General features: G+C 66.9%; 99 protein-coding genes and 2 tRNA genes (2 of these 101 running past the window's edge). 31 read left to right on the forward strand and 70 right to left on the reverse strand.

Going from position 1 to position 115,343, the window contains the following annotated elements; all coding sequences use genetic code 11:
• On the forward strand, positions 1–99 hold the end of the coding sequence (mutS, locus tag KDW55_RS15970) for a DNA mismatch repair protein MutS (RefSeq protein WP_212160233.1). 2,559 nt of this gene lie to the left of the window's left edge; 99 of the gene's 2,658 nt are visible here — the last part of the coding sequence; its start codon lies off the left edge, out of view; its stop codon occupies positions 97–99.
• Positions 80–1,354: a hypothetical protein gene (locus tag KDW55_RS15975; protein ID WP_212160314.1), complete on the forward strand. Its 1,275-nt coding sequence runs from the start codon at positions 80–82 to the stop codon at positions 1,352–1,354. The genes mutS and KDW55_RS15975 overlap by 20 nt, the downstream gene beginning before the upstream one ends.
• Here the strand turns inward: KDW55_RS15975 and KDW55_RS15980 are convergent.
• On the reverse strand, positions 1,334–1,876 hold the full coding sequence (locus KDW55_RS15980; protein WP_040144543.1) for a peptidylprolyl isomerase: 543 nt from the start codon (positions 1,874–1,876) through the stop codon (positions 1,334–1,336). The genes KDW55_RS15975 and KDW55_RS15980 overlap by 21 nt on opposite strands.
• Positions 1,877–1,908: 32 nt before the next feature.
• Here KDW55_RS15980 and KDW55_RS15985 point away from each other — a divergent pair, with 32 nt between their 5' ends.
• Positions 1,909–3,129, forward strand: coding sequence for a cupin domain-containing protein (locus KDW55_RS15985; RefSeq protein WP_040144544.1), 1,221 nt, complete (start codon positions 1,909–1,911; stop codon positions 3,127–3,129).
• A gap of 320 nt (positions 3,130–3,449) precedes the next feature.
• On the opposite strand, the gene KDW55_RS15990 is transcribed toward KDW55_RS15985, so the two are convergent.
• From KDW55_RS15990 to KDW55_RS16040, 11 genes are all read right to left on the reverse strand, one after another.
• Positions 3,450–3,632, reverse strand: a complete 183-nt coding sequence (locus KDW55_RS15990; protein ID WP_162474623.1) for a hypothetical protein — start codon at positions 3,630–3,632, stop codon at positions 3,450–3,452.
• A 113-nt stretch (positions 3,633–3,745) separates the two neighbouring features.
• Complete coding sequence (locus tag KDW55_RS15995) at positions 3,746–4,522, reverse strand: MBL fold metallo-hydrolase (protein ID WP_040144545.1); 777 nt, start codon at positions 4,520–4,522, stop codon at positions 3,746–3,748.
• A 4-nt stretch (positions 4,523–4,526) separates the two neighbouring features.
• Positions 4,527–5,672, reverse strand: a complete 1,146-nt coding sequence (bamC, locus tag KDW55_RS16000) for an outer membrane protein assembly factor BamC (protein WP_059546103.1) — start codon at positions 5,670–5,672, stop codon at positions 4,527–4,529.
• A gap of 111 nt (positions 5,673–5,783) precedes the next feature.
• Positions 5,784–6,689: a 4-hydroxy-tetrahydrodipicolinate synthase gene (dapA, locus tag KDW55_RS16005; protein WP_212160235.1), complete on the reverse strand. Its 906-nt coding sequence runs from the start codon at positions 6,687–6,689 to the stop codon at positions 5,784–5,786.
• A gap of 47 nt (positions 6,690–6,736) precedes the next feature.
• Positions 6,737–7,339: a class I SAM-dependent methyltransferase gene (locus tag KDW55_RS16010; protein ID WP_212160236.1), complete on the reverse strand. Its 603-nt coding sequence runs from the start codon at positions 7,337–7,339 to the stop codon at positions 6,737–6,739.
• A 9-nt stretch (positions 7,340–7,348) separates the two neighbouring features.
• Positions 7,349–8,551, reverse strand: coding sequence for a tryptophan--tRNA ligase (locus tag KDW55_RS16015; RefSeq protein WP_040144549.1), 1,203 nt, complete (start codon positions 8,549–8,551; stop codon positions 7,349–7,351).
• An 8-nt stretch (positions 8,552–8,559) separates the two neighbouring features.
• Positions 8,560–9,222, reverse strand: coding sequence for a site-2 protease family protein (locus KDW55_RS16020; RefSeq protein ID WP_040144550.1), 663 nt, complete (start codon positions 9,220–9,222; stop codon positions 8,560–8,562).
• Between the two features lie 45 nt (positions 9,223–9,267).
• Positions 9,268–9,900 (reverse strand): L-threonylcarbamoyladenylate synthase, encoded by a 633-nt coding sequence (locus tag KDW55_RS16025; RefSeq protein ID WP_040144551.1) that lies wholly within the window; start codon positions 9,898–9,900, stop codon positions 9,268–9,270.
• Positions 9,901–9,972: 72 nt separating this feature from the next.
• The gene (locus KDW55_RS16030) at positions 9,973–10,803 is read right to left on the reverse strand and encodes a 3',5'-nucleoside bisphosphate phosphatase (RefSeq protein WP_040144552.1); all 831 of its coding nucleotides are present in this window, start codon (positions 10,801–10,803) and stop codon (positions 9,973–9,975) included.
• An 81-nt stretch (positions 10,804–10,884) separates the two neighbouring features.
• The gene (locus KDW55_RS16035) at positions 10,885–11,775 is read right to left on the reverse strand and encodes an alpha/beta hydrolase (protein ID WP_209820918.1); all 891 of its coding nucleotides are present in this window, start codon (positions 11,773–11,775) and stop codon (positions 10,885–10,887) included.
• Between the two features lie 213 nt (positions 11,776–11,988).
• Positions 11,989–12,849: a ferritin-like domain-containing protein gene (locus KDW55_RS16040; protein ID WP_212160315.1), complete on the reverse strand. Its 861-nt coding sequence runs from the start codon at positions 12,847–12,849 to the stop codon at positions 11,989–11,991.
• A gap of 141 nt (positions 12,850–12,990) precedes the next feature.
• Between KDW55_RS16040 and KDW55_RS16045 the strand changes: the two genes are divergently transcribed.
• From KDW55_RS16045 to KDW55_RS16055, 3 genes are all read left to right on the forward strand, one after another.
• Positions 12,991–13,515, forward strand: a complete 525-nt coding sequence (locus KDW55_RS16045; RefSeq protein WP_040144554.1) for a gamma carbonic anhydrase family protein — start codon at positions 12,991–12,993, stop codon at positions 13,513–13,515.
• A 25-nt stretch (positions 13,516–13,540) separates the two neighbouring features.
• Positions 13,541–14,491, forward strand: coding sequence for an Hsp33 family molecular chaperone HslO (gene hslO / locus KDW55_RS16050; RefSeq protein WP_040144555.1), 951 nt, complete (start codon positions 13,541–13,543; stop codon positions 14,489–14,491).
• Between the two features lie 133 nt (positions 14,492–14,624).
• On the forward strand, positions 14,625–14,978 hold the full coding sequence (locus KDW55_RS16055) for a hypothetical protein (RefSeq protein ID WP_059546111.1): 354 nt from the start codon (positions 14,625–14,627) through the stop codon (positions 14,976–14,978).
• Between the two features lie 92 nt (positions 14,979–15,070).
• Here the strand turns inward: KDW55_RS16055 and ftsB are convergent, their stop codons facing one another.
• From ftsB to KDW55_RS16100, 9 genes are all read right to left on the reverse strand, one after another.
• Entirely contained in the window at positions 15,071–15,496 is a 426-nt protein-coding gene (gene ftsB, locus KDW55_RS16060) for a cell division protein FtsB (protein WP_040144557.1), read from the reverse strand.
• 82 nt (positions 15,497–15,578) lie between these two features.
• Entirely contained in the window at positions 15,579–16,862 is a 1,284-nt protein-coding gene (gene eno, locus KDW55_RS16065; RefSeq protein ID WP_011885396.1) for a phosphopyruvate hydratase, read from the reverse strand.
• Positions 16,863–16,968: 106 nt separating this feature from the next.
• Positions 16,969–17,823, reverse strand: a complete 855-nt coding sequence (gene kdsA, locus KDW55_RS16070; protein ID WP_069241533.1) for a 3-deoxy-8-phosphooctulonate synthase — start codon at positions 17,821–17,823, stop codon at positions 16,969–16,971.
• Complete coding sequence (locus tag KDW55_RS16075) at positions 17,820–19,478, reverse strand: CTP synthase (RefSeq protein ID WP_040144559.1); 1,659 nt, start codon at positions 19,476–19,478, stop codon at positions 17,820–17,822. The genes kdsA and KDW55_RS16075 overlap by 4 nt, the downstream gene beginning before the upstream one ends.
• Positions 19,479–19,665: 187 nt before the next feature.
• Complete coding sequence (locus KDW55_RS16080) at positions 19,666–20,511, reverse strand: alpha/beta hydrolase (RefSeq protein WP_040144560.1); 846 nt, start codon at positions 20,509–20,511, stop codon at positions 19,666–19,668.
• A gap of 131 nt (positions 20,512–20,642) precedes the next feature.
• Positions 20,643–23,144 carry a DNA internalization-related competence protein ComEC/Rec2 gene (locus KDW55_RS16085; RefSeq protein ID WP_212160237.1) on the reverse strand — a complete coding sequence of 834 codons (2,502 nt, stop codon included), beginning with the start codon at positions 23,142–23,144 and terminating at the stop codon, positions 20,643–20,645.
• Between the two features lie 57 nt (positions 23,145–23,201).
• A complete protein-coding gene (locus KDW55_RS16090) occupies positions 23,202–23,990 on the reverse strand; it encodes a TatD family hydrolase (RefSeq protein ID WP_040144562.1) in 789 nt (262 codons plus the stop codon).
• 66 nt (positions 23,991–24,056) lie between these two features.
• Positions 24,057–24,752 carry a lipoprotein-releasing ABC transporter ATP-binding protein LolD gene (gene lolD / locus KDW55_RS16095; RefSeq protein WP_040144563.1) on the reverse strand — a complete coding sequence of 232 codons (696 nt, stop codon included), beginning with the start codon at positions 24,750–24,752 and terminating at the stop codon, positions 24,057–24,059.
• A gap of 55 nt (positions 24,753–24,807) precedes the next feature.
• On the reverse strand, positions 24,808–26,061 hold the full coding sequence (locus KDW55_RS16100; RefSeq protein ID WP_040144564.1) for a lipoprotein-releasing ABC transporter permease subunit: 1,254 nt from the start codon (positions 26,059–26,061) through the stop codon (positions 24,808–24,810).
• A 139-nt stretch (positions 26,062–26,200) separates the two neighbouring features.
• On the opposite strand from KDW55_RS16100, the gene KDW55_RS16105 reads away from it, so the two are divergent.
• From KDW55_RS16105 to KDW55_RS16125, 5 genes are all read left to right on the forward strand, one after another.
• Positions 26,201–27,277, forward strand: coding sequence for a regulator (locus tag KDW55_RS16105; RefSeq protein WP_069241535.1), 1,077 nt, complete (start codon positions 26,201–26,203; stop codon positions 27,275–27,277).
• A gap of 10 nt (positions 27,278–27,287) precedes the next feature.
• A complete protein-coding gene (gene recJ / locus KDW55_RS16110) occupies positions 27,288–28,985 on the forward strand; it encodes a single-stranded-DNA-specific exonuclease RecJ (RefSeq protein WP_069241536.1) in 1,698 nt (565 codons plus the stop codon).
• Positions 28,986–29,126: 141 nt separating this feature from the next.
• A protein-coding gene (prfB, locus tag KDW55_RS16115) for a peptide chain release factor 2 (protein WP_144245455.1) occupies positions 29,127–30,231 on the forward strand; the annotation gives its coding sequence in 2 pieces (ribosomal slippage) (positions 29,127–29,207 and positions 29,209–30,231; 1,104 coding nt in all).
• A 75-nt stretch (positions 30,232–30,306) separates the two neighbouring features.
• The gene (gene lysS / locus KDW55_RS16120; RefSeq protein WP_040144567.1) at positions 30,307–31,833 is read left to right on the forward strand and encodes a lysine--tRNA ligase; all 1,527 of its coding nucleotides are present in this window, start codon (positions 30,307–30,309) and stop codon (positions 31,831–31,833) included.
• Positions 31,834–32,179: 346 nt separating this feature from the next.
• Positions 32,180–32,905, forward strand: coding sequence for a glycine zipper 2TM domain-containing protein (locus tag KDW55_RS16125; protein WP_212160238.1), 726 nt, complete (start codon positions 32,180–32,182; stop codon positions 32,903–32,905).
• Positions 32,906–33,034: 129 nt separating this feature from the next.
• On the opposite strand, the gene iscX is transcribed toward KDW55_RS16125, so the two are convergent.
• From iscX to KDW55_RS16185, 12 genes are all read right to left on the reverse strand, one after another.
• The gene (gene iscX, locus KDW55_RS16130) at positions 33,035–33,244 is read right to left on the reverse strand and encodes a Fe-S cluster assembly protein IscX (RefSeq protein ID WP_040144569.1); all 210 of its coding nucleotides are present in this window, start codon (positions 33,242–33,244) and stop codon (positions 33,035–33,037) included.
• 44 nt (positions 33,245–33,288) lie between these two features.
• A complete protein-coding gene (gene fdx, locus KDW55_RS16135) occupies positions 33,289–33,630 on the reverse strand; it encodes an ISC system 2Fe-2S type ferredoxin (RefSeq protein WP_057925227.1) in 342 nt (113 codons plus the stop codon).
• Positions 33,631–33,720: 90 nt separating this feature from the next.
• On the reverse strand, positions 33,721–35,589 hold the full coding sequence (gene hscA, locus KDW55_RS16140; protein ID WP_212160239.1) for a Fe-S protein assembly chaperone HscA: 1,869 nt from the start codon (positions 35,587–35,589) through the stop codon (positions 33,721–33,723).
• 54 nt (positions 35,590–35,643) lie between these two features.
• The gene (hscB, locus tag KDW55_RS16145) at positions 35,644–36,171 is read right to left on the reverse strand and encodes a Fe-S protein assembly co-chaperone HscB (protein WP_040144989.1); all 528 of its coding nucleotides are present in this window, start codon (positions 36,169–36,171) and stop codon (positions 35,644–35,646) included.
• Between the two features lie 94 nt (positions 36,172–36,265).
• Positions 36,266–36,589, reverse strand: a complete 324-nt coding sequence (gene iscA / locus KDW55_RS16150) for an iron-sulfur cluster assembly protein IscA (protein WP_011885413.1) — start codon at positions 36,587–36,589, stop codon at positions 36,266–36,268.
• Between the two features lie 149 nt (positions 36,590–36,738).
• Positions 36,739–37,146, reverse strand: coding sequence for a Fe-S cluster assembly scaffold IscU (iscU, locus tag KDW55_RS16155; protein WP_009691729.1), 408 nt, complete (start codon positions 37,144–37,146; stop codon positions 36,739–36,741).
• 68 nt (positions 37,147–37,214) lie between these two features.
• A complete protein-coding gene (locus KDW55_RS16160; protein ID WP_059546122.1) occupies positions 37,215–38,438 on the reverse strand; it encodes an IscS subfamily cysteine desulfurase in 1,224 nt (407 codons plus the stop codon).
• Positions 38,439–38,501: 63 nt separating this feature from the next.
• A complete protein-coding gene (iscR, locus tag KDW55_RS16165) occupies positions 38,502–39,041 on the reverse strand; it encodes a Fe-S cluster assembly transcriptional regulator IscR (RefSeq protein ID WP_009691731.1) in 540 nt (179 codons plus the stop codon).
• Positions 39,042–39,158: 117 nt separating this feature from the next.
• Positions 39,159–39,641 (reverse strand): low molecular weight protein-tyrosine-phosphatase, encoded by a 483-nt coding sequence (locus tag KDW55_RS16170; protein WP_069241539.1) that lies wholly within the window; start codon positions 39,639–39,641, stop codon positions 39,159–39,161.
• A gap of 101 nt (positions 39,642–39,742) precedes the next feature.
• On the reverse strand, positions 39,743–39,970 hold the full coding sequence (locus KDW55_RS16175) for a hypothetical protein (protein ID WP_040144574.1): 228 nt from the start codon (positions 39,968–39,970) through the stop codon (positions 39,743–39,745).
• 126 nt (positions 39,971–40,096) lie between these two features.
• A complete protein-coding gene (locus tag KDW55_RS16180) occupies positions 40,097–41,509 on the reverse strand; it encodes a lactate utilization protein B (RefSeq protein WP_059546123.1) in 1,413 nt (470 codons plus the stop codon).
• Between the two features lie 38 nt (positions 41,510–41,547).
• Positions 41,548–42,270, reverse strand: coding sequence for a (Fe-S)-binding protein (locus tag KDW55_RS16185; protein WP_040144576.1), 723 nt, complete (start codon positions 42,268–42,270; stop codon positions 41,548–41,550).
• Positions 42,271–42,456: 186 nt separating this feature from the next.
• Between KDW55_RS16185 and KDW55_RS16190 the strand changes: the two genes are divergently transcribed.
• Positions 42,457–43,266: an IclR family transcriptional regulator gene (locus tag KDW55_RS16190; protein WP_040144577.1), complete on the forward strand. Its 810-nt coding sequence runs from the start codon at positions 42,457–42,459 to the stop codon at positions 43,264–43,266.
• Between the two features lie 94 nt (positions 43,267–43,360).
• On the opposite strand, the gene pbpG is transcribed toward KDW55_RS16190, so the two are convergent.
• Positions 43,361–44,494, reverse strand: a complete 1,134-nt coding sequence (gene pbpG, locus KDW55_RS16195) for a D-alanyl-D-alanine endopeptidase (protein ID WP_040144578.1) — start codon at positions 44,492–44,494, stop codon at positions 43,361–43,363.
• A 671-nt stretch (positions 44,495–45,165) separates the two neighbouring features.
• Here pbpG and KDW55_RS16200 point away from each other — a divergent pair.
• The gene (locus tag KDW55_RS16200; protein WP_040144990.1) at positions 45,166–45,735 is read left to right on the forward strand and encodes a phasin family protein; all 570 of its coding nucleotides are present in this window, start codon (positions 45,166–45,168) and stop codon (positions 45,733–45,735) included.
• Positions 45,736–45,924: 189 nt separating this feature from the next.
• Here KDW55_RS16200 and lpdA read toward each other — a convergent pair whose 3' ends face one another.
• The 3 genes from lpdA to aceE form a co-directional block, all read right to left on the reverse strand.
• A complete protein-coding gene (gene lpdA / locus KDW55_RS16205) occupies positions 45,925–47,691 on the reverse strand; it encodes a dihydrolipoyl dehydrogenase (protein ID WP_040144579.1) in 1,767 nt (588 codons plus the stop codon).
• 307 nt (positions 47,692–47,998) lie between these two features.
• Complete coding sequence (aceF, locus tag KDW55_RS16210) at positions 47,999–49,657, reverse strand: dihydrolipoyllysine-residue acetyltransferase (RefSeq protein WP_212160241.1); 1,659 nt, start codon at positions 49,655–49,657, stop codon at positions 47,999–48,001.
• A 69-nt stretch (positions 49,658–49,726) separates the two neighbouring features.
• On the reverse strand, positions 49,727–52,423 hold the full coding sequence (aceE, locus tag KDW55_RS16215) for a pyruvate dehydrogenase (acetyl-transferring), homodimeric type (RefSeq protein ID WP_212147771.1): 2,697 nt from the start codon (positions 52,421–52,423) through the stop codon (positions 49,727–49,729).
• A gap of 273 nt (positions 52,424–52,696) precedes the next feature.
• Between aceE and fixL the strand changes: the two genes are divergently transcribed.
• The 4 genes from fixL (at position 52,697) to KDW55_RS16235 (ending at position 59,317) form a co-directional block, all read left to right on the forward strand.
• Positions 52,697–55,213, forward strand: a complete 2,517-nt coding sequence (gene fixL, locus KDW55_RS16220; protein WP_040144582.1) for an oxygen sensor histidine kinase FixL — start codon at positions 52,697–52,699, stop codon at positions 55,211–55,213.
• The gene (gene fixJ, locus KDW55_RS16225; protein ID WP_006493245.1) at positions 55,210–55,848 is read left to right on the forward strand and encodes an oxygen response regulator transcription factor FixJ; all 639 of its coding nucleotides are present in this window, start codon (positions 55,210–55,212) and stop codon (positions 55,846–55,848) included. Before fixL ends, fixJ begins: the two co-directional genes overlap by 4 nt.
• 246 nt (positions 55,849–56,094) lie before the next feature.
• Complete coding sequence (gene folD, locus KDW55_RS16230) at positions 56,095–56,952, forward strand: bifunctional methylenetetrahydrofolate dehydrogenase/methenyltetrahydrofolate cyclohydrolase FolD (RefSeq protein WP_212160242.1); 858 nt, start codon at positions 56,095–56,097, stop codon at positions 56,950–56,952.
• Between the two features lie 277 nt (positions 56,953–57,229).
• Positions 57,230–59,317 carry a M3 family metallopeptidase gene (locus KDW55_RS16235; protein WP_212160243.1) on the forward strand — a complete coding sequence of 696 codons (2,088 nt, stop codon included), beginning with the start codon at positions 57,230–57,232 and terminating at the stop codon, positions 59,315–59,317.
• Between the two features lie 58 nt (positions 59,318–59,375).
• On the opposite strand, the gene dinB is transcribed toward KDW55_RS16235, so the two are convergent.
• Positions 59,376–60,635, reverse strand: a complete 1,260-nt coding sequence (gene dinB / locus KDW55_RS16240; protein WP_212160245.1) for a DNA polymerase IV — start codon at positions 60,633–60,635, stop codon at positions 59,376–59,378.
• A 189-nt stretch (positions 60,636–60,824) separates the two neighbouring features.
• On the opposite strand from dinB, the gene KDW55_RS16245 reads away from it, so the two are divergent.
• Positions 60,825–61,517 carry an aspartate/glutamate racemase family protein gene (locus KDW55_RS16245; RefSeq protein ID WP_212160246.1) on the forward strand — a complete coding sequence of 231 codons (693 nt, stop codon included), beginning with the start codon at positions 60,825–60,827 and terminating at the stop codon, positions 61,515–61,517.
• A gap of 82 nt (positions 61,518–61,599) precedes the next feature.
• On the opposite strand, the gene KDW55_RS16250 is transcribed toward KDW55_RS16245, so the two are convergent.
• Positions 61,600–61,676, reverse strand: a tRNA-Met gene (locus tag KDW55_RS16250).
• Between the two features lie 182 nt (positions 61,677–61,858).
• Between KDW55_RS16250 and xth the strand changes: the two genes are divergently transcribed.
• A complete protein-coding gene (gene xth, locus KDW55_RS16255) occupies positions 61,859–62,635 on the forward strand; it encodes an exodeoxyribonuclease III (RefSeq protein WP_212160247.1) in 777 nt (258 codons plus the stop codon).
• A gap of 23 nt (positions 62,636–62,658) precedes the next feature.
• Here xth and KDW55_RS16260 read toward each other — a convergent pair whose 3' ends face one another.
• The 4 genes from KDW55_RS16260 to glnA form a co-directional block, all read right to left on the reverse strand.
• Positions 62,659–64,767: a prolyl oligopeptidase family serine peptidase gene (locus tag KDW55_RS16260; protein WP_209820893.1), complete on the reverse strand. Its 2,109-nt coding sequence runs from the start codon at positions 64,765–64,767 to the stop codon at positions 62,659–62,661.
• Positions 64,768–64,847: 80 nt separating this feature from the next.
• Positions 64,848–66,377, reverse strand: a complete 1,530-nt coding sequence (gene ntrC, locus KDW55_RS16265) for a nitrogen regulation protein NR(I) (RefSeq protein WP_040144588.1) — start codon at positions 66,375–66,377, stop codon at positions 64,848–64,850.
• 46 nt (positions 66,378–66,423) lie between these two features.
• Positions 66,424–67,566 carry a nitrogen regulation protein NR(II) gene (gene glnL, locus KDW55_RS16270; RefSeq protein WP_040144589.1) on the reverse strand — a complete coding sequence of 381 codons (1,143 nt, stop codon included), beginning with the start codon at positions 67,564–67,566 and terminating at the stop codon, positions 66,424–66,426.
• 161 nt (positions 67,567–67,727) lie between these two features.
• Positions 67,728–69,143, reverse strand: a complete 1,416-nt coding sequence (gene glnA / locus KDW55_RS16275) for a type I glutamate--ammonia ligase (RefSeq protein ID WP_040144590.1) — start codon at positions 69,141–69,143, stop codon at positions 67,728–67,730.
• 403 nt (positions 69,144–69,546) lie between these two features.
• Between glnA and KDW55_RS16280 the strand changes: the two genes are divergently transcribed.
• On the forward strand, positions 69,547–70,011 hold the full coding sequence (locus KDW55_RS16280) for a rhodanese-like domain-containing protein (protein ID WP_040144591.1): 465 nt from the start codon (positions 69,547–69,549) through the stop codon (positions 70,009–70,011).
• A gap of 140 nt (positions 70,012–70,151) precedes the next feature.
• On the opposite strand, the gene KDW55_RS16285 is transcribed toward KDW55_RS16280, so the two are convergent.
• The 5 genes from KDW55_RS16285 to hrpA form a co-directional block, all read right to left on the reverse strand.
• Complete coding sequence (locus KDW55_RS16285; RefSeq protein WP_069241546.1) at positions 70,152–70,967, reverse strand: molybdopterin-binding protein; 816 nt, start codon at positions 70,965–70,967, stop codon at positions 70,152–70,154.
• Complete coding sequence (locus KDW55_RS16290) at positions 70,964–71,791, reverse strand: EI24 domain-containing protein (protein WP_059546139.1); 828 nt, start codon at positions 71,789–71,791, stop codon at positions 70,964–70,966. The genes KDW55_RS16285 and KDW55_RS16290 overlap by 4 nt, the downstream gene beginning before the upstream one ends.
• Before the next feature lie 113 nt (positions 71,792–71,904).
• Complete coding sequence (locus KDW55_RS16295) at positions 71,905–72,879, reverse strand: sterol desaturase family protein (RefSeq protein ID WP_040144594.1); 975 nt, start codon at positions 72,877–72,879, stop codon at positions 71,905–71,907.
• Positions 72,880–72,895: 16 nt separating this feature from the next.
• Positions 72,896–73,885: a beta-propeller fold lactonase family protein gene (locus KDW55_RS16300; RefSeq protein WP_040144595.1), complete on the reverse strand. Its 990-nt coding sequence runs from the start codon at positions 73,883–73,885 to the stop codon at positions 72,896–72,898.
• Between the two features lie 181 nt (positions 73,886–74,066).
• A complete protein-coding gene (gene hrpA, locus KDW55_RS16305; protein ID WP_209824412.1) occupies positions 74,067–78,269 on the reverse strand; it encodes an ATP-dependent RNA helicase HrpA in 4,203 nt (1,400 codons plus the stop codon).
• Between the two features lie 23 nt (positions 78,270–78,292).
• On the opposite strand from hrpA, the gene argA reads away from it, so the two are divergent.
• Together argA and KDW55_RS16315 are read left to right on the forward strand one after the other, a co-directional pair.
• The gene (gene argA, locus KDW55_RS16310; RefSeq protein ID WP_040144597.1) at positions 78,293–79,672 is read left to right on the forward strand and encodes an amino-acid N-acetyltransferase; all 1,380 of its coding nucleotides are present in this window, start codon (positions 78,293–78,295) and stop codon (positions 79,670–79,672) included.
• A 49-nt stretch (positions 79,673–79,721) separates the two neighbouring features.
• The gene (locus tag KDW55_RS16315; protein WP_006478357.1) at positions 79,722–79,997 is read left to right on the forward strand and encodes an oxidative damage protection protein; all 276 of its coding nucleotides are present in this window, start codon (positions 79,722–79,724) and stop codon (positions 79,995–79,997) included.
• Positions 79,998–80,172: 175 nt separating this feature from the next.
• Here the strand turns inward: KDW55_RS16315 and KDW55_RS16320 are convergent, their stop codons facing one another.
• The 3 genes from KDW55_RS16320 to KDW55_RS16330 all read right to left on the reverse strand — a co-directional run bounded on the left by KDW55_RS16320 (position 80,173) and on the right by KDW55_RS16330 (position 84,698).
• Positions 80,173–81,585, reverse strand: a complete 1,413-nt coding sequence (locus tag KDW55_RS16320) for an MFS transporter (protein ID WP_212160248.1) — start codon at positions 81,583–81,585, stop codon at positions 80,173–80,175.
• A gap of 108 nt (positions 81,586–81,693) precedes the next feature.
• Complete coding sequence (locus KDW55_RS16325) at positions 81,694–82,929, reverse strand: CaiB/BaiF CoA-transferase family protein (RefSeq protein WP_069241975.1); 1,236 nt, start codon at positions 82,927–82,929, stop codon at positions 81,694–81,696.
• A gap of 14 nt (positions 82,930–82,943) precedes the next feature.
• Entirely contained in the window at positions 82,944–84,698 is a 1,755-nt protein-coding gene (locus tag KDW55_RS16330) for an acyl-CoA dehydrogenase family protein (protein WP_069241549.1), read from the reverse strand.
• Positions 84,699–84,871: 173 nt separating this feature from the next.
• Between KDW55_RS16330 and KDW55_RS16335 the strand changes: the two genes are divergently transcribed.
• Positions 84,872–85,774: a LysR family transcriptional regulator gene (locus KDW55_RS16335; RefSeq protein ID WP_212160250.1), complete on the forward strand. Its 903-nt coding sequence runs from the start codon at positions 84,872–84,874 to the stop codon at positions 85,772–85,774.
• A 34-nt stretch (positions 85,775–85,808) separates the two neighbouring features.
• Here the strand turns inward: KDW55_RS16335 and KDW55_RS16340 are convergent, their stop codons facing one another.
• The 4 genes from KDW55_RS16340 to KDW55_RS16355 all read right to left on the reverse strand — a co-directional run bounded on the left by KDW55_RS16340 (position 85,809) and on the right by KDW55_RS16355 (position 90,119).
• Positions 85,809–87,227 carry an amino acid permease gene (locus KDW55_RS16340; protein WP_212160251.1) on the reverse strand — a complete coding sequence of 473 codons (1,419 nt, stop codon included), beginning with the start codon at positions 87,225–87,227 and terminating at the stop codon, positions 85,809–85,811.
• Positions 87,228–87,319: 92 nt separating this feature from the next.
• Positions 87,320–88,357 carry a porin gene (locus tag KDW55_RS16345; RefSeq protein WP_069241551.1) on the reverse strand — a complete coding sequence of 346 codons (1,038 nt, stop codon included), beginning with the start codon at positions 88,355–88,357 and terminating at the stop codon, positions 87,320–87,322.
• Positions 88,358–88,488: 131 nt separating this feature from the next.
• Positions 88,489–88,875, reverse strand: coding sequence for a RidA family protein (locus KDW55_RS16350; protein ID WP_212160252.1), 387 nt, complete (start codon positions 88,873–88,875; stop codon positions 88,489–88,491).
• A gap of 29 nt (positions 88,876–88,904) precedes the next feature.
• The gene (locus tag KDW55_RS16355; RefSeq protein WP_212160253.1) at positions 88,905–90,119 is read right to left on the reverse strand and encodes an amino acid aminotransferase; all 1,215 of its coding nucleotides are present in this window, start codon (positions 90,117–90,119) and stop codon (positions 88,905–88,907) included.
• Between the two features lie 192 nt (positions 90,120–90,311).
• Here KDW55_RS16355 and KDW55_RS16360 point away from each other — a divergent pair, with 192 nt between their 5' ends.
• Both KDW55_RS16360 and KDW55_RS16365 read left to right on the forward strand, forming a co-directional pair.
• Positions 90,312–90,794, forward strand: coding sequence for an Lrp/AsnC family transcriptional regulator (locus KDW55_RS16360; RefSeq protein ID WP_040144604.1), 483 nt, complete (start codon positions 90,312–90,314; stop codon positions 90,792–90,794).
• A gap of 84 nt (positions 90,795–90,878) precedes the next feature.
• Positions 90,879–90,953 (forward strand) — tRNA-Val (locus KDW55_RS16365).
• Between the two features lie 121 nt (positions 90,954–91,074).
• Here the strand turns inward: KDW55_RS16365 and KDW55_RS16370 are convergent.
• From KDW55_RS16370 to KDW55_RS16430, 13 genes are all read right to left on the reverse strand, one after another.
• Positions 91,075–92,469 carry an aspartate aminotransferase family protein gene (locus tag KDW55_RS16370; RefSeq protein ID WP_212160255.1) on the reverse strand — a complete coding sequence of 465 codons (1,395 nt, stop codon included), beginning with the start codon at positions 92,467–92,469 and terminating at the stop codon, positions 91,075–91,077.
• Positions 92,470–92,497: 28 nt separating this feature from the next.
• The gene (locus KDW55_RS16375; protein WP_040144606.1) at positions 92,498–93,835 is read right to left on the reverse strand and encodes a glutamine synthetase family protein; all 1,338 of its coding nucleotides are present in this window, start codon (positions 93,833–93,835) and stop codon (positions 92,498–92,500) included.
• A gap of 11 nt (positions 93,836–93,846) precedes the next feature.
• The gene (locus tag KDW55_RS16380; protein ID WP_069241976.1) at positions 93,847–94,659 is read right to left on the reverse strand and encodes a gamma-glutamyl-gamma-aminobutyrate hydrolase family protein; all 813 of its coding nucleotides are present in this window, start codon (positions 94,657–94,659) and stop codon (positions 93,847–93,849) included.
• 725 nt (positions 94,660–95,384) lie between these two features.
• Positions 95,385–96,182 (reverse strand): N-formylglutamate deformylase, encoded by a 798-nt coding sequence (gene hutG / locus KDW55_RS16385; protein ID WP_212160256.1) that lies wholly within the window; start codon positions 96,180–96,182, stop codon positions 95,385–95,387.
• A 59-nt stretch (positions 96,183–96,241) separates the two neighbouring features.
• On the reverse strand, positions 96,242–97,618 hold the full coding sequence (locus KDW55_RS16390) for a formimidoylglutamate deiminase (protein WP_212160257.1): 1,377 nt from the start codon (positions 97,616–97,618) through the stop codon (positions 96,242–96,244).
• 23 nt (positions 97,619–97,641) lie between these two features.
• A complete protein-coding gene (gene hutI, locus KDW55_RS16395) occupies positions 97,642–98,865 on the reverse strand; it encodes an imidazolonepropionase (RefSeq protein ID WP_209824454.1) in 1,224 nt (407 codons plus the stop codon).
• A 4-nt stretch (positions 98,866–98,869) separates the two neighbouring features.
• Positions 98,870–99,481: a HutD family protein gene (locus KDW55_RS16400; RefSeq protein ID WP_069241555.1), complete on the reverse strand. Its 612-nt coding sequence runs from the start codon at positions 99,479–99,481 to the stop codon at positions 98,870–98,872.
• Positions 99,482–99,483: 2 nt separating this feature from the next.
• Positions 99,484–101,172 carry a urocanate hydratase gene (gene hutU / locus KDW55_RS16405; RefSeq protein ID WP_040144611.1) on the reverse strand — a complete coding sequence of 563 codons (1,689 nt, stop codon included), beginning with the start codon at positions 101,170–101,172 and terminating at the stop codon, positions 99,484–99,486.
• 39 nt (positions 101,173–101,211) lie between these two features.
• A complete protein-coding gene (gene hutC / locus KDW55_RS16410) occupies positions 101,212–101,907 on the reverse strand; it encodes a histidine utilization repressor (RefSeq protein ID WP_040144612.1) in 696 nt (231 codons plus the stop codon).
• 4 nt (positions 101,908–101,911) lie between these two features.
• Positions 101,912–103,435 carry a histidine ammonia-lyase gene (hutH, locus tag KDW55_RS16415; protein ID WP_040144613.1) on the reverse strand — a complete coding sequence of 508 codons (1,524 nt, stop codon included), beginning with the start codon at positions 103,433–103,435 and terminating at the stop codon, positions 101,912–101,914.
• Positions 103,436–103,597: 162 nt separating this feature from the next.
• Positions 103,598–103,822, reverse strand: a complete 225-nt coding sequence (locus KDW55_RS16420; RefSeq protein WP_212160259.1) for a hypothetical protein — start codon at positions 103,820–103,822, stop codon at positions 103,598–103,600.
• 9 nt (positions 103,823–103,831) lie between these two features.
• Positions 103,832–104,581 (reverse strand): 4'-phosphopantetheinyl transferase superfamily protein, encoded by a 750-nt coding sequence (locus tag KDW55_RS16425; protein WP_212147747.1) that lies wholly within the window; start codon positions 104,579–104,581, stop codon positions 103,832–103,834.
• 163 nt (positions 104,582–104,744) lie between these two features.
• Positions 104,745–105,845: an alpha/beta fold hydrolase gene (locus KDW55_RS16430; RefSeq protein ID WP_212160260.1), complete on the reverse strand. Its 1,101-nt coding sequence runs from the start codon at positions 105,843–105,845 to the stop codon at positions 104,745–104,747.
• 122 nt (positions 105,846–105,967) lie between these two features.
• Between KDW55_RS16430 and KDW55_RS16435 the strand changes: the two genes are divergently transcribed.
• From KDW55_RS16435 to KDW55_RS29645, 3 genes are all read left to right on the forward strand, one after another.
• A complete protein-coding gene (locus KDW55_RS16435; RefSeq protein WP_212160261.1) occupies positions 105,968–106,909 on the forward strand; it encodes a LysR substrate-binding domain-containing protein in 942 nt (313 codons plus the stop codon).
• A gap of 395 nt (positions 106,910–107,304) precedes the next feature.
• Positions 107,305–108,537, forward strand: coding sequence for an MFS transporter (locus tag KDW55_RS16440; protein ID WP_040144618.1), 1,233 nt, complete (start codon positions 107,305–107,307; stop codon positions 108,535–108,537).
• The gene (locus KDW55_RS29645; protein WP_040144619.1) at positions 108,528–108,650 is read left to right on the forward strand and encodes a hypothetical protein; all 123 of its coding nucleotides are present in this window, start codon (positions 108,528–108,530) and stop codon (positions 108,648–108,650) included. The genes KDW55_RS16440 and KDW55_RS29645 overlap by 10 nt, the downstream gene beginning before the upstream one ends.
• A 226-nt stretch (positions 108,651–108,876) precedes the next feature.
• Here KDW55_RS29645 and KDW55_RS16445 read toward each other — a convergent pair whose 3' ends face one another.
• Positions 108,877–109,857 carry an acetyltransferase gene (locus tag KDW55_RS16445; RefSeq protein WP_212160262.1) on the reverse strand — a complete coding sequence of 327 codons (981 nt, stop codon included), beginning with the start codon at positions 109,855–109,857 and terminating at the stop codon, positions 108,877–108,879.
• Between the two features lie 802 nt (positions 109,858–110,659).
• On the opposite strand from KDW55_RS16445, the gene KDW55_RS16450 reads away from it, so the two are divergent.
• Complete coding sequence (locus tag KDW55_RS16450) at positions 110,660–112,021, forward strand: MFS transporter (protein ID WP_040144620.1); 1,362 nt, start codon at positions 110,660–110,662, stop codon at positions 112,019–112,021.
• Positions 112,008–113,057 (forward strand): beta-propeller fold lactonase family protein, encoded by a 1,050-nt coding sequence (locus tag KDW55_RS16455; protein WP_212160266.1) that lies wholly within the window; start codon positions 112,008–112,010, stop codon positions 113,055–113,057. The genes KDW55_RS16450 and KDW55_RS16455 overlap by 14 nt, the downstream gene beginning before the upstream one ends.
• 104 nt (positions 113,058–113,161) lie before the next feature.
• Here KDW55_RS16455 and KDW55_RS16460 read toward each other — a convergent pair whose 3' ends face one another.
• On the reverse strand, positions 113,162–114,199 hold the full coding sequence (locus KDW55_RS16460; protein ID WP_212160268.1) for an AraC family transcriptional regulator: 1,038 nt from the start codon (positions 114,197–114,199) through the stop codon (positions 113,162–113,164).
• A 225-nt stretch (positions 114,200–114,424) separates the two neighbouring features.
• Between KDW55_RS16460 and KDW55_RS16465 the strand changes: the two genes are divergently transcribed.
• Positions 114,425–115,343, forward strand: the 5' portion of a protein-coding gene (locus KDW55_RS16465; protein WP_212160269.1) for a fatty acid desaturase. The gene runs 215 nt beyond the window's last position; the window shows 919 of its 1,134 coding nt (coding positions 1–919); the start codon lies at positions 114,425–114,427; its stop codon lies beyond the right edge, outside the window.

Consider the following 115,343-nt stretch of genomic DNA (forward strand, 5'->3'; position numbering starts at 1 on the left):
GGCATCGATCCCGACGACCTCAAGCCGCGCGACGCGCTCGACCTGCTGTATGAATTGCGCGCGCTGGTTCGCTCGCACGATGCCGACGGGCGCGCATAAACGCGTCGCGTCGGGCGTACCCGCCCGCGCCGCCGCCGCCGCGCTGATCGCGGCGGCGCTCGCACTGGCCCAGGGTGAAGCGCGGGCCGCACCGCCGAAGCGCTCGGCCGCGCCCTACTCGTTCGCGGTCGTGTCCGGCGTAATCGACGCACCGGCTGACGAGCCGACTGCCCAGCGGCTGCTCGATGCGATCGCGCGGGAGCGTGGCCTGGCGTTCGTCGTCTATGCCGGCGACCTCAAGGGTGCGAGGGAAGCATGCCGCGACGCGCTATACACGCAGCGCGGCGCAATCCTGAACGCGGCGCGCGCGCCGCTGGTCTTCGTGCCCGGCCACGATGACTGGGTGACCTGCGGCACGACGGCCGGCGGCGGCTACGATCCTGTCGAGCGGCTGGATTTCGTGCGGCAGTCGCTGCTTGCCGACGCGGCGCTGCCCGATCCCGGCGCACTGCCGATCACGCGCGAAAGCGAGGTCGCGCGCTTCCGGCCGTATCGCGAAAACGCGCGCTGGATGCATGACGACGTCGTCTACGTCGCACTTAACGCACCGGCGCCGAACAATCATTTTTTGACGGCCGGCGGCCGCAACGGCGAGTTCGAGGACCGCGTGGTCGCAAACGGCTTCTGGATCGACCATGCAGCCGAATTTGCGAAGCGGCGCGATGCGCGTGCGATGGTGGTGATTTTCGAAGGTGATCCGCAATTCGATCGCTACGAACGCGCCGAACGTTTTGCGTGGCTGCGCTTTAACCGGCCGCGCGTGCGCGACGGCTTTCGCGAGCTCAAACGTACGTTGGTGAAGGCAGCGGCGACGTTCCGCGGCCCGATACTGGTGATGCACGCGAGCAGCGTGCCGCTGCCGAACGGTTTTCTGATCGATCGGCCGCTGCATGCGGACGACGGTGTGCTGGTCGGGAATGTGACGCGGGTCGCGATCGGACCGCGTCATCCGGCGACTCAATGGGTGAAGGTGAACGTATCGCCGGCACGGCAGACGATCTTCAACGTGAGCCTGCAGGAGGTACCGAAGAACCTGCCGGTTCCGCCCGCGCTGCCGGCCGTACCGCGCGACGACGTGCCGCTGCCCCAGATGCCCGAGATCCCTGCGCTGCCTGCATTGCCGGACTCGTCGTCGGTTGCGCCGCCGCTGCAAGGCGACGGTACGCCGCCGAGCGGTGCTGCGTGGCCCGCGCCGCCCGCTGCTTCGGGGCCGGCGCCGGGCCTGCCCGCCAGTTCAGTGCAGCGTACGCCCTGACGGCGTGTCGCCGTCGTCGTCTTCGTCCTCGTCGACGATTTCGAGGCCTTCCGCGCCGTGCGCGTGCTCATGCTCGATCTCGTCGTCGGTCGCTTCGCGCACGTCCTTCACCGTGAGCGCAAACCGCAGCGCCATGCCTGCGAGCGGGTGATTGCCGTCGAGCACGACCTTGTCGTCGGCGATGTCGGTGACCGTATAGATCAGCGAATCCACTTCCTCGTCGCCGTCTTCCGGCGTGCCTTCGAACTGCATGCCCACTTCGAGCGGCTCGGGAAAACGATCGCGCGGCTCGATCTTCACGAGTTCGGGATCGTAGTCGCCGAACGCGTCCTGCGGCTCGAGCTGAATCTGCGCCTGGTAACCGGGCTCCTGGCCGTCGAGCTGTTCCTCGATCTTGGGGAACGTGCCATCATAGCCGCCGTGCAGATAAACCATCGGCTCGTCGCTTTCCTCGATCAGATTGCCTTGCGCATCCGACAGCTTGTAAGCGACCGACACGACGGTGTTTTTTGCGATTTTCATCCAATTCTCCCAAATACAAGTCTCATTATACGATGCGCAACCGGTCTCAAGCCGAACCGCGGGACGCCGCTGCCGCCCCGCTCGGCGCGCCGCCCCCCGATCATCCCACACCGCTGCTCGGCGGCCTCACGCCCGCGCAATTCATGCGCCGCTACTGGCAGAAGAAACCGCTGCTGATCCGTCAGGCTATCCCCGGCGTGAAGCCACCGGTCACGCGCGATGCGCTGTTCGAGCTGGCAGCCGACTATGACGCCGAATCGCGACTCATCACCCATTTTCGTAACAAGTGGCAACTGGCGCACGGTCCATTCGAACCGGGCGCACTGCCGGCCGTGTCGCGCAAGTCATGGTCCCTGCTCGTGCAAGGGCTCGACCTGCACGTCGACGCCGCCCGGGCGCTGCTCGACCGGTTCCGCTTCGTGCCGGACGCGCGGCTCGACGACTTGATGATTTCCTATGCGACGGACGGCGGCGGCGTGGGCCCGCACTTCGACTCGTACGACGTATTCCTGCTGCAGGTCGAAGGCCGGCGCCGCTGGCGAATCGGCGCGCAGACGGACCTGTCGCTGCGGCCCGACGTGCCGCTGAAGATCCTCGAGCATTTCGAGCCGAGCGACGAGTGGGTGCTGGAGCCGGGCGATATGCTGTACCTGCCCCCGCACATCGCGCACGACGGCGTGGCCGAGGGCGAATGCATGACCTGCTCGATCGGCTTCAGGGCGCCGTCGGCCGGCGAACTGGGTGCGCAGTTCCTGTACTACCTCGCGGAACGCGGCGGCCTGCGCGATGACCGCGGCGACGCACTCTACCGCGATCCAAAGCAGCCGGCCGTCGACACACCCGCACAGCTGCCGCCTGCGATGGTCGATCGCGTCGCGGAGATCGTCGACGCGATACGCTGGCGCAAGCGCGACGTCGCGCAATTCCTGGGCTGCTACCTGAGCGAACCCAAATCCAACGTCGTATTCGAGCCGCCGGCGCGCCCGCTGTCCGAGGCCGCATTCGTCGCGCAGGCATCACGTCGCGGCGTATATCTCGACAGAAGGGCCGCATTGATGTATAACGCGCGCTCGTACTTCATTAATGGCGAAGAAGAACCGCTCGAGCAGGCCGGTGAATGGCTGCCGGAGCTGGCGAATCGGCGTCGGATGGAGGCGAAACGGTTTGTAACACTATCCCGGGTTCCCTCAATGACAGCCTTGCTGCACGAGTGGTATTGTGCGGGCTGGATACGGGTCGGAAGCCGGATTTAGTGAATCGCCCCGTATGCCCGTGCAGATCAAATTCTGTATGGGAAAGACAACGTATTGACCCCGCATTTGTCGACGGTCGATAGGAAAGTGCATATAATTTCCGCCCAAGCCGTAGGGAAGATTCACGCTCTAGAAGTGCGTCTCCACCAGCGGCCCAGGTCGGTGTTGGAGCACATTACCGGTATTGTTTCGCGCTGTTGCTTACCTTTAACCATAAAAGGACGTGATCATGAAGAAATCCCTCCTCGTAGCTTCCCTGTTGGCTGCTGTTGCACTGGCTGCTTGCAACAAGAGCGCTGATCAAGCTGCTTCGTCGGCTGCTAGCGACGCTGCTGCTGCTGCTTCGTCGGCTGCTTCGGCAGTTGCTGGTGCTGCGAGCGACGCATCGGCTGCAGCTTCGTCGGCTTCGGCTGCTGCGAGCGATGCAGCTGCTGCTGTGGCGTCGGCTGCTTCGGCAGCGACGGCTGCTCCGGCTTCGGGCGCAAGCCAGTAAGCCTCAGCATCAGCTGAAAAAAAACCGGCCCGCGAGGCCGGTTTTTTTACGTCTGTCGGTTCCGCGCACCGCGCGATGCCGCCACGGCGGCCGGCCACGCCGACCGCCCTCTTCCACGCCCGCTCAGCCGAGCGTAAGCCAGTCGAAACCCGTATCCTGCGTGGCGACGACTACCTCCTCCCCGTCCGTTCCCAGCACGCCGGCAAATGCCTGCCGGGCCAGCTCCGGCCGGTTGTTCTGCTGGCTCAGGTGAGCCGCCACGAGGTGCTGGAGGCGGCTGCGTTCGAGCGATGCGAGGATACCGGCCGCGGCGTCGTTGCTGAGATGGCCGTGCGTGCCGCCAATGCGCGCCTTCAGCGACTGCGGGTAGCGGCTCCCGGCAAGCATCGCAGTATCGTGGTTCGATTCCAGCACGAGCGCGTCGCAGCCGCTCAGCACGGCCGTGATGTGCGGCGTGGCCATGCCGACGTCGGTCAGCACGCCGAGCCGGCGGCAGCCGTCCATGAAGACGAATTGAAGCGGCTCCCGCGCGTCGTGGGGCACCGTGTAGGGGATCACGGCCAGATCGCGTATCGCGGCCGTCTCGTCGCCCCACAGTACGTGCAGGTCGACGTCGGCTTCATCCGCCCCGACGGCTCGGGCCGTGCCCCAGCTCATGTAGAGCGGCAGCGAGCCGCGCCGTGCGAGCGTCAACGCGCTGCCGACGTGGTCGCTGTGTTCGTGTGTGACGAGGATCGCATCGAGATCGTCGATGCCAAGATTCAGTCGGCCGAGCCGGCGCTCGACCTCCTTCGCAGAAAAACCGCAGTCGAGCAGCACGCGGGTGGTCGTCGTGCCGCTCGACACCTCGACGACCAGCGCGTTGCCTTCGCTGCCGCTACCGAGGCTGGCGAAGCGCACGCGATCAGTTCAGCTGGGCGTGCAGCAGCGAAATGATCCGCTGCGCGTCCGACGAGTTGTCGATCTGGCCGTTCGCGTCGACTACCGCCACCTGCGTGCCGCCAGTGCCCTGCGCGCGCACGTTGACCAGATATTCTTTGCCGGGCTTGGCCGCCGACGGGCCGCCGTAGAACAGCTTGCCGAACAGGCCGTCGCGCTTCAGCTCCTCCATCGTGTTCGCGTAGCGCACCGTGTACAGACCCTTCTCGCGGTCGCGGTTGTCGACCGCGAAGTTGGTGCGGTCGAGCGCGAGACCGACGCGCAGCCACGCACGGTCAAACGATTCCGCGAGTTGCAGCGTCGCGGCGCCGCCGCTCGTGTCGCGGACCTGCGCCGGCGCCGTCGCCGGACGCGCGTCAGCCAGCAGCTGCTTCGCCTGCGCATCGCTCAGCCCGAACTTCTGCATCAGCTTCGACAGGAACACGGCCTCGAGCACCGGGTTGCGCGGACGCTCTTCCCAGCGCGACGACGTGCCACCCTGCGGACCGACCATCATTTCCTCCATCGCGCTGTGCGTGATCGAGATATCGGTGTTGCCGTCCGGCGTCCGGTTCACGAGCGTACGGAAGCGGTCGCGCGTGCCCGACGAGTACGCGAAGTCGATGACCTTGCCGATCGTACGGCGGAACCAGTCGTCCGGAATGTTTGCTCGGTTCTCGGCCCAGTCGGTAGCCATGATGCCGGTCGACGGTGCGTCGGTCTTCAGCGAGAAGCCGTTCTCCTGCCAGAATTCCTTCAGGATCGGCCACAGCTGCTCGGGCGTGCGGCCATCGACGACGAGCCAGCGGCGATCGCCGTCGCGCTCGATGTGCATGCCGAGCGGATCCTGCGCGCTCGGCACGCCGTCGGTCGCATTGCCGGCCGCGGTGGTCGCCCGCGGCGGCAGCGTGCCCAGGCCGGCGTTGCTCGGCGGTGCGACGAACTGCTGGGTCGTCGGCACCGGCTTCAGGTCGCTCGGCACTGCGAGCGGCGGTGCCGAGCCCGTGTTCTTGTAGTTGACCTTGTCGGGGGCCAGATAATCGTTCAGCGTATCGCAGCCGGCGAGCGCGCCCAGCGCCAGCGCCATCACCGAAACCTGGATGGCGCGAGAGGAAAAGGCGAAACGTTTCATGAAATCCTTCGTCTTGCTAGAACGCTCGTCAGGAGCGGCGCCGGACGGAGCCGGCCGGTGCGGGTTGATCAGGGGTCGAGCCGGCGGCCGCAGAACGCGGCCGCCCGAGCATCAGGCGAGGACGCCGGCCTCGACGAGAGCCGAACGCACGACATCGTGGCAACGCTCGTCGAGCGGCGTGAGCGGCAGGCGGATGCCGCCCTGCATCTTGCCCATCGCCTGCAGCGCCCATTTCACCGGAATCGGGTTCGCCTCGATGAACAGATTCTTGTGCAGCGACAGCAGCTTCATGTGCAGCGCGCGCGCCGTCGCGACGTCGCCGGCCAGCGCGGCGCGGCACAGTTCGCTCATCGCGCGCGGCGCGACGTTCGCCGTCACCGAAATGTTGCCGTGGCCGCCGAGCAGCATCAGCGCGATCGCGGTCGGATCGTCGCCGCTGTAGATCGCAAAATGCTTCGGTGCGGCCTTGATCAGGTGCGCGGCACGGTCGATGTTGCCGGTCGCTTCCTTCACGCCGATGATGCCCGGCACCTGCGCCAGGCGCAGCGTGGTCTCGTGCGTCATGTCCGCGACCGTGCGGCCCGGCACGTTGTACAGGATGACCGGCAGATCGACCGCTTCCGCGATCGTCTTGAAATGACGGTACATCCCTTCCTGCGTGGGTTTGTTGTAGTACGGCACGACCTGCAGCGTCGCGTCGGCGCCGACCGCCTTCGCGTGCTTCGACAGCTCGATCGCCTCGGCAGTCGAATTGCCGCCTGCGCCCGCGATGATCGGAATGCGCTTCGCCGCATGCTCGACGGCCGTGCGGATCATCAGGATGTGCTCTTCGACGTTGAGCGTTGCCGACTCGCCGCTCGTGCCGACCACGACGAGCGCGTCGGTGCCTTCCTCGATGTGCCAGTCGATCAGTTTGCGAAACGCCGGCAGATCGAGACTGCCGTCTTCGAGCATCGGGGTGACGATCGCGGGGATGCTGCCGCGGATTTGAATGCCGTCTTGGGTGCCGTTAGCCATGAAACGCGATTGATTGATGTACCGGTAAACGTTGGGATTGTAACGGATTAGCCGGGCAGTTCGTAACGTGGAATTCCCGCCCCCGCCGTCGGGGTCGCGCCCTCGCGTACCGCGCAGATGCGTTGCACGAACGCCGGGCGTGGCGCGGCGACAAATCCGTCCTCGTATGCGACTACCCGCAGATGGCCGCGCACTGCGTCCAGCAGCTCGCCCGGGGCGAGCAGGAACGCGGGATTGGACGGTTTGCCGACCGTTTCGTTTCCTTGCGCGAAGGTTTCGTAGATCAGCACGCCGCCCGGGGCGACCGCATCGAGCAGATGGGGCCAGAGCGGTCGATGCAGATAATGGGTAACGATCACGGCCGCGAACGACACGCCCGCCGGCAACGGCCACGGTGCCCCTTCCAGATCCGCGTCGCGCGCGTCGACAGCGGGAATCGCGCGCAATGCGCCGAGTGCGGCCGGATCGCGATCGAGCGCGACAACCGGGTGCCCGTGCGAGGCGAACCAGCGCGCATGGCGGCCGCCGCCCGCGGCGACGTCAAGCACCGCGCCGCCCGCGCGGACGAGCCGCGACCAGCGCGCAACCCAGCGCGACGGTTCGGTCTGGGCGACGTGGCCGCCCGCGGCGGCAATGACGGGTTCGCGCATGCCGTCCGCTCAGGTGTACGACAGGCCCATCGCCTCGCGCACGTCGCGCATCGTCTCGACCGCGTGCTTGCGCGCCTTGTCGCAACCGTCCGCGACGATCGCACGCAGCAGCGACGGGTCGTCCATGTACTTCTGCGCGCGTTCGAGCATCGGCTGCTGTTCGCGCAGGATTCCTTCGACGACCGGCTGCTTGCAGTCGAGGCACCCGATGCCCGCCGAGCGGCAGCCGTTCTGCACCCACTGGTGCGTCGCTTCATCGGTATAGACCTGGTGCAGCTGCCAAACAGGGCACTTGTCGGGGTCGCCCGGATCGGTGCGGCGCACGCGCGCGGGATCGGTCGGCATCGTGCGGACCTTCTTCGTGATCGTCTCCGCGTCCTCGCGCAGCCCGATCGTGTTGCCGTACGACTTCGACATCTTCTGGCCGTCGAGGCCCGGCATCCGCGACGCTTCGGTCAGCAACGCCTGCGGCTCGACCAGGATGATCTTGCGCGCGCCCTCCAGATAGCCGAACAACCGCTCGCGGTCGCTCATCGACAGGCTCTGCGATTCCTGCAGCATCGCACGCGCCTGCTCGAGCGCTTCGTCGTCGCCGTCTTGCTGGTACGCGTTGCGCAACTCGTGATAGAGCTTCGCGCGCTTGCCGCCGAGCTTCTTCGCGGCTTCGAGCGCCTTCTCCTCGAAGCCCGGCTCGCGGCCGTACAGGTAGTTGAAGCGGCGTGCGATCTCGCGCGTCATCTCGACGTGCGGCACCTGATCTTCACCGACCGGCACGAGCGAGCCGCGATACAGCAGGATGTCGGCCGCCATCAGCACCGGGTAGCCGAGGAAGCCGTAGGTCGACAGGTCCTTGTCCTTCAGCTTCTCCATCTGCTCCTTGTACGTCGGCACGCGTTCGAGCCAGCCGAGCGGCGTGCTCATGCCGAGCAGCAGCGCGAGTTCCGCGTGCTCCGGCACCTTGCTCTGGATGAATAGCGTTGCCTGCGCCGGATCGATGCCGGACGCAAGCCAGTCGATCAGCACGTCCCACACGTTCTTCTCGATGACCTCGGGCGTTTCGTAGTGCGTCGTAAGCGCATGCCAGTCGACCACGCAGAAAAAGCACGGGTACTCGGACTGCAGCTTCACCCAGTTTTTCAGCACGCCGTGGTAGTGGCCGAGGTGCAGCGACCCGGTGGGTCGCATGCCGGAGAAAATACGATCTGGGAACATGATTGTCGTTAGAAAAGCGAGGCGAAGGGGGACAGGATGGCGCTCAGCACGCCGGCCGCGGCGTTCACAAGCGGGCGCAGCCAGAAGTTCGTCAGCACGCCCGTCGCGACGAGCACGAGGACGATGATGAAACCGTACGGTTCGATGCGCGACAGCGCGATCGATTGCTTCGGCGGCAGCAGCGCCGCCAGGATGCGGCCGCCGTCGAGCGGCGGCAGCGGAAAGAGGTTCAACACGCCGAGCACCAGGTTCGCGCTGACGCCCGCATAGGCCATCCGCGTGAAGAATGGTTCGTCGATGCCGACGACTGGCAGCACGATGGTCAACACGCCCCATACCAGCGCCTGCACGAAGTTGCAGGCCGGCCCCGCGAGGGACACCCACAGGCTGCCCCAGCGCGGATCGCGCAGGTTGCCGAACGACACCGGCACCGGCTTCGCATAGCCGAACAGAAAGGCGCCGCCCGTCAGGAAATACATCGCGAGCGGAATCGCGATCGTGCCGAGCGGGTCGATGTGGCGCATCGGATTGAACGATACGCGTCCCATCATGTACGCGGTGTTGTCGCCCAGCAGGCGTGCGGCATAGCCGTGCGCGGCCTCGTGCAGCGTGATCGCGAAGATCACGGGCAGCGCGTAGACGGCGATGGTCTGTATCAGGGAAGCATCCATATCGCGTTATTGTAACAAGCGCACTCGCGCAAAAATGAACGGCGCTTACGCAACCGACAATCCGAACGGTTCGAGCGCGCCGCGCCCCGCGCGCACGAGCTGCGGCACGTCTGCCGTCAGGTCGATCACCGTCGACGGCTCGCGCGGACACGCGCCGCCGTCGATCACGAGATCGACCTGCTTCTCGAGCCGCGCGCGGATCTCCTCGGGATCGTTCAGCGGCTCGTCGTCCGGCGGCAGGATCAGCGTCGTGCCGAGCAGCGGCTGGCCGAGCGACTCGAGCAGCGCGAGCGTGATCGCGTGATCGGGCACGCGCAGCCCGATCGTCTTGCGCGACGGATGCGACAGCCGGCGCGGCACTTCCTTCGTCGCCTGCAGGATGAACACGTACGGGCCCGGCGTCACCGATTTGATCTGCCGGTACTGGCGGTTGTCCACCATCGCGAAGTTCGCGAGTTCCGACAGGTCGCGCACGAGCAGCGACAGGTGCTGCTTCTCGTCGAGGCCGCGAATGCGGCGCACGCGCTCGACCGCGTCCTTGTCGTCGAGATGGCACGCGAGCGCGTAGCTCGAATCGGTCGGCATCGCGATCACGCCGCCCTTGCTGACGATGTCCGCTGCCTGCTTGATCAGGCGCGGCTGCGGATTATCCGGATGAATCCTGAAGAACTGGGACATGGAGGCACGTAAAGAAGGGAAAGTCGGATGCGCGCGCGGGCGCCGACGCGAACGGCCAGCGGCCTCGACGCGTCAGAGCCAGCGCTCCCAGACCGGTTTCAGGTCGGGCGGCAACGGCGGCAGGCCGCCGAGTTCGACGCGGCCCTCGCCCGGCGCATGGAAATCCGAGCCGCGCGACACTTCGAAGCCGAAGCGGCGCGCGACGTCCGCGTATTCGCGATACTGGTCGGGCGTATGGCTGCCCGTGATGACCTCGATCGCGCGGCCGCCGAGATCGATGAATTCGCCGAAGAACGCGTCGAATTCGACCGGCGTGTAGCGGTAGCGGCCCGGGTGCGCGACCACGGCCTCGCCGCCCGCCGCGCGGATCCATCCGACGGCATCCGACAGCGTCGCCCAGCGGTGCGGAACGAAACCGGGCTTGCCGTCGCCGAGCAGGCGATCGAACACGTCCGACGTGGATGCGGCGTGGCCGTTCTCGACCAGGAATCGCGCGAAGTGCGTGCGCGAAATCAGGTCGGGATTCGAAACATACTTCAGCGCGCCTTCGTACGCGCCGGGAATACCAAGCGTCTCGAGTTGCGCGCCGATCGCCTGCGCGCGGGCCGCGCGGCCGTGGCGGGTGCGATAGAGGCCGTCGACGAGCGTCGGGTTCGACGGATCGATGTGCAGCCCGACGATGTGCACCGTGCGCGACGCCCATGTAACCGAAATCTCGACACCGCTCAGGTAGCGCATGCCGAGCGCTTCCGCCTCGCTGCGCGCCGCCGCCTGGCCGCCGATTTCGTCGTGGTCGGTCAGCGCCCACAGGGTCACGCCGCCGGCATGGGCGCGGCGCGCGACGTCGGCAGGCGACAGCAACCCGTCGGAAACATTCGAATGGCAGTGGAGATCGGCGTTCATCGTCAGTATGGCAGGTGAAGCTTCATTCTACTGCAATGCGGCAATTGCGCCGCCCGCCCCGCCGCTGCTGCCGCCGCCGGCTCAAGCGCAGAACGCCTCGATCAGCGCGGCGATTTGTTCCGGCTGATCGTGATGAACCATGTGGCCGGCATCCTCGACGAGCTTTTCACGCCAGTCCGGGAACGCCGCGAAGCGGGCCTTGAACTCCGGCAGCGGAATGTCGCCCGCGAGGTACGCGAGCGTCGGCGAATTGACCGCCTCGACGTGCAGCACCTTCGCGCGCACCTGCTTCCACACGGCCATCACCTCGTCGAGCCGGTACAGCTGCGGCCCCGCGATCTTGTGCGCCGGGTCCGCCAGCAGATGGTACTGGCCGTCGTCACCCCGCTTCGACCAGTGCGCGGCAAGAAATTCGGCCCGGTGCGGCGCGAGCCGCGGATTGGTCTTGATCAGCCGCGCCGCGACGTCGTCGAGCGACGCGTACGGACGCAGCACCGGCGGCTCGCGCAGTTCGTCGAGCCAGCCGCGCAGCCGTCGCGGCGCCTGCTCGGCCTTGGCGGGCGCAAGCCCGAATCCTTCGAGATCCACCACGCGCCGCACGCGCTCGGGCCGCGCACCCGCGTACAGGCACACGACGTTCGCGCCCATGCTGTGCCCGACCAGATTGACTTCGCCGGTCGGCGCATAGTGATCGATGAGCGCGTCGAGATCGCCCAGATATTCGTGAAACCAGTAATGCCCGCCTCCCTGCCGTGCGACCGGCCAGTCGGACAGGCCGAAGCCGCGCGCGTCCGGCGCGATCACCTGCCAGTCGCCCGCGAGCGCGTCCACGACGAACTGGAACGACGCCGCGACGTCCATCCAGCCATGCAGCATGAACAGCGTCGGCGCATCGGGCCGGCCCCAGCGGCGCACATGCAGCTTCACGCCGCGCACCGTGACGAAATCGGAAACAGAACTCGAGGCACTCATTTGCAGCCGCCAAAAAAAGAATGGTCGTTCGATTATAGCGGCGGCGCAGGCGATCCGGCGTCCGAGAGTCGAGAGCGCTCTCTAGCCATGGCGACTCGGCGACACGGCGGGCGCGAGCGTCGAGCGGATCAAGCCACGCCGAGGCGAGGCAGCGCCCGAACGGCGGTATCGCGGGCGTGTGCCGGCACGTCGAGACCGCAGCGTCTCGGCGGCCTAATCCGCCGCTTTGCCGTCGGCCGCGTCCTGCGCAGCAAGTTCGTCCAGTTCCGCCTGCTCGAATCCTGCCGTGCGGCGCGCATCGAAATTGAACGGGCCGCGCAGCCGCGGCGCGTGGTATCGCTCGGCAAGCTGACGGTAGGTCGATACCGGATCAAGGCCCGACGCGTCGCACAGATACCGGAACCAGCGGTTGCCGATCGCGACGTGACCGATCTCGTCGCGCAGAATCACGTCGAGGATCGCCGCGGACGCATCGTCGCCTGCCTGCAACAGCCGCGCGCGGATCGGCGGCGATGCGTCGAGCCCGCGCGCCTCCAGCGTTCGCGGCACGAGCGCCATGCGCGCAAGCACGTCGCCCTTGGTCCGCTCGCACATTTCCCACAGTCCGTTGTGCGCGGGAAAATCGCCGTATGCGTGGCCGAACCCGTCGGCGAGTCGATCGGACAGCAGCGTGAAGTGATAGGCCTCCTCGGCCGCGACCTTCAGCCAGTCTGCATAGAATGCTTCGGGCATGCCCGCGAAGCGCCACACCGCGTCGAGCGCGAGATTGATCGCATTGAATTCGATATGCGCGAGCGCGTGCAGCAGCACCGCCCGCCCCGCGGGCGAACGCATGCTGCGCCGCTCGAGCTGGCGCGGTTCGACGAGCGGCGGGCGTATCGGCCGCCCCGGCAGCCCCGCGGGTTCGTCCAGCCCGAGCGCCGGCGCGATCGCGGCCTGCCCGGCCAGCCATGCGTCGTACAGCGCACGTACCCGTGCGGCCTTCGCGGCCGGCGCCGACATCCGCAGCGCGTCGAGCGCGGCGCGCCGCACGCACACCTGCACGGCAGGGAAAGAAGAAGACTCCATGCTCATCGAACGTGACACCGCGCGCACCTCGCGGGAACGCATGCACGCGACGGTTTACAATATGCGTTTGTGCCGCAACGCGATGCGCACGGCACGCCAGACGCGCCATTCTACCGGCGCCCACCATCGAAGAGACCAGGAGACTCCGTGACGATCTACAAACTGGGCGATACGGCCCCGACGATCCACGAAAGCGTATTCGTCGCCGATACGGCGGCCATCATCGGCAAGGTCGTGCTCGACGAAAACGCGAGCGTATGGTTCGGTGCGACGATTCGCGGCGACAACGAGACGATCACGGTGGGTGCGGGCAGCAACGTCCAGGAAGGCGCAGTCCTGCACACGGACCCCGGATTTCCTCTGACGATTGCCGAAAACGTGACGATCGGGCACCAGGCGATGCTGCACGGCTGCACGATCGGCGAGGGGTCGCTGATCGGAATTCAGGCGGTGGTCTTGAATGGCGCGGTGATCGGCCGCAACTGTCTGGTTGGTGCCGGCGCGGTCGTGACGGAAGGCAAGACGTTCCCGGACAATTCGCTGATTCTCGGCGCCCCGGCGAAAGTCGTGCGCGAGCTGTCGGCCGACGACATCGCGCGGCTGCGCGCAAACGCAAAGACGTACGTCGAGCGGCGTGCGCATTTCAAGGAGCAACTCGTGCGGATCGGATGATTCGCGCGGATTTCAAGGAACAAGAGTGAGCGACCAGTTACAGAAATTCATGTTCAATTCGGCACCCGTGCGCGGCGAGATCGTGTCGCTGCGCAACACGTGGCAAGAGGTGCTTTCCCGCCGCGACTACCCTGCTCCGGTGCGCACGGTGCTCGGCGAGATGATGGCCGCGTGCGCGCTGCTGTCGGCGAACCTGAAATTTCACGGCACCCTGATCATGCAGATCTTCGGCGACGGGCCGGTCCAGATGCTGGTCGTCCAGTGCAACTCGGACTTGTCGATGCGCGCGACGGCCAAGTTCGCCGGCGATGCCGCGCAGACGATCGGCGACGATACGCACTTTGCGACGCTCGTCAATGCGAGCGGCCACGGCCGTTGCGTGATTACGCTCGACCCGGCGGAAAAGCTGCCGGGCCAGCAGCCATATCAGGGGATCGTGCCGCTGAACGGCGTGGACGGGCCGCTGGAGTCGGTGTCGCAGGTGCTCGAGCACTACATGCACCATTCCGAGCAGCTCGACACCCGCCTGTGGCTCGCGGCCGACCGCGACCGTGCGGTCGGCATGCTGCTGCAAAAGCTGCCGGGCGACGGCGGCATCGTGCCGCGCAACGCCGAGACCGACGCCGACACCTGGGAGCGCGTCTGCACGCTCGGCAGCACGCTGTCCGCGAAGGAACTGCTCGAGGTCGAGCCGGAAGTCGTGTTCCGCCGCCTCTTCTGGCAAGAAAACGTGCAGCACTTCGATCCCGCCGGTACGCGTTTTCAGTGCTCGTGCTCGCGCGAGAAGGTCGGCGCGATGCTGCGCATGCTCGGCCGCGAAGAAGTCGACAGCGTGATCGTCGAGCGCGGTCATGTCGAGATCCACTGCGAGTTCTGCAACCAGCGCTACGAGTTCGATCCCGTCGACGTCGCGCAATTGTTCGCCGCACCGGAACTCGCGACCGGGATCACGCCCGCGACCGATCAGCGCCATTGAGCCGCGCGCCCGTGTCGCGAAGCTGGCGCGGGCGCATAATGGCGCACAAGCGTCGCACGTACGGCTTGCGCGCCGCGGGCCCGGCCTTCGGCGCAAGCCGCTTCGCGCTGGCGGCGCGCTGCTGGAGAAACAGATGAATCGCCCGTTCCGCACTCTCGTCCTGACCAGCGTCGCAGCCGGCATGCTGGCGCTCACCGGCTGCGCGGTGCAGCCGCCTTCGTCGACGATCCTGAGCCGCCTGCCCGAAGCCGGTACGTCGGGCGGCCAGCCGCCCGCCCTGTCGAGCGCCGAGCGCAAACGCTACGACGAAATCGACCGGCAGGTGCTGCGCGAGCAGAACGATGCGATGGCGGCGGAAGCTGCCGCGCGCGCATGGTCGTATTACGCGCCGCCGCCGGTGACGGTATACGGCGGTTATTACAGCGGCGGCTGGGGCAACCGGTGGGGCACCGGCATCGGCTATGGCTATCCGGGCTGGTGGTGGTGATGCGCCGCCGCGTCGGCAGATCCGATTGACGACTGCGAGGAAATAAAAAAGCGCGGTATTTCCCGCGCTCGTTGAATGGTTCGGACTGCCGCTCAGTGATGCGCGGTCTTGCCTTTGTCGCCGCCGTGATGCCGCGACGGCTTCGCGATCGATTGCGGGTTCGGCACGACGCGCACGGGCGCCGCGGACACTGCACCGCGCGTCGACGTATTCGACGGCGTGTTGCTCAGCGGCGCAGCCGGCGCATTCGGCGACACGAACTGCACGAATACTTCGCCGTCCTTCACCATCCCCATCTCGTAACGTGCGCGCTCCTCGATCGCGGCGGTACCGCTCTGCAGATCCTGAACCTCGCCAGCGATCCGCTCGTTGCGCAGCTTCTCGTCCGCGTTCTTCTGCAACTGATCGCCGAGCTGCTGGCGCAATTCGTGCACCCGCAGCCAGCCGCCGTGTCCCCACCATAGGGGGTACTGAATGAGCGCCAGCAAGGCAATCAGGACGACAGTGACAAGCCGCATGTAGGAGACGCAGATATAAGAAGCGCCGCTCCGCGCGACATGCACAGAGCGGCGTCGAGATGACGAACCCGATAGTAGCGCGTTAGCGCAGGTTATAGAAAGCCGATTTGCCCGGGTAGCTCGCGATGTCGCCGAGATCTTCCTCGATGCGCAGCAGCTGGTTGTACTTCGAGATACGGTCGCTGCGCGACAGCGAACCCGTCTTGATCTGGCCGGCATTCAGGCCAACCGCGATGTCCGCGATCGTCGAATCTTCCGTTTCGCCCGAGCGATGCGAGATCACGGCGGTGTAGCCCGCGCGCTTCGCCATTTCGATCGCCGCGAACGTTTCGGTGAGCGTACCGATCTGGTTGATCTTGATCAGGATCGAGTTCGCGATGCCCTTCTCGATGCCTTCCTTCAGGATGCGCGTGTTCGTGACGAACAGGTCGTCGCCGACGAGCTGAACCTTCTTGCCCAGGCGCTCGGTCAGCAGCTTCCAGCCGTCCCAGTCACCTTCGTGCATGCCGTCTTCGATCGACACGATCGGGAACTTGTCGGCGAGCGTCGCGAGGTAGTCGGTGAATTCGGCCGACGACAGTTGCAGGCCTTCGCCAGCGAGCTGGTACTTGCCGTCGTGATAGAACTCGGATGCCGCGCAATCGAGCGCCAGCAGCACGTCTTCGCCCGCACGATAGCCGGCCTTCTCGATCGCCTGCAGGATCGTCGACAGGCACTCGTCGTTGCTGCCGAAATTCGGTGCGAAGCCGCCTTCGTCGCCGACTGCCGTGCTCATGCCGCGGTCGCTCAGGATCTTCTTCAGTGCGTGGAACACTTCCGCGCCGCAACGCAGTGCTTCACGGAACGTCGGCTGGCTCACCGGGACGATCATGAATTCCTGGATGTCGAGGCTGTTGTTCGCGTGCGCGCCGCCGTTGACGATGTTCATCATCGGAACCGGCAGTTGCATCGCGCCCGAGCCGCCGAAGTAGCGGTACAGCGGCAGGCCGGCTTCTTCAGCGGCTGCCTTCGCGACAGCCATCGACACGGCCAGCATCGCGTTCGCGCCGAGGCGCGACTTGTTGTCGGTGCCGTCCAGCTCGAGCAGCGTCTTGTCGAGGAACGCCTGTTCCGACGCGTCGAGGCCCATGATGGCTTCGGAGATCTCGGTGTTGATGTGCTCGACGGCCTTCAGCACGCCCTTGCCGTTGTAGCGGCCGGCTTCGCCGTCACGCAGTTCGATCGCTTCACGCGAGCCGGTGGACGCGCCCGACGGCACCGCCGCGCGGCCCATCGTGCCCGACTCGAGCAGCACGTCGCATTCGACGGTGGGGTTGCCGCGCGAATCCAGAATCTCGCGGCCGATGATATCTACGATTGCACTCATGGGTTTCCTCTGAGAATGACGATGGATTCTTCAAACTGCGGCGGCACGCGTGCCGCAACCGCTTTCGCTACTGACGCGCGAAGCCGCCGCAAGGTTCATTCGGTCTTTAATTGAAATCGTTTTCCAGGAACGGATTGCGCTTCACCGCCTGGTCGAGCGTGACGAGCGTCTCCAGCAGCGCACCCATCCGGTTCAGCGGCACCGCGTTCGGACCGTCGGACTTCGCTTCGGCCGGATTCGGATGCGTTTCCATGAACAGGCCCGCGACGCCCGTCGCCACCGCTGCACGCGCGAGCACCGGTACGAACTCGCGCTGGCCGCCCGAGCTCGTACCCTGCCCGCCCGGCAGCTGCACCGAGTGGGTCGCGTCGAACACCACCGGCGCGCCCGTCTCGCGCATGATCGCAAGCGAACGCATGTCGGACACGAGGTTGTTGTAGCCGAACGAGACGCCGCGTTCGCACGCCATGAAGCGGTCTTCCGACAGACCGGCTTCACGCGCGGCGTCGCGCGCCTTGTCGATCACGTTCTTCATGTCGTGCGGCGCAAGGAACTGGCCCTTCTTGATGTTGACGGGCTTGCCCGAGCGCGCGCATGCGTGGATGAAGTCGGTCTGACGGCACAGGAACGCCGGCGTCTGCAGCACGTCGACGACCGACGCGACCTGCTCGATCTCGTCGACCGAATGCACGTCGGTCAGCACCGGCAGGCCGAGCTGCCGCTTCACCTCGCCGAGGATCCGCAGCCCTTCGTCCATTCCGAGGCCGCGAAACGACTTGCCCGAGCTGCGATTCGCCTTGTCGTAGGACGACTTGTAGATGAACGGTACGTTCAGCTTCTCGCAGATCTCCTTCAGGCGGCCCGCCGTGTCGATCGTCATCTGCTCCGATTCGACGACGCAGGTACCCGCGATCAGGAAGAAAGGCTGGTCGAGACCGACCTCGAAATCGCACAGCTTCATGCTTTTGCTCCGCGCGCTTGCTGGTTGGCGAGCGCCGCTTCGACGAACGACTTGAACAGCGGATGACCGTCACGCGGCGTCGACGTGAATTCCGGGTGGAACTGGACACCGACGAACCACGGGTGCATCGAGCGCGGCAGCTCCATCATTTCCGGCAGATCCTCGCTCGGGGTACGGGCGCTGATGATAAGGCCGCCGGCTTCGAGCTGGGGCACGAAGCGGTTATTGACTTCATAACGGTGGCGATGGCGCTCGTTCACGTCCTTGCCGTAGATCTCTTCGGCCATCGTGCCCGGCTTGATCGGGCAGCGTTGCGAACCGAGGCGCATCGTGCCGCCGAGATCGGACTCCTCGCTGCGCGTCTCGACCTTGCCTTCGCGGTCGTACCATTCGGTGATCAGCGCGACCACGCGTTCCGGCGTGTCCGGATCGAACTCGGTGCTGTTCGCCTGCTTCAGGCCGACGACGTCGCGTGCGAATTCGATCACCGCGAGCTGCATGCCGAGGCAGATGCCGAGGTACGGCACCTTCGACTCGCGCGCATAGCGGATCGCAGCGATCTTGCCTTCCGTGCCGCGACGGCCGAAACCGCCCGGCACCAGCACGGCGTCGAGATGCTTCAGACTGTCGACACCGTTCGCCTCGAGTTCTTCCGAATCGATGTACTCGATGTTGACCTTGGTCGATGTGTGGATCGACGCATGGCGCAGCGCTTCGATCAGCGACTTGTACGACTCGGTCAGGTCGACGTACTTGCCGACCATGCCGATCGTGACTTCGTGCTTCGGGTTTTCCAGCTTCTCGACGAGCTCCGACCACATGCCGAGATCGGCGTCCTTCGGCGACAGCTTCAGTTCTTCGCAGATGATGCGGTCGAGGCCCTGATCGTGCAGCATCTGCGGAATCTTGTAGATGCTGTCGGCGTCCCACACCGAGATCACCGCGTCTTCCGGCACGTTCGAGAACATCGAGATCTTCTTCGATTCGTCGTCCGGGATGCGGCGGTCCGCACGGCACAGCAGCACGTGCGGCAGGATGCCGATCTCGCGCAGTTTCTGCACGCTGTGCTGGGTCGGCTTCGTCTTCAGCTCGCCCGCGGTCGCGACGTACGGCACGAGCGTCAGGTGCACGAAGCACGCGCTGTTGCGGCCGAGGCGCAGGCTCATCTGGCGCGCGGCCTCGAGGAACGGCAGCGACTCGATGTCGCCGACCGTGCCGCCGATCTCGACGATCGCGACGTCCGGTTCGCCGCAGGTGGCCGATGCCGCCCCGCGCTCGATGAACGCCTGGATTTCGTTCGTGATGTGCGGAATCACTTGCACGGTCTTGCCGAGATAGTCGCCGCGGCGTTCCTTGCGGATCACCGATTCGTAGATCTGGCCGGTCGTGAAGTTGTTGGCCTTGCGCATCTTCGTGCTGATGAAGCGCTCATAGTGGCCGAGGTCGAGGTCGGTCTCCGCTCCGTCTTCCGTCACGAACACTTCGCCGTGCTGGAACGGGCTCATCGTGCCGGGGTCGACGTTGATGTAGGGATCGAGTTTGAGGAGGGTGACTTTCAGACCGCGCGATTCGAGGATCGCGGCGAGAGAGGCGGCGGCAATACCCTTGCCGAGGGAAGAAACTACGCCGCCGGTGACGAAAACATATTTGGTCATCGCTGGATGCTCGCGGGAAAAACGGATTATACCGTAAAGCCCGCCCTTCTCTCAGCAATTGACGCGATGATCGCGCCCTTTCGCACCGTGCCGCGTCAGCCTTGCGCGGCCGGGGCGAACCGGCCGACCTGCGGCTGCAACCGCGCGCCGGTTGACGCGGCGCACCGGGCGCCGCTTCGCACCCCTGTCACGCCCGCTGCGCGAACACGGCGCCGTCGCGCGGCACGCCGGCCTCGGCCGCCTTCAGCGTATTCAGCATCCGCTGCAATGCGCGGGCCGTCTCGATCGGCCGCTCCATCGGGAACAGATGACTGCCCTCGATCCATTCGATGCGCCCGCGCGCGGCGCGGCGCGTCGCATCGAGCCCGACCTGCCGCACCTCACGCGAACGCGTGCCGGCCAGGAAGCCGAGCGGCACCGGTGCACCGTGCGCGAGCCGCGGACCGAGCGTATGCGGCAGCGTCCGGTAGATCAGGTACTCGACCTGCCGGTCGAACGCGAGCGCACGCGCGCCGTCCGCACCGGCCTGCGGAATCCCGTGGTCGATGTAGTCGGACAGCATTCGCTCGTCCCAGCGCGCGAACGCCGGCTTCTCGTGGAAGTGCCGCCAGGCTTCGTCGCGACTCGTCCAGCGCGTGCGCCGGTTGCGTGTCGCCGCCGCCGGCGACAACCGCTCGTCGAGCCCAGCCCACTGGCTCGCGCGCAGCGCGCGCGCCCGCCATCCCGCGATGATCGGCGAATCGATCATCACCACGCCGCGCACCCACTGCGGCTTTTTCAGCGCGGCCATCAGCGACAGGTAGCCGCCGAGCGAATGGCCGACGAGCCACACCGGACGCTCGTAGCGGCGGCCGATGTCGTCGAGCAACTGGTCGACGAGATGCGGCCAGTCGCGCGTCACCGGGTAGCGGCGATCGTGGCCGATCCGCTCGATGTAGCGCAGCTCGTAATCGTCTGCCAGCTCGGCGAAGATCGTCCGGTACGTCGACGCCGGAAAACCGTTCGCATGCGAGAAATGGATGATGTCCTTCAAACGCCGGTGTCTCCTTTGTCGGCGGAACCGCGTGCCGGTAATGGCTCCCGCCGCATGCTTCGCGGTTGGTCGAATGCCGCTGGCGCAATCCCGAGCCCGCCGTCGGTTATTCCGCAGCGCCAGCGCAGCCGTCACCGGTCCATCCAGTAGCGCCGCTGCGCATGCCGATAACGCTCGAACGCGAAACCGCCGCCTGCGGGCGCGACGTCGAACCGCACGGCGCCGTCGCGATCGGTGCGCGGCAGCGGAATCCCGCGCGCCGCGTAGCGCGCGAGGACCGTCCGGTGCGGATGCCCGAAGCGATTGCGATAGCCTACAGGAAATACCGCGACGCGCGGCCCGACCGAATCGAGGAAAGGCTCGACCGACGACGTGCGGCTGCCGTGATGCGGGACGACGAGGATCTGCGCGGCCAGCGCATCGCGTGCGTCGGCCACGAGCTGCCGCTCGGCGCGCGCGTCGATGTCGCCCGTCAGCAGCGCCGACGTACCGCCTGCGTCGATGCGAAGCACGCACGATCGTTCATTCGACCGACCCGCCGACGCGCGCGGCGGCCACAGCATCGTGAACGAGACGCCATCCCACGTCCACCGCTGCCCGGCCGCGCACGGGAGCCGATCGGCCACGCCGGCCGCTTCCGCGGCGCGCCACAGCCGGTGCCGCGGCGCAATGCCGGCAAGCAGCTGGCGTACGTCGGCCGCCGCATAAACGGCCTGCGCACCGCCCGCGTGATCGGCGTCCGCGTGGCTGAGCACGAGCGAATCCAGTGTGCGGATTCCGCGCGCGCGCAACGACGGCGCGACGATCCGCGTACCGGCATGCGTCGATTCCGCCCCCGGCCCCGCGTCGAACAGCAGCGTCCGACTGGCGGTCTCGACCAGCACCGACGCGCCTTGCCCGACGTCGAGCACCGTCAAGCGAAAGCCGCCGGGCGGCGGCGTATCGGGTGCGGGCGCAACGAGCGGCAGCCACGTGAGCGGCGCAGCCCAGCGCAGCGGCCAGCCGCGCGGCATCAGCGCCCATCCGGCACCCGCGCAGGCCAGCGCCAGCGCGGGCCAGCCGGGCATGCGCAGCCAGAACACGCCGGCCGGCCAGTCGGCCAGGTGCCGCAGCAGCGCCATCATCGGTTCGAGCGCCGCATGCGCGAGCCGGAACGCATAACCGTCCAACGGCGCGGGCAATCCGATACCGGCCAGCACGACCGGCGTCACGACGGAACTGACCCACGGAATCGCGAACGCGTTGCCGAGCGGCCCCGACACCGAAATTTGCGAGAACCACGCGGCCGTGAGCGGCGCGAGACCGATCGTCACTGCGTACTGCACGCGCGTCGCGTCGGCGACTCGACGCCCGGCATGCGCGCACCATGCTGTCAGCCGCTTGCGGCGGGCATCTGCGGCGGCGCCGTCCGGACGCTCGCTGCCGTCGCTCACATGGTCTCCGTCGAATTCGCGCACCGCACGCCAGCCCGCGACCGCCATCAGAATCACCGCGACGGCGCCGAACGACAGCCAGAACCCGGCCGACAACACCGCCCACGGATCGACGAGCAGCACGCCGCCAAGGGCCGCGCACAGCACCGCGGACGTCGGCACGCTGCGCCCCGCCAGATAAGCGGCCGCACCGGCCGCGATCATCCACCATGCACGCTGCGCCGGCACGTTGAAGCCGGCGAGCGCCGCGTACGCGGCAGCGGCCGTCAGCGCGGCGACTGAGGCTACATAAGGCGCCGGCATCAGCAACGCCGCTGCATGTCCACGCCAGCGCAGGCGCCGCCAGGCCATTGATGCGATCCCGCCGGCGAGCGCGCCGACGAGCCCGACATGCAGCCCCGAGATCGCGACCAGATGACTGGTGCCCGTATTGCGCAGCACGCGCCAGTCGTCGTCGCCGATCCCGGATTGATCGCCAACCGCGAGCGCGGCCACGATGCCGCGATGAGGCGCGTCGCTGCCGAGCGCTGCGCCGATGCGCCTGCGCAGCACGTCGCGCGACCGATCGATCGACGCACGCCATCCCGATGCGCGCGCGTCGAGCAGTTGCGCCCGCTCGGGTGCGACGACGTAGCCGGTCGCCCGGATTCCGGCGGCAAGCCACGCTGCCTCGCTGTCGCGCACGAAGGGATTCGCCTCTGCATGCGGACGCTTCAGGCGCACGACCAGACGCCAGCGCTGGGCCGCTCGCAAATCCGGCATCGCATCGCGAGCGGCGGATGCACCGTACGTGCGCCACGACAAGCGGATCAGCGGAGGAAAGCGGGCCAGCCCGGCCTCGTTCGATTCGACCGCGAACAGCATTCGCGCACCGGCGTCGTCGATGGCGGGCAATCCGCGAATCACTCCAGTGATAACGATGTCGCGCCCTTCCCGTTCGACGGGCAGGCTGTCGCGGAGCCGCCATTCGGCGCGCGCGGCTGCATAGCCGAATCCGATCGCGCACGCGGCGCTTGCACACAGCATCCAGCGCAGCACGACGATCGTGCGGGTGCGCGGGCGCCGCGCACCCCCTGCGAGCAACACGCCACATCCCGCAAGCATCACCGCACCGCATGCCCAAACGCCCACGCCCGGCAACGCCGCCTGCCGCTGCAGCACGACGACGCCGAGTGCGAACGCGATCCAGCCCACGCGCATCGCGCCTCCTCGTCGACCCGGCGCCGCCGTGGTCGGGGCGGCGCATTCCGGCAACGATTATGCGGACGAAAGTGCGAGGCGCGGCAGCGCGGCGCGCGCGTTAGCCGTTGTGGATAGGGATAGCGCGTGCGTGTCGATCCCGCGCAGTTCCGCGAGGACGGCACCGATGCGCGGCACCTGGTCGGGCGCATTGCGCGATTTGTACGCCCATTCGGGCGCGATGTCGGGAGCATCCGTCTCGACGACGATCGCATCGAGCGGCAACTGTTCCGCGAGCCGGCGAATCTGCCGCGCGCGTTCGAACGTCACGTTGCCGCCGAAGCCGAGATGCAGCCCCTGCGCGAGATACGCGTCGGCCTGCTGGAAACTGCCGTTGAACGCGTGCGCGATGCCGCGCCGCACGCCGAAGCGGCGCAGCCCGGCGAGCACACGGTCCTGCGACTTGCGCACGTGGCACAGCACCGGCAAATCGAATTCACGCGCGAGCCGCAGCTGCCCCTGATAGAAAAACTGCTGCCGGCCTTCGTCGAGGCCCGGCACGAAGTAATCGAGACCGATTTCGCCGATCGCGACGAAACGCGGATCGTCGAGGCTCGCCTCGATTTCCATCCGCAAGCGGTCGAGATCCTCGTCGCGCGCGTGCGGCGTAAACATCGGGTGAATGCCGAGCGCATAGACCGCGCCCGGCGTGCGCTGCGCCAGTTCGCGCACCGTCGTGAAATTGTCGCGCCCGACGCTCGGGATCACGATGCACGACACACCGGCCGCGCGCGCCGCGTGGGCGACCGCGTCGCGGTCGGCGTCGAATTCGGCTGCATCGAGATGGCAATGCGTATCGATCCACATGGGCGGCTTTCCTGCGCGCCCGCCGCGCCACCCGGCTTCACCGGGCGGCGCGGCGAACGCCTTCGTTCACACCGGCAGCGCCGGCTCCTCGTGGAGCACGCCGTCGCGCAAGCGCATGATGCGGTCGCAGCGCGCGGCAAGCTCGGGATCGTGCGTGACGATCACGAAGCTCGTTTCGAGCGTCTCCGACAGTTCGAGCATCAGGTTGAACACCGTGTCGGCCGTCGAGCCGTCGAGGTTGCCGGTCGGCTCGTCGGCAAGCACGCACGCCGGCTTCGTCACCAGCGCGCGCGCGATCGCGACGCGCTGCCGCTCACCGCCCGACAGCTCGCCCGGCCGATGCTTCGCACGCGGGCCGAGACCGACACGCTCGAGCATCGCCTGTGCCTGCGCGCGCGCGTCGTCGGTCGTCATCCGGCGGATGCGCAGCGGCATCGCGACGTTGTCGAGCGCGGTGAATTCCGGCAGCAGGTGATGGAACTGGTAGACGAACCCGAGCGCGCGGTTGCGCAGTTCGTTGCGCTCGCGCTCGGCGAGCTGCGTGAACGGCTTGCCGAGCAGCGACACCTCGCCGGCGCTCGGCTCGTCGAGGCCGCCCAGCACGTGCAGCAACGTGCTCTTGCCGGAGCCCGACGCGCCGACGACCGCGAGCTTCTCGCCGCGCCGCACCGTCAGCTCGGCGTTGTTGAGCACCTGCACGTTGAAGCCGCCCTGCACGAACGCCTTCGTGATCCCGCGCGCCTGAAGCACGTATTCCTGCATACCTGCCGAATCCTGTCTGATGGGTTGTCGTGAATCCGCGAATGCGGTCGCGCGGTCATTCATAGCGAAGCGCCTCCGCCGGTTTCACCTTCGCGCCGCGCCAGCTCGGATAGAGCGTCGCCACGGCCGACAGCGCGAACGCGATCAGGCCGATCTTGATCACGTCGCCCGCGACGAGCTCGGACGGCAGCTCGCTGATGAAGTAGACGGACGGCGGCAGAAACTGCACGCCGAACAGATGCTCGATCATCGGAATCAGCCACGGGATGCTCCATGCGATCAGGCAGCCGAGCGCGACGCCGGACGCGGTGCCGACGAAGCCGATCGTCACGCCCTGCACGACGAAGATCTTCATGATCGAGCCAGGCTGCGCGCCGAGCGTGCGCAGGATCGCGATGTCGGCCTGCTTGTTGGTCACCGTCATCACGAGCGACGACACGAGGTTGAACGCCGCGACCGCGATGATCAGCGTGAGGATGATGAACATCATCCGCTTCTCGATCTGCACGGCCGAAAACCAGGTCTTGTTCTGCTGGGTCCAGTCGCGGATGTACAGGCTGCCCGACAGCGTGTGCGACAGCTCGACCGCGACCTGCGGCGCCTTCTGCATGTCCGTGAGCCGCAGCCGCACGCCGGTCGGCGCGGACATCCGGAACAGCGCCTCCGCGTCGCGGATGTTGATCATCGCGAGCGTGCTGTCGTATTCGTAGTGTCCTGACTCGAACACGCCGACGACCGTGAACTGCTTGAGCCGCGGCATCATCCCGGCCGGCGTGATCGTGCCTTCGGGCGCCACCAGCGTGACCTTGTCGCCGACCGTCACGCCGAGATTGCCGGCCAGCGCATCGCCGAGCACGATGCCGAACTGACCGGGCACGAGCGCGGCGAGCTGGCCAGCCTTCATGTCCTTGCCGATGTCCGACACCTGCGGCTCGAGCGACGGCTCGACGCCGCGCAGCATCACGCCGTTCACCGCGTCCTGGCGCGTGAGCAGCGCCTGGGCGTCGACGTACGGCGCCGCGCCGATCACCGACGGATTGCGGCGCGCCTCCTGCGCGGTCAATTGCCAGTCGGGCATCGAGCCTGTCGGCGAGAAAACCTCGACGTGCGCGAGCACGGACAGCATGCGGTCGCGCACTTCCTTCTGGAAGCCGTTCATCACGGAAAGCACGACGATCAGCGCGGCGACCCCGAGTGCGATGCCGAGCATCGACACGAGCGCGATGAAGGAAATGAAGCCGTTGCCGGTCGTGCGTTTGCCGGCGCGCGTGTAGCGCCAGCCGATCTGCCATTCGTACGGAAGTTTCAAGCGAATCCTTTCTGCTGGTTACGGCGGGGAAGGCGGCCCGCGGCCGGCCGCCCGGGCGCGGTCAAAAAAACGTCGCCGGACGAGTTCGGACCCGCCCGGACCGTCGGCCGGCCCGATCACGCGCGCAGTTTGCCATACAATGCGCACCATCATGCACGACCGACGCCTCCATTTTCTCGTTCCGTTCGCGCTGCCGTCGGCGGCCGATGCGGCCTCGTCCCTGCACACGCTGGACAGTCCCGCGCTCGAAAAGTTGCTCGCCCGCGCGAGCCTCGCCGAGCGCGTGACCGGCGAGGACTTCCAGCGCACGCTGCCGCACGAGCGCTGGCTGGCCCGCCAGTTCGGCGCGACCCACGGCAATGCCGCCGACGAGGCGCCGCTCGCACCGTATATGCTGCTGGCCGACGGCGGCGACCCCGGCACGCACGCATGGGCGTGCGTCGAGCCCGTCCACGTCGAAATCGCGCACGATCATCTCGTGCTCGTCGATCCGGCCAGCCTCGCGCTCGACGACGGCGATGCCGCCGCGCTACTGGCAGTCGCGCGCCCGTTGATCGAGGAGCTCGGCGTACGGCTCGAAGCGCCGCAACCCGCGCGCTGGTATCTGTCGAGCGAGCAGCTGGCGCGCCTCGCCGGCGCCGCGCCGCTGCGCGCGAGCGGCCGCAACATCGAGATCTGGCTGCCGCATGAAGCGCACACCGGCGAACGCTCGCGGATGTGGATGAAGCTGCAGAACGAAGTACAGATGGCGTGGTTTCAGCATCCGGTCAACGAAGCGCGCGAGGCGCGCGGATTGCCGGCCGTCAACTCGATCTGGTTCCATGCGCAGGGCACGCTGAAGCCGGTCGGCAAGCCGTTCGGGCGCGTGCTGTCCGCGTCGCCCGCGGCGCTCGGCCTCGCGCGCGCCGCGCACGCGGACGCCGGCGCGGTGCCGGCCGCATACGGTGCGCTGCCGGCGGCCGCCGGCGCGACGCTCGTCGAACTGCCGGCGCTGACCGCCCCGTTCATCGAACAGGACTGGGCGCGCTGGCACGATGCGCTCGCCGCGCTGGAGCGCGACTGGTTCGCACCGTCGCTCGCGGCGCTGCAAAGCGGCGAGCTGGCCGGTGTCGGCTTAACGCTGTGCGGCGACACGAGTTCCGTCACGCTGCACGCAACGCGCGGCGATCTGCGCAAGTTCTGGCGCCGCCGCGCGCTGGCATCCCTGTTCGAATAACCACACCTGTATGACCCGGATCGTTACCCGCCCCGTCGCGCCCGCCGACGCCGAAGCGCTCGCACGCCACGGGCTGCACCCTGTCCTCGCGCGCCTGTATGCGTCGCGCGGCGTGCAATCCCCGGCCGACATCGAAATCGCGCTCGCACGCCTGTTGCCCCCCACCGAGCTGAAGGGCTGCGCGGACGCCGCAACGCTGCTCGCCAATGCGATCGCGGACCGCCGCCGCCTGCTGGTCGTCGCCGATTACGACTGCGACGGCGCCACCGCGTGTGCGGTCGCGGTGCGGGGGCTCCGCATGTTCGGCGCGCAGATCGACTACCTGGTGCCGAACCGCTTCGAATACGGCTACGGGCTCACGCCCGAAATCGTCGAACTGGCCGCCGCGCGCAAGCCCGATCTGCTCATTACCGTCGACAACGGGATCGCGAGCGTCGCGGGCGTCGAAGCCGCGAATGCGCGCGGCATCGACGTGCTCGTGACCGACCACCACCTGCCCGGCGACGCGCTGCCCGCCGCGCGCGCGATCGTCAACCCGAATCAGCCCGGCTGCACGTTCCCGAGCAAGCACATCGCGGGCGTCGGCGTGATGTTCTACGTGCTGCTCGCGCTGCGCGCCGAGCTGCGCCGCCGCGGCGCGTTCGCGAGCAAGGAAGCCGAACCGCGCCTCGACGGGCTGCTCGACCTCGTCGCGCTCGGCACCGTCGCGGACGTGGTGCGGCTCGACGGCAACAACCGCGTGCTCGTCGCGCAAGGGTTGCAGCGCATCCGCAACGGCCGCATGCAACCGGGTGTGGCCGCGCTATTCCGCGCCGCCGGCCGCGAAACGCGCACCGCGTCGGGCTTCGACCTCGGCTTCGGCGTCGGCCCGCGCCTGAACGCCGCCGGGCGGCTCTCCGACATGTCGCTCGGCATCGAATGCCTGATCACCGACGACATCGGTCGTGCGTGGGAGCTCGCGCAGCAGCTCGATGCGATGAATCGCGAGCGCCGCGAGATCGAGGCCGGCATGCAGCAGCAGGCGCTCGCCGATCTCGCCGCCGTCGATCCGGCCGACGCATGCACGATCACGCTGTTCAATCCCGCATGGCACCAGGGCGTGATCGGCATCGTGGCCGGGCGGCTCAAGGAGAAATTCCACCGCCCGTCGTTCACGTTCGCGCATGCGGACGACGCCGGCGCGCGGGTCAAGGGCTCGGGCCGCTCGATCCCCGGCTTCCACCTGCGCGATGCGCTCGACCTCGTGTCCAAGCGCGAGCCCGACCTGATCGTCGCGTTCGGCGGCCACGCGATGGCCGCGGGCCTCACGCTCGACACCGCCAACGTACCGCGCTTCGCAGCCGCGTTCGAGGCGGTTGCGCGCGAGTGGCTGTCCGACGATGCGCTCGCGCGCGTAATCGAGACCGACGGCGAGCTGGAGGAAGCGTATTTCACGCCGCAGTTCGTCGGGCTGCTCGACGAAGCGGTCTGGGGCCAGGGCTTTCCGGCCCCGCTTTTTTCCGGCGAATTCGATGTGGTGTCGCAGTCGCTCGTGAAGGAAAAGCACCTGAAGCTGCAGTTGGCACGCGGCCGCCAGCGTTTCAACGCCATCTGGTTCAACCACACCGACCCGCTGCCGGCGAGCGCGTTGATTGCGTACCGCCTCGTGGCCGACACGTGGAACGGCGTGACGCGCGTGCAGCTGGTCGTCGAGCACGCCGCAGGCTGAGCGCCGGCGGCGCTCGGCGCCCGCATGCGCGCCGCGCCGGACTGGCGCGCGGCGCCGATGCAAGCACACTCGGCGTCACCGGGAAACCCCGCCGATCGGCTATAATTCCGCTTTTTTACAACGCAAGAACAGCGAACGATCATGGAAGCGGAACGTCTCAACGCGATCGAAAGCTCCCTGCTCGACCTGCGCAACCGCGCGGGCGAGCTTCGGGGGTATCTTTGACTACGACGCCAAAGCTGCGCGTCTGACCGAAGTCAACAAGGAACTCGAAGACCCGAACGTCTGGAACGATTCGAAGAACGCCCAGGCACTCGGCCGCGAGAAAAAGCTGCTCGAAGGCGTCGTCACGACGCTGACGGCGCTCGATAGCGATCTGCGCGACGCGCTCGACCTGTTCGAGCTTGCCCGCGAGGAAGGCGACGAAGACACCCTCGTCGCATCCGAAGAAGACGCGAAGAAGCTCGAAGCACGCGTCGGCGACATCGAATTCCGCCGGATGTTCTCGAACCCGGCCGATCCGAACAACTGCTTCATCGACATCCAGGCCGGCGCCGGCGGCACCGAGGCGTGCGACTGGGCCTCGATGCTGCTGCGCCAGTACCTGCGCTATTGCGAGCGCAAGGGTTTCAAGGCCGAAGTGCTCGAAGAATCCGACGGCGACGTCGCGGGCATCAAGAACGCGACGATCAAGGTGTCGGGCGAATACGCGTACGGCTTTCTGCGCACCGAAACCGGCATCCACCGCCTCGTGCGCAAGTCGCCGTTCGACTCGTCGGGCGGGCGTCACACGTCGTTCTCGTCGGTGTTCGTGTATCCGGAAATCGACGATTCGATCGAAGTCGAGGTGAACCCCGCCGACCTGCGCATCGACACGTACCGCGCATCGGGCGCGGGCGGCCAGCACATCAACAAGACCGACTCGGCCGTGCGGATCACGCACATGCCGACCGGCATCGTCGTGCAGTGCCAGAACGACCGCTCGCAGCACCGCAACCGTGCCGAAGCGATGGCCATGCTGAAGTCGCGCCTGTACGAAGCCGAAATGCGCAAGCGCCAGGCCGAGCAGGACAAGCTCGAATCGAGCAAGACCGATGTGGGCTGGGGCCACCAGATCCGCTCGTACGTGCTTGACCAGAGCCGCGTGAAGGATCTTCGTACGAACGTCGAAATGAGCAACACGAAGGCCGTGCTCGACGGCGATCTCGACGACTTCATCAGCGCGAGCCTCAAACAGGGCGTGTAAGCGCCGCGGCGCGGCCTGTCCGGTCGCGCCGCCCTCCCCGTTGCGTTGCCGCCCCCACTCCGAATTCCGACCATCATGACCGAACCGACCCAAACGCAGCCCGCCGTCGCGGCGGACGAAAACCAGATCATCGCCGAGCGCCGCGAGAAGCTGCGCGCGTTGCGCGAGCAAGGCGTCGCCTATCCGAACGACTTCCGACCGACGCATCACGCCGCCGATCTGCAGGCGAAATTCGCGGACTCGGACAAGGCCGCGCTCGAAGCGAACCCGGTCGAGGTGTCGATTGCCGGCCGCATGATGCTCAAGCGCGTGATGGGCAAGGCGAGTTTCGCGACGGTACAGGACGGTTCGGGCCAGATCCAGTTCTTCGTGACGCCGAACGACGTCGGCGCGCAAACCTACGACGCATTCAAGAAGTGGGACCTCGGCGACATCATCGCCGCCCGCGGCGTGCTGTTCCGCACCAACAAGGGCGAGCTGTCGGTCCAGTGCAAGGAGCTGCGCCTGCTGTCGAAGGCGCTGCGTCCGCTGCCTGACAAGTTCCACGGCCTCGCCGACCAGGAAATGCGCTACCGCCAGCGCTACGTCGATCTGATCGTCACGCCGGAAACGCGCGATACGTTCCGCGCGCGCACCAAGACCATCGCGTCGATCCGCAAGTTCATGGACAACGCCGACTTCATGGAAGTCGAGACGCCGATGCTGCATCCGATCCCGGGCGGCGCGGCGGCCAAGCCGTTCGTCACGCATCACAACGCGCTCGACATGCAGATGTTCCTGCGCATCGCGCCGGAGCTGTACCTGAAGCGCCTGATCGTCGGCGGTTTCGAGCGCGTGTTCGAAATCAACCGCAATTTCCGGAACGAAGGCGTGTCGCCGCGCCACAACCCGGAATTCACGATGATGGAGTTCTACGCCGCGTACACCGATTACCGCTGGCTGATGGACTTCACCGAGCAGTTGATCCGTCAGGCGGCAATCGATGCGCTCGGCACCGCGACGATCCAGTACCAAGGCCGCGAGCTCGACCTCGCGAAGCCGTTCCACCGTCTGACGATCACGCAGGCGATCCAGAAATACGCGCCGCAGTACACCGACGGCCAGCTGTCGGACGACGCGTTCCTGCGTTCCGAACTGAAGCGCCTGGGCGTCGACGTGTCGCAGCCGGCCTTCCTGAACGCCGGCATCGGCGCGCTGCAGCTCGCGCTGTTCGAAGAAACCGCCGAATCGCAGCTGTGGGAGCCGACTTACATCATCGACTACCCGGTCGAAGTGTCGCCGCTCGCGCGCGCATCGGATACGGTGCCGGGCATCACCGAGCGTTTCGAGCTGTTCATGACCGGCCGCGAGATCGCGAACGGCTTCTCGGAACTGAACGATCCGGAAGATCAGGCCGCCCGCTTCAAGAAGCAGGTCGAGCAGAAGGATGCCGGTGACGAGGAAGCGATGTACTTCGACGCCGATTACATCCGCGCGCTCGAACACGGGATGCCGCCGACGGGCGGCTGCGGGATCGGCATCGACCGTCTGGTGATGCTGCTGACCGACAGCCCAACGATCCGCGACGTGCTGCTGTTCCCGCATCTGCGCCGCGAAGACTGACGGCTGGCTGGTTGCGTGTGCGCCGCGCCCTGCGGCGCACACTACGGCTTTGTAACCGCGCGTAAATCCTGCCTGCCGGCGTCCGCCGGCGCACGATCCATCCCCGTTTATTCTCCTTGCCGCGACGCGTTGCTACGGGTTTTCCCGGTACCGGGCGTCAATCCTGCGCTGCAATTCGTTACACCTTGATACGGTGCGACGCCAGCGCGTGGACGACACTCCTGTTGCGTCACCACGCATGATCACGGGACCAGAACGAGGCGCCGGAACGCCGAGTCTGATCGCTCCCGAGCGTGGGATCCAGCCAGCGCCACCGTGCCGGGCCGGATCGACACAGGAGAAAAAAATGGACAACCAGAATCAGACCACGCCGCAAAAGCAACGCCTCCATCCGCTGATCGCGACCGCGGCCGGCGCCGTCATCGTCGCAAGCCTCGCGGCCACCGCTGCGATTACGGGCATCTTCCCCAAGGCCAGCAGCAATAACGCGGAGAACGGCCAGACCCAAGCCGCGCTGATTGCGTCGCAGCCGGCCGTCGACACGGCAGCGGCCGCGAGTGCCGCGCGCGCCGCGCAGGCTCAGCAGGAAGCAGCCGAGCGGGCTGCGCAGCAAAAGGCCGTCGCGCAAGCTGAACCGAAGCCCGCGCCGCGGTCGGCCGCCACGCACCATCGGCACACGCCGGCACCGCAACCGCCGCAATACGCGCAGCAGCCGTCCACGCCCGCGCAGCCGGCGTATTGCCAGACCTGCGGCACGATTGTCGCGATCACGCAGACGCGCACGCCCGGCCAGAGCTCGGGGATCGGCGCGGTCGGCGGCGCGGCCGCCGGCGGCCTGCTCGGCAATCAGTTCGGTCACGGCAACGGCCGCACCGCGATGACGATCATCGGCGCACTCGGCGGCGGCCTCGCGGGCAACCAGGTCGAGAAGCAGGTGCGCGCGGAAACCGACTATCAGGTGCAGGTCCAGATGGAAAGCGGTGCAACGCGCACGTTCACGTACCACAACCCGCCGCCGTTCGGTCAGGGCCAGCGCGTGCGGATCGAAAACGGCACGCTGGTCGGCGTCTGACGGATCACGAAATGCCGGGCGGTCCTTGCCCGGCACCGGCAATGAAAAAAAGGCTCGCGATGCATGCATCACGAGCCTTTTCCTTTGGCGGGCGCCATCGAGCATGTTCGCTCAGGCGCCGGACGATCGTCAGTCCTCGTCGTCGAAGTCCGATTCGTCGATCCAGTGCGCCTGAATCGCTTCGAGGATCTTCTCGCCCGAGTGAGCCGGGTCGTCGGTGAAACCGTCGAGTTCGATCACCCATTGGCGCAGATCCACGAAATTGATTCGCTGCGGATCGACGTCCGGATGCTTGTCTGCGAGCGCGATGGCGATTTCGCGCGAATCGGTCCATTTCATGGCCTGCTCTCCCGTGTACGCTGCGAGTCCGCCCCGCCCGTCCGTCAGTGGTTTTCCTTCGCGTGGTTGATCGAATACTTCGGAATCTCGACCACCAGGTCCGAATCTTCCTTCACGATCGCCTGGCACGACAGGCGCGACGTCGGCTCGAGGCCCCACGCCTTGTCGAGCAGGTCGTCTTCGTCCTCGTCGGACGGCTCGAGATCGTTGAAACCCTCGCGGATCACCACGTGGCACGTCGTGCATGCGCACGACTTCTCGCACGCGTGTTCGATCTCGATCCCGTTGTCGAGCAGATTGTCGCAAATACTCTTGCCGGGCGTCGCGTCGATCACTGCGCCGTCCGGGCACAGTTCGACGTGAGGCAGCACCACCAGTTGAGGCATGTCCGTTCCGTCAGTCAGAGTGCGGCGGCTGGCGCCGCACGGTTCAATATCGCGCGGGCCGTCATCGGCCCGCGTGCAAGTCGCTCGTTCTCAGATCTCGTCGAGGCGTCGACCCGACAATGCACGCTTGATGCTCTTGTCCATCCGGCGCGCAGCGAATTCGTCGGTGCCGTCGGCGAGCGTTTTCGTCGCCGCTTCAATTGCGTCCGCCTCCTCGCCCTGCGCGACCGTGCGCAGCGCCGCGACCAGCGTGTCGATCTGCGCGCGTTCGGCGTCGTCGAGGAGTTCGCCGTCGGCCGCGAGCGCGGCTTGCGTCGCCTCGATCATCCGCTCGGCCTCGACTTGCGCTTCGCGCAGCGCACGTGCGCGCATGTCGATTTCGGCGGTCTTGAAGCTGTCCTCAAGCATTTTCGCGATGTCGTCGTCGGCGAGGCCGTACGACGGCTTCACGACGACCGACGCTTCGACGCCCGAATGCTGCTCGCGCGCGAACACGGACAACAGGCCGTCCGCGTCGACCTGGTACGTCACGCGAATGCGCGCCGCACCGGCCGTCATCGGCGGAATGCCGCGCAGCTCGAATCGGGCGAGCGACCGGCAATCTGCAACGAGTTCACGCTCGCCCTGCACGACGTGGATTGCCATCGCGGTCTGGCCGTCCTTGAACGTCGTGAATTCCTGCGCACGCGCGATCGGAATCGTCGAATTGCGCGGAATGATCTTCTCGACGAGGCCGCCCATCGTCTCGACACCGAGCGACAGCGGAATCACGTCGAGCAACAGCCAGTCGTCGCCGCTGCCGCGATTGCCCGCGAGCAGGTCCGCCTGGATCGCCGCGCCGAGCGCGACGACCTGATCGGGATCGAGATTGACGAGCGGCGGCTGGCCGAAATATTTCGCGACCGCATCGCGGATCACCGGCATGCGCGTCGCGCCGCCGACGAGGACGACACCCTTGATGTCGGCCGGCGTCACCTGCGCATCGCGCAGCGCCTTGCGGGTCGGCGTCAGCGTGCGCTGCACGAGCGGCTCGACGAGCGACGCGAACGTGTCGTGCGAAATCGTCTGCACGAGATGTGCGCCGTTCGACAGCGTCACGTCGAGCGACGCGTCGGGCGCGGACGACAGCGCCTCCTTCAGCATGCGCACGCGATCGAGCAGCAGGCGCACGTCCTCCGGCGCGAGCGCCTTCGCGTCGAGACCGGCCTGCGCGAGCACGTGGTTGAACAAGGCGTGGTCGAAATCGTCACCGCCGAGCGCGGAATCGCCGCCCGCGGCCAGCACTTCGAACACGCCCTTCGTCAGCTTCAGGATCGACAGGTCGAACGTGCCGCCGCCAAGGTCGTACACCGCGTACAGGCCTTCGGCCGCGTTGTCGAGACCGTACGCGATCGCGGCTGCCGTCGGTTCGTTCAGCAGGCGGAGCACGTTCAGGCCCGCGAGACGCGCGGCGTCTTTCGTCGCCTGGCGCTGCGCATCGTCGAAATACGCGGGCACCGTGATCACCGCGCCGACCAGCTCGTCGCCGAGCGTGTCTTCCGCACGATGACGCAGCGTCGCGAGAATCTCGGCCGACACTTCGACCGGACTCTTCACACCGTCGATCGTGCGGATCTGCACCATGCCCGGCGCGTCGACGAATTCGTACGGCGCGTTCGCGGCGCCTTCGACTTCGGCCTTGCCGCGGCCCATGAAGCGCTTGACCGACACGATCGTGTTGCGCGGATCGGTCGCCGCCTGCTCCTTCGCGTCGTAGCCGATACGGCGGCCGCCCCTCTCCAGATAACGGACCACCGACGGCAGCAGCACGCGGCCCGCTTCGTCCGGCAGCACTTCGGGCACGCTGTTGCGCACGGCCGCGACCAGCGAATTCGTCGTGCCGAGATCGATGCCGACAGCGAGTCGCCGCTGATGCGGCGCCGGCGCCATGCCCGGTTCGGAAATTTGCAGTAAAGCCATCTTGGTTCGTTCGGGCGCTCGGCCCGTTTGCTGCGCGTGCCGCGAGGCACGCGGTTAAGTTTCGAGACGTTCGATCTGCGCGCCCACCTCCGACGCGACCCGTTCGATGAACATCAGCTGGCGCACGGCCTCGGCGGCGGCCTGGTCCGCACCGCTGTCGAGCAGCGTGCCGAGGCGCTCGAGACGCACGCGCTTTTCGTCGCGCAGCTCTGCGAGCAGCGCATCGAGCGCGTCGACGTTGCGGGCCGCCGCGGCATCCTCGATGCCCTCGCGCCACTCCATCTGCTGCATCAGGAACGCCGGCTCCATCGCGGTGTTGTTTTCCGCGCCGATGTCGACGCCGCGCAGCGACAGCAGGTAGGTTGCGCGCTTCAGCGGATCGCGCAGCGTGCGGTACGCCTCGTTCGCGCGCGTCGCCCATTGCATCGCAATACGCTTTTGCGCGTCGCCGGCCGCCGCGAAGCGGTCCGGGTGCACCTGCGTCTGCACCGTGCGGTACGCGTTGTCGAGCGCCGCCTCGTCAAGCGCGAATTGCGCCGGCAGGTGAAACAGATCGAAGTGGCTGTCTTTCAGCGAAACCATCGTCGCGTTCAATTCCGGTTCGTCGCGCGGCAAACGCCGCACATTAAAAAGGCGGCCCGTGCCGCCTCTTGCCCGCATCGCGCGGAAGCCCGCATCACACGCGGAACGATTCGCCGCAGCCGCACTCGTCCTTCACGTTGGGGTTGTTGAACTTGAACCCTTCGTTCAGGCCTTCGCGGGCGAAATCGAGCTCGGTGCCGTCGATGTACGCAAGGCTTTTCGGATCGACGACGACCTTCACGCCATGGCTCTCGAACACCTGATCCTCGGGGGCCAGCTCGTCGACATACTCGAGCTTGTACGCGAGCCCCGAGCACCCGGTCGTGCGAACGCCAAGCCGCAGGCCCACACCCTTGCCGCGACGGACGAGGTACTTCTGGACGTGCTGTGCTGCTTTTTCGGTCAGTGTAATTGCCATGATGTCCTTGCCGCAGCGTGCCGCAGGAGCCCGCCGCGTTCCCTTCCAAGCGCCCCCACAAACCCGTCGCTTCGCGCCGGACCTCCCCCGAGGGGGTCAATGAAACTTGGGGCGACCCGGCGTATTATCGAGAAACCGCTCGATGCCGGTCAGGCCGCTGCCTGATCGCCTTCCTTGGTGTCGTGGCGCTTCTTGTAGTCGGCCACGGCTGCCTTGATCGCGTCTTCCGCGAGAATCGAGCAGTGAATCTTCACCGGCGGCAGCGCAAGCTCCTCGGCGATCTGCGTGTTCTTGATCGACAGCGCCTCGTCGAGCGTCTTGCCCTTCACCCATTCGGTCACGAGCGAGCTCGACGCGATGGCGGAACCGCAGCCGTACGTCTTGAACTTCGCGTCTTCGATCACACCGTCCGCGCCGACGCGGATCTGCAGCTTCATCACGTCGCCGCAGGCCGGCGCGCCGACCATGCCCGTGCCGACCGCGTCGTCGTCTTTCGCGAACGAACCGACGTTACGCGGGTTTTCGTAGTGATCCAGAACCTTGTTGCTGTATGACATGACTCAGACTCCTTGACTCGTTACGTCTGCGTGCGCAAATCCGCCCGCGAATGTATTCAATGCGGTGTTCAGTGTGCGGCCCATTCGATCGTCGACAGATCGATGCCTTCCTGGTGCATTTCCCAGAGCGGCGACAGTTCGCGCAGCTTCGCGATCTTGCTGTTCAGCAGTTCGATCACGAAGTCGACTTCCTGCTCGGTCGTGAAGCGGCCGACGGTAAAGCGGATCGAGCTGTGCGCGAGTTCGTCGTTGCGGCCCAGCGCGCGCAGCACGTACGACGGCTCCAGCGACGCCGACGTGCATGCGGAGCCCGACGACACTGCGACGTCCTTGATCGCCATGATCAGCGACTCGCCTTCGACGAAGTTGAAGCTGATGTTCAGGTTGTGCGGGACACGGTGCTCCATGTCCCCGTTCACGTACGTTTCCTCGATCTGCGACAGCCCGCGCAGCAGCTTGTCGCGCAGCATGCGGATACGCTCGTTCTCGGTCGCCATTTCTTCGCGTGCGATGCGGAACGCCTCGCCCATGCCGACGATCTGGTGCGTCGGCAGCGTGCCCGAACGCATTCCGCGCTCGTGGCCGCCGCCGTGCATCTGCGCTTCGATGCGCACGCGCGGCTTGCGGCGCACGTACAGCGCGCCGATGCCCTTCGGGCCGTACGTCTTGTGCGCCGAGAACGACATCAGGTCGACCTTCAGCTTCGCGAGGTCGATCTCGACCTTGCCGGTCGCCTGCGCGGCGTCGACGTGGAACACGATGCCCTTCTCGCGGCAGATCTCACCGATCGTTTCGATGTCCTGGATCACGCCGATCTCGTTGTTCACGTGCATCACCGACACGAGGATCGTGTCCGGGCGCAGCGCGGCCTTGAACACGTCGAGATCGATCAGGCCGTCTTCCTTCACGTCGAGATAGGTGACTTCGAAGCCGTCGCGCTCGAGCTCGCGGCAGGTGTCGAGCACGGCCTTGTGCTCGGTTTTCACCGTGATGATGTGCTTGCCCTTGCCCTTGTAGAAGTTCGCGGCACCCTTGATTGCGAGGTTGTCCGATTCCGTTGCGCCGGACGTCCAGATGATTTCGCGCGGATCCGCATTCACAAGCGCAGCCACCTGTTCGCGCGCTTCCTCGACCGCGCGTTCGGCATCCCAGCCGTACGCGTGGCTGCGCGATGCCGGGTTGCCGAACTGCTCGCGCAGGTACGGCACCATCTTGTCGACCACCCGCGGATCGACCGGCGTCGTCGCGCTGTAATCCATGTAGATGGGCAGGTGGAGAGTCTCTTGGGTCATCTGTCGCTCCGGGGATTCTGTGCAGGGACTATGTGCGTTATGGGGTGTACGGCGCGTTCGCGTTCACGAACTCGCGATGTTGAACACCGAATTGGGGCCGAGCGGCATCGTGCGCACGGGTTCGGCCGGCGCCGCGACGGGCTCCGGCGTGCGCCGGTCGCGCAGCACCGCCGGTGCGCCCTCGCGAGCACGCTGCTGATCGACGAGATCCTGCAGCGATACCGAATCGAGGTATTCGACCATTTTCTGGTTCAGGGTCGACCACAGCTCGTGCGTCATGCAATGGCCGTCGGGCTGCTTCGAGCCGTCGCACGTGCCTTTGCCGCCGCACTGCGTGGCGTCGAGCGGCTCATCGACTGCGATGATGATGTCGGCAACGGTGACGTCCTGCGCGCGGCGCGCGAGGTTGTAACCGCCGCCCGGGCCGCGCACGGATTCGACGATTTCATGCCTGCGCAGCTTGCCGAACAGCTGTTCGAGATACGAGAGCGAAATCCGCTGGCGCTGGCTGATGCCTGCAAGCGTCACCGGGCCCTGCTCCTGGCGCAGTGCCAAGTCGATCATCGCCGTGACGGCGAAACGGCCTTTGGTGGTGAGTCTCATGGTGTCTAGGGGACTGCAATCTTGACGATTTTGGTCAAGTATAAATATTTGACGTTTTTAGTCAAGTATCCATGTCTACGGCAGGGTATTCGCAATGCGCTGAATACCGTGCCGCGATCAGCGTGCCGCGCGGCTGCGCAGCGTCTCCAGCAGGCCCGCGCACGCGCGCTCGACCTGATCGAGCACCTGCTCGAAACCCTGCGCACCGCCGAAATAAGGATCGGCGACTTCGGTCTCGGCCGCGCCCGGCGCGAACTCCATCAGCAGACGCAACTTGTCGCGATGCTCGGCCGGGCAGCGCCGGCGCAGCTCGGCGAGGTTTGCTTCATCCATCGCCAGCAGCAGGTCGAACCGCTCGAAATCCGCCGCGCTCACCTGTCGCGCCCGCAACGCCGACAAGTCATAGCCACGCGTGCGTGCAGCGGCCTGCGCGCGCGTGTCGGGCGGCTCGCCGACGTGCCAGTCGCCGGTGCCCGCCGAATCGATCGCGATCCGGTCGGCCAGCCCGGCCGCGTCCACCTGATGACGCATCACGCCTTCTGCGGTGGGCGAACGGCAGATATTGCCGAGACAGACGAAACAGATCGCAACGCGGGTCATCGCTCTATCGGAAAGGGGCGGCGAACCGCGACGGAGAACAACACGCCATTATACAAAGGCGTCCGGAATCGCGTCGCCGCGCAAAGCGACGGCCGCGTGCATTACAGCGCCTTCGGTGCAGCGAGCACGACATCGCCGGAAGCGGCCGGCAACGGCGTCGCCGCGTCGCCGACGAGCCCGAACGACACCGCGCGCGCCAGTTCGGCCGATGCCTGATGCACGGCGATCGGGCCACGCGACGGCGCATCGCCGATCGCGTGCAGATAAGCGGCCGCGGCGAGCGGGACGACGATTGCCAGCGGCCAGTACATCGATATTGTCTTTCTCATGATGCGGCTCCTTGACCTCATTCCCCGAAGCCACTTTCGGGGACTACAAGCCACATTCTATAGACCGCATCTATCAGGATAAATATGTAAATAGCGAACGCTCTGTTGCCGCTCGATGAACAGTCGTCAGCCGAGGTGAGTTTGCGATGCTGCGTACAGTTCGCGGAACGTGCGGCCGGTCGGGGTCGGCATGTCGCGCGTGTCCATCCACCCGCCCATCATCGGCAGGCGCCGCAGCGTGCCTCCGCTGCCGCCGAGCCGCTCGAGAATCCGCACCGCGAGTTTGGTCGTCAGCGCGTAGAGCATCGGCCGGCGCGCGAAAAAGCCCCAGGCCGCAAGCGCGGCCCGTTCGCGCCACGGCCGCAGGTGCCGCTCGACCTGCTTCTCGCGCAGCGTGCGCAGCAGGTGCGACAGCGGGATCCCGGCCGGGCACACGCTGTCGCACTCGCCGCACAGCGTCGCGGCCTGCGGCAGGTCGAGCGCGCGATCGACGCCGACGTAACTGGGCGTCAACACCGATCCCATCGGGCCCGGATAGACCCATCCGTATGCGTGGCCGCCGACCTTCTGGTACACGGGGCAATGGTTCATGCACGCGCCGCAGCGGATGCAGCGCAGCATCTCCTGGAACTCGCCGCCGAGCAGGCCCGTGCGGCCGCCGTCGACGAGCACCACGTAGTTGTGCTCGGGCCCGTCTTCGTCGCCCGGGCCGCGCGGGCCGGTGAGGAGCGAAAAGTAGTTCGACGTCTTCTGTCCGGTCGCGGAGCGCGGCAGCAGGCGCATCGCGGTCGCGAGATCCTCGAGCGTCGGCAGCACCTTCTCGATGCCCGTCACGGCGACATGCACGCGCGGCATCACCGTGCACATCCCTTCGTTACCTTCGTTCGTGACGATCGCAACCGAGCCCGTCTCGGCGATGACGAAGTTGCCGCCCGTCACGCCCATGTCGGCCGACAGAAAATGCGGACGCAGCACCTCGCGCGCCTCGCGCGTCATGTCCGGAATCTCGGTCAGCCGCTCGCGCTGGTGCGTGCGCGCGAACAGGTCGGCGATCTCGTCCTTGTCCTTGTGGACGACGGGCGCAATGATGTGGCTCGGCGGCTCGTTGTCGTTGATCTGCAGAATGTATTCGCCGAGGTCCGTCTCGATCGACTGCACGCCCATTTCGGCCAGCACCGCGTTCAGGCGCATTTCCTCCGAGACCATCGACTTCGTCTTGATGACCTTCTTCACGTCGTGGCGCCGAGCGATATCGGCGACGAGCCGCGCGGCATCCGCCGTCGTTTCCGCATACAGCACCGTCGTGCCGCGCCGCGTCGCCTCGCGCTCGAAAGCGTCGAGCCATACGTCGAGGTTTTCCAGCGCACGATTGCGGCGCGCCTTGAGCGCGGCGCGCGTCGCCGGGAAGTCGATCGCCGTCATCGCGTCCGCACGTGCTGACACGAACTTCGTCGACAGTTTCTTCAGGTTCTGCTGCAGACGCTGGTCGGCGAGCTTCTGGCCGGCACGCGCCTTGAAATGCATCGATTGGACTTGCATCGCGGTATCGGGAGAAATGTGAGCGGAACCGGGCGTCGTCAAACGTCGCCCGCCAGGACCTGCGCAACGTGCAGCACGCGTGTGTCGCGGTCGCCGATGCGGCGCAACCGCCCTTCGATGTTCAGCATGCAGCCGAGGTCGCCGAGCACGACTGCACCCGCGCCGGACGCGCGCACGTTCGCGCATTTTTCGTCGGCGATTGCCGCCGAAATGCCGCCGTACTTCACCGCGAACGTGCCGCCGAAGCCGCAGCAGTGCTCGCAGTCCTTCATCTCGGTGACGGCAACGCCGCGCTGCGCCAGCAGCGCGCGCGGCTGCGCCTTCACGCCGAGCTCCCGCAGGCCGGAGCAGGAATCGTGATACGTGACGGGGCCGGCGAATTCGCCGGGCGGCAGCGTGACCTTTGCAACGTTCGCGAGGAAATCGGTGAGTTCGTAGACCTTCTGCTGGAACCGCACATAGCGCCCCATCAGTTCGGGGTCGTCGCGGAACAGGTCGCCGTAGTGCGCGCGGATCATGCCGCCGCACGAACCCGACGGCGCGACGACGTAATCGAATTGCTCGAACTCGCGCAGCGTCTTTTCGGCGAGGTCGCGTGCGAGCGCGCGGTCGCCCGAGTTGTAGGCCGGCTGGCCGCAGCAGGTTTGCGCGGGCGGCACGAATACCTCGTAGCCGGCATCGCGAATCAGTTTCAGCGCCGAAAAGCCGATTTCCGGACGCATCAGGTCGACCAGGCAGGTGACGAACAAACCGACTCGCATATGCGCTCCTTCGAGAAAACGGCCCTCATTATCCGCCGTTTGGCCGGCGGGACCAACGCCGGCGCGTGTACAACCGCCGACAGCCATCCCAAGCGAGGACTTCCTCGAACGGCGTTCGCTTTTTTCACAATACGAGATACAATCGTCGCAACACCGCTTGACGCGTCAACCGATTCTCCCCCCGACATGAGCCAACCCGCCCCGGATTCCAAAACATCGATCCAGGTGATCGAACGCATGATGCGGCTGCTGGACGCGCTCGCCGCGCACAGCGACCCCGTCAGCCTGAAGGAACTTGCGCAGCGCACGGATCTCCATCCGTCGACCGCGCACCGCATCCTCAACGACATGGTGACGTGCCGCCTCGTCGACCGCTCCGATCCCGGCACCTACCGGCTCGGCATGCGGCTGCTCGAGCTCGGCAACCTCGTGAAGGCGCGCCTGTCGGTGCGCGACGCAGCGTTGATGCCGATGCGCGAACTGCACCGCCTCACCGGGCAGACGGTGAATCTGTCGGTGCGCCAGGGCGACGAAATCGTCTATATCGAACGCGCTTATTCGGAGCGTTCGGGGATGCAGGTTGTCCGCGCGATCGGCGGACGTGCGCCGCTGCACCTGACGTCGGTCGGCAAGCTGTTTCTCGCGGCCGACGAAACGGCGCGCGTGCGTGCGTATGCGACGCGCACCGGGCTGTCCGGACATACCCAGAACAGCATCACCGACATCGCGAAGCTCGAGCGCGAACTGACGATCGTGCGCCAGCAATCGTGTGCACGCGACAACGAGGAGCTGGAGCTCGGCGTGCGCTGCATCGCCGCCGGCATCTACGACGACTCGGGCAAGCTCGTCGCGGGCCTGTCGCTGTCGGCGCCGGCCGACCGGCTGCAGGACGCATGGCTCGGCCAGCTGAGCCGCACCGCACTGACCATCTCGGAATCGCTCGGCTACCGCCCCGCCCCCGAAAAAGACACGGAAGGGCTGCAACGGCACGCGTGAGCCGCGCGTTCGCTGTTCACCAACGCAAAAGCCCCGCTGTCGCGGGGCTTTTTGTTTTGCGACCGGTACGCGGCGGCGCGCCGCCGCGGTGCGATCAGGTGCCGCCGTTCGCGGTGTTGGCCGCCGTCAGCCGCTCGCCGCCGCCGGCATCCAGCCAGTTGCGCAGGCGCGCCGCGTCGGCAAAGCGCGAATACTTGCCGAACGAATCCAGCAGCACCATCACCATCGGCCGGCCATGGATCGTCGCCTGCATCACGAGACATTCACCCGCCTCGTTGATGAAGCCCGTCTTCTGCAGACCGATGTCCCACGAGCCGTTGCCGCGAATCAGCGCATTCGTGCTGTTGTAGACGAGGTTACGCTTGCCGGTATAGACATCGTAGGTACGATCAGTCGAGAACTGGCGAATCAGCGGGTACTGGTACGCCGCATTGACCATCTTCACGAGGTCGCGCGCGCTCGACACGTTCGAGCTCGACAGACCCGTCGAATTCTCGAAGTGCGTGTCGTTCATGCCCAGCGCCTTCGCCTTCGCGTTCATCGCCGCGATGAACGCCGGACGCCCGCCCGGGTAGTACCGCGACAGCGCGGCCGCCGCGCGGTTTTCCGAGGCCATCAGCGCGATGTGCAGCATGTCCTCGCGCGACAGGACCGAGCCGACCGACAGGCGCGAGCCCGTGCCCTTCTCGTAATCGCGGTCCTCGTCGGTGACTTCGAGCTGATCGGTCATCGGCGCCTTCGAGTCGAGCACGACCATCGCCGTCATCAGCTTCGAGATCGACGCGATCGGCACGACCGCGTGCGAATTCTTGTCGAACAGCGGCTCGCCGGTATTCTGGTCGACGACGTATGCGACGCTCGAGCGCAGCGCGAGCGCGTCAGGCGTGTCGTGCAGGCCGAAGGCCTGGCCGACCGTCGGGCGGCGCGGCTGGAACGCAACCTTGCGCACCGCACCGCGATGGCCGTGCACGTTCGACGCGAGCGTCACGCGCTTGCGCGATGCCCGAGGCCCATCGGCCGACGCGACGTTGGCGGAGGCGGCTTTCGCGGTCTTCTTCTTCGCGGACGAAGCGGAAGCGGCTTTCTTGGCGGCCTGGTGGGTCTTCGCAGTGGCGGCAACTGCGTCAGCGGGCACGGCGGTCGCGAGCAACGCGACGGCGACCGACACAGCCGTGCCGAGCGTCATGCTCTGCAACAATCTGCGTGGTGAAAACGATTCGGCTTTCATTGGGGTCTGGACAAAGCGGGCGGGAGGTTTCCGCAAGTGTAGTTAAAGCTGAAAAAAAGAGCAATATTAGGCACTTACCGATCGTCTTTAAACCGGAATGTAAGAATCGACCGACCTTCCATCGATCGACCCTCCCGCTCCCATCGAAAAAATTGATGGAGAGCGCGGCCCGACAGTACCCGTCTCCCGATTACCACGCGGTTAATTGAGATAACGTCACTTCGGCGACAAGTTAAAGCGGGGAAAGTACGTAAAGCGGGAAAGTACGTATCCGGCGCTCGGTGTGCCAATGGCACCGGTCACAGCCGTGGCGGCGGCACGTCGCCACGGCGTGCGCATCCAAAGGGCGCGCTTTTCGACAGGAACAGAAGCATAACGTTCCACGTGCCTGTCAGGTTTACCTGTGCTGGATCATGGTGCGATGCGTGTGCCCCGCCCGCGTGCGCACCATCTGGGATCACGCCTGAAACCGATTCCGAACGACCACGATAACTTGTTGTTTTGTCGATAATTTGTCGCGATTGTGCAACGCACAAAAAGTGCTTGACAACAGTTTTCGGTGCCCTAAAATATGGCTCATTGCTGCGTTGCACAAAGCGCGCGCACCGAAGTTCCCCGTCGTAGTGCCCTTTATCCCTGCGATCGACGCGATCGCTTTTCAGGAGCTTGACATGTCCTTGCTGACCCCCGAGCAAATCGCCGCCGCACAGAAAGCCAACCTCGAGAGCCTGTTCGGTCTGACGACCAAGGCGTTCGAAGGCGTCGAAAAGCTGATCGAACTGAATCTGCAGGTCGTGAAGTCGACGCTGACGGAAAGCCAGGAAAACGCGCAGCGTCTGCTGTCGGTGAAAGATGCGCAGGAGCTGATCGCGCTGCAGGCAAGCCTGTCGCAGCCGGTCGCGGAAAAGGTGCTGTCGTACAGCCGTCACCTGTACGAAATCGCGTCGTCGACGCAAGCGGAGTTCGCGAAGGTCGCCGAAGCTCAGTTCGAAGAGCAGAACAAGAAGGTCCAGGCGCTCGTGGACAACGTCGCGAAGAACGCGCCGGCCGGTTCGGAAACGGCTGTCGCCGCGCTGAAGTCGGCGCTGAACGCCGCGAACACGACGTACGAAACGGTCCAGAAGGCTGCGAAGCAAGCGGTCGAGATCGCGGAAACGAACTTCAACGCGGCTGCCGCTGTCGCGACGAAGGCCGCGACGGCCGCTGCCTCGCGCCGTACGACGAGCAAGCCGGCCGCGTAAGCGTCCGCTGCTCCTGAAGAAGCCGCGCCATGCGCGGCTTTTTCGTTTCCGGCGCCCGAACGTGCTTATCGGGCACCGTCAGATTGTTGGCGCGGCTGCAGTCGGCCGTCCGAAACAAAACGCCGCCGTCCGGAAATTCCGGGCGGCGGCGTTTTTGCGGCCGGCGCGCGGCGGGCCGTGCCGATGCCGTTACTTCTTGCGTTGCGGCGGCAGGTCGGTACAGACGCCCTCGTACAGTTCGGCGGCCATGCCGACCGATTCGCCGAGCGTCGGGTGCGGATGGATCGTCTTGCCGATGTCTTCCGCGTCCGCGCCCATCTCGACGGCGAGGCACACTTCGCTGATCAGGTCGCCCGCGTTCAGGCCGACGATGCCGCCGCCGATCACGCGATGGGTTTCCTCGTCGAAGATCAGCTTCGTGAAGCCTTCGTCGCGGCCGTTTGCGATTGCGCGGCCCGACGCGGCCCACGGGAATACGGCCTTGCCGTATTTGATGCCTTCGGCCTTGCACTGGTCTTCCGTCTTGCCAGCCCACGCCACTTCCGGATCGGTGTACGCGACCGACGGGATCTGCAGCGCGTCGAAGTACGCCTTCTCGCCGTGTGCGGCTTCCGCCGCGACGTGGCCTTCATGGACGGCCTTGTGCGCGAGCATCGGCTGGCCGACGATGTCGCCGATCGCGAAGATGTGCGGGACGTTCGTGCGCATCTGCTTGTCGACTTCGATGAACCCGCGGTCGGTGACGGCGACGCCGGCCTTGTCGGCACCAATCTTCTTGCCGTTCGGGCTACGGCCCACCGCGACGAGCACGAGGTCGTAGCGCTGCGCTTCCGCCGGCGCCTTCTCGCCCTCGAACTTCACGTAGATGCCGTCTTCCTTCGCTTCCGCGCCGACCGTCTTGGTCTTCAGCATCACGTTGCCGAACCGCTTCGCGTTGTACTTTTCCCAGACCTTCACGAGATCGCGATCGGCGCCCATCATCAGGCCGTCCATCATTTCGACGACGTCGATCTCGGCGCCGAGCGTCGAGTAGACCGTTGCCATTTCGAGGCCGATGATGCCGCCGCCGATCACGAGCATGCGCTTAGGCAACTGGCGCAGTTCGAGTGCGCCCGTCGAGTCGACGACGCGCGGATCTTCGGGCATGAACGGCAACTTCACCGCTTGCGAGCCGGCGGCGATGATCGCCTGTTTGAACTTGACGACCTTCTTGCCGTTTTCGCCCTGCACTTCCATGTGGTACGGATCGACGAATGCGCCGACGCCGGTGACCACTTCGACCTTGCGTGCCTTGGCCATGCCGGCGAGGCCCGTCGTCAGCTTCTTGACGACGCCGCCCTTGAAGTCGCGCAGCTTGTCGAGATCGACTTGCGGCTTGCCGAACGTGATGCCGTGCGAAGCAAGCGCCGCCGCTTCCTCGACGACGAGCGACGTATGCAGCAGTGCCTTCGACGGGATGCAGCCGACGTTCAGGCACACGCCGCCGAGCGTCGAATAGCGCTCGACCAGCACCGTCTTCATGCCGAGGTCGGCGGCGCGGAACGCGGCCGAGTAGCCGCCGGGGCCGGCGCCGAGCACGAGCATGTCGCACTCGATGTCGGCGGCACCGCCGTAGCTGCCGGCTTGCGGCGCGGCCGCCGGAGCGGCGGGCGCAGGGGCCGGAGCCGGTGCTGCGGCCTTCGCGGGCTCCGGTGCCTTCGCGGGTGCGGCAGCGCCTGCCGATGCTTCGACGATGGCGATGACCGTGCCTTGCGAGACTTTGTCGCCGGCCTTGATCTTGATTTCCTTCACGGTGCCGGCGACGTCGCTGGGCACTTCCATGGAGGCTTTATCGGATTCGAGCGTGATGAGCGTTTGCTCTTTTTCGATCACGTCGCCGGGTTTGACGTTGACTTCGATGACATCGACGCCGCTGAAATCGCCGATATCCGGAACCTTGACTTCGATGAGACTCATTACTGTCCCCTTCTTGATTGGCTGCAGACAGAGGGGGAGAAGCCCGCAGAGAAAAACCCGCGACTACGGCCCGACCAAAGAACACGAACCTGGGCAGTACCACCTCTGCCGTCCGCCCAAGGACGCGCCTTTCTTTTGGTTACTTTTCCTTGGAAGACGACCCGAAGGTAGTCCCTGTGGGACAAAGAAAAGTAACCGCCGCCCCGCGCAGGGGCGACACTGATAGACCGTTAGCGCAACAGGTTCAACGACGAGGCGCGGATCACTGACAAAAAGACCACGCCCGCGCGAGCCACTCCCACGCTCATCAAAGAATGATGCGGCGGAAATCGGCCAGCAACGCGCCGAGATACGCATTGAACCGCGCGGCTTCCGCGCCATCGATGACACGATGGTCATACGACAGCGACAGCGGCAGCGTCAACCGCGGCACGAACTGCTTGCCGTCCCACACCGGTTTCATCTGACCGCGCGACAGCCCGAGGATGGCGACTTCCGGCGCGTTGATGATCGGCGTGAAGTGCGTGCCGCCGATCCCGCCGAGCGACGAAATCGAGAAGCAGCCACCCTGCATCTGGTCGGGCTTCAGCTTGCCGTCGCGCGCAGCCTTCGACAGTTCGGCCATTTCCTTCGCGATGTCGACGAGTCCCTTCTTGTCCGCGTCGCGGATCACCGGCACGACGAGACCGTTCGGCGTATCGGCGGCAAACCCGATGTGGTAGTACTGCTTGAACACCAGGTTGTCGCCGTCGAGGCTCGCGTTAAAAGTCGGGAATTTCTTCAGCGCGGCGACGACTGCCTTGATCACGAACGCGAGCATCGTGAACTTCACGCCCGCCTTCTCGTGCTCCTTGTTCAGCTGCACGCGCAGCGCTTCGAGCTCGGTGATGTCCGCTTCGTCGTTGTTCGTGACGTGCGGGATCATCACCCAGTTGCGATGCAGGTTCGCGCCCGAGATCTTCTTGATGCGCGACAGCGGCTTCGCCTCGAACGGGCCGAACTTCGAGAAGTCGACCTTCGGCCACGGCAGCAGGTTCAGTTCGCCGCCGCCTGCCGGCGCGGCTGCCGCAGCCGGCGCCGCGCGCTGGCCCGTCATCACGCCCTTCACGAAGCCCGTGATGTCTTCCTTCGTGATGCGGCCCTTCGGCCCGGTACCCTGCACGCGCGCGACTTCGACGCCCAGTTCGCGCGCGAACTTGCGCACCGACGGCGATGCGTGGCTGGCGCGGTATTCGCCCGACGGCGCAGCGGCCGATGCAGCGGCAGCCGGTGCCGGAGCCGGTGCGGCCTTCGCCGGTGCCGGTGCAGCGGCAGGCGCCGCAGCGGCTGCGGCGGGCGCCGGTGCGCTCGCCTGCGGTGCGGCCGCAGCCGATGCGCCGGCGGCTTCGAGCAGCACGATCAGCGTGCCTTCCGACACCGAATCGCCCACCTTTACCTTGATGTCCTTCACGACGCCGGCGGCCGGGCTCGGCACGTCCATCGTCGCCTTGTCCGACTCGAGCGTGACGAGCGACTGTTCCTTCTCGACCGTGTCGCCCACCTTCACGCCGATTTCGATAACCGGCACATCCTTGTAGTCGCCGATGTCGGGCACCTTCACTTCGAGCGTACCGCCGGATGCGGCAGGTGCGGCAGGTGCGGCCGCGGGCGCTGCGGCCGGTGCCGGCGCTGCTGCAGGCGCCGACGCCGCGGCCGGCGCGGCCGCGCCGTTCGCCTGGCCGGCTGCGCTGCCTTCGAGCAGCACGATCAGCGAGCCTTCCGACACGGAGTCGCCGACCTTGACCTTGATCTCCTTCACCACGCCGCCAACCGGGCTCGGCACGTCCATCGTCGCCTTGTCCGACTCGAGCGTGACGAGCGATTGCTCCGGCTCGACCGTATCGCCCACCTTCACGCCGATCTCGATCACCGGCACGTCCTTGTAATCGCCGATATCCGGCACCTTCACTTCGATCGCTTGACTCATCTTTTTGTGTCTCCATGGCCGCGCGCGCCTCTCCGGGAAGCGGCGCGCGGCATCACACGGGCGTGTGCGTTAAACGGTCATCGGGTTGGGCTTCGACGGATCGAGGTTGTACTTGGCGATCGCATCCGCGACAACCTTGCGCTCGATCGTGCCTTCGTCGGCCAGCGCGTTCAGCGCGGCGACGGTGACCCAGTGACGGTCGACTTCGAAGAAGTGACGCAGCTTCTCGCGGGTGTCCGAACGACCGAAGCCGTCGGTGCCCAGCACAACGAAGCGGCGATCGATCTGGCCGCGGATCTGGTCGACCAGCGCACGCACGTAGTCGGTCGATGCGATGACCGGACCTTGCGTGTCCTTCAGGCACTTCTGCACGTGCGACAGGCGACGCTCTTCGGCCGGATGGAGCAGGTTCCAGCGCTCGACGTCGTGGCCTTCGCGCGCGAGCTCGGTGAAGCTCGGCACGCTCCAAAGGTCGGCGGCGACGCCCCAGTCGTTCTTCAGCAGCTCGGCGGCGGCGATCACTTCGTTGAAGATCGTGCCCGCGCCCAGCAACTGCACGCGCGGCGCCTTCTTGTCGGCGTCGGCCTTCTTGAACGAGTACATGCCCTTGATGATGTCGGCCGCCACGTGCTCGCCCTGCGGAATCGCCGGGTGCTCGTAGTTCTCGTTCATCACCGTGATGTAGTAGTACACGTCTTCCTGGTCCTGCACCATGCGGCGCAGGCCGTCCTGGATGATCACCGCGAGTTCGTAGCCGAACGTCGGGTCGTAGCTCACGCAGTTCGGCACCGATGCCGCCCACAGCAGCGAGTGGCCGTCTTCGTGCTGCAGGCCTTCGCCGTTCAGCGTCGTGCGGCCGGCGGTGCCGCCGAGCAGGAAGCCGCGCGAGCGCATGTCGCCCGCCGCCCATGCGAGGTCGCCGATCCGCTGGAAGCCGAACATCGAGTAGAAGATGTAGAACGGCACCATGATCTCGCCGTGCGTCGAGTACGACGTCGCCGCCGCGATCCAGTCGCACATGCCGCCCGCTTCGTTGATGCCTTCCTGCAGGATCTGGCCGGTTTGCGATTCCTTGTAGAACATCAGCTGGTCGGAATCCTCCGGCACGTACTTCTGGCCTTCCTGGTTCCAGATACCGATCTGGCGGAACAGGCCTTCCATGCCGAACGTACGCGATTCGTCCGGGACGATCGGCACGACGCGCTTGCCGAGCGCCTTGTCCTTCAGCAGGATGTTCAGGATCCGCACGAACGCCATCGTCGTCGAGATCTCGCGGCCTTCGCCCGTGCCCTTCAGGAGCGGCTCGAACGCGTCGAGCGCCGGCACCGGCAGCGACGTCGCCTTCTCGCGGCGGTGCGGCAGGTAGCCGCCGAGGTCCATGCGCTTCTGGCGCATGTATTCGAGTTCCTTCGAGCCTTCCTCGAACTTCAGGTACGGCACGTCAGCGATCTGCTCGTCGGTGATCGGCAGGCGGAACTGGTCACGGAACTTCTTCAGTTGCTCGACCGGCAGCTTCTTCTGCTGGTGCGTGATGTTCATCGCCTGGCCCGACTCGCCCATCCCGTAGCCCTTGATGGTCTTCGCGAGGATGACGGTCGGCGCGCCCTTCGTGTTGGTCGCTTCGTGGAATGCCGCGTAGATCTTGTGCGGATCGTGGCCGCCGCGGTTCAGCGCCCAGATGTCGTCGTCCGACCAGTCGGCGACGAGCGCCTTCAGCTCAGGCGTGTTGAAGAAGTGCTCGCGAACGTATGCGCCCGACTCCGACTTGTACGTCTGGTATTCGCCGTCGACGCATTCCATCATCCGGCGCATCAGCGCGCCCGACTTGTCGCGTGCGAACAGCGCGTCCCAGCGGCTGCCCCAGATGACCTTGATCACGTTCCAGCCGGCGCCGCGGAATTCCGATTCCAGTTCCTGGATGATCTTGCCGTTGCCGCGCACCGGGCCGTCGAGACGCTGCAGGTTGCAGTTGATCACGAATACGAGGTTGTCGAGCTTCTCGCGGCTCGCCATGCCGATCGCGCCGAGCGATTCCGGCTCGTCGGTCTCGCCGTCGCCGAGGAATGCCCAGACCTTGCGGCCTTCCGTCTTCGCGATGCCGCGCGATTCCAGGTACTTCATGAAACGCGCCTGGTAGATCGCCATGATCGGGCCGAGACCCATCGACACGGTCGGGAACTGCCAGAAGTCCGGCATCAGCCACGGGTGCGGATACGACGAGATGCCCTTGCCGTCGACTTCCTGACGGAAGTTGTCGAGCTGCTCTTCCGACAGGCGGCCGAGCAGGAACGCGCGCGAGTAGACGCCGGGCGACGAGTGGCCCTGAACGAACACGAGATCGCCGCCGTGCTGATCGGACGCTGCGTGCCAGAAATGGTTGTAGCCGACGTCATAGAGCGTCGCGGCCGAGGCGAACGATGCGATGTGGCCGCCGACGTTCGTGTCCTTGCCTGCGCGCAGCACCATCGCGAGCGCGTTCCAGCGCGTGTACGAACGGATGCGGTGCTCGATGTCCTGGTCGCCCGGAATCTTCGCCTGGGCTTCGACCGGAATCGTGTTGATGTACGGGGTATTGGCGGAGAACGGCAGGTGTTCGCCATGCATGCGCGCGAATTCGATCTGCTTTTCGATCAGGTAGTGCGCGCGGCCGGTGCCCACGGAGGAGATCACGCCATCGAGCGACTCGAGCCATTCGACGGTTTCTTGCGGGTCGTCGTCACGTTCGGCGGCGACATATTTCATCACTTCGTTCGGTACAGCGGACATTCTCGTCTCCTGGGTCCTGGAATGTGAGGATCGCTCTCGTGCAGACGACGCGACGCGACCGGCTGCGGGCAAGCTCCGACGGATTGTAATGAGCGTGCCCGGACACGCGCAACAAAATTTTCGAATTATGAGATCTTTTCTCGTAATGCGGAATATTGCTGCGCTGCACCCATCCGGCGGGGCTCCGAGGCGCGCGGCGCGCGCACAAATTCGTTTCCGTTCAACATATCCGGCATGGGTTTTCCATGTATTGCGCTGCGCTACAATCCTGCCATGTTGACCGATCGGCTTTTCGCACGCTCGGCGCGACCGTCGGGCCCGCCGGCAGAGTCGCAGCCGTCCCGCTGGCACCACGGACCGTGGTGGTCCAATTCCTATTTGCTGACGCCCCTGCTGTCGATCCTCGTGTTCCTCGTGGTGATGAGCCTCATTCTATGGAGCCTCAATCGCCGCGAACAGCAGCAGCAGGAAGACACGCTGTTCCGCAACGTCGCATGGGCGCAGCAGCAGATCCGCCTGTCGATGACGGGTGCGCAGGAGCAGCTGCAGGCGCTGTCGCGCGATCTCGCGTCCGGCCGCCTCGACCAGAACGCTTTCCAGATGGCCGTCGCGGACGTGATGCAGACGCATCCGGAAATCCTCTATCTGAACTGGTACACCGCGCCCGGCGTGCAGCGCTGGCCGACGGTGCATCCGCCGCTGCTCGGCCAGCGGCTCGCGAAGCCCGGCGACGCGCAAATGCAGGACGCAGTGCGCGGCGCGTACGACGAAGCGCGCAGCACGCGCCGCCAGGCGTATTCGCCGCTGCTTTACGACGACTTCGGCAACGGCTTCATCACGCTGCAGACGCCCGTGATGCGCGGCGACCGCGAATATCTCGGCTCGATCGCCGCGGTGTTCTCGGTCGAAGGGATCCTGAAGCACGACATCCCCCAGGAGTTGTCGTCGAAGTACAAGATCTCGATCACCGACTCGAACAATCGCGAACTGTCGTCGACGTCGACACGCCCGCGCCTGCCGCGCGACTCCCACTACGACCTCCCGCTCGATCCGCCCGGCCAGGGGCTGACCGTGCGTGTCTACGCATTTCCGCAGCTCACGAACCTGACGAACAACACGCTCGTGTGGCTCGTGGCCGGCTTGTCGTGCTTCGTGCTGTGGAGCCTCTGGAGCCTGTGGAAGCACACGCGCCAGCGTTTCGAGGCACAGCAGGCGCTGTACGCGGAAGCGTTCTTCCGCCGCGCAATGGAAAACTCGGTGCTGATCGGCATGCGCGTGCTCGACATGCACGGCCGCATCACGCACGTGAATCCGGCCTTCTGCCGAATGACCGGCTGGGACGAGACGGACCTCGTCGGCAAGGTCGCGCCGTTCCCGTACTGGCCGCGCGACGCGTACCCGGAAATGCAGCGCCAGCTCGACATGACGCTGCGCGGCAAGGCGCCGAGCTCGGGCTTCGAGCTGCGCGTACGGCGCAAGAACGGCACGCTGTTCCATGCGCGCCTCTACGTGTCGCCGCTGATCGACAGCTCCGGACGCCAGACCGGGTGGATGTCGTCGATGACCGACATCACCGAGCCGAAGCGCGCGCGCGAAGAACTCGCGGCCGCGCACGAACGCTTCACGACGGTGCTCGAAAGCCTCGACGCCGCGGTGTCGGTGCTCGCGGCCGACGAGGCCGAGCTGCTGTTCGCGAACCGCTACTACCGCCACCTGTTCGGGATCCGCCCGGACGGCCATCTCGAACTGTCGGGCGGCGGCTTCGATCGCGCGCAGGCATCGTCCGACTCGATCGACATGGTGGATGCGTTCGCGGGCCTGCCGGCAGCCGCGCTGACGAGCAGCACGGCCGACGCGCAGGAGGTATACGTCGAGAGCATCCAGAAGTGGTTCGAGGTGCGTCGCCAGTACATCCAGTGGGTGGACGGCCATCTCGCGCAGATGCAGATCGCGACCGACATCACGACCCGCAAGAAGGCGCAGGAACTCGCGCAACAACAGGAAGAGAAGCTGCAGTTCACGAGTCGATTGATGACGATGGGCGAAATGGCGTCGTCGATTGCTCACGAATTGAATCAGCCGCTCGCCGCAATCAACAACTACTGCTCGGGTACGCTCGCGCTCGTGAAGAGCGGCCGCGGCACGCCGGAGACGCTGCAGCCCGCGCTGGAGAAGACCGCGCAGCAGGCGCTGCGCGCGGGGATGATCGTCAAGCGGATCCGCGAATTCGTGAAGCGCAGCGAGCCGAAGCGCCAGCCGGCGCGGGTCGCGGACATCGTCGCCGACGCGGTCGGGCTCGCCGAAATCGAGGCCAGGAAGCGCAGGATCCGGATCGTCACGGAAATCCTCGCAAGAATGCCTATTATTTATGTCGACCCCGTGCTGATCGAACAGGTGCTCGTGAACCTGATGAAGAACGCGGCCGAGGCGATGGCCGACGTGAAGCCGGCGTCGGCGGACGGCGTGATCCGAGTCGTCGCCGACATCGATGCGGGTTTCGTCGACATCCGCGTGATCGACCAGGGTCCGGGCGTCGACGAAGCGACCGCCGAACGCCTGTTCGAACCGTTTTACAGCACCAAGTCCGACGGCATGGGCATGGGGCTGAACATCTGCCGTTCGATCATCGAATCGCATCGGGGGCGTCTGTGGGTGGTCAACAATGTCGAACCGGACGGCCGCATTTCCGGCGCGACATTCCACTGCAGCCTGCCCATTGGGGAACCCGCTGAGCTCCGCCAAGGGGGGCGCGAGGCATCGGCATCACATACCGTTACGGGAGAACTATGAATAGCCCTGTCACCACTACTCAGGAAACTGTCTTCGTCGTCGACGACGACGAGGCCGTACGGGATTCGCTGCGCTGGCTGCTGGAGGCGAACGGCTATCGCGTGCAATGCTTCTCGAGCGCCGAACAGTTCCTCGATGCGTATCAGCCGGCCCAGCAGGCCGGCCAGATCGCGTGCCTGATCCTCGATGTGCGGATGTCGGGCATGAGCGGCCTCGAACTGCAGGAACGCCTGATCGCCGACAACGCGGCGCTGCCGATCATCTTCGTCACGGGCCACGGCGACGTGCCGATGGCGGTCTCGACGATGAAAAAGGGTGCGATGGACTTTATCGAGAAACCGTTCGACGAGGCCGAGCTGCGCAAGCTCGTCGAGCGGATGCTCGACAAGGCCCGAAGCGAAAGCAAGAGCGTTCAGGAACAGCGCGCCGCGAGCGAACGCCTGTCGAAGCTGACCGCGCGCGAGCAGCAAGTGCTCGAGCGGATCATCGCCGGCCGCCTGAACAAGCAGATCGCCGACGATCTCGGGATCAGCATCAAGACGGTCGAAGCGCACCGCGCGAACATCATGGAAAAGCTGAACGTCAACACGGTCGCCGATCTGCTGCGCCTCGCGCTGTCGAAGAAGCAGGCCTGAGCATCGCGGGCGGCCGCGGGGCGCCGGCCCCGGCCAGGCCGCGTCACCGCACCGCCGCGCCGCGCGATGCGGCCCCCTCGCGCGGCACGGCCCGGCGTCTCCTCCCGGGGCGCCGGCAGCGTCGCCATGACGCTTTCCTTGTATTCGCTGTCGGACGACGGCAGGCGACCGGTATAATTGCGTGCTTTGCTGCGGCGTTTCGTGCGTCGCACGCCCGCATTCCAACTTCCCGGCAGGACCACCACCATGACAGCCCTCCTCATCGACGGCAACGCCCTCTCGAAGACCTTGCGCGCGCAGGCCGCCGAGCGTGCCGTCGCCCTGACCGCACGCGGCCACCAGCCCGGTCTCGCGGTGATTCTCGTCGGCGCGAACCCGGCGAGCGAAGTCTACGTGCGCAACAAGATCAAGGCGTGCGAAGACAACGGTTTCTTCTCGCAGAAGGACGCGTACCCGGACACGCTGTCGGAAGCCGATCTCCTCGCGCGCATCGACGAACTGAACCGCGATCCGAAAATCCACGGCATCCTGGTCCAGCTGCCGCTGCCGGCGCACATCGACAGCCACAAGGTGATCGAGGCGATCGCGCCCGAGAAGGACGTCGACGGCTTCCACGTCGCTAACGCCGGTGCGCTGATGACGGGCAAGCCGCTGTTCCGCCCGTGCACGCCGTATGGCGTGATGAAGATGTTCGAAGCGCACGACATTCCGCTGCAGGGCGCGAACGCGGTCGTGATCGGCCGCTCGAACATCGTCGGCAAGCCGATGGCGATGCTGCTGCTCGAAGCCGGTGCGACGGTGACGATCTGCCACAGCAAGACACGCGATCTCGCCGCGCACACGCGGCAGGCCGACATCGTGGTGGCCGCCGTCGGCAAGCGCAACATCCTGACGGCCGACATGGTCAAGCCCGGCGCGACGGTGATCGACGTCGGCATGAACCGCGACGACGCGGGCAAGCTGTGCGGCGACGTCGACTTCGCGGGCGTGAAGGAAGTTGCCGGCCACATCACGCCGGTGCCGGGTGGCGTCGGCCCGATGACCATCACGATGCTGCTGATCAACACGATCGAAGCGGCCGAGCGCGCCGCCGCCGGCGCGTAAGCGGCACGCAAGCCCACTTTCCGTCCAGCCGGCGCGCGTTCGTGCGCCGGCGCCCCGCCGGCCGTCATCGCGGCCGCATCGCAACGCTGTCACACGATCCCCCGTCGTGCTGCCTGCCGCACGCATCCGACCCCACGCCCGGCGTCTCCAATCGTCCCGTTAGAAACTAACGATTGGAAACCGCGCGATGCGCCCCAATAATGTCGGTATCGGGCGTCGTCGCATCGCGCCCCACCCTTTTCACCCCGGTTCATCCGGCAACAGACAGGGAGTCTTAATGTCCGCCAGCGCCAATACCAATCCGCTCCTCGATTTCTCCGGCCTGCCCCGCTTCGGCGAGATTCGCCCCGAACACGTGACGCCCGCCCTCGATACGCTGCTCGAAGCCGCCAACCGCGCGGTCGAGAGCGCAAGCGCGCCCGCGACGCCGGCGACGTGGGCCGCGATCGTCGAGACGGTCGAGCAGGCGACCGAGCCGCTCGGGCGTGCGTGGGGCGTCGTCGGCCATCTGAACGCGGTCGCCGATACGCCGGAGCTGCGCGCCGCGTACGGCGAAAACCTGCCGCGCGTGACCGAATTCTGGTCGAGCGTCGGCCAGAACCTCGCGCTCTACGAAAAGTACAAGGCGATCGCCGCGAGCGCCGAATACGCGACGTTGTCCACCGAACGCAAGAAGATCCTCGACAACGCGCTGCGCGATTTCCGGTTGTCCGGGGCCGAGCTGCCGGAAGACCAGAAGCCGCGCTTCGCCGAACTGCAGGAGCAGCAGGCCGCGCTGTCGAAGGCATTTTCCGACCACGTGCTCGATGCAACGAACGCGTATGCGTATTTCGCGCAGGACGAAGCCGAACTCGCCGGCCTGCCCGGCGACGCGATCGAAGCGGCTCGCGAAGCCGCCCAGAAGGACGGCAAGGAAGGCTGGAAATTCACGCTGCACTTCCCGTCCTATTTCCCGGTGCTGCAGTACGCGGAGAACCGCGCGATGCGCGAGACGCTGTACCGCGCGTATGCGACGCGCGCATCGGAACTCGGGCCGCAATACGGTGGCGGCAAAGCGGAATGGGACAACACGGCGATCGTTGCAGACGAACTGAAGCTGCGCCGCGAAGAAGCGCAGATGCTCGGCTACCGAAACTTCGCCGAAGTGTCGCTCGCGCCGAAGATGGCCGAATCGCCTCAGCAGGTGATCGCGTTTCTCGAGGATCTCGCGACGCGCGCGCGCCCGCATGCTGAGAAGGACTGGGACGAGCTGCGCGCGTTCGCGGCAAAGGAACTCGGCCTGACCGAGCTCGCGCCCTGGGACGTCGCGTTCGCGGCCGAACGCCTGCGCCAGCAACGCTACGCGTTCTCGGAAAACGAGGTCAAGCAGTACTTCCCGGAACCGGCGGTGCTGAAGGGCCTGTTCACCGTCACCGAAACGCTGTTCGGCGTGCGCATCAAGCCCGACGACGCGCCGGTGTGGCACAAGGACGTACGCTTTTTCCGCGTCGAGAATCGCGACGGCTCGCTCGTCGCGCAGTTCTATCTCGATCTGTATGCACGCGAAGGCAAGCGCGGCGGCGCGTGGATGGACGATGCGCGTGCGCGTGCGAAGCGCGGCGGCACCGTGCAAACGCCGGTCGCGTACCTCACGTGCAACTTCTCGGCGCCGGTCGGCGGCAAGCCCGCGTGCTTCACGCACGACGAAGTCATCACGCTGTTTCATGAATTCGGCCACGGTCTGCATCACATGCTCACGCGCGTCGACGAGCTCGGCGTGTCGGGCATCAACGGCGTCGAATGGGATGCGGTCGAGCTGCCGTCGCAGTTCATGGAAAACTTCTGCTGGGAATGGGACGTGCTGTCGTCGATGTCGTCTCACGTCGATACGGGCGCGTCGCTGCCGCGCGAGCTGTTCGACAAGATGATCGCCGCGAAGAATTTCCAGAGCGGCCTCGGCACGCTGCGCCAGATCGTGTTCTCGATGTTCGACATGCTGCTGCACGTCGACTTCGACCCGGCCGGCACGACCGGCGTGAACGCATTCGCGCGCGAGATCAACGAGCGCTACCACGTGATCCCGCAAGCCGCGTTCTCGCGCTGGCCGAACACGTTCAGCCACATCTTCGCGGGCGGCTATGCAGCCGGCTACTACAGCTACAAGTGGGCCGAGGTGCTGTCGGCCGACGCGTACGCGGCGTTCGAGGAAGCGGCCGCTGCCGGCGGCAGCGTGCTCGACGCGGCGACCGGCACGCGCTATCGCCGCGAGATCCTCGAAGTCGGAGGCAGCCGCCCGGCGATGGATTCGTTCAAGGCGTTCCGCGGCCGCGAGCCGGAAATCGACGCGCTGCTGCGCCACAACGGGATGGCCCCCCCCGCGCATTGAGCGCGCAGCGCCGGACGCCCGGCGGCATCGACAGGCACCGCTTCTGCGGTGCCTTTTTTCATGGCGCCGGCGTTTTGTCGTCCTTGTCGTCCGCGTCGCCGGCGTAACCGGCGTTGCGCGGCTCGTTCAGGCTGGTGCCCGCGTGAGCTGAAACGCCCACGCGATCGGCTTCGTCGTCGAACAGCGAGAACTGCCCGCGGCGCTCGGCGGTGTCCTCGTCGATGCGCACGCCGACACCGAGCAGCCGCACCGCTTGCGCGCGCCGCTGCAGCCCCTTCGCGAGCAGCGTGACGGCCGTCTGCGCATTCGTCGCGTCGGCCACGCATTCGACGGTCGTGCGCTGAAAATCGGCGAAGCGGATCTTCACGTAGAGCTTGCGGATCGAGCGGGCCGCGCCCGCGCGCGCGATTCGCGCATCGAGCTGCACGACGAGGCGGCGGATTTCGTCCGCGCATTGTTCGAGCGTCGTCAGATCGGTCACGTAGGTCGTCTCGACACTGACCGACTTGCGCTCCTGATCGGCCTGCACCGGCCGCTCGTCGATGCCGCGCGCGAGCTGGTACAGACGGCGGCCGAACGCGCCGAATTCGCGATGCAGATCGATCAGCGACCAGTCGCGCAGCTGCGCGCAGGTCTGAATGCCAAGCCGGTCGAGCCGCGTGGCCGTCACCTTGCCGACCCCGTGCAGTTTGCGCACCGGTAGCGCCGCGACGAACGCATCGACCTCATGCGGGCGCACGACGAATAGACCATCGGGCTTGTTCCAGTCAGACGCGATCTTCGCGATGAACTTGTTCGGCGCGACGCCGGCCGACACCGTCACGCCGACCGTGTCGTACACGCGCTGGCGGATCTCGCGCGCAATCAACGTCGCGCTGCCCTGGCAGAGTTGCGAACCGGTGACGTCGAGATACGCCTCGTCGAGCGACAGTGGCTCGACGTCGTGCGTGTAATCGCGATAGATCGCCATGATCTGCCGCGACGCCGCGCGGTACTTGTCCATCGCGGACGGCAGGATCAGCAGGTCCGGACACTTGCGCATCGCCAGCGCCGACGACATTGCCGAATGCACGCCGTAGCGCCGCGCCTCGTAGTTGCAGGTCGCGATCACGCCGCGCTGATCGGGCCGGCCGCCGACGGCGAGCGGCCGGTTGCGCAGCGACGGGTCGTCGCGCATCTCCACCGACGCATAAAAGCAGTCGCAGTCGCAGTGGATGATCTTGCGCACGCGCGGCGGCACGTCGCCGTTTTGCGGCGCGCCCGGATCGGCTGGCGAAATGATGGTCGGGTTCACGGTGCCGATACTGTACAAAAACACAGTGCCCGTTTCAACTGCTGCGTGCTGCGCCGTGCCGCCATCGCCGCACGCGAAGCGTCCCACCGCCCGCCGCCGGCCACATTCACGCAGCGGCGCCGTACCGGCCGGCTTCGCGCGGATCGTACCGCCGCGCGCACGGGCCGGTCCCTATACTTGTCCGCCACGACATACGAAACGCACAGGTGACGGATGAAGACGATCGGACTGATCGGCGGGATGAGCTGGGAATCGTCGGCCGAGTATTACCGGATGATCAACCGCCATTCGAAGGCGCTGCACGGCGGCCATCACAACGCGAAGAGCGTGCTCGTCACTGTGGATTTCGCGGAGATCGAAGCGCTGCAGCGTGCACACGACTGGGCTGCGCTCGGCGAACGGATGGCGGATGCCGCACGCCGGCTCGAAGCGGCCGGCGCCGATCTCATCGTGCTGACGACCAATACGATGCACCGCGTGTACGGCGCGATCGAGGCGGCGGTATCGCTACCGTTCCTGCACATTGCCGACCCGACCGGCGCCGCGCTGCGCGCCGCCGGCGTCGAGCGCGTCGCGCTGCTCGGCACGCGCTATACGATGGAACTCCCGTTCTATGCGGAACGCTTGCGCGACAGGTTCGGCCTCGACGTGCTGATACCGGACGAATCCGCGCGCGGCGACGTGCACCGGATCATCTACGACGAGCTGTGTCATGGCGTGATCGATGCGGGATCGCGCGCGGCCTATGTGACGATCATCGATGAACTGGCGCAACGCGGCGCGCTGGCGGTGATTCTCGGCTGCACGGAGATCACGCTGCTGATCGGACAGAACGACTCGCCGCTGCCGGTGTTCGACACGACAGCCCTGCATGCGCAGGCGGCGGTCGAGTGGGCGGCACGCTGAAAACAAAAAACCCGGCACGGAGCCGGGTTCTTGTCGACGAAGCGCGCATCGGTCACTTGCGCTGCACATCGTCTGGTGTGCTTGGTTGCGGGGGTAGGATTTGAACCTACGACCTTCGGGTTATGAGCCCGACGAGCTGCCAGACTGCTCCACCCCGCGTCAGAGAAATAAATTATAGGGTGAGGGAGCACTCACGTCAACACTTTTGTCACAATTTCTTCGGAAGCCAGCGCGACACCGCACGGGAAGCATGCGCGGTGCATCGCGCGCCGCGCGCGTTCGTGCCCCGTGCTCGCGGTAAGATGGCGGCCTTCGCACTCACCCCGCACGCATTCCCGTTCATGAAAATCGCCACCTGGAACGTCAACTCGCTCAACGTCCGCAAACAGCACGTGCTCGACTGGCTCGCGCAAAGCGGTACCGACGTGCTGTGCCTGCAGGAGCTGAAGCTGCCGGACGAGAAGTATCCGCGCGCCGATCTCGAGGCCATCGGCTACCGCAGCTGGTTCGCAGGCCAGAAGACCTACAACGGCGTCGCGATCCTCGCCCGCGACACGCTCACCGTCGACGAATCGGACGTCGTGCGCAACATCCCCCGCTTCGACGATCCGCAACAACGCGTGGTCGCCGTGACGGTCGAAGGCGTGCGCATCGTGTCCGCGTATTTTCCTAACGGCCAGGCGCCCGACTCCGACAAGTTCGTCTACAAGATGCAGTGGCTCGACGCGCTGCATGCATGGCTCGCCGCCGAAATGCAGCGCTATCCGAAGCTCGCGCTGCTCGGCGACTTCAACATCGCGCCGGAAGACCGCGACGTGCACGACCCGGCGAAATGGGTCGGCCAGAACCTCGTGTCGCCGCAGGAGCGCGCGCACTTCGCGAAGCTGATCGAGCTCGGCTTCGTCGATGCGTTCCGGCGCTTCGAGCAACCCGAGAAGACCTTCACGTGGTGGGACTACCGGATGTTCGCGTTCCGCCGCAATGCGGGGCTGCGCATCGACCACGTGCTGCTGTCGCCGGCGCTCGCCGATACCTGCACGTCGTGCGAAGTCGACCGCGCGCCGCGCACATGGGACCAGCCGTCCGACCACACGCCGGTCGTTGCGGTCGTCAGCTAACGCCGCTCGCCGGCCGCCCGCGCTCACCCGCGCGCGGGCGCAGGGCCGAGATGCGCCCACAGGAAGCCGAACTCCGCCGCATCCGCTTCCGCGCGTTCGAGATCGTCGGCGCTGCCGTGGCCGCCGTCGGTATTCTCCCAGTACCACACCCGTTCGTGGCCGAGCGCATGCATGCGCGCGGCCATCTTGCGCGCATGCGCCGGATGCACGCGGTCGTCGCGCGTCGACGTCGTCAGCAGCAGCGGCGGATACACGATACCTTCGCGCACACGGTGATAGGGCGAATAAGCCGCAAGCGCCGCGCCCTCGCGCGCATCGTCCGGATCGCCGTACTCGTCGAGCCACGCGGCACCGGCATGGAGCTTCGGGTAGCGCTGCATGTCGAGCAGCGGGACGCGGCACAGCACCGCGCCGAAGAGCTCCGGACGCTGCATCATGCACGCGGCGACCAGCAACCCGCCGTTGCTGCCGCCTTCGATGCCGAGCTGCGCGGCCGTCGTCACACCGGTGCGAATCAGGTCCTCCGCCACTGCGATGAAGTCGTCGAACGAGCGCTGACGATGCTCGCGCTGGGCGTCGACGTGCCACCGCGGCCCGAATTCGCCGCCGCCGCGGATGTGCGCGAATGCCGCGACGCCGCCGCGCTCGAGCCATCCGATGCCGAGTGCATCGCTGTAGCCCGGCAGGTTCGGAATCGCGAAGCCGCCATAGCCCGACAGCAGGCACGGCCGCGCAACGCGACTCGAGCCGCCGGACCCATCGAGCGCATCGCGCGGCCCGATCAGCGTATAAGGCACGACCGTGCCGTCGAGCGAGCGCGCATTCGCACGACGCACGACGAGCCCGTCCGCGGCGAACCGCACCGGCGGCCGGTCGAGCAACACGCGGCGCGACCGCGCATCGGCCGCGCGATCGCCGAGATCGGCGAGCCAGCATTCGGGCGGATCGAGATAGGTATCGACGTCCACATACACGTCGTCGTTCAGCGTCGGCTCGACCGGCTCGACGTCGACCTGTGCATCGCCTGCCCACTCGAACGGCCGCGCGTCCCACGTCCACGCGCCGCCGTCGTCCTGGCGCGGCTGCCACAGCATCGTGCGGTTGTGCACGTCGTCGAGCCAGCTCGCGATCAGCGTCGTACGCGTGTGTGTCCACGTGCATGCGGACGTCGACGGCTGCGGCTCGAACAGCGTCGTGAACGCGCGCGAGCCGGCGAGGAACGCCTGCTCGCGAATCGCGAGCAGCGAGCCGCCCGCGTGACGCGTGCCGCCGCAGTCCCAGTCGAGCCGCGGCTCGAGCACGAGCCAGCCTTCCCAGAAGCCGACTTCGACGTGCGTCGGCACGTCGTAGCGCGCCCACTCGCCCGCTTCGGTCAGCCGGTACGCATGCGCGTCGAAGAAGTCGACGCTGCGCCACGCGACGTGGCGGCCGTCGATCGGGTCGAACCACGCGCCCGCACTGATGTCGTCGGGTTCGCCGCGAAAAACGACCGGCGCGTCGGCGAGCGGCGTGCCGCGCACCCACCGGCGGGCGTCGTACGGATAACCGGCAGCGGTCGCGTGCGCTTCGCCGCGATCCCAGCTCACGTAGACGGTATCGCGATCGATCCAGCCGATCGTGTGATGTCCGGGCTCGTCGATCGTGAATCCGTCGTCGACGAACCGGCGCTCCACCAGGTCGAACTCGCGGACGACGACCGCGTCTGCGCCGCCCGGCGACAGGGACAGCAGCGCGCGGTCGCCGTCCGGATACAGGATCGCGTCCTGCTCGAAGACCCAGGACTCGCCCTCCTGCGCACCGAGCGCATCGACGTCGAGCAGCGTTTCCCAGTCGGGCCGCCCGGCGCGCCAGTCGTCCCAGCGTGCGCGACGCCACAGGCCCTTCGGATGGAGATCGTCCTGCCACAGGTCGTACGCCCAGTCGCGCCAGCGTGTCGGGATCACCGGGCGCTCGCGCGGCAAATACGCGTGCGCGAGCCGCGCGCTGAGCGCGCGATACGCATCGTCGTCGCGCAGTGCTGCACGCGTGCGCGCATTCTGCTCGTCGACCCACGCGCGAGCGCGCTTGCTGTCGAGCGATTCGAGGAAACGGAAGGGATCGGCCCCGGCGGGCCAGCGAAAGAAATCGGACATGACGGAAGTGCGCGTGGCGGCAAACCGCGATTATGTCCGATCGCGGCATGCGCGATGCTCGCGCATGCCGCGACGGTGGCTTACGGCTCCAGGTGCAGTTCCTGGATCTTGCGCGTGATCGTGTTGCGGCCGATGCCAAGCCGCTCCGCCGCCTCGACCTTGCGGCCGCGCGTGAAGTCGAGCGCCTCGCGAATCACCGCGGCCTCGAAGCGGCGCGCGAGTTCGTCCATCACGTCGGCCGAATTCTCGCGCAGCAGCCGCGCGACTTCGGTGCGCAAGCCGCTTTCCCACATCGGATAGCCGGCGGGCGCACCGTTCGGTGCGGCCGCGACCGGCGCCGCCGTCAGCGGGGCCGCGCCGGCCGGCGGCTGCGCGCGCGCAGCGTCGCCGGCCCCGCCGCCGTTTACCGCGCCGTTCGCATCCGCGCCATCGGTCGGCACCGCCCCCGGTGCGCCTGTCGGCACGAGATCGGGTGGCAGGTCCTTGATTTCGACGGTCTGCGCGGGCGCCATCACGGTCAACCAGTTAGCGAGGTTCTCGAGCTGCCGCACGTTGCCGGGAAACGGCAGCGACGTCAGGTACGCAAGCGCCTCGTCGGACACGCGCTTCGGCTCGACGCCGAGATCGCGCGCACTCTTCTGCAGGAAGTGACGCGTGAGCAGCGCGATGTCCTCGCTGCGTTCGCGCAGCGGCGGCAGCCGCAGCCGGATCACGTTGAGCCGATGGTAGAGGTCCTCGCGGAACAACCCCTGCCGCACGCGCGCCTCGAGATTCTGGTGCGTCGCGGCGATCACGCGGACGTTCGCGCGCAGCGGATTGTGGCCGCCGACGCGATAGAACTGCCCGTCCGACAGCACGCGCAACAGCCGCGTTTGCAGATCGAACGGCATATCGCCAATTTCATCGAGGAACAGCGTGCCGTTCTCGGCCTGCTCGAAGCGGCCCTGGCGCGTCGTCTGCGCGCCGGTGAACGCGCCGCGCTCGTGGCCGAACAGTTCGGATTCGAGCAGGTCCTTCGGAATCGCCGCGGTGTTCAGTGCGATGAACGGGCCGTTCGCACGCGGGCTGTGACGATGCAGCGCGCGCGCGACGAGTTCCTTGCCGGTGCCCGATTCGCCCGTGATCAGCACGGTCGCGGCCGAATGCGACAGCCGGCCGATTGCGCGGAACATGTCCTGCATCGCGGGCGCCTGGCCGAGCATCTCGGGCGCTTCGGCCAAGCGCTCGTCCTGCGGCGCGCCGCCGCGCAGGCTTTCCTCGACCGCTCGGCGGATCAGCTCGACGGCCTTGTCGACGTCGAACGGCTTCGCGAGATACTCGAACGCGCCGCCCTGGAACGCCGCGACCGCGCTGTCGAGATCGGAGAACGCCGTCATGATGATGACGGGCAGCCCCGGCAACCGCTCATGCATCGCCTGCAGCAGCTCGAGGCCGGAGCCGCCCGGCATCCGGATGTCGGACACGAGCACCTGCGGCGTCTCGTGATCGAGCGCGGCCAGCGCATCGCGCACGTTCGCGAAGCTCTTGGTCGCGAAGCTGTCCCGGGCGAGCGCCTTTTCGAGCACCCAGCGGATCGATTGATCGTCGTCTACTATCCAGATCGGCTTCATAGGTCGGTCAGATATTGGTGAATCCGGTGAATCGTCCTGCTGCAACTCAATGGTCGAGCGGCAGCAGGATCTGAAATTCGGTACGTCCAGGCCGGCTCTCGACCTCGATCATCCCGTCGTGCTGCTGCACGAACGTCTGCGCGAGCGTGAGGCCAAGGCCGCTGCCGTCGTCGCGCCCGGACACGAGCGGATAAAAGATTCGGTCGCGAATCTCGTCCGGAATGCCGGGCCCGTTGTCGACCACGTGCAAGTCGAGTGCCAGCTTGTACAGGCGCTTCGCGATCGTCACCTTGCGCGCAACGCGCGTGCGCAGCTCGATCTTCGCATCGCCTTGGGCGATCCGTTCGCGCAGTGCCTGCGCGGCATTGCGCACGATGTTCAGCAGCGCCTGGATCAACTGCTCCTTGTCGCCGCGCAGGTCCGGCACGCTCACGTCGTAGTCGCGCTCGATCGTGAGGCCGCGCGGAAATTCCGCGAGCATCACCGCGCGCACGCGCTCGCACACTTCATGAATGTTCACGTCGCCGACGATGTGCGGATGCCGATGCGGCTCCAGCAGGCGATCGACGAGCGTCTGCAGGCGATCGGACTCCTTGATGATCACCTGCGTGTATTCACGCAACTCGCCGCGCTCGAGCTCGCTCAGTTCGAATTCGAGCAGCTGGGCTGCGCCGCGAATGCCGCCGAGCGGATTCTTGATCTCGTGCGCGAGGTTGCGGATCAGTTGCTTGTTGACCGCGGTCAGGTCGTGGATACGCTCCTCGCGATCCGTGCGCGACTGCCGCTCGTTCTCGAACAGTTCGACGAGCACGAAATCGGGCGCCGTCTCGAGGAAACCCACGATCGCATGCACGTGCAGCGCCTCTCGGCCCGGCCGGTCGAGCACGGTGTCGAGATGCGTCGCGTGAAAGCGCTCCTCGCCGATCGCGGTGATCGTCGACGCGAGTTCGTTCGCGTTCGGGAAAATCTCGCCCCACGGCCGCTGCGCGAGCTGCCGGCGCGAGATGTCGAGCATCGCCTCCGCGGACGGATTCGCGAATGCGATCCTGAGCGTCTTGCGGTCGAGCACGATCACGACCGTCGGCAGCGCTTCCAGCCCTGCAAGCAGGCCCGAGCGTGCGAGCCGCTCGTCGTCCGTCAGTCGCTCGAGGTGCCCCGTCTTCGCCTTGATCAGATTCTTCAGAGCCATCTTGCGTGTCGTCGCGCCCCACCGGGCCGGAAAATGAAAATTTTCGGAACAAAAAAGGGACGGCTGGACGCCGTCCCCTTTCAGACTCCGCGGTTCCCGCCGCAAGCCGCACGACGGGAACGAACCGGCATGACGGCGCTGATCGGAAGCGCCATCGCCGATTACAGCGAGTAGTACATCTCGAACTCGATCGGATGCGTCGTCATGCGGAACTTCGCCAGCTCCTGCTCCTTCAGCGCGAGGTACGCGTCGATCATGCCGTCGGTGAACACGCCACCGCGCGTCAGGAACTCGCGATCCTTGTCGAGCGCTTCCAGTGCCTGGTCGAGGCCTGCGCAGACGGTCGGGATCTTTGCATCCTCTTCCGGCGGCAGGTCGTACAGGTTCTTGTCCGCTGCTTCGCCCGGATGGATCTTGTTCTGCACGCCGTCGAGACCGGCCATCATCAGCGCGGTGAAGCACAGGTACGGGTTGGCCATCGGGTCCGGGAAGCGCGTTTCGATACGACGGCCCTTCGGGTTCGACACGTGCGGAATGCGGATCGACGCGGAACGGTTGCGTGCCGAGTACGCGAGCTTCACCGGCGCCTCGAAGTGCGGAACCAGGCGCTTGTACGAGTTCGTCGTCGGGTTCGTGATCGCGTTCAGCGCGCGAGCGTGCTTGATGATGCCGCCGATGTAGAACAGTGCGAATTCCGACAGGCCGGCGTAGCCGTTGCCCGCGAACAGGTTCTGGCCGTCCTTCCAGATCGACTGGTGAACGTGCATGCCCGAACCGTTGTCGCCGACGACCGGCTTCGGCATGAACGTCGCCGTCTTGCCGTACGAATGCGCGACGTTATGGATGATGTACTTCGACCATTGCGTCCAGTCCGCGCGTTGCACGAGCGTCGAGAACTTCGTGCCGATTTCGTTCTGGCCCTGGCCCGCGACTTCGTGGTGGTGCACTTCAACCGGGATGCCGAGCTGTTCGAGCAGCAGGCACATTTCCGAACGCATGTCCTGGAACGTGTCGACCGGCGCGACCGGGAAGTAGCCGCCCTTCGTACCCGGACGGTGGCCCGTGTTGCCGCCTTCGAATTCCTTGCCAGCCGACCACGGCGCTTCTTCCGAGTTGATCTTCACGAAGCAGCCCGACATGTCCGTGTTCCACTGGACGGAGTCGAAAATGAAGAATTCCGGTTCCGGACCGAAGTAGGCGGTGTCGCCCAGGCCCGTGCTCTTCAGGTACGCTTCGCCGCGCTTCGCGAGCGAACGCGGGTCGCGCTCGTAGCCCTTGCCGTCTGCCGGCTCGACCACGTCGCAGGTCAGCACGAGGGTCGACTCTTCGTAGAACGGGTCGATGAACGCGGCGCTCGGGTCCGGCATGAGCAGCATGTCCGACGCCTCGATGCCCTTCCAGCCGGCGATCGACGAACCGTCGAATGCATGGCCGCTCTCGAACTTGTCTTCGTCAAACGCCGAAACCGGCACCGACACGTGCTGTTCCTTGCCGCGCGTATCCGTGAAGCGGAAATCGACGAACTTGACGTCCTCGTCCTTCACGAGCTGCATGACGTCGGCGACGGTTTTACTCATAACCTCTTCTCCTGATTGAACAATTCCGGCGGACTGGGAACCGCCTCGTTTATCGAGCTGCCCGGAGTCTTGCTTGGCGCAGCGTGCCCCGGGTCGACCGAATTCTATATAGCAGCTTCCGTGCCAGTCATCGCAAAACCGACGCGAATCGTGCCAGGCCGCGCCGCAGCGGGGCTCCGCTGCGCAATTCCGGGGCCAAGCGCCGCACTATCGGCTGCACGCCGGCACCACCATGGTGCACTTGGTTCCCTCCACCATCACACGAACACATCTTTGGTGCACGCCAGTCATTCTGCACGCTTTTGGTGAAACCGTGCGCGGTGCATGCGCGCGCGGACATGCGGACATCCGCCCGCCGGCGCCGCGCTAGAATATTTGTTTAACGATATGGAGACCTCCCGCCATGAGTACGCTCGACCAGCTTTACGCGAAGGCCGAAGAACGCCGCGCCCAAGGCGCACTCGACTATGCCGGCGCACTGCTGCCGGTCGAGGCATTCGAACTGCTGCAGCTCGATCCGTCGGCGCGCCTCGTCGACGTGCGCACGCGTGCAGAGCTGGACTGGATCGGCCGCCCGCTTGTCGGCGACGGCCAGTATCTGCACATCGAATGGACGCGTTATCCGGGCGGCGTGCCGAATGCCGAATTCATCAATGAACTGAAAGCGGCCGTGCCTGCCGATACGCCGATCCTGTTCCTGTGCCGCAGCGCCGCGCGCTCGAAGCTCGCCGCGGTCGCATCCGCGCAGGCCGGCTTCACGAAGGCGTTCGACCTGCTCGAAGGCTTCGAAGGCGGCAAGGACGCCGAAGGCCACCGCAAGACGGTCGACGGCTGGTGCTTCCGGAAACTGCCGTGGATCGGCGCCTGAGCGCGCGTCCGCTCAGTCACTCCCGCCTGCGACATCGTCGAGCCGGGCGATGACATCCCGATGACGGGCCGCGTTGCGCGGCCCGTGTTGTTTCCGCAGCCGCGGTTGCGGCACGCATGCGAGAACGATGCGCGCGCCGCTCACGCGCGCGGCGCGTCCGGTTCGACGACGTCGCCGCCGAGCAGATGCACGCCTTCGCGCAGCTTCACGAACGCGGCCGCGACCGCTTCCGGCTCGCCCTTCACACCGAGATCGATATGCCGGCGCGCGTAGATCCCGCCGCGCTCGGCGTCGCCGACGCTCGGCAGGCTGAACACGCGCACGCCGGGAAAATCGCGCTCGATCTTTTCCATCAGCGGCGTGAGCGTCGATTCCGGCAGTTCGAACACGTACAGCGAGCGCTCCGCATGCGGCGTCGCGTGATGCAGATGGCGGTACTTCGTGTCGAGCACCCATTCGATCATCGGCCACGCCATCACCGGGAAGCCCGGCACGAAATGGAGATCGCCGACCGAGAAGCCCGGAATCCGGTTGTAGCCGTTCGGGATGATCGTCGCCCCGGCCGGAAACACGCCCATGTTGAAGCGGTGCCGGTTTTCCGGCGACTCGAAGTCGACCGGCGTGGCCGGATCGGCATGCGTCTCGCGGATGCGCTCCGAAATCAGCGCCTTCGCTTCCGGATGCAGCTCGAGCGGCACACCGAGCGCGGCGGCCGCGCACTGGCGCGTGTGGTCGTCCGGCGTCGCACCGATTCCGCCGGTGGAAAACACGATGTCGCCGGACGCGATCGCGCGTGCGAGCGTCGCGGTAATGCGCGCCGGATCGTCGCCGACGTATTCGGCCCAGTCGAGCGCGAGGCCGCGCGCGCCGAGCAGCTCGATGACCTTCGCCAGATGCTTGTCCTGCCGGCGGCCTGAAAGGATTTCGTCGCCGATGATGATGATGCCGATACTCATGCCTGCCCCATGTCGATTGCGGTGGCGCGCGAGCTCGCGCGCAGGTCGTCGAGCGCGCGCAGGCAATAGTGCCCGAACCACAGCGCCGAGAAGACGAGGATGAAAGCGTAAACCCAGATCATCGCTGCTGCCACGAACGGAAACAGCACCATCATCCAGATGGATGACACCCATACGAACGTGGGCACGGTGCCGAGCAGGCCGGTCGCGACGCCGATCGCAATCAACGGCCAGCGATGCTGGCGCACGAGCGCGCGGCGTTCGTCGCGGCTCGCATGCTGAGCGAGCGCGTCGTAGGTCATCACGCGGTACGTGAGCCAGCCCCAGATCACCGGCGGCAGCAGCGCGAAAAACGGCGGGATCAGCCACAGCGGAATCGTGACGACGAGCAGCACGACGCCGACGATCGCCGCGCCGAGCGAATTGAACACGCTGCCGACGAACGTGCCGCCCCGCTTTGCTTCGAGCGCGACGAACTGGCGGTTCGACAGGTGTTTGATCACGACCGGCATCGAGATCGTCGCGATCAGCAGAAGCACGGTCAGCACGATCAGCGGAATCGCGAGCGACACGACGACGAACGGCGCGACGACCGCATGCAGTTGCGACATGCCAAGCGCGTCGAATGCGCGATACAGCGCGGCGGTCAGCACGAACCCGTCGAGCGCGCCGCGCGCGACGTCGATCAGCGTCTGCCACGAGAACCACAGCACGACGCCCCATAGCAGCGCCGACACGACGAATGGCATCAGGGTCAGCCACAGCATGCGCGGGTGCAGCGCGCTGGCGAATGCCCGGACGAAGGAGCGCAGCAAGTCGTTCATGCGGACCTGTATCGAGGAAGAAAAACGGGGAAAGGATAAACCACGCGGCCCGCGTGCGCCAAAGCGCAGGCGGGCCGTGTCGGAAAGGCGTTCAACGGGAAGAAGGGACCGGCTCAGGCCGACGCCGCGCCGCGCTTTGCCGGCACAAGGCGGCGGAAGATCCGCACGAACGCGAGCCAGTGCTGCGCCCAGAAGCCGTCGCCGTAGGACACGCCTTCGACCTGCTCGCGAATGCCGGTCGGCTCGACCGTGCGGTTCCACGATGCAGTGCCGAACATCATGTCCCACCACGGGAACAGCACGCCGAAGTTGCAGCCGTACTTGGTGCCTTCGTGGCCGTAGCCGACCGCGTGGTGGCGTCGGTGGAAGGTCGGACTCACGAGCAGACGCTCGCCGAGCCGGCCATACGACAGCCGCGCATTCGTATGCTGAATGCTTTGCAGGAAGTTCGTGACCGCGGTCAGCACGACGAATTGCGACGGCGTCACGCCGATCACGAGCGCGATCGCCGCGAAGAAGCACGACTGGATCACGTCGTCGAGCAGGTGGTTGCGGTCGTCGCACCACAGCGACATCTGGCGCTGGCTGTGATGCACCGCATGCAACTCCCACCAGATGCCGAACTTGTGCTGCCAGCGGTGATACCAGTAGCCGGCGAAATCGAGCACGACGAGGTAGATCGCGAACGCGACGATCGGCTGCGACGTCACGCCCGGCCACAGATAGTCGAGGTTGAAGTTCGACACGCCGTGCAGGCGCAGCCACGCCTGGAACCGGTCGAACACCGGCTGCAGCGCGAAGAAGAAGAACAGCGTGTAGATGCCGAGCTTCGAGATTGCCGTGTAGATCACGTCGACCCGCACCGCGCGGCGGTTCTTCCACCGCTCGACCGGTGCGAGCGCCTCGAGCGGGCGCAGCAGCGCGAACATCAGCACCATCTGCAGCGCGCCGACGATTACCCAATACAGCGCGTCGTAGGTGTCCTCGTCATAGTCCATCAAGTTGAACTTGAAGAGGAGCGGCTGCACGACGTCGACGTACAGCCAGGTCTGGATGTCCGACACGAACGCATCGATCAGGTGCAGCATCGTCCGCCTCCGCCGGTCACGCGCCGTTCGCAGCCTTCCACGGCGCGCGGTCGTAGAAGTAGATCCCGTGCGGCGAGCGGCCGACGGCGATCGTCTGCACCAGCTTGCGCGATGCAAGATCGATGATACCCACCTTCTTCGCGAAGCGGAACGTCACCCACAGCGTCTTCTTGTCGGCGGACAACTCCATGTCGTCCGGCCCCGGCAGCAGGCCCGTGATGTCGCCGACGTTGGTCAGCGTGTTTTCGTCGATGATGCTGATCGTGTTCGCGACCCGGTTCGTGACCGCGACATGCGTGCCGTCGGCGAGCGAGCGGAAGTTGTGCGCGCCCTTGCCCGTGTAGATTTCCTTGACGACCTTCTGGTTGCGCCAGTCGACCACTGCGACGTAATCGGCGCCGGTCATCCCGACCAGCAGGAACTTGTCGTCCGGCGTGAGCCACAGGCCCGCCGGCACCTTGCCGACCTTCATCTTCCACTTGACCGTCTGCGTCGGCAGATCGATCGCCGCGATCTCGCCGGATACCTGCAGCGACACGAGCAGCGTCTTGCTGTCCTTCGTGAATGCGAGGTGGCTCGGCATCACCGCGAGCGGCACACGCTTCGCGAGGTGCAGGTCACGGCCGTCGTAGCTGTAGAGGTCCACGCGGTCGAGCCGCAGCCCGGCCGCCGCGAACCATTTGCGATCGGGCGAGAAGCCGAGCTGGTACGGATCGTCGATCCCTTCGACGGTGCGCTGCACCTTACCCGTCTTCGGGTCGAGGAACATCAGGCTGTTCGAGACCGAATTCGCGACGATCAGCGACGCATTGTCGGGCGTCGCCATCAGGTGGTGCGGTTCCTTGCCGGTCGGCATCGTGGAAACGACCTCGCGGGTCTGCTGGTCGATCAGGGAAAGCGTCGCTTCGGCCGAGTTGAGGACGATCACGTTGTTCGCGTGTGCGGCTGGCGCCAGCACGGCGGCGGCCAGCGCAAGCGTGCGGCCGAAGGAAAGGAAAGTGCGCATGAAGACTCACGTCGTGGAACAGCAGTCATTGTAGAACGTTCGGCGGGCCTCTCCGGTTGACCCGGGGCCGTGTTGCGCCACTTCGCCGCATGCCGCGGCGGCCGTGCACCCCGCCGCGGCGCACGCCGCACGGCGGGGCCAGAGCGCTGCCCCGCCACCGGCCGGGACGAGCGCCGCCGCGCTAGCGCTGCATCGACTCCCAGACCTTGTGCAGGCGCTTGACAGAGACAGGCATCGGCGTGCGCAGTTCCTGCGCAAACAGCGAAATCCGCAGTTCCTCGAGCAGCCAGCGGAATTCCGCGAGCCGCGGATCCACGACGCCGCCGCGCTGCGACACCGCGCGCTGGTATTGCTGGACGAGCGGCAGCAGCTCCGCCGACTGCTTCGCGTCGCGCGCCGGGTCCGCCTTCAGCTTGTCGATTCGCAGCGCCATGCCCTTCAGGTAGCGCGGGAAATGCGCAAGCTGCGCGTAAGGCGTATCGATCACGAAGCGCTTGCCGACCAGCGCACCGAGCTGCTGCTGCAGATCGGCATGGGCCTGCGCGAACGGCTTCGCCTGCGCGAGCTTCTTCGCGAGCCCCGCGTATTCCGCGAGGATCTGGCCAACGAGCCGCGCGATCTCCTGCGCGAGCAGGTTCAGGCGGCTGCGGCCCTCGTCGCGGCGTGCGTGGAAGCTCGCATCGTCGTCGGGCAGCGGCTCCTGCAGGCACGCGCGATCGAGCGCCGTGTCGATCAGCTGGTCGCGCAACTCGTCCTGAGTGCCGAGCGACATGTACTGCATCGCCATTTCGCGCAGCCCCGGCAGATTCTTCTCGAGGAACTTGATCGGCTCCTTCAGCTGCAGCGCGAACAGCCGCCGCAAGCCGGCGCGGTGAATGCGTGCGGCCTCCTCCGGCGAGTCGAACACCTCGACGTCGCAATGCGTACCGCGATCGACGAGCGCCGGATAGCCGTACAGCGTCTGGCCGCGCCGGCGTATTTCCAGCAGCTCGGGCAGCTTGCCGAAATTCCACGTCGTCAGGTTCTCGTACAGCGCGGTCGCGCCGGCTTCCGCCGCAGCGCCCGTATGCGGTGCGGCGCCCTTGCCCGGCTTCCCGCCCTTAGCCGCTGCACCCGGCGCGGCCGCCGGCGCCGACGCAGGAGCCGCGCCCGCTTCGCCGCCGGGTGCGATCGTCGATGCAGCAGCGATTTTCTGGAACTGCTGCTGCGCCTGCGTGCCGAGTTCCTGGCGCAGTTGCGCGAGATTGCGCCCCATCGCGAGCTGGCGGCCGTGCTCGTCGATCACCTTGAAGTTCATGAACAGGTGCGCGGGCAGCGTTTCGAGCTTGAAGTCGGCCGTCTTCATCGCGACCTGCGTCTGGTCGCGCACGTCGGCAATCACCGCCTCGACGAGGCCGCCCGCGCCAAAGCGCTCGCGGCCCGTGCGCTCGACGAAACCGGCCGCGTATTCGGGCAGCGGCACGCAGTGGCGGCGCAGCTTCTGCGGCAGCGATTTCAGGAGCAGCTGCACCTTTTCCTTCAGCATCCCGGGCACGAGCCATTCGCAGCGGCGTGCGTCGACCTGGTTCAGCGCGAACAGCGGCACCGCGAGCGTCACGCCGTCGCGCGGCGTGCCGGGCTCGAAGTGGTACGTGAGCGCCATCTCGACGCCGGCCATCGTCGCGCGCTTCGGGAACAGCTCGGTCGTCACGCCGGCCGCCTCGTGGCGCATCAGATCGTCGCGCGACAGGTACAGCAGCCGCGCTTTGTCTTCCGGCTGGCCGCCCTTCTTCACTTCGTCGCGATACCAGCGCTCGAACGCGGCGCCCGTGTGGATGCCTTCCGGAATCGCGTGATCGTAGTACGCGTAGATCAGCTCGTCGTCGACCAGCACGTCCTGCCGGCGCGACTTGTGCTCGAGCTGCTCGATATCCGCGAGCAGCTTGCGGTTGTGCGCGAAAAACGGCAGCTTCGTGTCGAATTCGCCGTCGACCAGCGCGCCGCGGATGAACAACTCGCGTGCGCGCGCCGGATCCTGCTTGCCGAACGCGACGCGGCGCCGGTTGTAGATCGGCAGCCCGTAAAGCGTCGCGCGCTCGAAGGCGCTGACCTGCGCGGGACGTTTTTCCCAGTGCGGCTCCGACAGCGATTTCTTCAGCAGATGCGCGCCGATCTTCTCGACCCACTCGGGCTCGATCTTCGCGAGGCAGCGCGCGTACAGCCGGCTCGTCTCGACGAGTTCGGCCGCCATCACCCAGCGGCCGGCCTTCTTCGCGAGCGCGGAGCCCGGCCACAGGTAGAACTTGATCCCGCGCGCGCCCAGATAGTGCGGATCGTCGTCCGCTTTCATGCCAATGTTGCCGAGCAGACCGGTCAACAGGGCCAGGTGCACCTGTTCGTAAGTCGCCTCGGCGTCGTTGAGCCGCCAGCCGTGCTCGCGCACGACCGTCAGCAGCTGCGAATGGACGTCGCGCCACTCGCGCAGCCGCAGGTGCGACAGGAAATTCTGCCGGCATGCGTCGATGAGTTGGCGATTCGACTTCTTGTGCGCGACGGCTTCTTCGAACCACGCCCAGATCTTCAGCCACTGCAGGAATTCGGAGCGCTCGTCGGCAAACCGGCGGTGCGCCTGGTCGGCCTGCTCCTGCGCGTCGATCGGACGGTCGCGCGGGTCCTGCACGGACAGCGCGCTCGCGATGATCAGCACCTCGCGCAGCGACTGCTGGTCGCGTGCGGCAAGAATCATCCGGCCGACGCGCGGGTCCAGCGGCAGCCGCGCGAGCTCGCGGCCGAGCGGCGTCAGCGCGTTGTCGTCGTCGACCGCGCCGAGCTCGTTGAGCAGCTGGTAGCCGTCCGCGATCGCGCGGCCGGGCGGCGGTTCGAGGAACGGGAACGATTCGATCGCCGTCAGGTGTAGCGACTTCATCCGCAGGATCACCGACGCGAGCGACGAGCGCAGGATTTCCGGATCGGTGAAACGCGCACGCGCCTGGTAGTCGCTTTCCTCGTACAACCGGATGCACACGCCGTCGGCCACGCGCCCGCAGCGACCTGCGCGCTGGTTCGCGGCGGCCTGCGAGATCGACTCGACCTGAAGTTGCTCGACCTTGTTCCGGTACGAATAGCGCTTCACGCGCGCGAGACCGGTATCGACGACGTAGCGAATGCCCGGCACCGTCAGCGACGTTTCGGCCACGTTCGTCGCGAGCACGATGCGGCGCGCGTTCGACGCCTTGAACACCTTGTCCTGATCGGCGGCCGACAGCCGCGCGAACAGCGGCAGGATCTCGGTGTGCGGCGGATGGTGCTTGCGCAGCGCCTCGGCCGCCTCGCGGATCTCGCGCTCGCCCGGCAGGAACACCAGCACGTCGCCGGGGCCTTCGCGGCACAGTTCGTCGACCGCGTCCACGATCGCATCCATCAGGTCGCGTTCGGCCTCGCGCGCGGTCTTCACGCGGTCGCGGCCGCCCGTCCCTTCGGCGTTCTTGACGGCCGGACGATCCTCGGCCACCGGACGATAGCGCATCTCGACCGGATACAGCCGCCCGCTCACCTCGATCACCGGCGCCGGACGTTCGTCCGTGCCGAAATGGCGCGCAAAGCGGTCGGCGTCGATCGTCGCAGACGTGACGATCAGCTTCAGGTCGGGCCGACGCGGCAGGATCTCTTTCAGGTAGCCGAGCAGGAAGTCGATGTTCAGGCTGCGCTCGTGAGCCTCGTCGATGATCAGCGTGTCGTACGCCTTCAGCAGCGGGTCCGTCTGCGTCTCGGCGAGCAGGATGCCGTCCGTCATCAGTTTCACGGACGCGCCGGGCGCAAGATTGTCGGTGAAGCGCACCTTGTAGCCGACCACTTCGCCGAACGGCGTGCCGAGTTCCTCGGCGATGCGCCGGCCGGTCGACGACGCGGCGAGGCGCCGCGGCTGCGTATGGCCGATCAGGCCGGTGCCGCCGGCGCCGAGGCCGCGCCCCAGATCGAGACAGATCTTCGGCAGCTGCGTGGTCTTGCCCGAACCCGTTTCGCCGCAGACGATCACGACCTGGTGAGCGGCGATCGCGCGAGCGATCTCGTCGCGCTTGCCCGACACGGGCAGGCTTTCCGGGTACGTGATCGGCGGGACCGGGTTCGGCGGCACGGCCGCGCGCGGCGGGCGCTCTCGACGCGGCGCACGCTCGGCAGCTTCCGGCGCGCGCTTTGCGGCCGGGCGGCCCTGCGGGCTCGGCTGGCCGTCGCCGTCGTTGCGGCGCCGTTCGTCGCCGCGCGGCGGCTTGCCCGCCTGCTGTTGCTGTTGCTGCTGCTGGCGCGGCTCGCCGTGCTGCCGGCGCGCATCGGCCGCACCTTCCGGGTGCTTCGCCGACGGCGCGTTGGCCCGCGTCGGCGCGGGACTTTTAGGTACATTCGACATGGGGGCGCATTATAATCCCGCCCATGAATTCCCAAACCGACCTCCCACCCGCCCAGACCGGCGCCGCGACGCCGCCGGCCGCCGACGATTCGGCCGCCAGCCACGCGCAGTTCGTCGACTGGATGCGCTCCGTCGCGCCCTATATCCACAAGTTCCGCAACAGCACGTTCGTCGTGGGGTTCGGCGGCGAGGTGGTGCAGCAGGGGCTGTTGAACGCGCTCGTGTCCGACATCGCGCTGCTGCAGGCGATGGGCATCCAGATCGTGCTCGTGCACGGCTCGCGGCCGCAGGTCGAGGAGCAGCTGAGCCTGCACGGAGTCGAATCCGAGTTTTCGCACGGGCTGCGCATCACCGATGCGCGCGCGCTCGAATCCGCGAAGGAGGCGGCCGGCGAAGTGCGCCTCGACATCGAGGCCGCGATCAGCCAGGGGCTGCCGAATTCGCCGATGGCGCACGCGCACATCAGCGTCGTGTCCGGCAATTTCGTGACCGCACGGCCGGTGGGGATTCTCGACGGGGTCGATTTCGCACACACGGGCATCGTGCGCAAGATCGACGCCGAATCGATCCGCCACTCGCTCGCGAGCCGCAAGCTCGTGCTGCTGTCGCCGCTCGGCTTCTCGCCGACCGGCGAGGCGTTCAACCTGTCGATGGAAGACGTCGCGTCGGCCGCTGCGATCGCGCTGCGCGCCGACAAGATCATCTTCCTGACCGAAGCGCCCGGCATCGTGGACGACGAAGGCGTGCTGATTCGCGAAATGTCGCTCGACGCGGCCGCCGAACTGCTCGATTCGGGCAACATCCAGGGCGACGACGCGTTTTTCCTGAAGCATTCGATCCGCGCATGCCGCGGCGGCGTGACGCGCGCGCACCTGATTCCGCAGTCGCTCGACGGCAGCATGCTCCTCGAGCTGTTCCTGCACGACGGTGTCGGCACGATGATCTCGTACGAGAACCTCGAAAGCCTGCGCGAGGCGACGCCTGACGACGTCGGCGGCATCCTCGCGCTGATCGAGCCGCTCGAGTCGGACGGCACGCTGGTGCGGCGCGGCCGGCACCAGATCGAACGCGACATCGACCACTTCTCGGTGATCGAGCACGACGGCGTGCTGTTCGGCTGCGCGGCGCTGTATCCGTACCAGCAGGAAAAGATCGGCGAGATGGCGTGCCTGACGGTCGCGCCTGAAGCACAGGGCTCGGGCGACGGCGAGCGCCTGCTCAAGCGCATCGAGCAGCGCGCCCGCGCGCGCGGCCTCACGCACATCTTCGTGCTCACGACGCGCACCGAGCACTGGTTCCTCAAGCGCGGCTTCGTCAAGGTCAGCGTCGACGACCTGCCGGAAGACCGCCGCAAACTCTATAACTGGCAGCGCAAGTCGCTCGTGCTGATGAAACAGCTCTGAGCGCAGGCACGCCCGCCCTCCCCCAGACCGATTACAGGAGAAGTACACGATGGCTCGAATGATCCAATGCGCGAAGCTCGGCAAGGAAGCCGAAGGCCTCGATTTCCCGCCGCTGCCGGGCGAACTCGGCAAGCGCATCTACGAAAGCGTATCGAAGGAAGCGTGGCAAGGCTGGCTCAAGCAGCAGACGATGCTGATCAACGAGAACCGCCTGAACATGGCCGACCCGCGCGCACGCCAGTATCTGATGAAGCAGACCGAGAAGTACTTCTTCGGCGACGGCGCGGATCAGGCGTCCGGTTACGTGCCGCCGACGGAAGGCTGAAGCACCGCGAATCGCGCGGGCCGGTCGCGCCGGCCGCGTTGCGAAGCGAAACAAGGCAAACGGCACCGTGTATCGCACGGTGCCGTTTGCTTTTGGGAGGGCGGAATCGGGTCGATGCGATCCGGTCGGCGCGTGCGCTGCCGCCGAATCGGCAAATCGCGCCGGCACGGCGGATTCAACCAGCCGGCTTCAACGCAGCGCGGTCGCCCGCCTGCGCGGTCTCGCCGGTCGGACTTTCAGCGCTCGCGCCTTCGGCACCCCATTCGGCCGCATCGCTGCGCTCGGCCGTCGACAACTCGTCCGCGCGGTAGCCGGTGCGATTCAGCAGCGCGAGCATGCATGCGAGCGACACGAGCGCGTACAGCCCCGACGCGATCGCGACGCCGACGATGCTGCCGGTCGCGTTCAGGATCGCCTGCGCGAGCACCGGCGTGCCGCCGCCGACGACGAGCGCGCTCAACTGATACGCGAGCGACAGGCCCGTGTAGCGGATGTTGGCAGGAAACACGCGCGCGAGCACGCCGCCGACCGCGCCGTAGAACATCGCCGACGGGATCGTCGAGATGCACATCCCGGCGACGGCGATCCAGTACGAACGCGTCGCGAGCGCATGGAACATCACCGGCATCAGCACGATCTCGGGAATCAGGATCCAGCACATCGCGCGCCGCATGTCGACTTTCGACACGAACCACGCGCCGACCGGCTGCATCAGGAACTGCACGACGAGCGAGAGCGACAGGATGCCGAGAAACGTGCCCTGCGCGTAGCCGAGTTCCTTCGTCGCCCACGACAGCGCGAAGGTGCTGCGGAAATACGTGACGTTGATTACCGGCAACGTGCCGGCCGCGAGCAGCACGACGGACCAGTGGTCGCGCACGACGTCGCGCAGCGGCAGCTTCACCGTGCGCTTGCGCGCGAGCACGCGCTGCATGTCGATCGATTCCTCGAGCCGCAGCCGGATCACCATCCCGATGATCACGAGCACGGCCGACAGCAGGAACGGAATGCGCCAGCCCCACATCAGGAACGACGGCGTCGGCAGCGCGCTCAGCGCGAAGAAGGCGGCGGTGGCGAGCAGGTTGCCGGTGGGCGAACCCTGCTGCGCGAACGCCGCATAGAGGATGCTGCGATGCTTCGGCGCGTTCTCGCTCGCGATCAGCACCGCGCCGCCCCACTCGCCGCCGACCGCGATGCCCTGCAACACGCGCAGCACGACAAGGCCCGCCGGCGCCCACACACCGATCGACGCATAGCCGGGCAGCAGCCCGATGCCCGTCGTGGCCAGCCCCATCATCACCAGCGTGATCACGAGCGCGGTCTTTCGGCCGACGCGATCGCCGAGATGCCCGAACACGATTCCGCCGAGCGGCCGCGCGGCGAAGCCGGCCCAGAACGTGACGAATGCGAGCAGCGTCGCGACGCCCGGATCCATCGTGCTCGCGAAGAACACCTTGCCGAACACGAGCGCGGCGGCGGTGCCGTAGATGTAGAAGTCGTACCACTCGATCGTGGTGCCGACGAACGCCGCGACGGCGGCGCGGCCGGGCCGCGGCTGCGCGGCAGACGGGGATTGCGGACGGCTCATCGATGTCTCCATGATTGTGATCGGCGGCGCGACTGTCGCGCGCCTAGCCGGATGGCCGGCCTTGCGCCGCCGGCTGGCGGTCGTGCTTTACGTCGCTTTACGTCGCCTTCATTGCCTTGCGTCGAGCGGCTTGTCCCTGCAAAGCGTCGGGTCCGGCGCGACCTTCAGCACGCCGGCGTCGAGCAATCGTTGCTGGAGCGCGGGATCGACGCCGAGGCGGTCGAGCACCGCGCGCGTGTCGCGGCCGAGCACGGGCGGCGGCGAACGATAGGTCGCCGGCGTGCGCGACAGCTTCACCGGCGACGCCGTGCCGCGATATGCGCCGATCTCGACGAACAATTCGCGGTGCAGCGCATGCGGGTCGCGCGCGACGTCGGCGACCGTGCGCACCGGCCCGCACGGCACGCCCGCCGCCATCAGGTCGCGCGCCAGCGGCTCGCACGGATGGGCGGCGAGCCGTGCCTCGAGCTCGGCCTTCAGTTCGGGCCGGTGCGCGCAGCGGCTGCGGTTGTCGGCGAAGCGCGGATCGCCCGCGAGCGCCGGCGCGCCAAGATGCGCGACGAGGCGCGCGAACTGCCGGTCGTTGCCGACCGCGAGGAAGATCGGCGCCGTCGCCGTACGATAGCTGTCGTACGGCGCGATGTTCGGATGCGCATTGCCGCTGCGTTCGGGCACGCGCCCCGAGCCGAAGAAGTTCGGCAGGTGAGGATGCAGCAGCGACACGCCGCAGTCGTACAGCGCGATGTCGATCGACTGCCCCTGCCCGCTTCTTTCGCGCTCCGCGAGCGCGAGCAGAATGCCGGCAAGCGCGTTGAGCCCGGTGACCATGTCGACGATCGGCAACCCGATGCGCATCGCGTCGCCATCGCGCTCGCCGTTCACGCTCATCAGCCCGGCCATCGCCTGAATCACCGCATCGTAGCCGGGCAACCCGCCGAGCGGGCCGTCCTCGCCGAAGCCCGTCACCGCGCAGTGGATCAGGCGCGGGAACCGAAGCCGCAGGTCGCGCGCATAGTCCATGCCCCAGCGCGCGAGCGTGCCGGGCTTGAAATTCTCGACGAGCACGTCGGCGTCCTCCAGCAGGCGCCACAGGATCGCGCGCCCTTCGTCGCGGGACAGATCGAGCGCGAGCCCCTCCTTGTTGCGGTTCACGCCCATGAAATACCACGCGGTGTCGCCGAGGAACGGCGGCCCCCAGCCGCGCGTCTCGTCGCCGTCCGGCGGCTCGATCTTGATCACGGTCGCGCCGTGATCCGCGAGCGCCTGCGTGCAGTACGGACCGCCGAGCACGCGGCTCAGGTCGACGACCTTGAGCCCGTCGAGCGCGCCGCGCAGCGCGTTCATCGCTTCCGTCGCGCTCATCGCTCGACCTCCGGGAGCAGGTCGAGCGCCATGTCGAGCGGTACCGGTGTGCCGCGCAGCAGCGCGTCGAACGCCGCCGCTTCGTCGTCGCGCGACGCCGGTGCGAGCGGGTCGACCGGCAGAAGCTTGTGACGCACGACCAGGTGCGCGAGCGCGAGGCGCCGGTAATCCGGTGCGAGCTGTGCGCCCTCGCACGCCATCAGCACGGCCGCGCTCGCGTAGTAAAGCGCCGACGCGGCCTGTCGCACGCGCGCGTCATCGCCTTCCGCCGCGACCCGCGCGAGCGCATCGCACGCACGCGCGAGAATGCGCCGCAGCGCCGCGCGACTCGCATCCGGCAGCGGCGCCGCGCCGAGCCGGTCGGCGAGGAACGTGCGCAGCGCGTCGAGCGCCTGCTCGCGCTGCGCGGCGCGCGCGACGTCGAGCGCGACGATGTTGCTGGTGCCTTCCCAGATCGAGCCGAGATGCGCGTCGCGCACGAGGCGCGCATCGCTCCATTCCTCGATGTAGCCTGTGCCGCCGCGCACCTCCATCGCGTCGCCCGTCACGCGGCGCGCATCGCGGCACGCGCGGAACTTGATCAGCGGTGTCAGGATGCGCACGCAGCGCGCGGCGTGCTCGTCGCCCGCGTCCGCTTGCGGCAGCAGCAGCGCGATGTGCATGAACATCGCGCGCGCGGCCTCGGCGGGCAGCAGCATCTTCATCAACTGACGCTGCATCAGCGGCATCTCGATCAGCTTGCGGCCGAACGCGGCGCGATGCGCGGCCACGTGCAGCGACTCGTTCAGCGCGCGCCGCATCAGGCCCGCCGCGCGCACGCCGTTCGACAGCCGCGACATGTTGATCATGTCGGCCATCTGGTGAAAGCCGCGGCCGATCTCGCCGATCAGCCAGGCCTGCGCGCCTTCGAGCGCGATCTCGCCGCTCGCCATCGAACGGCTGCCGAGCTTGTCCTTCAGCCGCACGATCCGGTAGCGATTGCGCGTGCCGTCCGGCAGCGTCTTCGGCAACAGGAACAGCGCGAGTCCCTTGATGCCGTCCGGCGCGCCGTCGGGCCGCGCGAGCACCATCGCCAGGTCGGCGTCCGCGTTCGAGCAGAACCACTTGTCGCCGTACAGGCGCCACACCGCGCCGCCCCGCGCGTCGGCTTCGCGCACCGCACGCGTCGCGATGCGGCCGACGTCCGAGCCGGCCGCCTGCTCGGTCATGAACATCGCGCCCTGGAACAGCGTGTCGAAATCGCGCGACGCGAGCCTCGGCAGATAGTGTTCGACGAGCGCCGGATCGCCGAAACGACGCAGCGTGCGCGTCAGCGAATCGGTCATGCTGACCGGGCAGCACAACCCGAATTCCGCCTGCACGAACAGGAACGTCAGCGCGTATTTGACGAGCGGCGCCACCGCCCCGGGCTGATGGCTCAGCGCCGCGAGCCCTAGCTCCGAGTAAGCGACCCGTTCGAGCGCGACATACGCGGGATCCTTGTCGATCCGCTGCACGGCTTCGCCGCGCCGGTTGCGATGCTCGAGCACGGGCGGATGCTTGTCCGCGCGCGACGCCCACGCGTCGAGTTCGCCCGACACGCGCGCGCCGAGCGCGTGCAGCTGCGGCTCGAGTTCCGCGTAGCGGGTCGCGCCGAGATGCAGTTTCAGCAACGCGCCGAGATCGGGATCGGCCGTGAAGAAGTTGATGCCCCGGCTATCGGGGATGTTGTTGGCCGCACCGGTGTCCGGCGTGCGAGCGGTGTCGTTCATGCATGCGTCTCCATGGTGGCCCGGCTGCCGGCCGGTGCCCGCGCCGTGGCGGCGCGGCCGGCGGGTGCCAGGCGTTCGACAGAGCGTAGGCGCGCGATCGATAAGCGTCCAATACAGGATTTATCCGGTACGATAAACGATGCTTATCGATGCCGATGCGGGGAGGACGCACCATGGAACTGAGGCAGTTGCGCTACTTCGTGGCGGTCGCCGAGGAGCTGCATTTCGGGCGCGCGGCGAAGCGCCTGTTTATCTCGCAGCCGGCGCTGAGCTTCGACATCCGCAAGTTCGAGGATGCGCTCGGCGTGCAGCTTTTTTCCCGCACCAACAAGACGGTCGCGCTGACCAACGCGGGCGCGGTGCTGCTCGGCGAAGCGCGCCGGCTGCTGCTGCAGGCGGCCGAGGCGGAGCGGCTCACCGTACGCTCGGCGTCCGGTCTAGCGGGACGGCTGCGGATCGGCTTCGTCCATTCGATGCTGTATCGCGGGCTGCCCGACGCGGTGAGACGCTTCGAGGCCGACTATCCGGGCGTCGAGATCGTGCTGAGCGAGATGAACACGCAGGCGCAGGTGCTGGCGATCCAGCGCGGCCAGATCGATCTCGGCTACGCGCACTGGGGCCACTGCCCGCCCGAAGTCGAATCGGCGCCCGTCTACGCGGAACCGTTCGTCTGCTGCCTGCCGGCCGCGCATCCGCTCGCACAGCGCCGGCAGGTCGCACTCGCCGCGCTGGCCGCGGAACCGTTCATCCTGTTTCCGCGCGACGCGGCGCCGCACTATCACGACCTGATCATCGCGCAATGCGTGAACGCGGGATTCAGCCCGCTGATCCGTCACGAGGCGCGGCTCTGGCAGACGATCCTGTCGATGATCGAATTCGGGATGGGCATCGCGCTCGTGCCGCGCGTGCTGCAGCAGGTGAAGAGCGACCGGCTCGCGTTCCGGCAGCTGAAGGATGCGTCGCTGGAATCGCGCACGCTGGAGCTGAAGCGCAGCGGCACTGCCGAACCGGTCGCACTGCGCTTCGCGGACTACGTGCGCACGTCGATCGACGCGCTGCCCGCGCTTGTGGGCTGAGCCGGCGCGCCCGCTGCGCGCCGGTAGTGCCACGCTACTTCGCTTTCGGCTGCAGCACCGGTTGCGCGCGCCGATACCACACCGCATACACGACGGACAGCGCGATCAGGAACGGAATGCCGAAGATCAGCGTCATGTGGAACTCGGCCGTGAAGTAGGTCGTCACCATCACTGCCAGCATCAGCGTTGCGCCGAGCAGCGTCAGCAGCGGAAAGCCGCGCATGCGGAACGCGGGTGCCGGCAGGCCGAGCGCCGCGCGCCGCCGCCGAAAGCAGTAATGCGTCGCGAAGATCATCATCCACGTGAACAGCGCGCCGAACATCGACACCGCCATCATGATCGTGAACGACTCGCCCGGATACAGTACGCTCAGGACCGTCGCGAGCGCGATGCCGAGCGTCGACAGCATCAGCGCGCCGAACGGCACGCCGCGCGCGTTCACTTCGCCGAGCGCCTTGGGCGCGTAGCCCGCGCGCGACAGGCTGAACATCATCCGCGTCGTGATGTAGATCTGGCTGTTCATCGCGGACAGCGCGGCGATCAGCACGACGAAATTGATCACGCCGGCCGCGCCCGGCAGGCGGATCGCCTCCATCACCTTCACGAACGGGCTCTCGTCGCGCCCCGCTGCCGTCCACGGCACGATCGCGAGCATCAGCGCAAGCGTGACGAGATAGAACAGCACGAGCCGCACGATCGTCGAGCGGAACGCGCGCGTGACCGCGCGCTCGGGATCTTCCGCCTCGCCCGCGGCGACGGCGATCATCTCGATGCTCAGGTAGCTGAAGATCGACACGATCACCGCGACCCACATCCCCCACATCCCCTTCGGGAAGAACCCGCCGTGCTCGGTGTAATGGTGGAAGCCCGCGCCGGCCGCGCCGTCGCCGACCAGCGCCGGATTGCCGAACACGACGTACGCGCCCAGCACGATGAAGCCGACGATCGCCGCGATCTTCACGACCGAGAAGCCGTATTCGACCGCGCCGAACACGTCGACGCTGCGCGCGTTGACGAACACGAGCAGCGCCGAGAAGCCGACGATCCACAGCCAGCCCGGCACGCCCGGGAACCAGTACTTCATGTACAGCGCGATCGCGGTGACTTCGGTGCCGACCGCGAGCACGATGCACGCCCAGTACGCATAGCGCACGAGGAACCCGGCCCACGGGCTCACGTAATGTTCGGCGTACGCACCGAACGACCCGGAGGTCGGGTGCGCGACCGTCATCTCGGCGAGACAGCCCATCAGCAGCAGCGAGATGAACGCGCCGATCGCGTAGCTGACGAGCACGCTCGGACCGGCGAAGCCGATCGCGAAGCCGCTGCCGAGAAACAGACCCGTGCCGATCGCGCCGCCGATCGCGATCATCGCCATCTGCCGTGCGGAAAGCGTGCGGCGCAGACCCTGCTCGCGCGCCGTGATGTGCTGGAATTGCCCTTCTGATTGCATCGAATGACCTCGTTCGAAAACGTGTGTCCGGTCGAACCGCCGACGGCGCACGGACCGGCGCCGGACCGCACCGGCCACCGCGCGCCACGTGCTCAGAACAGGTGGCGCAAGCCGGCCGCGATACCCGTCTGATTGCCGCGTCCGGGCATTTCGGTGAACGCGCCGCCTGTCACCCGGTTGTAGTCGACCGTCGCGTAGACCTGCGTGGCCTTCGACAGAGCGTACTCGGCCTCGAGCACGCCCGTATAGCGCTTCCCGCCGTTGCCCGCGATGCCGTTCACGTTGCGGATGTCGTCGTAATACGCGACGCCCGTCACCGAGACTGCCGGGGTGACCTTCAGGCTCGCGCCGGCATAGAAGATCGCGTCGCGGCGCGGATTGTCGCCGAACGAACCGTAGGTTACGTCGCGGCCCGGCGCATTCAGCAGCTGTCGGTCGAGCATGCCAGTGCGGTCGATCCCGCCCAGATAGCCGGCGTACAGCGTCGTCGCGCCGAACGCGTAGCGCGCACCCGCGCCCCATGCCTGCTGCGCGCGGCTCGTCAGGTCGCGCACCTGCTGGTAGGTCGCGCCGACCATCAGCCCGCCGAGCGTGTACGACGCGTGCGTGCCCCAGTACGCATTCGCGCCGAGGCTGCCCGCGACACCGCCGAAACCGTAGCTCGCGCCGACGTTCAGTCCGCCGAACGTGCCGTCGTAGCTGACCACGTTGCTCGCGCGGCCCTGCGTGAGAAAGTACGGCCACATGTTGGCCGTGTAGTTGCCGACCGTCAGCGGATCGAGATCGCCGAACAGGTTGAACGCCTCGGTCGCCTGCCGGCCGAGCTTCACGGTGCCCCAGTCGCTCGCGAGACCCACGTACGCGTAGCGGCCGAACAGCGCGCCGTCGAGCTGCCCGGTCTGCGGCTCGAAGCCGCTCTCCAGCCGGAAGATCGCTTGCAGCCCGCCGCCGAGCGCTTCGCTGCCCTTCAAGCCCCAGCGGCTGTTGGTGATCGCGCCGTTGGTCATCTGCACACTGGCGTCGTCCGATGCGTTCGCATGCGTCGTGTAGCGAATGCTCTGGTCGACGATGCCGTACAGCGTCACGCTGCTTTGCGCCATCACGCCGCTGGCGGCGAGCAGGCCCGCCATCGTCGGTAGTGCGAATCGAGTAATGCGCTTCATCTTCGTCTCCATCCTTGTCTGAATTGTTGTGTTCGTCGGGGGTGTTGGTACTTGTCGCTAATCGCGGGTGCTGCAATCGTCGCGAAGTCGCGTGCCGGCTAGCCGCGTGCCGCCGGCAGCGCGACGTACGCGACGAGTTCGACGCGCATCTCCGGATGCGCGAAGCCCTGCACGCCCACGCACGTGCGGTTCGGGTACGGTTCGCGGAAGTGGCGCCGGTATTCGGCGTCGAATTCGGGCATCGCCTTCACGTCGGACAGGTAGACGAGCACCTGCGCGACGTCGTCCATCGTCGCGCCGGCCGCCGCGACGGCCTTCGCGAGATTGCCGAGCGTGATGCGCGTCTGCTCGGTCATCGTGTCGCCGGCGATCGCGCCGGACCCATCGACCGGCCCGTGGCCGGTAAACATCAGCCCGCCCGCGCGGGTCGCCCACGAGAACGGCTGCGCGAGCTGGGGCAAGTCGACCGGGATCGTATCTGCCATCGTGTACTCCTTCGGTTCGGCCCGGCCGCTCATGCGGCCCGGCGCGACGGGGCGCCAAGCACGTCGGCGATCGCGTGCGCGACATGATCGACGTTCGCGTCGTTCAGGCCCGCGATGCACATGCGGCCGGAGCGCAGCAGGTAGACGCCGTGCGCCGCGCGCAGCCGGTCCACGTCGGTCGCGGCGATGCCCGTGTAGCTGAACATGCCGCGCTGCGTGACGAGCGCATCGAACGCGGGCGTCGGCAGGCGCGCGTCGAGCCGCGCCTTCAGCGCGCCGCGCATGCGCTTGATGCGCGTGCGCACCTCCGCCACCTCGTCTTCCCAGCACGCACGCAGGACGTCGTCGTTCAGCACGGTCGACACGAGCTGCGCGCCGAACAGAGGCGGGCTCGAATAGGTGCGGCGCACGCCGGCCTGCAACTGACTCAGCACCGTCGCCGCTTCGCTCGCGCCCGCGCAGACGATCGACAGGCCGCCGACGCGCTCGCCGTAAAGCGAGAAGTTCTTCGAAAACGAGTTGCTGACGATCGCCGGCAGCCCCGCTTCGACGATCGCACGCACGGCCCATGCGTCGTCGTCGAGCCCGTCGCCGAAGCCCTGGTACGCCATGTCGAGGAACGGAATCAGCCGGCGACGCGCGAGCACGTCGATCACCGCGCGCCATGCGTCGCGGCCGAGGTCGAGGCCGGTCGGGTTGTGGCAACACGGCTGCAGCAGCACGATGCTGCGCGCCGGCAGCGCGTCGAGCGCCGCGAGCATCGCGTCGACGCGCAGGTCGTTGCGCGATTCGTCGTAGTACGGGTACGTGTGCACGTCGAGACCGGCCGCCGCGAAGATCACGCGATGGTTGTCCCACGTCGGATCGCTGACCCAGATCGCGCTGTCGGGAAAATAGCGCTTCACGAACTCCGCGCCGAGCCGCAGCGCGCCCGAGCCGCCGAGCGTCTGCAGCGTCGCGATGCGTCCTTGCGCGAGCGCCGCGCAGTCGGCGCCGAACACGAGGCGCTGCAAGCCCCGCCGATACATGGCGAGTCCCTCCATCGGCAGATATGTATGCGGCGCGCCGGCGTCGCGCACGCGCTCGGCCGCGAGACGTGTGCTCTCGAGCACGGGGATCCGGCCCGCATCGTCGTAGTAGAGCCCAATGCTGAGATTGACCTTGTGCGGATGGGCATCCTGCTGGAACGCCTGGAACAGCGACAGAATCGGGTCGCCCGGATAGGCGGGAACGTGTTCGTACATGACGGTATGACGGTAGAAGTTGAAGGCGGCGAGGCGGCCGGCGGCGTGACAGCAAGTCAGGTCGCGCGGTCGGAGGCATAGCGCGCATGTTATCGAGGACGAAATAGAATGAGCTTCACTTATCGATGACGAATCGCCTGGTTTGCAGTAGAGTCTGCGACTGTCACGTCAAAAATTACGGGATTCTGCGAAATGAATCTGGATCGAACCGACATGCGGATCCTCCGGCATCTCGAACGGGACGGACGCATCAGCAATCAGGACCTCGCGAATGCGGTCGCGCTGTCGCCGTCCGCGTGCCTGCGGCGGGTGAAGCTGCTGGAGGAACGCGGCGCCATTTCGGGCTACCGCTGCACGATCGAGCCGAAGAAGGTCGGCGTCGCATTCGAGGCGCTCGTGCATGTGTCGATGCGGCCGGACGTGCCCGAATGGCACGACCGCTTCGTGGAGGCGATCCAGGAATGGCCGGAAGTCATCGCCGCGCAAATCGTGACGGGCGGCTCGAACTATGTGCTGACGGTGCGGGCGCGCGACCTCGATCACTACTCCGATTTCGTGATCAATCGGCTGCACCGTGCGACGGGCGTGATGTCGATCAATTCGAGCATCGTGCTCGCGACGCTCAAGCGCGACGGCTCGATTCTCGATCTCGTCGAGCCGTCCACGGGCACCTGACGAACCTTTTGCACCGGCCTGAAAAAATAGTTGAAGAAAGTACTTTACGAACCGCAAAAGCTCTGACATAATTTCAGCTTCTTTGGGCGGTTAGCTCAGCGGTAGAGCACTGCCTTCACACGGCAGGGGTCACTGGTTCGATCCCAGTACCGCCCACCAAAGAATTCAAGGGCCTGCGTCTCACGACGCAGGCCCTTTTCGTTTTGCGCCCGATTTTCCGCTGCTGCCTCCCCTGCACGCGTCCTTGCACTCGCGAACAGGTTCGTGGGGCAACGACCGGCTATCCTGCCCTCCCCACCCGCTCCGCCGTCGCGTCAAACGCGCGCTTCGCCTTGTCGACGATCTCGTCGACCTCCGCCTGTCGGATCACCAACGGCGGCGACAGCAGCATCCGGTCGCCGGTCGCACGCATGATCAGGTTTCCGTTGAAGCAGAAGTCGCGGCAGATCGTGCCGATATCGACGCTCGCGTCGAATCGCTCGCGCCGCGCACGGTCACGCGCAAGCTGAACGCCCGCGACGAGCCCCGCTCCGACGATCTCGCCAACGATCGGATGATCGCCCAGCGCATCGCGCAGGCGGCGCTGGAAATACGGCCCGATATCGCGCTTCACGCGCTCGACGATCCCTTCGTCGCGCAGCAGCTTGAGGTTCGCGACCGCGACCGCCGCCGCGACCGGGTGGCCCGAATACGTGAGGCCGTGATTGAATTCGCCATGCTCGATGATCGGCCGCGCGACGCGCTCGTGGATGCCGACCGCGCCCATCGGCACGTAGCCGGACGTCAGGCCCTTGGCCATCGTGATCAGGTCCGGCTCGAAGCCGAAGTGCTGATGCGCGAACCATTCGCCGATGCGGCCGAAGCCGCCGATCACTTCGTCGGCGACGAGCAGGATGTCGTACTTGCGGCAGATCCGCTGGATTTCCGGCCAGTACGTCGACGGCGGGAAGATCACGCCGCCCGCGCCCTGGAACGGCTCGCCGATGAATGCGGCGACGTTCTCCGCGCCGAGCTCGAGAATCTTCGCTTCGAGCTGCTGCGCGCGCGCGAGACCGAATGCTTCGGGCGTGTCGCCAGGTTGCGCTTCGTCGAAGAAATACGGCTGATCGATATGCACGATGTGCTCGACCTTCGACGGCATCTGTTCGTGCATGTAGCCCATCCCGCCGAGCGTGCCGCCGGCGATCGTGGAGCCGTGATAACCGTTCCGGCGCGAGATCACATATTTCTTCTGCGGCTTGCCCTCGACGCGCCAGTACTGGTGCACGAGTCGCAGCACCGTGTCGTTGCCTTCCGAGCCGCTGTTGCAATAGAAGAAGTGATTGAAGCCGGCGGGCGTCACTTCGGCGAGCATCGCGGACAGTTCGATGATCGGCGGATGCGTCGTCTTGAAGAACGTGTTGTAGAACGGCAGCTCCTGGATCTGCCGATACGCGGCGTCGGCCAGCTCCTTGCGGCCGTAGCCGACGTTCACGCACCAGAGCCCGGCCATCCCGTCGATGATCTTGTTGCCGTCCGAGTCCCACAGGTACACGCCGTCGGCCTTCACGATCACGCGGCTGCCCGCGCGATTGAGCGCGCCCATGTCCGAGAACGGGTGGATGTGGTGCGCGGCGTCGAGCGCGCGGTATTCGGCGGTCGAGCGCCCGGCGACGGTGTCGTTTCGTTCGGTCATGTTGCCTCCGCTAGTCGGCGCCGCACGCTTACACGTGCAGCAGAAGATGGCGGCGTTCCCACGAGCTGATCACGCGGAAGAACGCTTCGTACTCCGTTTCCTTCAGCGCGAGGTACGCCTTCACGAACTTGTCGCCGAGAATGCCGGCGAGCGGCGTGCACGCGGCCATCAACGAGATCCCCTCCTCCAGGTTGCGCGGCAACTGGTACGGCAGATCGTAGCCGTCCGATGCGATTGGCTCGGTCGGCTCGAGCTGCTGCGTGAGACCGAGATAGCCGGCGGCGAGCGTCGCCGCGAACGCGAGATACGGGTTGCAGTCGACGCCCGGAATCCGGTTCTCGATGCGCCGCGCAACGGGCGCCGATTGCGGAATCCGGAAGCCGACGGTACGGTTGTCGTATCCCCACTGCACGTTGATCGGCGCGGCCATGAAGCGCGACAGCCGTCGATACGAGTTGATGTACGGCGCGAAGATCGGCATCAGCGCGGGCGTGTACTTCTGCAAGCCGGCGAGATAGCTATGGAACATCGGCGACACGACGCCGCCCTCGTCGGCGAATAGATTGCGGCCCGTGCGCGCATCGGCGAGGCTCTGGTGGATGTGCATCGCCGAGCCCGGCTCGCCTTCCATCGGCTTGGCCATGAACGTCGCGTACATGTTGTGGCGCAGCGCGGCTTCGCGCACCGTGCGTTTGAACAGGAATACCTGATCGGCGAGCGACAGCGCGTCGCCGTGCACGAAATTGATCTCCATCTGCGCGGCGCCGACCTCATGGATCAGCGTCTCGATGTCGAGGCCCTGCATCTCGCAATATTCATAGATGTCCTCGAACAGCGGATCGAACTCATTGACGGCTTCGATCGAGTACGACTGGCGGCCGGTTTCCGCGCGGCCCGTGCGCCCGACGGGCGGACGCAACGGCAGGTCGGGATCGGCGTTCATGTCGACCAGATAGAACTCGAGCTCGGGCGCGACCACCGGCTTCCAGCCCTTCGCGTGGTACAGGTCGAGCACGCGGCGCAGCACGTAGCGTGGCGAAATCTCGACCGGCGAGCCGTCGAAATGCACGCAATCGTGGATCACCTGCGCAGTCGGATCGACGGCCCACGGAATCAGGCAGATCGTCGAAGGATCGGGCACGCACACCATGTCGGGATCGGTCACACCGGTCAGCGTGCCGTCCTCCGGATAATCGCCGGTGACGGTCTGCACCATCACGGCCTGCGGCAAGCGCATCGATTCCCCGGACTCGAACTTGTTGCGCGGAATGATCTTGCCGCGCGCGATGCCGGCCATGTCGGGAATGATCGCCTCGACTTCGGTGATGCGGTGCTGACGCAGGAATTCACTCAGTTCGGGTTGCATGATCGGCCTCGTTAGTCGATGTCGATGTCGGATGCGGCCGGCGACGGCATGGCGCCGCCGGCCGCATGAAGGCGATGCGTCATTCGCGCGCGGCACGCCGCGCCGAATGCCGCGAAGATGTCGCGCGACAGCGGCTGTTCCGCATGGCGCCATTCGGGATGCCATTGCACGCCGAGTGCGAATGCGCGCGCGCCGCGCACGCTGACGGCTTCGATGAGCCCGTCTGGCGCGCACGCCTCGACGGCGAGCCCCGCGCCGAGCCGCGCGAGCCCCTGGTCGTGCAGCGAATTGACCATCGCGTCGCGCGCACCGTGCGCGACCCGCTGCAGCAGGCCGCCGGCCGTAAATTGCACGCGGTGCGCGGGGCCGTACTGCCGCTCGAGCGGATCGCCTTCGCGTTCGCGATGATCGGCGAAACCCGGGCTCGCATGGAGTCGCTGATGAAGGGTGCCGCCATACGCGACGTTCAACTCCTGCATTCCGCGGCAGATCGCGAGCACGGGCACGCCCGCGTCGATCGCCGCGCGAATCAGCGGCAGCGCGGTCGCGTCGCGTGCGGGATCGTGCAGCGTGTCAGGCGCACTCGCCGCGCCGCCATAGCGATGCGGTTCGACGTTCGAATAGCTGCCGGTCAGCAGCAGCCCGTCGACCGCTGCAACGATCGCATCGACCGGCTGGCGTACACCGAGCGCGGGCAGCACGAACGCGAGCGTGCCGGCGCCGTCGACCAGCGCGACCAGATACTTCTCCGCTGCCGTGTGGTTCGGATGCGCGCCGCGCACGATGCGGTCGGCGGTGACGGCTACGATCGGGCGCGGGCGCATGATCGCCTCCGGAGTGAGTGCGCGCCGCACGCATGCGCGCGATACAACGAGTACGCTCGCCGGCACGGCGCGCGTATATGCATGGCCATGCTGCGAGAACGAAGCGGCAGCCGGCCGGACGATCCGATGTGAATACGGGAAAGGACGCTAGGGCAACAACGAAGCGCTGCCGTCGCACTGCACCGCGCTGAACACGTGCGCGGTCACGAGGTTGAAGCGGCGCAGGCCGCGGTGGAACACAGCGAAGAAACGGGGCTCGCGTATGAGGGCGGCGCGCGTGCCGCGATCAGCATGCCGGATCGGCCCGGCCTGAGGCGGCGCGCCCGCCGACGGACTTCGGGTCCGGCGTATCGAAGGGCTGGCGGCTTTCACGATCGTACTCGACTGACTGATGAAGGCAGAACACGTGTCGCGATGAAGCTGAGGCGGCAATGCCGCGCGGCGACACGTCGGCAAGGGGTCTCGCAGCGGATTCCGGCGCAGCGCAGTGCTGATTGGCGCCGTCGCGGCCGGTGCGCGCGTGACGACTTCCTGACATTCAGCTTATATCAACTAAAAATTGCGTCAAATTTTCGGGTATCGATCGCGGTATCGATCGGACAAAAAAAACGGCATCGCCCGGCCGGGTCGATGCCGTTTTGTGCGCTGCGTCGGCGTGCACGGCGGTTGCCGGCGCACCGCCGCGCGATGCCGAGCCGCGCCGCCGCATGCCGCGCAGCGACGTCTCAGCGATGCGCGAGCGCGGTTTCGACCAGCGTCTGCAACAGCGGCACGATGCGGGCAGCGCGCGCTTCGTCGTACGCATACGGACGCGTCTCTTCCATGTACGTGATCTGCGACAGTTCGAGCTGCACGGCCTCGACACCGGTGGCGGGCACGCCGTAATGACGCGTGATGTAGCCGCCCTTGAAGCGCCCGTTCGCGACGGCCGTATAGCCGCCGTGCGCAGTCACGCACGCGGCCAGCGCCTCGGCGAGGCCGGGCCGCGCACTCGCGCCGCTCGACGTGCCGAAGTTGAAGTCCGGCAGGCGCCCGTCGAAGAAGCGCGGCACGTGCGAGCGGATCGAATGCGCTTCCCACACGAGCACGCGGCCATGCTCGCGCTTGAGCCGCGCGATTTCTGCCTGCAACGCGGCGTGATACGGCCGCCAGTAGCGGTCGCGACGGCGCATGATCTCGTCGTTGTCGGGCAGCGCATTCGCCGGATACAGCGGCGCCTTGTCGAACGTGTCGATCGGCACGAGCCCGGTCGTGTCCTGCCCCGGATACAGGTTCTCGTTGTCGGGCGGACGGTTCAGGTCGACCACGTAACGCGCGTGCGACGGCACGAGGATCGACGCGCCGAGCGTGGCTGCGAACCCGTACAGCCGTTCCAGATGCCAGTCGCAATCGTCGACGAAGCGTGCCTCGGGCGTCATCGTCGCGGCGATGTCGTCGGGGATATAGGTGCCTGCGTGCGGAATCGAGATCAGCAGCGGCAGCGTGCCCTGCTTCAGCGTTAATACAGCCGGTTGTTCAGTCATGTCGCATCACCGTAAAAGTCTGCCGGCGCAGGTGGACCGCATGCGCCGCGAGCCGCGCGTCAGCGCAGCAGTTGCGCCAGCGCGGCGCGGTAATCGGCATACGCCGCAGTTTCGTCGCGATGACGGCGACCGCTCACGACGCGCTCGCCGCCGGTGTAGACGTCGAGCACCGGCGTGTCGCCGTGCTCGGCGAACACCGCGCCGGACAGCCACGCTTCGCTGCCGCGCTCCGCGATCGCCGGATGATCGGGATCGAGCACGATCCAGTCGGCGCGACAGCCTTCGCGCAGCGCGCCGATGCGCCGGCCGCTCGCCTGTGCACCGCCCGCGAGCGATGCGTCGAACAGGCGATCCGCGACGTGCGGCTGCGTGTCGCTCGCGAGCACGTTGCGCGCCCGGTGCACGAGCCGCTGCCCGTATTCGAGCAGACGCAGTTCCGAGCGCCAGTCGACCGATGCGTGGCTGTCCGAGCCGACGCCGATCACGCCGCCCTGCGCGAGATAGTCGACCGCAGGAAACACGCCGTCGCCGAGGTTCGCTTCGGTCGTCAGGCACAGGCCGGCCACCGCGCGGCGCTTCGCGAGCGCCGCCGTTTCGGCCGCGTCGACGTGCGTCGCGTGTACGAGGCACCAGCGCGCATCGACGTCGAAACGATCGAGCAGCCATTGCACCGGGCGCGCACCGTATGCGCGCACGCAATCGTCGACTTCAGCCGTCTGTTCGGCGATATGGATGTGTACCGGTGCGTCGTCCGGCAATCCTTCGAGCAGCACGCGCAGCCCGTTTTCGGACACCGCGCGCAGCGAGTGCGGCGCGACGCCGTAACGCAACGCGCCGTGCTCGGGCGCGACGCGACGCATCGCGTCGAGCAGTTCGAGCAAGCCGTCCGGCGTGTTGATGAAGCGGCGCTGATCGTCGCGCGGCGGCTTGTTGCCGAAGCCGGCGAACTGGTACGACACCGGCAGCATCGTGATGCCGATGCCGGCCAGGCGCGCCGCGTCGATCACGCGCGTGCCGAGCTCCGCGATCTGCGGATAGCGGGAGCCGTCCTGCGCGTGATGCACGTAGTGGAACTCGCACACCGACGTATAGCCGCACTTCAGCATCTCGACGTACAGCCAGCGCGCGATCGCCGCGAGCGCGTCGGGCGTGATCTTCAGCGCGAAGCGGTACATCAGGTCGCGCCAGCTCCAGAAGCTGTCGGCGGGATTCGCGCGGTATTCGGTGAGCCCCGCCATCGCGCGCTGGAATGCGTGCGAATGCAGGTTCGGCATGCCCGGCAGCACGGGCCCGGCCGCGTGCGCGACGCCGGCCGGCGCATCGGTGTCGAGCATCACGTCGGTCAGCGTGCCGGTCGCGTCCCAGCGCAGCAGCACGTTGCGGCGCCAGCCGTCGGGCAGGTAGGCATGGTCCGCGAACAGCGTCATTTCGGTCATGGTGAGTATCGTCTCTTGCAAGGCTAGCCGTTCATCCGTCGAAACACCGTCGAACCGCCGCGTACGACCTGCTCGCACAGCGGCCGGCCGATCCAGTACGCGAGCTCCGACAGCGAGCCGACCGACCAGACCGCGAAATCGGCCTGGCGGCCGGCCTCCAGCACGCCGTGCCGATCGGCGCGCCCGAGCGCCGCCGCCGCATGGCGCGTGACGCCTTGCAGCACCTCGGGCACGGTCAGCCGGAACAGCGTGCAGCCCATGTTCATCGTCAACAGCAGCGATTCGAGCGGCGACGTGCCCGGATTGTGATCGGTCGCGAGCGCGATCGGCACGCCGTGCTTGCGCAGCAGGTCGATCGGCGGCCGTTGCGTTTCGCGAATGAAGTAGTACGCGCCGGGCAGCAGCACGGCGACCGTGCCGGCCGCCTTCATCGCTTCGATGCCGGCTTCGTCGAGAAATTCGAGGTGGTCGGCCGACAGCGCGCGATAACGCGCGGCAAGCGCGGTGCCGCCCGCGTTCGACAATTGCTCCGCGTGCAGCTTCACCGGCAGGCCGCGCCGCGTTGCGGCGTCGAACACGCGCTCGGTCTGCGCGAGCGAGAAGCCGATGCGTTCGCAGAATACGTCGACCGCGTCGACGAGGCCTTCGTCGGCCAGCGCCGGCAGCATCCGGTCGCACACTTCGGTGATGTATTCGTCGGCGCGGCCCGCGTATTCGGGCGGAAGCGCGTGGGCGCCGAGGAACGTCGTGTAGACGGTGACCGGAAAGCGCTCGCCCAGCTGGCGCGCAACGCGCAGCATCTTGCGCTCGCTCGCGAGGTCGAGCCCGTATCCGGACTTGATCTCGATCGCGGTCACGCCTTCGGCGAGCAGCGGCTGCAGGCGCGCGGCGGCCTGCACGAACAGCGTCGTCTCGTCGGCCGCGCGCGTCGCGCGCACCGTCGACACGATCCCGCCGCCCTGCCGCGCGATCTCCTCGTAGCTGACGCCGGCGAGGCGCTGCGCGAACTCGTCTGCGCGCGTGCCGCCGTACACGAGGTGCGTATGGCAGTCGACGAGGCCCGGCGTCACCCACGCGCCGTGCAGGTCTTCCCGGCGCCAATGCGCATAACCGTGCGGCAGCGCGGAAAACGCGCCGAGCCAGACGATCGCGCCGGTTTCGTCGACGGCGATCGCCGCATCGTCGATCGTTTCGTCGGGATGGCCGTGCGGACACAGCCTCAGGTGGTGCCAGACAGTCGGTTTCATGCGTTCAGTCCCGTTCGCCGACGGCGAGCGACACGGCGAGCAGCGCACCGCCTCCGCTCACGACGACGTCAAACGCACGCTGCAGCCCGTCGAGCCGCAGCGTGTCCATTTCTTGCAATGCATGGTGCGCGCCGTCGATCCCGACGCCGACCGCACCGGCCGCGCAGAACAGCAGCACGGTGTCGGCGGGTCCGACGCGATGCGTGCCCTCGGGCCACACGTCGAGCGTGCCTCGGGCGGCCGAGCGGCGCGTCATCAGGTTGAAGTCGCGTGTCGCGCCGTCGTGCAGCGTCGCATCGACCGCGGTTTCGCCCGCGAAGTCCGCGCGCGCAAGCGGCGTATCGAGCACGTGGCGCACGCCGCCCGCTTCCGCGAGCGTCATGCCCGTGCCGGACAGCAGCACCAGGGTGCGGTCGACGCCGTCGAACCGCGAGAACGGCCCGGCTGCGGCGACGTCCGCGACGCTCACGCGCCATGCGAATGCGTCGAGCGCGGCCCCGACGGGAAACGCGCCGATTTCGCGCGTCACGCCGCCGCCGTTCTTCCACGGCGACGCAACGAGATCCGCCGCGCGGATCATCGTTGCGTGCAGCGGCGCCTGGTCGAGCGCCGTCATGCTCAGCGGCCGAGCATCGGCAGCTTCAGGCCGGCTTCGCGGGCCGTCTGCTGCGCGAGTTCGTAGCCGGCATCCGCGTGGCGCATCACGCCCGTCGCCGGGTCGTTCAGCAGCACGCGGCCGAGACGCTCGTGCGCGTCGGCGGTGCCGTCGGCGACGATCACGACGCCCGAGTGCTGCGAGAAGCCCATCCCGACGCCGCCGCCATGGTGCAGCGACACCCACGATGCGCCGCCTGCGGTGTTCAGCAGCGCGTTGAGCAACGGCCAGTCGCTGACCGCGTCCGAGCCGTCCTTCATCGATTCCGTCTCGCGGTTCGGGCTCGCGACCGAACCGGTGTCGAGGTGGTCGCGGCCGATCACGATCGGCGCCTTCAGTTCGCCGTTCTTCACCATCTCGTTGAACGCCTGGCCGAGGCGGTAGCGATCCTTCACGCCAACCCAGCAGATCCGTGCCGGCAGGCCCTGGAACGCGATGCGCTCGCGTGCCATGTCGAGCCAGTTGTGCAGGTGCGGATCGTCCGGGATCAGCTCCTTCACCTTCTGGTCGGTCTTGTAGATGTCTTCCGGATCGCCGGACAGCGCGACCCAGCGGAACGGGCCCTTGCCTTCGCAGAACAGCGGGCGGATGTAGGCCGGCACGAAACCCGGGAAGTCGAACGCGTTCTCGACGCCCATTTCCAGCGCCATCTGGCGGATGTTGTTGCCATAGTCGAGCGTGGCCGCGCCGCGTTCCTGCAGCGTCAACATCGCCCGCACCTGCACGGCCATCGACTGCTTCGCGACCTTTACGATGCTTTGCGGATCCACCTTCTGCGCCTCGCGCCATTGCGCAACGGTCCAGCCCTGCGGCAGGTAGCCGTTGATCGGATCGTGCGCGCTCGTCTGGTCGGTCACGCAGTCCGGCGTGATACCGCGTTGCACGAGTTCCGCGAACACGTCGGCCGCGTTGCCGAGCAGGCCGACCGACACCGGCTTGCCGGTACGCTTCGCTTCGTCGATCATGCCGAGCGCTTCGTCGAGCGTCGTCGCCTTCTTGTCGACGTAACGCGTCTTCAGGCGGAAGTCGATGCGCGTCTCGTCGCATTCGACCGCGATCATCGAGAAGCCGGCCATCGTCGCCGCGAGCGGCTGCGCGCCGCCCATCCCGCCGAGGCCGCCCGTCAGGATCCAGCGGCCCGACGGATCGCCGTTGAAGTGCTGGTTCGCGACCGAGAAGAACGTTTCATAGGTGCCCTGCACGATCCCCTGGCTGCCAATGTAGATCCAGCTGCCGGCCGTCATCTGGCCGTACATCATCAGGCCTTTGCGGTCGAGCTCGTGGAAGTGATCCCAGGTGGCCCAGTGCGGCACGAGGTTCGAGTTCGCGAGCAGCACGCGCGGCGCATCCTTGTGCGTGCGGAACACCCCGACCGGCTTGCCCGACTGGATCAACAGCGTTTCGTTTTCCTCGAGATCCTTCAGCGACGCGAGGATCTGGTCGTAGCATTCCCAGTTGCGCGCCGCGCGGCCGATGCCGCCGTACACGACGAGCGCGTGCGGATGCTCGGCAACTTCCGGATCCAGGTTGTTCTGGATCATCCGGTAGGCCGCTTCGGCCAGCCAGGTCTTGCAGACCTTCTCGCTGCCGCGCGGCGCGCGAATCGTACGCGTCGGATCGAGACGGGGATCGATGTGTTTCGGATGGTTCATGACGACTGCTCCCGAAGGAAAATAAATATCAACAAGGAATCAGAAATGCCCGGTGAAGCGATAACGGCTGCCGGGATGCCACAGATTCGCCACCGAGGCGACGACACCCTGCGACCAGGTGCGTCGGTGTAAAACGAGACACGGCTCGACGTCGTCCATTCGCAGCTGCTCGCGCCGCTCGGGCGCCGGGGCCGCCGCTTCGATCCGGTACTCGACACGCTGCAGCGGAGCCGCGCGCATCAGGTACAGGTTCGGCGTCGTGTTCGTGAAATCCTGCTCGGCATAATCCGGCGCGACCGCCGGATTCACCCAGCGCTCTTCGAGCTGGACGGGCTCGTCATTCTCGAAGTGCAACACCTGCGAATGAAACAGCTTCGCGCGCACGGCCACCTGCATCTCGTCGGCGAGCGCCTCGTCGGCGCGGATCGTCTCGAGGCCGAGCACGCTGGCGCGGTACGCATGCCCGCGCGCGTCGACCTCCTCCGAGATGCTGCGGATCGCCACCAGCGTCGATTCGTACTTCGGCCGTGCGACGTAGGTGCCGGCGCCCTTCATGCGCGTCAGCACCTGCTCGGCCGTCAACTCGCGCAGCGCGCGGTTGACGGTCATGCGCGCGACCTTGAACTCGCGGGCGAGTTCGTTCTCGGACGGCACCTGGTCGCCCTCCGCCCAGTCGCCGGCGTGAATGCGGCCCAGGATGAAATCCTTGATCTCCTGGTAGACCGGCGCGCTCATGGGCTTACTGTTCCGATGCGAACGAGAACGGCGCGACCTTCGCGAACGCACGCTCGCCGACCAGTTGCGCGATCACCGCGATGTCCGGTGCGAAGTAGTGATCGAGCTCGTAGTGCGCGACCTTGCTGCGGATCGTTTCCATCACCGGCGCGAGCTTCGGGCTCGTATGGAACGGCGCGCGCAGGTCGACGCCCTGAGCGGCGGCGAGCAGTTCGATCGCGAGGATGTGCTTCGTGTTGTCCGCGATGTCGGCCAGCTTGCGTGCGGCGAACGTTGCCATCGACACGTGGTCTTCCTGGTTCGCCGAGGTCGGCAGCGAATCGACCGATGCCGGATGTGCAAGCGTCTTGTTTTCCGACGCGAGCGCGGCAGCCGTCACGTGGGCGATCATGAAGCCCGAGTTCACGCCGCCGTCCTTCACGAGGAACGGCGGCAGGCCCGACAGCGTCGCATCGATCAGGAGCGCGATGCGCCGTTCGGCCAGCGCGCCGATTTCCGACGCGGCGAGCGCGAGGTTGTCGGCCGCGAACGCGACGGGCTCCGCATGGAAGTTGCCGCCCGACAGCACTTCGCCGGTATCCGGGAAGATCAGCGGGTTGTCCGACACGGCGTTCGCTTCGACGAGCAGCACGTCGGCCGCGTGGCGCATCTGGTCCAGGCACGCGCCCATCACCTGCGGCTGGCAACGCAGGCTGTACGGATCCTGCACCTTGTCGCAGTCGCGGTGCGACTGGTTGATCGGCGAACCTTCGAGCAGCTCGCGGTACGCCGCTGCCGCATCGATCTGGCCTTGATGACCGCGCAGTTCGTGGATCCGTGCATCGAACGGCTTCACCGAGCCGGCTGCCGCGTCGACCGACAGTGCACCGGCGACGAGCGCGGTGCGGTACAAGTCTTCGATCGCGAACATGTTGTCGAGCGCGAGCGCCGTCGACGCCTGCGTGCCGTTCAGCAGCGCGAGACCTTCCTTCGCCTGGAGCGTCAGCGGCGCGAGGCCCGCGACGCGCAGACCGTCGAGCGCGCTCGCGCGTTCGCCGCGGATGAACACTTCGCCGACGCCGAGCAGCACGGCCGACATGTGCGCGAGCGGCGCCAGGTCGCCCGATGCACCGACCGATCCCTTCACCGGGATCAGCGGCAGCACGTCCGCGTTGAACAGCGTGATCAGCGCGTCCATCACCTCGCGGCGAATGCCCGAGTGGCCGCGGCCGAGGCTCGACAGCTTCAGCGCCATCAGCAGGCGCACCGACGAACGCGCCATCGGCTCGCCCACGCCGACCGCGTGCGACAGCACCAGATTCTTCTGCAGCAGCTCGAGCTGGTCGTGCGGGATATGCGTGCTGGCAAGGCGGCCGAAGCCGGTGTTGATACCGTATGCCGGCTCGCCTTTCGCCGCGATGTCGGCGACGGCCTTCGCGCCCGCGTCGATCTTCGCGAAGCTTGCGGGGTCGAGCTGGAGCTGCACCGATTCGCGAGCGATCTTGCGCAGTTGCGGAAGGGTCAGGTGGCCGGGGGTCAACGTAATCATGTGAGCAATCCTGTCTAGACAAGTTCGGGATGGATTGCAGTGTAGCCATCCAAACTTGTCTAGACAAGTCCGTTTTCACGATTTGGACTCGGGAGTTTCCCTGATGCCCCGAGCGGCCCGCGGCGCCGGTTCGTCAAGCCGGCCAATTAACATATGTTGCGATTATTTGATTTTTAGGAGCATACGAATCATCGCTTCACGGTAGTTCGCCAAAGGGCGCACTGGCATGATCATCGCGTTCCGGTTGGCCGCCCCGTTCGGCCACGGTGTGCTCGTCGCGACCTGCGCGCTCGCGGGCGACACATCGCCCGCCCCCGAGCCGCTGCCCCGATCGGCGATGCGATCAACGCGTACCGTGTGGCGCTGGACGACGCGCCACTCGCTCAAGCGCGCCGCTCAGCGCGTCCACGCGACGCACGCGGCGTAGCCGGGTGCCGCGTCGAGCCAGCCCGCGTCGAACGCAGCCACGCCGGCGGCCGGAGCGGCCGGCTCGACGATCGTCGTCGCGGGCGTCGTCGCATCGCGCGGCGGCACGACCGCGAATGCGCGCAGCCCACCGACGATGCCGGTGCCCAGCGCTTTCAGCAGCGCCTCCTTCGCGGACCACACGCGCATGAACGCGCCGGCGCGCGCAGCCAGCGGCAGGCTCTCGAGATATGCGGCCTCGGCCGGTGCGCATACTTCGGCGGCCAGCCCTCGCCAGTCGGCCGTGCGGCTGCAGCTTTCGATATCGACGCCGACACGTGCCGACGCCCATGCGATGAGTGCATGATCGCCCGCGTGCGACACGTTGAAATCCAGCGACGCACGATGCGCCGGGTCGAGTGACGGCCGCCCCGCTTCGTCGACGACGATCGAGACGTCTTGCGGCGCCATGCCGAGCGCCGCGCCGAGCACGTCGCGCAGCGCGGCGCGCGTCGCGGCGCTGCGCACCGCGTCCTCGTGCCTCAAATAGCGCGCCGCGCGCGCGCGCTCCGCATCGCTCAGCGCTGCATAGGCTGGCGACGCGAGCGGCACGCGCCAGTCGAAGTCGATGCGCGCGACCTGCACGCCGGCGCGCAACGCGGCAGGCGGCACGTCAAGCATGCGTACGCGCCACGCACGGCGCAGGTCGGCAGACATTTCGGAATCGTGCGGAGCGGACATCGGAGGGAAGCAGCCAGTCGGATTGAGCGTCCGATGTTAATCGATCGCGCTGCACGCGAATCGCCGTGTTCCAGTCAGGCGCGCGCAATTGCCGTATCGCGAACTCGCCGTTTCGTCGACGCGTTCGCCCGATGGCTGGACGGCCAGAACGGGATAGGCCCGTTCAGCCGTGTGCGACGGCACCCTGCCCGCCGCTTCCCGCTCGGTCCGCGCGCCGCGCCGGATGGGATGCGTGCACGCGGCCCGGCGCGTCGGCCGACAACGCGCCGTGCCGCAGCCAGTCGAGCGCGACGGGCCACAGCGTGTCGGTGAAGCGACTGTGGAAGAACGCGAAGTGGCCGATCGCATCGACGCCGATGTCGCGCGGGGCGATCCGCAGGTGCGTGACGTCGCTGCCCGTGTAATAGCCGACGAGCCGCTCGATCGCGTCGATCGTGCCGAATCCGTCGTCGTCGATGCCAATCGCGAGCATCGGCGCCGACAGCCGCGCGAACCGGGACGGCAGCGCGGCGCGGCTCGCGGCGGGCTCGGCGAGCACGCCGCGCGTGTACGCGTCCTCGAAGCGCGCTTGGGCGCGCACCCACGACAGCGCGACGCCGCGCGGCGTGTCCTCCATCCAGCCGAGCCGCTTCGCGGGCACGTAGCCGAACACGGCTGCTAGGGCCGGCATCGCGACATGCCACTTCCACCACATGCGCCGCCGCTCCTCCGGCCGATAGTCACGCCAATACGCGTATTGCGCGCCGACGGTCACCACATGGCGCACGTGCACATTCGACGCGGCGAGCCCGAGCACGCAGCCGCCGATGCTGTGCGCGACGACGTCGAGCGGCTGGCCGGGAAACGCGTCGCGTGCATACTGCAGCGCGGCCTCGCAATCGAGCCGCCCCCAGTCGAGCCAGTTCGCGCGCAACGTCGACAGCCGCGCCGGGCGCGAACCCCCGATTCCGCGATAGTCGTACACGAGCACGTCGCGGCCCTGCGCGAAAAGCCACGCCGCGAAACGGAAGTAATAGTCGCAACGCACCGACGTAGCGCAATTGACGACCGTCACGGGCCGCACGGCGGCGCCCCCGCGATGCCGCCACACGTAGCCGCGCAGCGGGTAGCCGTCGGCAGCGGTCAGCGTCACGGGCTCCGGCGGCAACGCACCCGCGGGGCGAACTGCTGCCTGGTCGGCTGCTTGATCGGCTGCTTGATCGGCTGCTTGATCGGTCGCTCGGGCGGTGCGCGCCGCGCCGCCTGTTTCGTTCGAAATCGTCATCCTGTCTCCTGTCCGGCGCGCTGCATCGCTTGGCGCCCGGCCCGGTCGGGCAGCCTCCATTGAACTTGACGACCGCGGCGTTCTCAACCAATCTTGCTGATCCGTTCGCATGAGTTCCACGCATGTCAACGCCGCTCGTTCGTCTCCCGTCGCTGGACCTCGTGCGCGGTTTCGTCGCCGTCGGCCGCCGCATGAGCATCACGCTCGCCGCGCAGGATCTGTGCGTGACGCAGTCGGCGGTCAGCCGCCAGGTGCATGCGCTCGAAGCGCATCTCGGCATCGCGCTGCTGCAGCGCGGCTATCGGAAAATCGCGTTCACGCCGGAAGGCGAGCGCCTGTTTCGCGCCGCGGATGCCGCGCTGCTCAGCCTTCAGGACACCGTCGCCGCGCTTGCCGCCGCGCGCGAACGACAGCCCGTGACGATCACCGCGAGCATCGGCGTCACCGCACTGTGGCTGCTGCCACGGCTGGGCCGGCTGCAGGCGCGCCTGCCGGACATCGACCTGCGCGTGGCTGCGAACGACAAGGTACTCGATTTGCGCGCGGAAGGCATCGACCTGGGGATCCGCTACTGTCCGCGCGAGCGCGCACCGGCCGGCGCGCTGCATCTGTTCGACGAGATCGTCGTGCCGGTCGCACACCCGGCGCTGGCCGAGCGGCTCCTCACGGATACGGCCGCGATCGCCGACCAAGTGTTGCTCGAATTCGACGGCCCGCCGCAAACGCAGCTGCGGTGGCACGCGTACCTGCACGCGGCCGGACTCGGCGAAGTGCGCCCGAAAGGCGTGCTGCGCTTTAACCAGTACGATCAGGTGATTCAGGCCGCGATCGCAGGCCAGGGCGTCGCGCTCGGACGGCTCGCACTCGTCGAGCCGATGCTCGCGGACGGCCGGCTCGCGGTGCGCGGCCCGCAGTCGCATGCAGTGCCGGATGCATACGGTTACTGGCTGTTCCGTCACGATCGGACGCCGCGCCGTGAAGTCGCCGACGTGCTCGACTGGATCGTCGCGGAGGCAGCCGACTGCGACACCGCGATCCGCGAGTATGGCGCGACGCTGCGGTAGCGGCGCACAAGTGTCCGCGTCGAGCCGCTGCGCGTGCGGCGGGTCACGTCGAGACGCGTCACGCGATGCGTCGATCTCGCGACGCCCCGCTGCCTCGCGGGCCCGTCGCACCACATCGGTTCCCGGGGGTTGTAGAGGGCGCCACGCGCTGCGCTTTCGTTTCTCGCGTTTCTCGCGTTTCTCGCGTTTCTCACGTTTCTCGCGTTTCTCGCGTTTCTCACGTTTCTCGCGTTTCTCGCGTTTCTCGCGTTTCTCGCTTCCCCGCGCATCACCGCCGTCGCATTCCCTACGAGCATGCGAACGCGACCAAATCGTCGCTTGAACGACATCGGGCCGGATCGTCTAATCGGATCGAACGCGGCCATCGCGCCGCATGCACGCATCCGGAGACACGCATGACCCCGATCGAACAAGACGCCCGGCGCCGCTGGCTGCCGGTGCTCGCGGGCGGCCTGATCATGGGCGCCGCGCTCGGCATTCGCCACGTGCAGGGATTGTTCCTCGCACCCGTTACACTCGACCACGGCTGGTCGCGCGAAGCGTTCGGCCTCGCGCTCGCGCTGCAGAACCTGATCTGGGGCCTCGCGCAGCCGTTCACCGGAATGATTGCCGACCGCTTCGGGTCGGTGCGCGTGATCGTCGCCGGCATGCTGCTCTATGCGGCCGGGCTTCTCGTCATGGCGCTGGCTGCGTCCGCCGGCGTGTTCACACTCGGTGCGGGGCTCGTAATCGGCATCGCGCTGTCGGGGTCGGCGTTCGCGTCGATCTACGGCGCGCTGAGCCGGTTGTTCCCGCCCGACCGGCGCAGCTGGGCGCTGGGCGTCGCGGGCGCGATCGGGGGGCTCGGCCAATTCTGCATGGTGCCCGTCGCGCAGGTGCTGATCGGACACATCGGGTGGCAGCATGCATTCATCGCGCTCGCACTCGTCGCCGGTATGCTCGCGCCGCTCGCCGTCATGGTGCGCGACCGGCCCGCACAAGCCGCGAATCGCGTGGAAGGTCACGAACAGTCGATCGGCGCGGCCGTGCGCGAGGCGTTCGCGCATCGCGGGTTCTGGCTGCTGAATGCCGGTTTCTTCGCATGCGGGTTCCAGTTGGCGTTCATCGCGACCCACCTGCCCGCGTATCTGCTCGATCACGGCCTGCCGGCTCGCCACGCCAGCGTCGCGCTCGCGCTGATCGCGCTGACCAACGTGGCCGGCACTTATGCATGCGGCCATCTCGGCGGCCTGCTGCGGCGCAAGTATGTGCTGTCGGTGCTGTATCTGGTCCGCGCGCTCGCGATGGCCGCATTCGTCGCCGCGCCGTTGTCGCCGGTCAGCGTCTATGTATTCGCCGCGGTGATGGGCTTCACGTGGCTCGGCACGGTGCCGCTGACGAACGGCGTGATCTCGCAAGTATTCGGCGTGCGTTACATCGCGACGCTGTTCGGCTTCGTGTTCTTCGGGCACCAGCTCGGCAGCTTCTTCGGCGTATGGCTCGGCGCGATCGTGTACGACGCAACGCATTCCTACCTGCCGCTGTGGATCGGCTCGATCGCGCTCGGCGTGCTGGCGGCGCTCCTGCATCTGCCGATCGACGACGCACGCGTCGCGCGGCCGGCGCCGAGCAAGCCGGCATGGGCGTGATACGCGCGTTGCTCGCCGCCGGCGTGCTCACGTTCGTCGCGTGGTGCGGCGCCGCGTACTTCGATTCGGGTATCGCGCTTGCGTTGCTCGAGCGCGCGGCGTTCTGCGACTGAGCGCTACGTGCGGCCTTGCGCGTCCGAATGCGCGACGACGCCGGATGGTCGTACGCAGCGACGTTCCGCCAGCAGGGCGAGCCAGCAATGCAGCGACTAGCGCGCCGTCGCCCGCGTCGTGGACATACATGCACGCATGCGGGCGGCCCGGCGCCGCCGCGCGGGCTTCGCGAGCACACAGGTACCGCACCGTCAAAGCACGGCGCGGACATCACTCACATGCGTGTCAATCGAGACGGAATGCCGCTTCGAAGCGTTCGGCGAATGCGTCGAACTCGGCTTCCGGCAGATGATTGATGCCGCCCGCGCGCTTGCGGCCGCCGCCGGTCGGAAAACCGCGGCAGAATTCGTCCGCGCCGAGCGGCCGGCCGTCGGGCACGCGCACACTGACCACGAGCCCGCCTTGTGCACGCGGCGACAGTACTGCGAGCGCCGCATGTGGCGCGTTGCGCATTCGCTCGTTCGCGAGCATCCCCGTCGCACGTCGTGCCCACGGATGATCCGGCATCCTGATCAGCGTCGCGCCCGGCACGTCGCGCAGAGGCGCGACCGTACATGCCCGCGCCAGATCGTCGCGATAACCGTCGCGCAGCGCCGCGAATACCGGCGTGCCGTGCACGAAGTCGAGCGGGTCGGCGCACGGCAACATCGCGTCGGCGAGCACCGCCGGATCGAAATGCAGATCGGCGACGCAATTACCATACGCGTTGTAGTTCAGATAGAGCCCGAGTTCGGCCAGCGTACGGCGTTCGGTGGCGTCGATCGCGTGCTCGCGCGCGAGCGCGTTGCCCAGCGCCGGCAATTCGTCGCCGAACGCCGCGACGATCGCCCAGCGCACGTGCCGGCCGCCCAGGTAGCCGTTCACGAGCGCGCTCGTGCAGACGTCGGCGGCCGTGTCGATATGGGCGTCGAAACGCGGATCGCCGGGCAGTTCGCCCGCGAAGTGATGGTCGAAGTAGCGGACCGCCGCGCCGTCGCGCAGCATCCGCGCACATGCGTCGCGATTCCGGTCGTGGGAAACGTCGAGCACGGTCACGCGATCGCCGGCCCGTGCGTCGATGCGCTCGAGCAGCGTGATGTCGCGCTTTACGCCGGTGACCAGCGTGCCGCGCTCGCCCTCCGCGAGCCGCAGCTGCTGCAGCGCGCACAGGCCGTCCGCGTCGCCGTTGAACGCGAAGAAATGCCGCGCCTGCGGTCGTTCCTGCATGATCCGTTGCTCCATTGTCAGCACATGCACGCGCCGCCGCTCGTGTCCAGCGTCGGTCACACGGATACGGTGGCCGCGGAGTTCGCGCGCACGGCATTGTGCCGCAACCGCACGCGCAGCCGCCAACGTCTCTTTCGAAACAGCGTAATCCGCTTCGCCTGCAAACGGCTTGCGAGTGGCATCCGTGTCAATCGTCACCATCGCGCCGCGCTTGCGTCGCTTCGTGTGCGGGACGATCGCCTGCGTGAGCGCCACATTGTCCGCCGCGTCGGTGCCGCGCCCCGCTCACCCGCGGCGAGGTCGCCTTCGTCGACCGCTTCGGCGAAGTACCGCGCGCGAATGCGCTATTCGCGACCACGTCCGTCCGTTCGACGCGCACGACGGTCCGCACGCCGAGCGAACGGGACCGCGAATCACACTACCCGCATGCGACCTGTACGAAGCCCTGTGCGGCGTGGCAAACCGCGCTCCGGAAAGACGGACGAACAGCTTCGTAGCGGATGGGGAAGTAATGCCACGCGCGGGTGCTGGCTCGCTACTGCATGCCGCTGAATGCCCTCGTGAATCGCGAGCCTGCGACGGGGTAGCACGGCGATCTGCGTTATGTCATAAGTCATCGTATGTTTTAAAACATGACAACCACTCGCCACACCGCAAAAATACCGGATAATCCCGGGTAAACCCGGGACGTCAGCGTCGTACGCCCAGCGTAACATGTCATACGACGACATACTACACAGCTCGCCATTTCGACGCCGACGCGGGCCGCCGCGTCCCGCTGGCAAACCGACCGGAGACACCCTTGACCACCCCCGCCCTGCGCGGCCGCGACCCACTCGCGTCCGCCGTATCCAAAGTGAAGTGGCATGTGTTGCCGCTCGTGCTGATCATGTTCATCGCGAACTACATCGATCGCGTAAACGTCGGCTTCGTCGACCGCCACCTCGAAGCGTCGATCGGCATCGGCGCGGCCGCATACGGGCTCGGCGCCGGCCTGTTCTTCGTCGGCTACGCGCTGTTCGAAGTCCCGTCGAACCTGCTGATGCAGCGCTACGGCGCGCGCGTCTGGCTCGCGCGGATCATGGCGACGTGGGGCATCGTCGCGGCCGCGATGGCATTCGTGTGGAACGACACGTCGTTCTACGTACTGCGCTTCCTGCTCGGCGCGGCCGAGGCCGGCTTCTTCCCGGGCGTCGTGCTGTACCTGTCGCAATGGCTGCCGCCGCAGGAACGCGGCAAGGCGATGGCGATCTTCCTTGGCGGTTCCGCATTCGCTTCAGTGCTGTCGGGGCCCGTGACCGGCGCGTTGCTGTCGATCCATGGCTACGGCCTGCAAGGCTGGCAGTGGATGTTCGTGATCGAAGGGCTGTTCTCGGTCGCGCTGTGCGGCGCGTGCTGGCTCTTGCTGAAATCGCACATCCGCGATGCGACGTGGCTCACTGCCGAAGAACGCGCGGCGCTCCAGAATGCGCTCGATGAAGAACGCGCGACGCGCGACGTGCGCTCGAAGGCGCACGTGTCGGCCGTGACGCTGCTGCGCGACCCGCAGATCGTGCTGTTCTGTTTCCTGTATTTCTCGATTCAGTTGACGATCTACGCGGCGACTTTCTGGCTGCCGACGATCATCCGCAAGATGGGCGGCCTCACCGACTTCCAGGTCGGCCTGTACAACACGATTCCGTGGATGATCGCGATCGGCGCGATGTACGGCTTCGCGCTGCTGTCCGCAAAGTGGAAGCATCCGCAGCGCTGGCTGTCGTGCGCGCTCGTGCTGGCCGCTTGCGGCTTGTTCGCGTCGACGTCGCACGATCCCGTGTGGTCGTTCGCGTCGATCTGCTTCGCCGCGCTCGGCTTCAAGGCCGCCTCGTCGCTGTTCTGGCCGATCCCGCAAGGCTACCTCGACACGCGCGTCGCCGCGGCCGTGATCGCGCTGATCAACTCGATCGGCAACCTCGGCGGCTTCGTCGCGCCGACGGCCTTCGGCTATCTGAAGCAACATACGGGTTCGATCACGGGCGGCTTGTATGCGCTCGCGATCGCATCCCTTGTCGCCGCGGTCGCCGCGCTGTTCGCCCGCACGCACCGGCGCAGCGACCCGCCGCGCGGGCTGCCGGCCGACGAATCCTTCACGAACACCGCGATGCTCCGCCATGCCGAACACTGACCGCCTGACCGTCGTCGTCTCGAATGCCGCCGACGGCAACCTCGCCACGTTCTCGCTTGCATCCGACGGCGCGCTGGCGCCGCTCGCCCGCTACCCGACCGGCGACGCCGTAATGCCGATTGCCGTGCAGCCCGATCGTGCGCGGCTGTACGTCGCGACGCGTGGTGAACAGCCGGCGATCGTCGCGTTCCGCGTCGCCCCCGGCACCAGCGCGTTCGCCCGCATCGGCGCGACCGCGATCGACGCAAGCCATGCGTATCTGTCGCTCGACCGCAGCGGCCGGTGGCTGCTCGGCGCGTCGTACGGCGGCAATTCGCTGACCGTCTACGATGCCGCGCGCGTGCGCGACGGCGACGGCGCGCCGCTGCAGGTCGCGAACGGCATCGCGAACGCGCATGCGGTGATCGTGTCGCCGGACAACCGGTTCGCTTACGTCAGCTCGCTCGGCTCGGACCGGATCTTCACGTTCGCGCTGGTCGAGGATGCCGACGGCCTGCGTGCGGTCGAGCACGGCGAAACGCGCGTGCCTGCCGGCTTCGGGCCGCGCCATCTGCGCTTCGCGCGCGACGGCCATGTGCTCGTCGCGGTCAGCGAATTCCAGGCGACGCTTGCGACGTTCACGCGCAATATCGATAGCGGGCGCCTCGGCGACGCCGAGGTCAGCGCGCGCCACCCGGCCGTTGCCGGCCTCCCGCAAGGTCATGCGCGGCCGCCCGCGCCAAGCGAACCGTCCGTCTGGGCCGCCGATCTTCACCTGACGCCCGACGAGCGCTTCGCGTACGTCAGCGAACGCACGTCGAGCCAGTTGCTCTGCTATCGGCGCGATGCCGACGGCTCGTTCGAACCCGTCCACGCGAGCGCCACCGAAACGCAACCGCGCGGCTTCGCGATCGATCCGTCCGGACGATGGCTCGTCGCATGCGGCGAGCAATCGGAATATGTATCGGTCTACGCGATCGCGCCGGACGATGGCACGCTCGCGCTGCATGCCCGTGTGGCCGGCGGGCGCGGCGCCAACTGGGTTGCAATCTTCTGATCGTTCGACGGTCCAGCGAGCGCGTGTGCGTTCGCATTTCCGGATCGAGCGATGCCGTCAGGACGACGTGCAGCGGCGAGCCGCGCCCGCGCGCCGGCCCGTCGTCAGCGCCGCTCGCTCGGCGCGACGCCGGTCCAGCGCTTGAACGCACGCGTGAAATTCGCGCGATCGGTATAGCCGACCCTCGCCGCGATCTCGTCGACCGGCAAACGCGTGCCCTCGAGCAACCGCAGCGCATCGCGCAACCGGATCTCGCCGAGTAGCGCCGAATAGGTCGTGCCGAATTCCGCAAGCTTGCGTTTCAACGTGCGCGCCGACACGTACAGCTCCCGCGCGACCTCGTCCACCGATGGATAGCCGGCGTCGCCGCAGATCAGCAGGTTGCGCACGCGATCGACGACGCTTTCCGCATAGCCGAGGCGCGCGAGTTCGGCCTCGCACTGCTGGACGATCATTTGCGCGGTCTGCGCGTTAGCGGTGCCGATCGGCTCGTCGAGCAGCGCAGCGTCGCAGCGGATCCGGTTTGCGCTCGCATTGAAATGACAGCGCGGCAGCCGCGCGCGATAGCGCTCGAACCACGGCGGTTCCGGCCATTCGAAATGCAGCTCGGCACGCGACTGCAGCGTGCGTCCCGGTGTGGGATCGAGCAGCGAGTTGAACAGGATCGCTGTCTCGACCAGAAAGTTTTCCACCGCGAATTGGCGCAACCGGCCTAGCGGAAACGCCTCGAGCACGTCGATATCGACGATCCCGTCGAGCTGCGCGAGCCGCACCGAGAAAAACGGCACGCGCGTGGGCAGATAACGGATGCCGAGCGCGATCGCTTCGCCAAGCGTCGCGCAACTCATCAGCCCGAAGCCGATCAGCCCGGATTTCGTGAGACTGCTGCGCAGCCCAATCTCGATCGCGATCGACGGATCGTTCGTTGCGTCGAGCAGGTTGAACACGATCGCCGCCTGCTGCAGCGGCGTGATGCGCGCGTCCGGCTGTGCGAGCCGGTCACGGGCGACACCCGAGCCGGCGAGGATGCGGCCCGCGTCGATGCCGCGCTCCTCGGCGAGCATCAGCATGAACAGTGCATACGCAGACGATACCGTCGCCTTGTTCAACTGGCGCGCGGCATCCGGGGCGGACAAGGCCATGCGGCGAACTCCGGAGCGGTTTCGGCAGATTGTAGCGTCGCTGGCCCACAATGACACCGCGGCGGGTCTCTAGCCTGCCGACGCCCTGTCGCCGGTCCGAGCATCAATCGATGTGGCCCGAAATGACACCATCATTGGCACCGACGGCCCTCGCGTGTGCTGCCGCGCGCACCTATGCTCGTCACATCGGCATTGCGCCCCACTCTTTCCGCCCGACTCGAATCGATGCGCCCATCTGCACGAACCCCCTTTCGCCACGATGCCGACAAGGTCGCGTATGTCCGCCGCGAGGTCAACGCCGCGAGCGATGCGATCCGCGCGCGCTTTCCGCTGCTCGACAACCAGGACCTCGTCGGCGCGACCGTGATGGCGGCGTCGGTCGGCGCGATGCTCGCGATCGCGTGGCTGTATACCCGCGGCGCGATCGCGTGGTACGTCGCGCTGCCGCTCGCCGCGTTCGTCACGTCGCTGATCCATGAGCTCGAGCACGACCTGATCCACCTGATGTACTTCAAGAAGACGCCGTGGGCGTATCACCTGATGATGGCGCTGTGCTGGCTCACGCGGCCGGGCACGATCAACCCGTGGACGCGGCGGCGCATGCATCTGCATCACCACAAGGCATCGGGCGGCGAATCGGATCTCGAGGAATTCGGCATCACCAACGGCGAACGTTGGGGCGTGAAGCGGCTGCTGATGATCGCGGACGGGATGCTCGCCGTCGTGCTGCGGCCCGATGCGATGCGCCGCAAGGTCAGACAGTACGTGGCCGCGCAGCCGGCGCAGGATCCCGTCGAACGCGCCCGCTTGCGCATCGAGCAGGTGTCGTCGTACATGCCGATCGGACACATGTACTACGCGCTGTGGCATGCGTTCATCGTCTATCACGCGGGACTGTTCGCGCTGCATGCGCTGGGCCATGCGGTGACGATGCCAGCCGTCGTCCAGCAGGTGATGCACGTCGTCGATTTCCTCGCGGTCGTGTGGCTCGGGCCAAATTTCCTGCGTAGCTTCTGCATCAACTTCGTCAGCTCGAACCTGCATTACTTCGGCGACATCGATTCGCGCAACGTGATCCAGCAGACGCAGGTTCTCAATCCGTGGTGGATGCTGCCGTTCCAGCTGTTTTGCTTCAACTTCGGCA

The sequence above is a fragment of the Burkholderia sp. AU19243 genome (assembly GCF_018148075.1).
GTDB classification, from domain to species: domain Bacteria; phylum Pseudomonadota; class Gammaproteobacteria; order Burkholderiales; family Burkholderiaceae; genus Burkholderia; species Burkholderia latens_A.

Excerpts from the sequence above, each read along its gene's own strand:
- KDW55_RS15975 (WP_212160314.1), top strand. The coding sequence starts at position 80 with ATGCCGACGGGCGCGCATAAACGCGTCGCGTCGGGCGTACCCGCCCGC.
- KDW55_RS15980 (WP_040144543.1), bottom strand. The coding sequence starts at position 1,876 with ATGAAAATCGCAAAAAACACCGTCGTGTCGGTCGCTTACAAGCTGTCG.
- KDW55_RS15985 (WP_040144544.1), top strand. The coding sequence starts at position 1,909 with ATGCGCAACCGGTCTCAAGCCGAACCGCGGGACGCCGCTGCCGCCCCG.
- KDW55_RS15990 (WP_162474623.1), bottom strand. The coding sequence starts at position 3,632 with ATGCTGAGGCTTACTGGCTTGCGCCCGAAGCCGGAGCAGCCGTCGCTG.
- bamC (WP_059546103.1), bottom strand. The coding sequence starts at position 5,672 with ATGAAACGTTTCGCCTTTTCCTCTCGCGCCATCCAGGTTTCGGTGATG.
- dapA (WP_212160235.1), bottom strand. The coding sequence starts at position 6,689 with ATGGCTAACGGCACCCAAGACGGCATTCAAATCCGCGGCAGCATCCCC.
- KDW55_RS16010 (WP_212160236.1), bottom strand. The coding sequence starts at position 7,339 with ATGCGCGAACCCGTCATTGCCGCCGCGGGCGGCCACGTCGCCCAGACC.
- KDW55_RS16015 (WP_040144549.1), bottom strand. The coding sequence starts at position 8,551 with ATGTTCCCAGATCGTATTTTCTCCGGCATGCGACCCACCGGGTCGCTG.
- KDW55_RS16020 (WP_040144550.1), bottom strand. The coding sequence starts at position 9,222 with ATGGATGCTTCCCTGATACAGACCATCGCCGTCTACGCGCTGCCCGTG.
- KDW55_RS16025 (WP_040144551.1), bottom strand. The coding sequence starts at position 9,900 with ATGTCCCAGTTCTTCAGGATTCATCCGGATAATCCGCAGCCGCGCCTG.
- KDW55_RS16030 (WP_040144552.1), bottom strand. The coding sequence starts at position 10,803 with ATGAACGCCGATCTCCACTGCCATTCGAATGTTTCCGACGGGTTGCTG.
- KDW55_RS16035 (WP_209820918.1), bottom strand. The coding sequence starts at position 11,775 with ATGAGTGCCTCGAGTTCTGTTTCCGATTTCGTCACGGTGCGCGGCGTG.
- KDW55_RS16040 (WP_212160315.1), bottom strand. The coding sequence starts at position 12,849 with ATGAGCATGGAGTCTTCTTCTTTCCCTGCCGTGCAGGTGTGCGTGCGG.
- KDW55_RS16055 (WP_059546111.1), top strand. The coding sequence starts at position 14,625 with ATGAATCGCCCGTTCCGCACTCTCGTCCTGACCAGCGTCGCAGCCGGC.
- ftsB (WP_040144557.1), bottom strand. The coding sequence starts at position 15,496 with ATGCGGCTTGTCACTGTCGTCCTGATTGCCTTGCTGGCGCTCATTCAG.
- eno (WP_011885396.1), bottom strand. The coding sequence starts at position 16,862 with ATGAGTGCAATCGTAGATATCATCGGCCGCGAGATTCTGGATTCGCGC.
- kdsA (WP_069241533.1), bottom strand. The coding sequence starts at position 17,823 with ATGAAGCTGTGCGATTTCGAGGTCGGTCTCGACCAGCCTTTCTTCCTG.
- KDW55_RS16075 (WP_040144559.1), bottom strand. The coding sequence starts at position 19,478 with ATGACCAAATATGTTTTCGTCACCGGCGGCGTAGTTTCTTCCCTCGGC.
- KDW55_RS16085 (WP_212160237.1), bottom strand. The coding sequence starts at position 23,144 with ATGCGCGTGGGCTGGATCGCGTTCGCACTCGGCGTCGTCGTGCTGCAG.
- KDW55_RS16090 (WP_040144562.1), bottom strand. The coding sequence starts at position 23,990 with ATGTGGATCGATACGCATTGCCATCTCGATGCAGCCGAATTCGACGCC.
- lolD (WP_040144563.1), bottom strand. The coding sequence starts at position 24,752 with ATGCAGGAATACGTGCTTCAGGCGCGCGGGATCACGAAGGCGTTCGTG.
- KDW55_RS16105 (WP_069241535.1), top strand. The coding sequence starts at position 26,201 with ATGCGCACCATCATGCACGACCGACGCCTCCATTTTCTCGTTCCGTTC.
- recJ (WP_069241536.1), top strand. The coding sequence starts at position 27,288 with ATGACCCGGATCGTTACCCGCCCCGTCGCGCCCGCCGACGCCGAAGCG.
- lysS (WP_040144567.1), top strand. The coding sequence starts at position 30,307 with ATGACCGAACCGACCCAAACGCAGCCCGCCGTCGCGGCGGACGAAAAC.
- KDW55_RS16125 (WP_212160238.1), top strand. The coding sequence starts at position 32,180 with ATGGACAACCAGAATCAGACCACGCCGCAAAAGCAACGCCTCCATCCG.
- iscX (WP_040144569.1), bottom strand. The coding sequence starts at position 33,244 with ATGAAATGGACCGATTCGCGCGAAATCGCCATCGCGCTCGCAGACAAG.
- fdx (WP_057925227.1), bottom strand. The coding sequence starts at position 33,630 with ATGCCTCAACTGGTGGTGCTGCCTCACGTCGAACTGTGCCCGGACGGC.
- hscA (WP_212160239.1), bottom strand. The coding sequence starts at position 35,589 with ATGGCTTTACTGCAAATTTCCGAACCGGGCATGGCGCCGGCGCCGCAT.
- hscB (WP_040144989.1), bottom strand. The coding sequence starts at position 36,171 with ATGGTTTCGCTGAAAGACAGCCACTTCGATCTGTTTCACCTGCCGGCG.
- iscA (WP_011885413.1), bottom strand. The coding sequence starts at position 36,589 with ATGGCAATTACACTGACCGAAAAAGCAGCACAGCACGTCCAGAAGTAC.
- iscU (WP_009691729.1), bottom strand. The coding sequence starts at position 37,146 with ATGTCATACAGCAACAAGGTTCTGGATCACTACGAAAACCCGCGTAAC.
- KDW55_RS16160 (WP_059546122.1), bottom strand. The coding sequence starts at position 38,438 with ATGACCCAAGAGACTCTCCACCTGCCCATCTACATGGATTACAGCGCG.
- iscR (WP_009691731.1), bottom strand. The coding sequence starts at position 39,041 with ATGAGACTCACCACCAAAGGCCGTTTCGCCGTCACGGCGATGATCGAC.
- KDW55_RS16170 (WP_069241539.1), bottom strand. The coding sequence starts at position 39,641 with ATGACCCGCGTTGCGATCTGTTTCGTCTGTCTCGGCAATATCTGCCGT.
- KDW55_RS16175 (WP_040144574.1), bottom strand. The coding sequence starts at position 39,970 with ATGAGAAAGACAATATCGATGTACTGGCCGCTGGCAATCGTCGTCCCG.
- KDW55_RS16180 (WP_059546123.1), bottom strand. The coding sequence starts at position 41,509 with ATGCAAGTCCAATCGATGCATTTCAAGGCGCGTGCCGGCCAGAAGCTC.
- KDW55_RS16185 (WP_040144576.1), bottom strand. The coding sequence starts at position 42,270 with ATGCGAGTCGGTTTGTTCGTCACCTGCCTGGTCGACCTGATGCGTCCG.
- KDW55_RS16190 (WP_040144577.1), top strand. The coding sequence starts at position 42,457 with ATGAGCCAACCCGCCCCGGATTCCAAAACATCGATCCAGGTGATCGAA.
- pbpG (WP_040144578.1), bottom strand. The coding sequence starts at position 44,494 with ATGAAAGCCGAATCGTTTTCACCACGCAGATTGTTGCAGAGCATGACG.
- KDW55_RS16200 (WP_040144990.1), top strand. The coding sequence starts at position 45,166 with ATGTCCTTGCTGACCCCCGAGCAAATCGCCGCCGCACAGAAAGCCAAC.
- lpdA (WP_040144579.1), bottom strand. The coding sequence starts at position 47,691 with ATGAGTCTCATCGAAGTCAAGGTTCCGGATATCGGCGATTTCAGCGGC.
- aceF (WP_212160241.1), bottom strand. The coding sequence starts at position 49,657 with ATGAGTCAAGCGATCGAAGTGAAGGTGCCGGATATCGGCGATTACAAG.
- aceE (WP_212147771.1), bottom strand. The coding sequence starts at position 52,423 with ATGTCCGCTGTACCGAACGAAGTGATGAAATATGTCGCCGCCGAACGT.
- fixL (WP_040144582.1), top strand. The coding sequence starts at position 52,697 with ATGTTGACCGATCGGCTTTTCGCACGCTCGGCGCGACCGTCGGGCCCG.
- fixJ (WP_006493245.1), top strand. The coding sequence starts at position 55,210 with ATGAATAGCCCTGTCACCACTACTCAGGAAACTGTCTTCGTCGTCGAC.
- folD (WP_212160242.1), top strand. The coding sequence starts at position 56,095 with ATGACAGCCCTCCTCATCGACGGCAACGCCCTCTCGAAGACCTTGCGC.
- KDW55_RS16235 (WP_212160243.1), top strand. The coding sequence starts at position 57,230 with ATGTCCGCCAGCGCCAATACCAATCCGCTCCTCGATTTCTCCGGCCTG.
- KDW55_RS16245 (WP_212160246.1), top strand. The coding sequence starts at position 60,825 with ATGAAGACGATCGGACTGATCGGCGGGATGAGCTGGGAATCGTCGGCC.
- xth (WP_212160247.1), top strand. The coding sequence starts at position 61,859 with ATGAAAATCGCCACCTGGAACGTCAACTCGCTCAACGTCCGCAAACAG.
- KDW55_RS16260 (WP_209820893.1), bottom strand. The coding sequence starts at position 64,767 with ATGTCCGATTTCTTTCGCTGGCCCGCCGGGGCCGATCCCTTCCGTTTC.
- ntrC (WP_040144588.1), bottom strand. The coding sequence starts at position 66,377 with ATGAAGCCGATCTGGATAGTAGACGACGATCAATCGATCCGCTGGGTG.
- glnL (WP_040144589.1), bottom strand. The coding sequence starts at position 67,566 with ATGGCTCTGAAGAATCTGATCAAGGCGAAGACGGGGCACCTCGAGCGA.
- glnA (WP_040144590.1), bottom strand. The coding sequence starts at position 69,143 with ATGAGTAAAACCGTCGCCGACGTCATGCAGCTCGTGAAGGACGAGGAC.
- KDW55_RS16280 (WP_040144591.1), top strand. The coding sequence starts at position 69,547 with ATGAGTACGCTCGACCAGCTTTACGCGAAGGCCGAAGAACGCCGCGCC.
- KDW55_RS16285 (WP_069241546.1), bottom strand. The coding sequence starts at position 70,967 with ATGAGTATCGGCATCATCATCATCGGCGACGAAATCCTTTCAGGCCGC.
- KDW55_RS16290 (WP_059546139.1), bottom strand. The coding sequence starts at position 71,791 with ATGAACGACTTGCTGCGCTCCTTCGTCCGGGCATTCGCCAGCGCGCTG.
- KDW55_RS16295 (WP_040144594.1), bottom strand. The coding sequence starts at position 72,879 with ATGCTGCACCTGATCGATGCGTTCGTGTCGGACATCCAGACCTGGCTG.
- KDW55_RS16300 (WP_040144595.1), bottom strand. The coding sequence starts at position 73,885 with ATGCGCACTTTCCTTTCCTTCGGCCGCACGCTTGCGCTGGCCGCCGCC.
- hrpA (WP_209824412.1), bottom strand. The coding sequence starts at position 78,269 with ATGTCGAATGTACCTAAAAGTCCCGCGCCGACGCGGGCCAACGCGCCG.
- argA (WP_040144597.1), top strand. The coding sequence starts at position 78,293 with ATGAATTCCCAAACCGACCTCCCACCCGCCCAGACCGGCGCCGCGACG.
- KDW55_RS16315 (WP_006478357.1), top strand. The coding sequence starts at position 79,722 with ATGGCTCGAATGATCCAATGCGCGAAGCTCGGCAAGGAAGCCGAAGGC.
- KDW55_RS16320 (WP_212160248.1), bottom strand. The coding sequence starts at position 81,585 with ATGAGCCGTCCGCAATCCCCGTCTGCCGCGCAGCCGCGGCCCGGCCGC.
- KDW55_RS16325 (WP_069241975.1), bottom strand. The coding sequence starts at position 82,929 with ATGAACGCGCTGCGCGGCGCGCTCGACGGGCTCAAGGTCGTCGACCTG.
- KDW55_RS16330 (WP_069241549.1), bottom strand. The coding sequence starts at position 84,698 with ATGAACGACACCGCTCGCACGCCGGACACCGGTGCGGCCAACAACATC.
- KDW55_RS16335 (WP_212160250.1), top strand. The coding sequence starts at position 84,872 with ATGGAACTGAGGCAGTTGCGCTACTTCGTGGCGGTCGCCGAGGAGCTG.
- KDW55_RS16340 (WP_212160251.1), bottom strand. The coding sequence starts at position 87,227 with ATGCAATCAGAAGGGCAATTCCAGCACATCACGGCGCGCGAGCAGGGT.
- KDW55_RS16345 (WP_069241551.1), bottom strand. The coding sequence starts at position 88,357 with ATGGCGGGCCTGCTCGCCGCCAGCGGCGTGATGGCGCAAAGCAGCGTG.
- KDW55_RS16350 (WP_212160252.1), bottom strand. The coding sequence starts at position 88,875 with ATGGCAGATACGATCCCGGTCGACTTGCCCCAGCTCGCGCAGCCGTTC.
- KDW55_RS16355 (WP_212160253.1), bottom strand. The coding sequence starts at position 90,119 with ATGTACGAACACGTTCCCGCCTATCCGGGCGACCCGATTCTGTCGCTG.
- KDW55_RS16360 (WP_040144604.1), top strand. The coding sequence starts at position 90,312 with ATGAATCTGGATCGAACCGACATGCGGATCCTCCGGCATCTCGAACGG.
- KDW55_RS16370 (WP_212160255.1), bottom strand. The coding sequence starts at position 92,469 with ATGACCGAACGAAACGACACCGTCGCCGGGCGCTCGACCGCCGAATAC.
- KDW55_RS16375 (WP_040144606.1), bottom strand. The coding sequence starts at position 93,835 with ATGCAACCCGAACTGAGTGAATTCCTGCGTCAGCACCGCATCACCGAA.
- KDW55_RS16380 (WP_069241976.1), bottom strand. The coding sequence starts at position 94,659 with ATGCGCCCGCGCCCGATCGTAGCCGTCACCGCCGACCGCATCGTGCGC.
- hutG (WP_212160256.1), bottom strand. The coding sequence starts at position 96,182 with ATGACTGAACAACCGGCTGTATTAACGCTGAAGCAGGGCACGCTGCCG.
- KDW55_RS16390 (WP_212160257.1), bottom strand. The coding sequence starts at position 97,618 with ATGACCGAAATGACGCTGTTCGCGGACCATGCCTACCTGCCCGACGGC.
- hutI (WP_209824454.1), bottom strand. The coding sequence starts at position 98,865 with ATGAAACCGACTGTCTGGCACCACCTGAGGCTGTGTCCGCACGGCCAT.
- KDW55_RS16400 (WP_069241555.1), bottom strand. The coding sequence starts at position 99,481 with ATGACGGCGCTCGACCAGGCGCCGCTGCACGCAACGATGATCCGCGCG.
- hutU (WP_040144611.1), bottom strand. The coding sequence starts at position 101,172 with ATGAACCATCCGAAACACATCGATCCCCGTCTCGATCCGACGCGTACG.
- hutC (WP_040144612.1), bottom strand. The coding sequence starts at position 101,907 with ATGAGCGCGCCGGTCTACCAGGAGATCAAGGATTTCATCCTGGGCCGC.
- hutH (WP_040144613.1), bottom strand. The coding sequence starts at position 103,435 with ATGATTACGTTGACCCCCGGCCACCTGACCCTTCCGCAACTGCGCAAG.
- KDW55_RS16425 (WP_212147747.1), bottom strand. The coding sequence starts at position 104,581 with ATGTCCGCTCCGCACGATTCCGAAATGTCTGCCGACCTGCGCCGTGCG.
- KDW55_RS16430 (WP_212160260.1), bottom strand. The coding sequence starts at position 105,845 with ATGACGATTTCGAACGAAACAGGCGGCGCGGCGCGCACCGCCCGAGCG.
- KDW55_RS16435 (WP_212160261.1), top strand. The coding sequence starts at position 105,968 with ATGTCAACGCCGCTCGTTCGTCTCCCGTCGCTGGACCTCGTGCGCGGT.
- KDW55_RS16440 (WP_040144618.1), top strand. The coding sequence starts at position 107,305 with ATGACCCCGATCGAACAAGACGCCCGGCGCCGCTGGCTGCCGGTGCTC.
- KDW55_RS29645 (WP_040144619.1), top strand. The coding sequence starts at position 108,528 with ATGGGCGTGATACGCGCGTTGCTCGCCGCCGGCGTGCTCACGTTCGTC.
- KDW55_RS16445 (WP_212160262.1), bottom strand. The coding sequence starts at position 109,857 with ATGCAGGAACGACCGCAGGCGCGGCATTTCTTCGCGTTCAACGGCGAC.
- KDW55_RS16455 (WP_212160266.1), top strand. The coding sequence starts at position 112,008 with ATGCCGAACACTGACCGCCTGACCGTCGTCGTCTCGAATGCCGCCGAC.
- KDW55_RS16460 (WP_212160268.1), bottom strand. The coding sequence starts at position 114,199 with ATGGCCTTGTCCGCCCCGGATGCCGCGCGCCAGTTGAACAAGGCGACG.